This is a genomic window from Acinetobacter calcoaceticus (genome assembly GCF_900520355.1).
GTDB lineage: Bacteria > Pseudomonadota > Gammaproteobacteria > Pseudomonadales > Moraxellaceae > Acinetobacter > Acinetobacter calcoaceticus_C.
On sequence record NZ_LS999521.1, the window covers coordinates 403405 to 518747 of the forward strand.

Consider the following 115343-nt stretch of genomic DNA (forward strand, 5'->3'; position numbering starts at 1 on the left):
CTGCCGACTATTTAAGCGGAATTGGGCAAAAAGTATTTATTGCAGAGCTTATGCCACGTTTTCCGGTCTATGTAGATCTCTTGCCAAAAGATGCGCAAGAGGTGATTGGAAAAATGCATCCACAAACTTTGCCTGCCTATCATGTGCTTGAGTCAGAAGGTTTACGCTATCAAGGATATGTCGATATTTTTGATGCGGGTCCAACGGTTGAAGCCAATATTGATGAATTACGCGCAGTAAAAGAAAGTCAGTTATTAAACGTCAAAATTACAAGTGAAGCTGCGGTCGGTAAGACCCAATATCTCGTTGCTAATGATAATTATCATGACTATCGCGCAATGCTGATGAAGCTTGATCTTGTTGATAACACTATAAATTTAACACATGAACAAGCTGAAAACCTCGGTGTACAAGAAGGTCATGTTGTTCGTGTGCTATCACTCAATCCAATGGAAGTATCCTGATGTCAAACTCTTTATTTATAAACGGTGTCTGGTTACAAGGCAACGGCACAACATTTGAAAAAACAAATCCAGTTGATAACCAAACTGTCTGGTCAGGTGCTGAGGCAACTGCAGCTGATGTAGAGCAAGCTTGCCAAGCTGCGCGTACTGCATTTCCAGCATGGGCACGTTTACCTTTTGCAGAGCGTGTAGCGATTGTTGAAAAGTTTGCAGCTTTGCTTGAAGAAAATAAAAAGCACTTAGCAGAAGTGATTAGCCAAGAAACCAGCAAGCCATTTTGGGAAACGCTAACTGAAGTTCAGTCAATGATTGGTAAGGTTGCGATTTCAATTCGTGCCTATCACCAGCGTACAGGTGAGACCTCAACTGAAATGGCTGATGGTGTGGCATCTTTACGCCATCGTCCGCATGGCGTGCTTGCAGTTTTCGGTCCATATAACTTTCCGGGCCATTTACCAAATGGGCATGTTGTTCCTGCATTACTTGCTGGCAATACCGTGATATTTAAGCCAAGTGAATTAACACCTTGGACTGCTGAAGAAACTGTAAAACTTTGGCAGCAAGCTGGTTTGCCAAATGGTGTGATGAACTTGGTGCAGGGTGGTCGTACCACTGGTGAAGCGTTAGCTGCCTCACATGAAATTGATGGTTTATTATTTACCGGAAGTGCGAACACAGGTTATCACCTACATAAGCAAATGGCGGGTGCTCCTGAGAAAATCCTTGCGCTTGAAATGGGTGGTAATAATGCATTGATTATTGATGAAATTATCGATATTGATGCTGCGGTTAATCTCACTATTCAATCTGCTTTTGTTTCGGCGGGTCAGCGTTGTACATGTGCACGTCGCATCTTGGTAAAAAATGGCGCAGAAGGTGATGCATTTATTCAACGTTTTGTTGAGGTTGCTAAAAACCTAAAAGTTGGTCGTTGGAACGATGAACAACAACCATTTATGGGTGGTGTTATCTCGTCAGTTGCTGCAACAAACATGATGCTTGCTCAGCAAAAATTACTTGAGCTTGGTGCAAAAAGCTTGTTGCCAATGACGCGTCCGCAAGATGACAGTTCACTACTTACGCCGGGTATTGTTGACGTAACAGGTGTGACAGATATTCCAGATGAAGAATATTTTGGTCCACTGACAACCATTCAACGTTATGACAACTTTGATGAAGCATTGAAAATTGCAAATGCAACTCGCTTTGGTTTGTCTGTTGGTCTGGTTTCTCCAAAACGTGAATTGTTTGATCAAGTACTTATTGAAGCGCGTGCCGGTATTGTGAATTGGAACAAGCCATTAACAGGTGCTTCAAGTGCTGCACCATTTGGTGGTGTAGGGGCATCGGGTAACCATCGTGCGAGTGCCTTTTATGCAGCTGATTATTGTGCTTGGCCAATGGCTTCACTTGAAAGTGACAGCTTAACCTTACCAGAAAAATTATCTCCAGGGATTGTGTTGCCTTAAACACTAGGGAAAGAAAAATGAAAGGATATGAAGTAAATTTCGATGGTTTAGTGGGACCAACACATCACTACGCGGGCTTGTCGTTTGGTAATGAAGCATCGACAAAAAACCGTAATAATGCCTCTAATCCAAAATTAGCAGCTAAACAAGGCTTGCTAAAGATGAAAGCCTTAGCTGATTTGGGTATGAAGCAGGGTGTACTTGCTCCGCATGAGCGTCCTCATGTTCCAATGTTACGCCGTTTGGGTTTTACAGGAGATGACATTAGTGTTGTTGCTCAAGCAATGCGTCATTCACCTGAACTCTTATCATCGTTAAGTTCTGCTTCGCCAATGTGGACTGCAAATGCAGCAACAGTTTCACCTTCGGCAGATAGCCAAGATGAACGGGTACATTTTACCGCAGCGAACTTAAATAATAAGTTTCACCGTTCGATTGAAGCGGAAACAACAAGCCAAGTTTTACAAGCAATCTTTAAAAATGAACGCCATTTTGTACACCATGAAGCATTGCCACAAGTGGCTTTGTTTGGTGATGAAGGTGCAGCAAATCACAATCGTTTAGGTGGTGATTATGCTAAGCGTGGGGTTCAAGTTTTTGTTTACGGTCAACAACATTTAAATAATGGGTTGCCGGGACCAAAACGTTATCCTGCTCGTCAGACACGTGAAGCAAGCGAAGCAATTGCGCGTTTGCATCGTTTAGATGATGCACATACAGTTTTTGTTCAACAAAATCCGGATGTGATTGATCAAGGCGTTTTTCATAACGATGTTATTGCGGTCAGCAACCAACAGGTTTTATTCCATCATCAACATGCCTTTTTAAATCAAGATCAGGCTTTTGCTGAAATTCGTCAAAAAATGGCAAGCATCGGTGAAGACTTTATCTCGATTGAAGTTCCTGAAAATCGCCTTACCGTTGACGATGCAGTAGCAACATATTTATTTAATAGCCAGATTTTGACACGTCCAGATGGTGGAATGACCATTGTTGTGCCAGAAGAGTCGCGCCAGAATAAGGCAGTGTGGGGTTATTTGAACGATATGGTTCAGATGGGTACACCAATTGATGCTATTCAGGTTTATGACTTACGTGAAAGTATGCGTAATGGTGGTGGACCAGCATGTTTACGTTTACGCGTGGCTTTAAATGAAACCGAGTTAAATGCTGTAAATCCAAAAGTATTAATGAGTGATCAATTGTTTGGCACACTCAATCAATGGGTAGATAAACATTATCGTGATCGTTTAGCTCAAGAAGATTTAGCTGATCCGCATTTATTGATGGAAAGCCGTATGGCACTCGATGAGCTGACCAAAATTTTAGGTTTGGGTTCGGTTTATCCTTTCCAAAAATAATGAGGAGGTGACATGCAAGACTTTCTAGCATTAACCTTACAAGGTGAGCAGCCAGCAACACGTGAAGGAAAACAAGATAATTTTTCTTGGCGTTGGTTGGGTGAGGGAATTCTTGAATGTACCCCACATGCACAGTACGACAAAGCCGTTGTACTGTCAGCTGGGGTACATGGTAATGAAACAGCACCAATTGAATTGTTGTCTCATCTTTGCACAGATTTATTTGCCGGACGCTTAAACCTTGCTGTAAGGTTGCTGTTTGTACTGGGTAATCCCTATGCAATGCGTCAAGGTAAGCGTTATGTGCATGACGATGTGAACCGGATGTTTTGTGGTGGATATAAAACTCTGCCAGAGACTGAAGAATCAAAGCGAGCTGAGGTTTTAGAGCAAGTTGTCACGACTTTCTTTCAAGAAATTTCGAGCCAAGCAAAACGTTATCATTATGATTTGCACACAGCCATTCGAGCATCTTTATTGCCGACGTTTGCTTTGTTTCCCTATCAAACGCATGCTTATGATGTTGATTTGACGGCAAGTCTAGAAGCGGCCGATTTAGATGCTTTGGTTTATCACAATGCGGTAGGCAAAACGTTTACACATTTTACCAGTGAGAATTTTAAAGCAGCCAGTGCAACTTTAGAGTTGGGTAAAGCTTTGCCATTTGGACAAAATGACTTGAGTCAGTTTGCCGCAATTGATCAAGTTATTCGTCATGTCGTTTCTGAGCAGGCTTTGCCGACACGCAATAAAGTGAAAATTCGAGTGTTTAAAGTATCGGACTCTTTAATTAAAAAAGATGAAGATTTTCTGATGAACTTATCAGCTGAAGCTCCAAATTTTTCGACTTTTACAAAAGGTGAAATCATTGCGACACAACCTTCTGGTAATTATGTAGTAGAGCAAGATCAGGTCTGGATTTTATTTCCAAATCCAAATGTGAAACTTGGTTTGCGTGCAGGTTTGGTTTTAACTGAAATGCGCTGAATGGTTGATTTCAAATAAATAAAAAGGGCGATTAATCGCCCTTTTTTGTGCATCACTTATTAGTTAGTACCGAAAAGACCTTTAATCCAAGATTTCTTTTCTGCTTTTTGTGTAGACGCCTGCGCATCTGCATTTACACTTGCATTAATTCCAACAGGGGCAACGTTAACACCAACATTTACGCCAGTATTAGCATTGATTGCATGCGCTGGTTGAGCAGCATTTAACTGTGCTTGAGCATCTGCTTTAGTGTCTGCAACAAATTCTTTTTGCTCAGCTTGATTTTGAGCTACGCGAGTTTTTACAGCATCTACATGCGCTTGAGCATCAGCTTGTTTTTCAGCAGTAAATTCTTTTTTGTCAGCTTGTTTTTCAGCAAACTTAGTTTTTACAGCATCAACACTTGCTTTTGTATCTGCTTTAGCTTCAACTGCTAGGTTTTTAGTACCCGTTGCAGCTTTAGTTGCTAAGTTTTTAGTACCTGTTGCAGTTTTAGTTGCAAAGTTTTTAGTACCCACTGCAGCTTCAGTTGCTAGGTTTTTAGTACCCGTTGCAGCTTTAGAAGAAAGTTCAGTCACTTTACCAGTTGTTTTTTTAGTTGCTTTAACCGTAGTGTCAGCAGCGACATGACCAGCATGTTTTGCCGTTTTACCTACAGTATGTGCAGTATTTTTGACTGTGTTGGCTACGCCACTAACAAGACCACCTGGTTGTACATTGACTTGGGCAGAAGCATCTGCATTAACGCCCGCACTTTGTGCAAAAATAGAGGCAGAAGCAAGAACACTTGCAGTAACGATAGCTGTTTTCATCATTTTCATTGCGATATCCTTCAAAGAATATACCTTTTTAGTGAGGTATTTCATAAACGCTAGGGCATCATAGCCAACACTTACAAGCTTGGGAATTGTCTTCATCAAAATGTTACAACAGTGTTACGTTGAGTAAACACACTAGGGATAAATTGTGAAGATTAATAAAAATTAATAATAAAGTGAAAAAGAATGTTTATTTGTTAGTTATTCTAATTAAATTGGCCTAATTTTATCTTTTTATTTTTTAAAAAATTAAAGTTCAAATTTTCTTGAAGTTACTCTTCTTTTCATCAGGTACTGATATCTGTAATTGTGATTTGAGTCTCATTATTTATTAGTAGGGGACGGCATAGTTATTGCTTATTATAAGAATAAGATGCTTTTTAGCACTTTTTTGAACCGCCTTCTGTCAGAAATATAAATGTACAGGGCAGAACAACATTTTTGCTTATTCGGTTGTGGATATTTCTACTTCTCTTGTGGGTATATATTTCATTCATTAGATTTTTCACATGAAATATATTTTAAGAAATGTCTCTTTGTTTCGAATAATCAAAAATAAAAATAGATGTCTATAAACAAAAGAACAGAGATCTTAAATGATGAAAATTATTGCTTCCTTTCTTGTATTGGTCGGCTTGGTCGCCGTTGTTCTCTATTTTAAGCCCACAAGTGGTGCATCTGATGTGTTCAATTCGGTTTTACATGAATCGAATTCAGCACAACCAGATACATCGTCTTTTCTTTCTAAACTTAAGGAGCCTACTCAACCTAAAAATTTATCTCAACATTCAACTCATCCTCAAGTGGTATCGGTTGATACCGTTCCTTTTTACGACACAAAAAGTGATCTTTCGATTCAACCGATTGATCCAGAAAAAGATCCAGCAAATGAAATAAAAGCGAAATAAGCAAATTGTTAGTTGAAAAACTACGGAGAAAAATAATGCAAAGTAAAACGTTATTTCTATTAGGTCTATGTACGATTTTAAGTACAACTGCATCCGCTCTTCCTTTAGATTCTAAAGGTGCTAAGCAGCGATTAAATCAAGCAGCAAAACAAAAAGTATTTCAGGGTAAAATCGATTTAGATGCCTTGGTCAATAATGATTCGAATGATCTTATTGTCGAATATAATATTCCTTCGGTGAGTGTACCTTCAGGTTTAGAACGGCGAAGTTATATTGCAACAAATAAGAAGAATTTACAGGCAAGGTTTAACCGCGCTGGTGGCGTTCAAGTACTGCGAGACTACAATAATTTGCCTTTAGCTTTTTATCGGGTGAGTAACCGCGAAGCATTAGTTACTTTATTAAATGATCCGAATGTTAAAGCAGTTTATCCAAATCGTATTAATCAAACCACGACCAACGAAAGCTTACCTTTAATTAATCAACCACAGGCAAACACCAATGGTTTTACTGGAGAAGGCTCTAGTGTGGCAGTGATTGATACAGGTGTGAATTATCTTCACTCTGATTTTGGGTGTACGGCAGTAAACACACCTTCAAACACTTGTCGGGTTGTTTACTCATTTGATAGTGCACCAGATGATGGCACTTTAGATGATGATGGGCATGGTAGTAATGTGTCAGGCATTGTGTCGAAAGTTGCGTCTAAGACTAAAATTATTGGTATTGATACCTTCCGACGTGTTCGAGTGAATGGTCAGTGGGGGAGTACTGCTTATGATAGCGATATTTTGGCGGCTTTAAACTGGACTGTAAATAATGCACAAACCTATAATATTAAAGCGGTGAATTTAAGTCTTGGTGTGCCAGGTGTTAAATATACTTCAGAGTGTAGTAATAGCAGTTATGCAACCGCATTTGCCAATGCACGTGCAGCAGGTGTGGTTCCGGTTGTAGCATCAGGAAATGATGCTTTTTCAGATGGTATTTCATCTCCTGCTTGCGTTGCTGGTGCAGTAAGAGTGGGCGCTGTTTATGACAGTAATATTGGTGGCGTGTCTTGGGGAAATCCAGTGAAATGTTCTGACCCAACCACCGCCGCAGACAAAGTGGCATGCTTTAGTAATGGGGGCAGCCTTGTAACTTTATTAGCGCCCGGAGCAATGATTACGGCAGGTGGATACACCATGGGAGGTACATCTCAAGCGACACCACATGTGGCGGGCGCGATTGCTTTATTACGAGCAAATAGTGTGAGTCCAACTGAAAGTATTGATCAAACCATTAGCCGTTTAAAAACGACAGGTAAGCCAATTACTGACTCAAGAACGGGCTTGGTTTTCCCGCGTATTGATTTGCTGGCAGCAACAAATGGCTTGATTGCTAATTAAATAGCTTATTTATGATTTTTAAAATGAGGTCCAAGAAATTTTAAAATGGCTATAGCCCGTTGCAAAAGTTAGCTTCTGCAACGGGTTTTCTATGAAAGAGTATTAATTACATTTTGCTAAATTAGCTGCATTAAAATTACTTTGGAGTTTTTTGAAATTATTTTGAATTTCTGGATCTTGAATATTAAAGGTGGTCGAGCTTTTGGTTGTCGTGTTAGTTGCTTGATTTAATATGCCAGACTCATCAGGATATTGTTGGGTGAATGATGTGGCTGAAATTAAACCTCTATCATTAAATATCCAGTGTTCAGTAACGTGTCCGCCCCCTAAATATCCCGTAAACTCAATCATACAAGCTTGCTTATCTTGTTTAATTAATTTGGCTACATTACCTGTAGTTGATGGATAAGCTTCGATATTTGTATCTTGCTCTAAAACTTGTGCCTGAGAATAAGAAGAAACAGGTGCTGAGGTTGCACATGCAGTTAAAGCCAAGCAGCATAGTGTTGAAAAGAGAAGTTTTTGACTATTCATAAGGCAGATTCCTAGCTCTTTATAGTGAGTGGTATTTATGTCTAGATTGATATTTGTATTTTATATTAAAGCGCGAAGTTATCGCGCTATCCAAAAAAATTAGTTAACCGTAGTGCTAGATTTACTTAACTCACCTTGTTCTATTGGGATGTTTTCACCGTTTCGGCTACTGGTAATATTTTGCTTAGCTTGATCTATTTTTGTTTCAGTAAAAGCTTTTGCTGTATCCGCTTTTTGTTGAACGACTTCTGCCTTTTCAGCAGTAAATTCTTTGGTGTTTTTCCACTTTTCACTAATTTTATTTGAGGTCTTTTCAGAAGCACCTTGAATATTGTCTCCTAAATTTTGTATGCCTTTTCCTGTTTTATATAACAGTACACGTCCTAGGCTTGGATTATCACCATAAGGTTGTGTTTTCGGAGCTATTTCATTCACTTGTTGAGGTTGCGTTGTTTCAGCAAATAAGCTTGATGAAGTCAATATAGAGGTTGCAATACATAGAGTTTTTAGGGTTTTCATTTTGGATAAACCTCCCCAACCAGAATCAAAAGATGAAGTGGTGATCTTACTGTTAAAAATACAGCTTGTACTGCAATGAGATAAAACCCATACGATTTGATTACGATAAATCATCATTTCAAATATAATTAAATACCGTATCTAAATTTCTAGAATGATCTGGAGTCTCAAGTGATACAAAACATTGAATTAAAATGGTTATATGACCTGATTGTTCTAGAAAAATACCGAAATTTTACAGTCGCTTCTGATATTAGAAATATTTCTCAGTCTTCGCTGAGTCGTCGTATTCAAGCCTTAGAAAGTAGTCTTGGTTTTGAAGTGTTTGATCGAGAAACTTCTCCTTTACAGTTAACGGAGAAGGGGAAGCTTTTTATATTACATGCTAGAAATTTACTGGATGATTTTGAGTTTAATATAGATCAAATTAAAGGTGACAATCATGTGCGAAGCAAAGTCACGATTGCTTCTGCGCATTCTTTGGCGGGTTATATTTTTCCTAAAATTTTAGGAAATTTAAAAAATTACCAAGAAAAGATTTTTCATGTTGAAGCAATCAATGTGAATGAAACCGTAGATTCTCTTAAAAATGGTCAATGTGACTTTATTGCATCTTTTTATGATGATGACTTAATGAATCCACAATTTTTGTGCCATAAGTTGTTTTCTGCAAAGCTTTATTTAGTCACGGCTCCAAATCATTTAAGTCGACCTAAATTTTCACTAGAAGATACTTCAATTCCACTCATGAACTATACCGATGACAGTTACATGGGGAAAAAGGTAAATAAATTTCTACAAGATCATCATCCAGACAAGTTTGAGACAAATTTTGTGTCTTCAATGAGTCTATTACTTAAGGATATGATCAAAGGTGGCTATGGCGTAGGGTGGTTACCTGATTACAGCATTCAAGATGAGTTAAAACAAAATCAGTTGATGATCGTACCAATGAAAGAGTCAGTACTGTCTGTCGATATTTATTTATATCGCAGTAGTGCTAGGCTTAATGCGACTTCTGAAGGATTATGGAATTTTGTGAAGGCAATTGATTGGACCATTGCCTAAATTAATTATGCATAATTTGCATTAAATTTTATTTAATCATGCGGCTGATGCTGTTAATGAGTTCTGATACCACGCAATCGCATTTTTAATGAGTAAATCGGTAGCATCAACAAACAGTTCAGGATTTTCTTGGATACTGTCTTGTAAGATGAGTGGAATTTCAGTACACGCTAATAAGAATTTTATGCTTTTGTTTTGTCTATAAAAATGAATAACCTCACTCATAAGTTGTTTTGATTTTTCGATATTTCCTGCTTTGTATTGATAGATACTTTGCATCACTTTGTGTTGCATCTCAACAGATGGGGTAGAGAAACGAATATTGTTTTGGATGAACTGGCTTTGATAAAGCTGAGTGCTTATGGTGGCAGACGTCGCAAGAATACAAACTTCAGCAATTTGGCTGTCTTGGATAAAATGAACCGCAGATTCAATAATACTAATCATTTTGGTTTGGGTACGTTGCTGTAACTGGTTAAACCAAAAGTGGGCAGTATTGCAGGGAATAATGATACAGCCGACCTGTACCGCTTCTAAAATTTTAAGATATTCAGCCATTTTTTCGAGTGGTTTATCATCATGATTGATAATCGATTGTGTTCTATCTGGGATGTCTGGAATAGAAACCGTGATGACAGGAATATGCTCTTGATCGCAATGTGCTGGCGTATTTTTAATAATTTTATCCATGGCATCAATCGTGGCTTGTGGACCCATACCACCTAAAATTCCAATTGCTTTAATCATGTTGAATGACTCAAAAAATACGTTATGTACTTAGCATCTGCTTCTTTTGAGTGATGTCGTTGCAAAAAGCGGATGGGTCATGCAGTTTATGTTTTTATAATTGATTCTTAATTTTTAATATGATTTTGTTTTATATAAATAAAATTAAAATATTTAAAATGTCGCGATGTGTTTTATGCATCATTATTTTATGTAAAGCATAGCGTTTTACATAGATAATTTCATTCGAATGCACAGCTAAGCTATAAATTCTGACTTAATTAATTCTAAAAACATATCTCTCGCTTTGTGGTTGCTCACATTCTTATGCCAGAAAAACTGATTTTGCATAAAGGCAAGATGTTCAAATTTATAACCTCGAATGTTGGTTAAATTTTTATATTGTTCATAAATACTCTTTGGTACTAAAGACACCCCTGAGCCTGCACTCACACAACCAATAATGGTGGCATAACTGGTAATGCTGGTAATGGGAAGCGAGATATTTTTGAGTTTAAGCCATTCTTCGAGAGCGGCGCGGTAAGGGCAGCCTTCAGTCCACATAAAAATTTCTTTACCAATCAAGTCTTCTTGGCAGTGGATTTCTCCTAAAGAATGAGATGCAATCAAGACCATATCTTCTTGGTAAATACCGAGTTTATTTAACATTGGAAACTCAATATTACCAGCGACAATAGCCCCGTCGAGTTTATGCTGAGAAATATCAACTAATAGCTGTTTCCATGTGCCAGTAATAATTTGAATGGAAACCTCTGGATAGCGTTGATGATATTTCGCGAGTAAGTTGGGTAAACGGGTTGTGGCAGAAGATTCAATAGCCCCAATTTTTAGTGGGCCAGACGGCGGTGCGTCAGGATGAATACTACGTTTGGCTTCATCACATAGCGCCAAAATTTTATGACAATAATTAAGAAAAATTTCTCCAGATGGAGTGAGCTTTAAACTTTTTCCTTCACGATAAAACAAAGGTGAACCCAGTTCTTCTTCAAGTTGTTTAATGCGTGTCGTAATGTTGGATGGGACACAATGCAGTTGCAGTGATGCCTTAGTCATCGTGCCACACTCAACTACAGTCTGAAACATTTTTAACTGAGCGATATCCATATTTTATCATTCACTTTTAATGAATATTTAACTCAATATAAGTTAATTTTATTCAACTATCCATGCGCATATGATGAAAGAGTTCCTTTCCATTAGTGCAGACTTAGCATGGCAATTTCTCTTGCTGCTGAAACACAGCCTCCGGCAATTAAGCTTTATTTGTGTATTGCTGTGACCGTCTTTTGTTGGGGTTATTCACCTATTGGCGTACATAGTGCTCTGCATTCATATACACCGCAGCATATTGCTTTGCTCCGCTTCTTGATTGCCTCAGTTTTCTTACTACTTTTGGTCATGAAAAAAGGAATTCAGCCTTTAAAGTGGAAAGATATTCCTGCACTTGGTGTATTAGGATTTTTCTCTGTGACCTTGCATCACTTACTTATAAATACGGGACAGCAATATGTGAGTGCGGTTGCATCCAGCATTTTGAGCCAATCCATTCCGCTATTTACCTTTATTATTTCAGCTTTACTTTTTAAAGAGCAAATCCGCTTCAAACAGTGGTTGTGTATTTTATTGGGGCTTTGCGGTGCTGTATTAGTGGTCAGTGGAGATCATGGTCTTGGCGTGCCAAGTCCTTATAGTTTATTAATTGTTTTAGCTGCAATTGCATGGGGTCTTTATTTTAATTTATATAAAAAATTTGCTTTAAATTATGATGCTCTGAGCATGATGTGTTACATCATTTGGTTCGGAACCATTCCTTTACTATTTTATAGTGCTCATTTACCTAATGAAATTTTGCATGCTACTTGGCAGGCCAATATGTCGATTGTCTTGTTGGGTATTTTCCCAAGTGCGATGGCTTATGTATTTTGGGGATATGTACTTAAAAATATGCCGTTGACGATCGCATCGAATTTTTTGTATTGCTCGCCAATTGTCGCAATGAGTTTAGCAGTTCTCTTCTTAAATGAAAAACCATCAATGATTGTGCTGTTAGGTGGAGTGATTATTGTAGGGAGTTTGGTGTGGATGAATTGGGGGAATCGGCGTACCATCGAATAAGCTATAGATAATTAAACGATCTGTAGATTAATGCTATGTCATGCGCTAGTTGCTTTAAGAGAATGAAATGATTGTTGTTACCTTGACCTATAAAAAACCATTAGCCGAAGTTGATGCTGCACTAAAAGGGCATATTGCATTTTTAGACCATTACTATGAGCAGAGGAAATTTTTGGCATCGGGGCGTCGAGAAAATAGAGTAGGTGGAGTAATTTTAGTTTTAAGCTCTTCGATTCAAGAGGTCGAAGAGATCATGAAAAATGATCCGTTTTATATTCATGGCGTGGCTGATTATGATTTTATGTGGTTTGAGCCATCGAAAAGTTTAGAAGAAATTAAAGAGTTTGTTTAATTAAATGAGAGAACTACTTAATTTTAAGTAGTTCTCTCATCTATTTTATTGATATTTATTTAATAATTTATATTATTGTTCAACAATATAAATACTAGTTTGAAATACATCTCCCTTGCTTGTTTTAACTACACCAACACATAAATTGTTAGGAGATTGGATAAAAGAAAGTAAGGATGTATCTGCATTAGTTTTACAGCTCTTTTGCTTGTTCTCATCAAATGCTGTTAAATTTAATTGATGTTGTAAATCTAAAGTGAACACTTGGCTAAGAGCGCTAAATGCTTGATCTGCTTTTTGCATAAATAATAAATTATTATTGGCTTCCCATTCAGATAAAGAAATGCGCTCCTTACTTACATAGTGATATAAGCGTTTTGTGTCTGCATTATTATCTGCCGCATTTTTAAATTGAGTCTTTAAACCAAAATTTACTTTTACAATTGGTTTTTCACGAAAAGAAAGACGTGAATAAGGCACAATTTTGACTTCTGATGCCTGATTTAAACCTAGCAGTTTGAGTGTGGGATCTGCTTTATTTTGGGTAAAAGAGTCGGTAATTTTTTGTTGTATTAACTGGTCAAATTTAATAGGTTGATTAAGAGAGCTTTTTTCAATGGCTGAACTATTTGCACTTTTGTCAATTGCCATCGCAACACCTACTCCAATAAGACCAAACATTCCAGAAGCTGGGCTGGCCGAAGCATTGCTTGAATCACCAACTAATATTTGGCTGTTCTTTACAAAGTAATCGCCTGCACCTGATTCTGTCATTGAAGAAAGTTGTTCTGAAGAAACAGAAATAGATGTTTGTTTACCCGCAGCTGGATATTGAATAGACTTTGTTGTTGCACATCCAGTAAATAATAATGTTGATATAAGTAATAAATTTAAGTTTTTCATTGCAATGGTACTTTGTTAAGTTTGGTAATTATTTGTTCTAGTTTATTGAATTATGGATTAAATGTGAAGGTAGTAAATAATTCTTATTTATTACTTGATTGCAAAATAATCGTTTATAATTTTACTGAGCGAAATTCTTCAATAAGAAATCATTAAAAAACCATGTTTCCGATTTAAATCAAAAACATGGTTTTAATAAGACTTAATTATACAAAAATTAATTTCTATATAATTTTAACCCTGCAACACGCTCACATCAGCAATAGCAGTAAACAAGTTACGCAACTGAGCCAATAAACGTAAACGGTTTGCTTTCAGGTCGGCATCATCTGCCATGACCATTACACCATCAAAGAATGCATCAATCGGCGCACGAAGTGCTGCAAGCTTAGAAAGAGCAGCCGTGTAGTCTTTTGCCGCGAGTAATGGCTCAACCACAGGTGTCACTGCTTGAAGCTCAGCAAATAATGCTTTTTCAGCATCTTCAACTAAGTTTGCTTCAACTACAGAACCTTCTGGTGCTGCTTCTTTTGCAAGAATGTTAGCAACACGTTTGTTTGCAGCAGCAAGTGCAGCAGCTTCAGGCAGAGCACGGAAGTGGTTTACAGCATTTACACGCTTGTCAAAATCAAGTGGAGATTTTGGTGCAAGCGCTTGAACGGCTTGAAGCACATCAACAGCAACGCCTTGGTCTTCATACTTGGCACGGTAACGACCTTCCAAGAATGCAACAGCATCAGCACGCGTTTTGTCGTGGTCTTTAACGATGTCGCCATAACCTTGAAGTGCGAGATTTACCAGTTCTTCAATCGTTACGTCCAATTCATTTTCAATGATTAAACGTAAGATACCAATTGCTGAACGACGAAGAGCAAACGGGTCTTTAGAACCTGTAGGTGCTTGTCCAATACCGAAAATACCAACCAGCGTATCTAAACGGTCAGCAAGGGCAATCGTTGTACCAGTTTTGGTTTTTGGTAAAACATCGCCAGCGAATTTTGGTAAATATTGTTCGCCTAAAGCTTCTGAAACTTCAGCGTTTTCGCCTTCAATACGCGCATAGTAAGTACCCGCAATACCTTGAAGTTCTGGGAACTCACCAACAAGCTCTGAAGTTAAGTCGCATTTAGCAAGTAACGCAGCTTTTTCAGCATCTGCTGGGTTTGCACCAGTGATTGCAGATAATGCGACAGCAAGTTTTGCAATACGTGTCGATTTGTCCCAAAGCGTACCCAATTGTGCTTGGAATACCATGTTTGCCAATTTTTCTTTACGAGATGCAAGCGGTTGCTTTTGATCTTGTAAAAAGAAGAATTCAGCATCAGACAAACGAGGGCGAACAACTTTTTCGTTACCCTCAATAATTTGAATCGGGTCTTTAGACTCAATATTTGAAACAGTAATGAAGTAAGGTTGTAATTTACCTTCTGCATTGATCAAACAGAAATACTTCTGGTTGTCTTGCATTGTCGTAATGAGTGCTTCTTGAGGAACAGCAAGGAAGCGCTCTTCAAAGTTTGCACGAAGGGCAATTGGCCATTCAACGAGGCTTGTTACTTCATCAAGTAAGTCACTTGGAACAATCGCAGTTGCGTTAACTTCATCAGCTAACTTTTTCACTTGTTCTTGAATGGTTGTTTGACGTTTTTCAAAGTTAGCAACGACATATGCTTTTTCTAAAGCATCTAAGTAGTCATTTGCATGCGCTAAAGTCACAGCTTCAGGGGCATGGAAACGGTGACCATAAGTCACATTACCAGCTTTATGATCTTGAATAGTGGCGTCAACGATTTGGTCGTCTTTCAGTAAGAGAACCCATTTCACTGGACGTACAAATTCGGTACGGCTTGCAGCAGAACGCATACGCTTAGCAATTGGTAAGTTGTCTAGCGCAGTTTGTAAAATTTGTGGAAGTAAAGCGTCAAGGCTTTGACCTTTCACATCTTTTAAATAGCAAACTTTTTCAACTTTACCTGCTTGGAAAGTAGAAAGTTGGTCAACAGTAATCCCTTGACCACGCATAAAGCCTTCGAGTGCTTTAGTCGGTTTGCCTTCTGCATCGTAAGCCGCTTGAACAGCAGGGCCGTCAAAACGTTTTTGTGTATCAGCTTGAGCAGCATCAATATCAACAATTTTAAGCGCTAAACGACGTGGTGCTGCATAAGCTTCGATAGAAGCAAAATTTAAGCCCGCATCTTTTAAGCCTTTTACCGTTTCTGCCTGTAAAGCATCACGTAAGTTTTTTAAACTTTTCGGTGGAAGCTCTTCACAGCCAAGTTCGAATAAAACAGTATGTTTGCTCATTAGTTTTTCTCCGCCTTTGCTGCTTCACTTTCAGCTTGTGCTTTTAGCTGTGCCAATACTTCATCACGCAAGTGAGGTTCTGCCATTGGGAAGCCAAGTTCTGCACGTGCTTGTACATAACTTTGTGCAATTGCACGAGCTAAAGTACGGACACGTAAAATGTAGCGTTGACGCTCAGTCACAGAAATCGCGCCACGTGCATCAAGCAAGTTAAAGGTATGAGACGCTTTAACAACTTGCTCATAAGCAGGAAGAGAAAGTTTTGCTTCAATTAAACGGTTTGCTTCTGACTCGTAAAAGTCAAAGAGTTCAAATAGTTTTTCAACTGGAGCGTATTCAAAGTTGTAAGTCGATTGTTCAACTTCATTTTGATGGAATACGTCGCCGTAAGTTACAGTACCAAATTGGCCTTTGGTCCAAACAAGGTCATAAACCGAGTCTACGCCCTGAAGGTACATTGCAAGACGTTCTAAGCCGTAAGTGATTTCACCTGTTACTGGATAACATTCAACGCCACCTACTTGCTGGAAGTAAGTGAATTGAGTCACTTCCATACCATTAAGCCAAACTTCCCAACCTAAGCCCCATGCACCTAGTGTCGGAGATTCCCAGTTGTCTTCTACGAAACGGATGTCGTGAGTAAGCGTATCAATCCCGATTGCTTTTAAAGAATCAAGATAAAGCTGTTGGATGTTATCTGGGTTTGGCTTAAGCACCACTTGGAATTGGTAGTAGTGTTGCAAACGGTTCGGGTTTTCACCATAGCGGCCATCTTTTGGACGACGTGATGGTTGAACGTATGCAGCATTCCAAGTTTCAGGCCCTAAAGCACGTAAGAATGTTGCAGTGTGGAATGTTCCAGCGCCCATTTCCATGTCGTACGGTTGTAGTACGACGCAGCCTTGTTCGGCCCAATAGTTTTGTAGGGCAAGAATTAAACCCTGAAATGTATCAATATGCGATATAGCACGACTCATGGTGCATCCACTGGAATCAAACAAAAATTGTGGTTAAGTATAAGGATTTTGGTGGTGAGTGGCAAAGGCTAGTTGGGGGATTACGTCCCGTTTTTTAAATGCTGTTTGAGATCTGCTCTGAGTAGTAATATCCAATAGATGACGGCATAGGTCAACGAAAATGGACCTAATACATAGAAGAATTCAATCACAAAGAGTTCAAACTGTTCTAGTGGTGCGAATATCAACATAAGTAAGGTTGGAATGACGTACGTAAGAAACAGCGCGCTTAGAATGACGGTAAAAAAATTAATACGATGATACCTATGTAATTTAAGTTGAACAAAAATGGCAGGAAAAAATACGAAGATGTAGTAGATAAGGAGTAAGAATCCAATAAATAATCCGAATTGAAAGATGAAGTTAAAATCAGGCAGTTCAAATCTAATAATGTTGGGGTAAAACATAAAAATAAGAAAAAAGATATAAATAGTGATGGAAGCATAGAGAGGTGTAGTCAATGACAAACATCTCCAAATTTGATCTTCATTTACATTTAAATTACGAAGGAGAAGTTTAAAAAAAGAAAAAATGGGATTCAGCATTGGTGTTGTACCCATACAAAAAAGCGAACCTCTTTTTATATCACAGCTTATTTGCTCAATTGCGATATTCCGTTTTATTTTTCGGGGGATTGTCACGTCACCTCATGACGCATAGCATACTTCACTGGATTAAATTTAAGAATGCAAAATGATATTTTTTAAACGATGCTATAAATGAGTCGTTTGATATGTCTGATCGCATTCGAGAAAAACTACAAATTCTTGCTGATGCTGCTAAATATGATGTGTCTTGTTCATCAAGTGGCAGCGACCGTAAAAATAAAGATAAAGGTTTGGGTGATGCCAGTCATTCAGGTATTTGCCATAGCTATACCGAAGATGGCCGTTGTGTATCTCTCTTAAAAATTCTATTTAGCAACGTATGTATTTTTGACTGCGCTTATTGTGTTTCACGTCGTTCTAATGACGTTCAACGTGCAGCATTTACGGTACAAGAGGTGGTGGACTTAACCATTAATTTTTATCGACGTAATTATATCGAGGGCTTATTTTTAAGTTCAGGTATTTTTAAATCGGCCGACCATACAATGGAGCGTATGCTTCAAGTCGTGAAGAAGTTGCGCCTTGAAGAAAATTTTAATGGCTATATTCACCTAAAAACCATTCCGGGAGCATCGCCTGAACTTATTCATGAAGCAGGTTTATATGCTGACCGGATGAGTATTAATTTAGAGATGCCGACTGAAATTGGGCTAAAGACTTTTGCACCAGAAAAATCTCATCAGGAAGTACAAAAAGATTTAGGGTTAGTACGTGACAGGCTCATCCAGCTTAAAGATGAACGTCAAATCATTAAGCATGTACCGAAATATGTACCAGCAGGGCAGACCACCCAAATAGTAGTTGGTGCTCATCAAGAGTCAGACCAAGATGTCTTGTTTATGGCAGACAAGCACTATAAAGAATTTAAGCTCAAACGGGTCTATTTTTCGGGTTATATCCCAATTAATACCGAAAATAATTACTTGCCAGCAGTGGGTTCTGCTCCGCCGTTACTTCGAGAAAACCGACTCTATCAAAGCGATTGGCTGATGCGTTTTTACGGTTTTCAGGTCAATGAAATCGTCAATGAAAAATTCCCAAACTTAGATCTGGATGTCGACCCAAAATTAAGTTGGGCTTTAAGGCATCCTGAACAGTTTCCAGTAGATCTAAACTGTGCAGATTATCAAATGGTTTTGCGTGTACCCGGCATTGGGGTGAAATCTGCCAAGAAAATTGTTCAGGCTCGTCGCTTTGGTAAAATCCACATCGATTTACTTAAAAAGTTAGGTGTCGCCTATCAGCGAGCAAAATTCTTTATCCACTGTGAAGACAGTCCAAAATTCCAAAAAGAACTGTCTTCAAGTTTTATTCGGCAGCAGATTTTAACGCAGGGTTCCTCGAAATATGTACAGCAGCTTTCGCCACAATTAAGCCTTGGGTTCTAGCGATGTTTAATGATGAAGTGGCTTACTATTTTGATGGTTCAATGGTTGGGCTGCTAAGCTGTATTTTTCGTGCATTTCAATTTAAAGAATTACAGGTCAGTCTTTGTTTGAATGATGCTGCTCAACATGGTTTATTTGCCGATAAAATTGAGGTTTCAAATAACCAGCAACATGCAGAGCGTGTGTGGTCCGCGCTACAAAAAAAGCTGTCATCATCTTCTTTAAGACAATTTTATTTTGCTTATTTATCTGAATCTTTAGATGCCTATCAGCATTTATTTAATTATTGTATTTATGTGTTTAGTAGCCATGCATCAGTAGAAAAAGACTATTCGCACTCAAGTGTTTTGGCTATTGCACAGTGGACGAAAAAGGTCGGACGAGAAAAGCATCGGATGGAAGCTTTTATCCGTTTTAAAAAAACCAAAGATGAGCTTTTTTTAAGTCTGGTTCGGCCCGATTTTAATGTTTTACCGCTTATTCAGCCTCATTTTAAACGACGTTACCAAGATCAGCGTTGGCTGATTTATGATGAAAAACGTAGGTTCGGGCTTTATTATGATTTACAGGAAATACATGAGGTTTCACTCGAAGCTTCTGAGGTTGACCGTAATTTAAAAAATGGAATGAGCCAGAGCTTTCAGCTCGAGCTAGATGAGCAAGAAGTTTTATATGACCAGCTTTGGAAGGATTATTTTAAAAGCGTTAATATTACAGAACGCCAAAATATAAAGCTTCATGTGCAATATTTACCAAAACGCTACTGGCGCTATTTAAATGAAAAATTAATTGAATATTAAAGTTTTAAAAGGGTGAAAGTTGGTTCAACAGGTTTTCTTCTCTTTGAAGATATAATTTAAATGCACTTTATGTGGCTTTGGGCGTATACTTTTGCCCGTTATAAATGACGGCATATCCCCAAAGGTGTACTGTGAGTGTTATACAGCGAGAATGGTTACAGATTTTAAAACCAAATTTTAAGGTTTTGCCTTTAAAAGAACGGTTGCTTTGCGGTGTTGGAGCACTCTGTGGTTTAGCAATTTCTTCCTTAATTAGCTGGTATGTTTTAGGTGGAATTAATGCCTGGTACATTGCACCCATGGGAGCTTCATCTGTTCTGTTATTTGCTGTGCCAACCAGTCCATTGGCTCAACCATGGAATGTGATTGTTGGTAATACGCTAGCCGGAATTATTGGGGTTGCCTGTGCACAGTGGATTCCTGATTTAACCACTGCTTTTAGTGTGGCTGTGGGTTTTGCCATATTTTTAATGATGACCACCGACTCTTTGCATCCACCAAGTGGTGCAGTCGCGATTACGGCTGTGTTAGGTGGTGCTGCAATTCATAAATTAGGCTTTTATTTCGTTTTTTATCCGGTTCTGCTCAACTCGTTACTTTTACTCGGTTTCGCCGTCTTTTTTAATAGATTAATTGGAAGACATTATCCAGTTACCGCACGTCTCAATGAGCGTAGCAAGGACCCAACACCGACTCAAAAAGTATCGATTCAACCGAAAGATATTGAGTACGCATTAGAGCACCACACTGAGTTGCTAGATATTAGCCAGTACGATTTAGAAAAAATTATTTTAGATGCACAAGAACATGCCAACGAACGCATAGTCAATCAATATACCTGTCAGGATATTATGAGCCGTGATGTGATTAAGCTGCATGAAGATGATGATATTCATCAGGCACTGGATAAGTTCAAGCATATTAACCTTATGAGCTTACCGGTGGTAAATGCTGACAATCATCTAGTAGGAACTTTAGCTTTATATGAAGTTGTGGAATGGTTTAAAGGTGCAGCGGACCCAAGAAACTCTTGGCAGCATTATGTGAAACAGATTATGAGTCATAGAGTGGTGACAGTATTGCCAACACAGCCTATTCAAGATCTTGTGCCTTATTTTGTCGAAAAATCTTTTAATTATATTCCAGTGGTCGAAGAGCGGAAGTTAATCGGAATGATCAGCCGCGCAGATATGATTGCTGCTTTACAACAACAGTTAAACCGTAAAATATAATCTAAAAAAACAGAGCAAAAAAAAGCTACGGTTGATTAGGGGATGCAACCGTAGCGACCAAAATTAATTAACGTGTTTGCTCTTCATGTATAGTTCGGACGGATTGTCGATAGCCTTCAATATGTTCTGGCTGTTTTTTCGGAATGACTAACCACAAAACCAGATAAACTAAGATTCCGGGAAAGGCCGCACTCATAATTGAAATCACAACAAAAATAATGCGTAGTAAAGTTACGTTCCAACCAAAACGTTCAGCAATACCACCCATTACACCGGCGATCATGCTATGTCGGTTCGAGCGATATAAACCAGAACTGGCCATCTAATTCTCCTTAAAAATAAAAAGTTACAAGGAATTGCTTATTCTCTTGCTTAATAAAAATATGGAGACGAAATAACGGTTTTAAAGTCTTCTAAAAAGTAAAATGGTTAAAATATGTAAAGGATTGGAATGAAGGAAACTAACATCAACTAAAATGCACCCTTTCAGGGCTTAAAGGTTTATGGCAGCAATGGGCTCGTGCCTGAAATGAATATAAACATGGTTGTTGCTGTTATCTGTGAATAATGTATATGTTTTTGAAGCGGTCTAGGTTTTTAGTTAAGCATTTGGTTGTAGGGACTATGATGTGCCTGACACTTAGTGCTTGCGACATAAACCATACCAACTCCAAAGATCACTCTAGTCCAAGTTCTAGTTCTACCGATGAAGAAAATTTAATAAAAAATAGTACATCTACAAAAACATTAGATTATGTGGCGGGACGTACTTTTCTACCTGAAGAAAATTTAGATCAAACCAAAAAATTAAGTGGAATTTCACTGCAATATGTAGGGCGATATCACACCCGAATTTCATGTGAGGATGCTTTTGCCGATTGTGAATCTGGAGAGGCGGAGTACATTTTAAATTTATTACCCAATGGATCGGCTTATTGGAATGTTATTCATTTTGGCCGAGTGGGAAGTAAAGATGGGGCTAAAAGTACTGCTGTAAATCAGTTATGTCCTGATTTAAATTGGAAAGTACATGAAAGAGAGCATGAGTTAACCATTCACTGTCCTTTATCTAATGTTAATTTTTATTTTAATGTTGATTCAAACAAAAGATTGATCGTGAATCTAGAAAAACTGTTTTATAGCGACTACGGTAAAAACCGTGAGTTTTTGGAACAAAACTATTTTGTTCCAAAGCAAGCTTATGTTCTGACTAAAGAATAAATATTAAATTTTTACTTGAATAAAAAAGAGCGCAATATGAATTGCGCTCTTTTCATTTCACGATTTAAAAATCATTAGTAGTCGAAGCTAAAGTGTTCAACTGGTAATGATGTTAATGTGCGAGAGGTTGTCACCATTGACTCGGCGTGACCTTGAGTACGAGGTAACATACGGTCAAAGTAGAAGTCTGCAACTTTGATTTTTGCCTTATAGAATTCAGGCGTTTCTGCACCATCACCTGCTTCAAGTTTCTCAGACGCAATGACTGCTTGTTGCGCCCAGAAGTAAGCCATCATCACGTAACCTGAGAACATCAAGAAATCTACAGAAGCAGAAGATACGATGTCACGGTCTTTACGTGCAGCAAGCATGATACGAACTGTTAAAGTGTTCCATTGAGCACAAAGCTTAGTTAAATCCCAAGCAAAACGACGTAAGTATTTATTACGTGCGTGTGCAGCACAGAATTTTAAGATTTCAGCAGTGTAGTCACGAACCACTTTACCTTTTGAGCTAAGCAATACTTTACGACCAATCAAATCAAGTGCTTGAATGCCTGTTGTACCTTCGTATAGCGTTGAGATACGAGCATCACGAGCGATTTGTTCCATGCCCCATTCTTTAATGTAGCCATGACCGCCATAAACTTGCATACCGTTGTTTGCAGCTTCTAAACCAAGTTCAGTCAAGAAACCTTTCAAAATTGGTGTGTAGAAACCAAGTTTATCATCGTAGTCTTCGTAAGCAGCTTGGTCACCACGTGTTAATGCATCTGTCATTTTGTCTGCAAGTTTTGCAGCATGATAGATCATTGAACGGCCACCTTCAGCAATTGCTTTTTGAGTCAACAACAGGCGACGTACGTCAGCATGATGAATAATGGCATCTGCAACTCTTTCAGGTTCTTTTTTACCAGAAAGTGCACGCATAGACATACGATCTTTCGCATAAGGTAATGCACCTTGGAACGATAACTCAGCGTGCGCAATACCTTGAACAGCAGTACCAATACGTGCTGTATTCATGAAGGTAAACATTGCATGTAAACCTTTGTTGACTTCACCGATTAAATAACCAGTGGCATTATCAAAGTTTAGTACAGCAGTTGCAGAAGCACGGATCCCCATTTTGTGTTCGATTGAACCACAGGTCACTGCATTACGTTCACCGATACCACTATCAGCAGTAGGGATGAATTTAGGTACGATAAATAATGAAATACCACGAGTACCAGCAGGTGCATCTGGAAGACGTGCAAGTACGATGTGAATAATATTTTCAGTTAAATCATGTTCACCGGCAGAAATGAAGATTTTTGTACCAGAGATTTTATAAGTGCCATCTGCTTGAGGTTCAGCTTTAGTTTTAACTTGTCCTAAGTCTGTACCACATTGAGGTTCGGTTAAGCACATTGTGCCGCTCCAAGTTCCTTCAACAAGTTTAGGCATATACGTTTGTTTTTGCTCATCAGTACCGAATTGCAAGATGGTATTCATACAACCCGAACTTAAGCCTGGGTACATGGTAAATGACCAGTTTGCAGTACCCATCATTTCTGATTTGATGAGGTTTAAAGACATTGGTAGGCCTTGACCACCAAATTCTTCTGGATAAGAAAGACCTTGCCAACCACCCATAACGAACTGGTCATAAGCTTCTTTAAAGCCTTTAGGTGTAGTTACTTCGCCGTTGTCAAAATGGCAACCTTCTTCATCACCAGGCTGGTTAAGTGGCGATAATACGTTTTCACAATAATCTGCCGCACCTTCAAGAATCATATCAACGGTATCTGGATCTGCATTTTCACCATTTGATAAAGTTTTGTAGTGAGCAGGGTAATCTAATACTTCATTCATTAAGAAGCGAATATCGTGTAGCGGGGCTTTATATGCTGGCATGGCTTTAATCCTAATTTTGAATCATTGTGGGATTATCTGAATCGATGATTTGATTATTCACTCGCATGATAAAAATACAATGATAATCACATCCGAAAGAAATGTCAGAAAAGCGAATTTTGTCGAAAATAAATACACCTGAAAATACATTTTCTGCTACATTCAGGACTTATACTTTTATGTGAAAAAACAACTATTTTTTTATTTTTAGCAAGTTTTGCTAAAAAGATAAAGCGATAAGGTTTTAAAAAAGGTTATGCATTTAAAATATCTCAGTTTATGTTTATTCAGTTTGGGTTTGACCGCATGTGCGCAGCATAGCCTACGTCCATCAGTGGCACCTGCTAATTTAGATCAAAAAGTCATTCAGGGTATGAATGCAATGTATGAATACCCAAGCTATGACTACCGCGGGCATTTTAAAGTTAATGTTGATTCAAATCAGCCCAACAAAATAAGCACTGTAGAGAAAAGTGCTCAACTTGATGCTGAAGTACAAAAAAAAGTAGATCAGTATTTACGTGAACAAAAAATTAATTTGAATAAAAAACAGAAGCAGGCGCTCTATGCCGCAATTGCAAATGAGCAATCTGTTTCGGGTGTATCTGGTGAATCACGTTCAGAAAAAGTAAATGCCGTTTTAATCAATTTATTAAATGATCTCCAATTTAGTTACGATGGTTCAGTTCATTATCGTCAAAAAATGGGGTCTTTAAACCTCACTGCAAGATATGAAAAACCGACTTTGCTCGTGCAGGCAAAATTGCCAATGGTGCTTGATCTGAAGGATTATAAGTTTTACGTTAATTATTTCGGATTAATGCCTTATTTAGTTAATAAAGATAATCAAAACAACTTAGCCTATGTCGATTTTTCGAAATATAAAGATCTGTTTACGAACGTCGATATGAAGAAGTTTGTTGAATATGCGAAGGCTTCTGGCGCCGTGTCTTATCGTTTGGCTGATCCGCAAAATTTACAACGTTTACCAATTACAGACGCTGACCGTAAGGCAGGAATTGTAGAAAAAATTCGTTTAAAGGATACGGTTGAGGAGTTACTGCTACAAGTTGATCTATATGGTCAAGTCAATGAAAAATACCTGCAAAAAAGTGTTTTAGGATTTGATGATCAAAAGATTGCTGAATCTATAGCAACTGAACTTGCTGCTTCTGAAGCTAAGAAAAAGTCAGGTGGTGCCGAAGGGCAGAAGGTTTCTTCTGAAGATGCAGCAGCAGTCAGCCAACAACTTTACTCACTTATTAACGCTCATTTTGGCGGTACATTGGCTTCTGGGGAAGGTGATGAAGAACAATCAAGTGCAGCTCAAGATGCAGCGGCGGCAGCAGAGGAAGCTTCTGCTTCAGGTCAAGATGAGGATGCTGCTGATGTTGCGGTAGCGGATGCCGAACAAACTACCCAAGATGAAGAAGGTCCAACCCTTACAGAAGAACAATGTGTTGAGTTACAGACCCTTAAAAAACCAGTAGTTTTAGGGGATATTAATTACTGTCAAATATATGGTGTTGATGTTCTTGATCAAAGCACAGAGAGTACCCAAAAAACTCAGATCAAGTCTCGTCAAGCTGCTTTAAAACAAACTTTTGCTGCTTATGATCAGAACCAGTTTGTGAATGATGAAGCATTCAAAGCTTTATGGTTAAAGCATAAAGCAGAGATCGAACAAGCTTTACCAAAACAAAGAAATCCAATTACGATTGATGTTGGACTCGATGAAAAAGGCCGTGCAGTCAACGTAGATTACGATATTGCATATACACCTGCTGAATTTAACCATCGCTTTAATATTAAAGCAGACATGCAAATTCTAAATTATGGTAAAGCAACTTCAATTGACCAGCAGCAGCTTAAACAAGCTAAATCAGTTGCTGAAGCAAGTAAGGGTTCTTTATTTGAAAACTTTGTAAAAGGCTTTAGTGAAAAACTTGGGCAAAGTGATGTTTCTGAACATCCAGTTGGTTCACATAGCGATGTACAAGATCTAGATTCGAGTCTGGCGCTGTTGGCTAACCAAACTTATGATGCAACGCATGCTTATGACAAAACGTATAAGGCTGTGTTTATTGCAAAACTGACTGCCGAAAAACCGTCATATATTAATTATTACTCAGTTCAACAGTTGCAAGAAATTGCGGAAGTTTATGCTTATTGGTTCTCAGAAGAAGAAACCTACAACCCTCAAGGTAAGGCTTTAGAGCATATTGAGGGATTACAGAAAAAGCATCATCTTGAACAAGAAGACCAATTTGATAATGAGTTAGGTCGTGCTGTAGACCGTATTGTGATTACAACGATACAAGGTAAAGCAGGGCGTGAAGCATGGCAAAAATTGCAGAAACAATATAAACAACCTGAGCAGCTTTTCTCGAAACAATATCAATTAGAATTTGAACAACAAAATGGTGCTTCTGCTGAAGAAAAACAATTGTTGTCACAAACTGCTGATATTTTAGGGAAGGTGTATGTTGCTGCACGTAAACAACAGCTTACGGAAAAAACAATTCAGAATTTAAAACCTGAACATAATGAGTTTATTGATTATGAGATTTTCCGAGATGTTTATCAGCAAATGGTTGCGACCAAAAAATAATAAATGAAATAAAAAAAGAACCTACTTAAAGTAGGTTCTTTTTTGTTATAGAAAATCTTTTAATTCAGGTCTTACGCCATTCCAGATATAGAAGGCTTCAATTGCCTGCCCCACTAACATGCCGAAACCTTCAGAGTAGGGCACATTGCGTTGTTTAGCTTGCTCAAGGAAGCTAGATGGTTTGCCATATGCCATTTCATAGGCATGTTCGAATTGTAAATTTTCAGGAAGCTGTAGAGCATCACCTGAAAGGCTTGCAGAAGTTGCATTAATCACAATGTCAAATCTCCCTTCTAGCTCATTGAGGGAAATTGCTTGTAATTGAGTTTGTGGAGCTGCAGCGTTTAAGTCATCTACAAGTTGTTCAGCACGGGCTAGAGTACGGTTTGCAATCACAATCTTCTTCGCGCCAGCCTGTACGAGTGGGTAAATAACACCACGAGTTGCACCACCAGCCCCTAAAATTAAAATAGTTGTATTTTCTAGATTCCAATCTAAAGCTTGAATCGCGGCAACTAAGCCCTGACCATCAGTATTATCGCCGTGCAATTTGCCATTTTCCATCCATAATGTATTCACCGCTTTCGCAATCTGAGCACGTTCGGTTAACACATCGCATAAAGCAAAAGCCTGTTCTTTAAATGGAACAGTAACGTTCATGCCACTTCCGCCTTCTGCAAAGAAACTACGCATACTTGGCTCAAAACCATCAAGAGGGGCAAGACGTTTTTGATAGTTCAGGTCAACACCTGTTTTTTGAGCAAAAGCATGATGCAATTCAGGAGAACGTGATTGTTCGATCGGGTTGCCAACTACTGCAAACTGTTTGGTCATTCTTATATCCAAAATTTTAAAATGGCATGAAGCAGATAAAACCTATACTGAATATTCAGCAGGCTTCACTATAAGCCAAATTGGAATCAGAAAAAATATTTGAATAGAAACAAAGAAGTTGAAAATAAAAAAGGAGATTCTTTAGGGTGGAAGCCAAAGAATCTCCAAAAAGCAAAAAATTAAGCGACTTTTTCTTTTGAATTTAGCCAATCACGTGGTTTTAAGTAATAGTCAGTCAAACGTTTTTCTGGAGAGTCTTCATCCCATTCAGGACGATAAGACCAACCTGCAAGGTTAGGTAGACTGACTAAAATAGATTCGATACGTCCACCTGTTTGTAAACCAAACAATGTTCCGCGGTCATACACTAAGTTGTATTCAACATATCTACCACGACGGTAAAGCTGAAACTCTCGTTGGGCTTCGGTATAAGGTTGTTCACGATGTTTTTCAAAAATCGGCAAGATGGCATTTAAATAGCCATTACCGACAGCTTGAATATATTTAAAGCAGGTTTCGAAATCCCAGCCATTGAGATCATCAAAAAATAAACCACCGACGCCACGTTGCTCATCACGATGTTTTAAATAGAAGTAATCGTCACACCATTTTTTATGTTCAGCATAGACATTGTCACCAAAAGGCTGACACAGGTCGTAAGCGGCTTGATGCCAATCGATAACATCTTGTTCATCTGGATAAAACGGTGTTAAGTCAAAACCACCGCCAAACCACCAAATTGGATCTTGTCCTTCAGGCTCTGCAACGAATAAACGTACATTGGCATGAGAAGTTGGAATATTCGGATTTTTAGGGTGAATCACTAACGAAACACCAAGTGCTTGTGCTTTCGCGCCAGCAATTTGGGGGTGACGTTCTGTAGCAGAAGCGGGAAGTTTACTAATGTTGATGTGAGAAAACATCACACCACCTTTTTCAATCACTGTACCATTTTGCAAAACTCGCGAACGGCCACCGCCACCTTCTGGGCGCTCCCAATCATCAATAATAAATTCACTCGTACCGCCACCAGCTTTTTCTTGTTGTTCTAAACCAGTACATATACGGGCTTGTAAATCGAGGAGAAATTCGCGGACACGTTGAATATCTGTGGAAGTCGGATGTTGCATAATGACCCTCAAAGATGATTGAGATAGGAGATAGATACATCAAAGCACAAAACCATAAAAAAAGTAAGGGATTTTTAAGAAATGTCTTAGAAATCCCTTCCAATTATTTTTAAATTTATAATTTTGGTTTAAAAATCATCTTTTTGATAAAGATGATCCATACGTTCACGTTTGGTTTTTAAATATTCTTCATTAAAAGGGTTGCGCCCAACGGTTAATGGAACGCGGTCAACAATATTAATTCCTTGATCTTTGAGCGCCTGAATTTTCAAAGGATTATTGGTAATTAACTTAACTTCTTTCACTTCTAAATGATCTAGCATGATGCTACACATATCGTAACGACGTGCATCGGCAGGTAAATTTAAAAGTAAATTAGCATCTACGGTGTCATGTCCCTGATCTTGTAAAGCATAGGCGCGAATTTTATTCGTTAGTCCAATACCACGACCTTCTTGACGTAAATATAAAATAACACCTTGGCCTGCATCGTTGATGAGCTTTTGAGTTGCCTGCAATTGGGGACCACAGTCGCATTTTAATGACGCAAAAGCATCACCTGTTAAACATTCTGAATGTACACGAACTAAAACAGGGCCTGTGGGTGGTTTTTCTAACCCTTTAGAAAGTGCCACATGTTCTTCACCTGATACCGGATCTTGAAAAACAGAAATATTGAATTCACCAAAAGCGGTCGGGAGTTTTGATGTTGCAATGAACTCTATAGGCACAGATTAACTCATCTTTTAACCGAAAACGGTTTAAAGTATAGCGTAATGCTGAGAGATTGGTCGAATTGTCATAATGATTTTGCGTATGAAGGTTTTCTTTTTTGTATAAAGAAGACGATAATAGTTGATAAATAGTCAGATTATTCAGGATAATCTGCCAACCATACCCATGATGTATGAGAGACTGCTTTGCATGACCTCGTTCGCAAATGTGGCTGATTGAAGGTGACTTCATTCGATTGTATGATCGACCCATTTTGACCCAGCTTAGGATTTGCCAGGCTTATAAAGGCTTTGCCACATATGTTGTATACCGAAATTCCAACTCAACGCCCTGTTACGCCATTGTTAGATGCAATTGATCATCCTCAACAATTACGTCAGCTCGAGCATAGCCAATTGGTTCAAGTGGCTGATGAGTTGCGTCAATATATTTTATATGCAGCAGGCCAGAGTGGTGGCCATTTCGGTGCTAATCTCGGCGTGGTTGAGCTGACGGTTGCGCTGCATTATTGCTTTAACACTCCAAATGACCGATTAGTTTGGGATGTAGGACATCAGGCCTATCCGCATAAAGTCTTGACAGGTCGTCGTGAACAAATGACCACGATTCGATCTAAAAACGGTTTAGCCGCATTTCCAGCCAGAGAAGAATCAGTTTTCGATACATTTGGTGTAGGACATTCATCAACAGCAATTTCGGCTGGGCTAGGAATGTCGTTAGCACGTCGTTATCAAAACGACCCATGTGAAGTGGTTTGTATTGTCGGTGATGGCGCAATGACAGCAGGTATGGCATTTGAAGCCATGAACGATGCTGTTGCACATAATGCCGATTTAATTGTTGTGCTCAATGACAATGACATGTCAATTTCTTGTAGTACGGGCGGCTTTGCTAAACATTTGGCCGCAATTTGGGAAAAAGGCCATTTAGTTAACGTTAATGAAGATGGCGAAGCATATATACAGCCGCATCCAAAATGGACTTATAACTCTCGTTTGCATCAATCAGCAACAGATGCGGCCGATAACTTATTTAAAGCAATTGGTTTTGATTATTTTGGTCCATTCGATGGCCATGACGTAAATCAATTGGCCCAAGTATTTAATGCTCTGAAGAAACGTAAAGGTCCACGTTTAGTACACGTCTATACTAAAAAAGGTAAAGGTTTTATTCCTGCAGAAGCAGATCCGATTACCTATCATGCAATTAGCAAAATTAATGCAACCTCAGCAGGTAAAACACCACCTAAATATTCTGATGTATTTGGTCAGTGGTTATGTGATGAGGCGGCGCAAGATGAGCGTTTACTCGCGATCACACCGGCGATGTGTGAAGGCTCAGGCATGGTTCAATTTGCTAAAGAATTTCCACAGAGATTTTTTGATGTTGCGATTGCTGAACAGCATGCTGTAACACTTGCAGCAGGAATGGCTTGTGAAGGCTTAAAACCTGTTGTTGCAATCTATTCAACATTCTTGCAGCGTGGTTACGATCAGCTTATTCATGATGTTGCATTACAAAACCTTGATGTGACTTTCGGGATTGACCGTGCAGGTTTGGTTGGTGAAGATGGTCCAACTCATGCAGGTGCATATGATTATGCATACATGCGTACAGTTCCAAACATAGTCATCATGGCGCCTAAAGATGAAAATGAATGCCGTCAGATGCTTCATACAGCCTATACCTATAATGGGCCAGCTGCGGTACGTTATCCACGTGGTGCTGGTGTAGGTGTTGAAATTCAGCAAGAGTTGACCGCTATTGAATTAGGCAAAGCTGAAATCGTTGCTGAAGTAAAGACGAGCTGTGAAGAGCAGATTACAATTTTGGCATTTGGTAGCCGAGTGATGGTAGCTGTAGAGGCTGCTGAACAATTTGCACAAAAACATGATGTGGGTGTGCGTGTTGTAAATATGAGGTTTGTGAAACCACTTGATGAAAAAATGATTCGTGGTTTAGCTGAACACACTCATTTATTTGTCACTGTTGAAGAGCATGCTGTTATGGGCGGTGCAGGTAGTGCGGTTAATGAATTTATGGCGCAAGAACAAATTGTGAAACCTATTCTAAATTTAGGTTTGCCAGACTTGTTCTTACAACAAGCTTCACATGGACAAATGCTACAAGATTGCGGGTTAGATGCTAAAGGTATTTTGAGCTCAATTGAGCGAGCTTGGCTTAAGCTAAATCAGGTAGTTTAAGCCTTCATAAAAAATTTGAAACATTTTCCCCCTAAAAGCGCATATATTTGCTAAAATATCTGCGCTTTTATGCATTATTCTTTGTCAAAATCTTCAAATTTGTCTAGTGGGTGTTCAATGGAACCTATGGTGGTTATGGCTGCGCGTGCGGCTCAAACAGTTGGTCAAGAGCTTTTAAAAGCGCATCAAAATCGTCATAAACTCGATTTACAAGTTGAAGAGAAAGGCATTGATGGCCCGGTAACACGTCTAGATCGTTATTTAGAACAATTAGCGATTGATACGTTGCGTAAAAGTTATAAAAACCATAGCTTCTTAGGTGAAGAGTTTGGTTTACAAGAAGGTAAAGGCCATGATGCAGAGTGGTGCTGGGTAATTGACCCGCTTGATGGCACACAAAACTTTATTAATGGTTTTCCTCATTTCTGTATTTCTATTGCAGTTCAGCATAAAGGTGTTACTCAACACGGCGTAATCTACGATCCAGTACGTGATGAATTATTCTCTGCTAGCCGTGGTCGCGGTGCAGTTATGAATCAACGCCGTATTCGTGCCAATGTAAAAGATACTTTAGAAAATACATTCTTGGCAGTAGGCCATCCTTACCGTGCTAAACGTGATGGTGAAATCGTATCTTATGCAGAGCAGCACTTCGCATCATTATTAGCGGTTACTCAAGCAGGTGCACAAATCCGTCGTGGTGGTTCAGCTGCTCTAGATTTAGCATATGTAGCTGCGGGTCGTTTTGATGGTTTCTTTGAGCTTGGTTTAAAGCCATGGGATATTGCTGCTGGTGAACTTATTCTTAAAGAAGCAGGCGGTGCGGTTGTTGATGCACGTGGTGGCAATAACTCGTTTGAAAATGGTCAAGTACTCGCATGTTCGCTTAAAATGCTAAAACCGTTAATGCAAACAGTTGTTCCAGCTTGGGATAAAGCTGCAAAATAATTTAGTGTATTATAGATAAAACCCTCTTTAATCAGAGGGTTTTGTGTTTTTGGTAAAGAGTAAAATTAAATTAATTCTAGAAATATGTATAAAGTTGATTAAAACACATGACTTTTAATTTATTTCTGCTATAATCCGCCAACGCACTTAAATTTCCGTTCATTACCTGAACATTCTGTTCTATTCATTGTAAGCGCACGCTGTCCATAGAGAGGACCATTTCTTGCGCCCCGATCGCTCAGCGATTCTTCAGGTTCGGCCGTAATCAAGCATGCGTTTAGTCCACATCGTCGTTACTCGGATTGCCGCTGAATAAAAGTTTCAGCTCTTTTTGCTTTGCCGCTTTTTGCCGATGTCTATTTTGTATTTATTAAAAATGGAGCACCCACAAGGGTGAAACTCTCTATGAGCAAATCTTTTGCCGAATTTTCTTTGCATGAAACCTTACAACAAGCGCTTGAAGGTTTAGGTTTTACTACCCCAACTGCCGTGCAAGAACAAGCAATTCCTGCTGCTTTAGAAGGTAAAGACCTTCTCGTATCAAGCCAAACTGGTTCTGGTAAAACTGCAGCATTCTTACTTCCAACATTAAATGCTTTAGCTGGTCAAGAGTCTGCTGTACCGTTCAAAGACCGTATGAAAGCAGTGACTCAACCGAATATTTTGGTAATTTCACCAACTCGTGAATTGGCACAGCAAGTAAGTCAAGATGCAATTGCACTTGTACGTCACATGAAAGGTGTTCGTATTGCTGCCATTATGGGCGGTATGCCATTTGCAAAACAAATTCAACAATTAAAAGGCGCGCAAGTTGTTGTTGCAACACCTGGTCGTTTACTTGACTTGGTGAATCGTCGTCAAATTAAATTAGATCAAGTAGATGCTTTAATCGTTGATGAAGCGGACCGTATGCTTGACCTAGGTTTCTCTGAAGACTTAGAAGCAATTAGCGAATTAGCGGCTAACCGTAAACAAACATTAATGTTCTCTGCAACATTTGCTGATCGTATCATTCGTCTTGCATCATGCATGATGAAAGATCCTATGCGTATCGCAATTGAAACAGGTCATTCAACCAATACAGATATTACACAAACATTGCATTGGACTGATGGCTTTGAACATAAGAAAAAATTACTTACACATTGGTTAAGTGATGAAAGCTTAGATCAAGCTGTTGTTTTTGCTAGCACGCAAGAAGATACAGATATGTTGGCAGAAGAACTTGCTGAAGCAGGTCATTCTGTTGTTGCACTTCATGGTGCAATGCCACAAACAGTTCGTAACCGTCGTTTACGTAGTATTCGTGAAGGTCGTGCAAAAATCTTAGTTGCAACTGACGTTGCTGCTCGTGGTCTTGACGTTCCGACTATTTCTCACGTAATTAACTTCGGTCTTCCGATGAAGCATGAAGATTATGTACACCGTATTGGTCGTACTGGTCGTGCTGGTCGTACTGGTCAAGCAATTACTTTAGCGACTTATCGTGAACGCGGTAAGATTCGTGCACTTGAAGAATACTTAGAAGCACGTTTGAGTGTTTCTGAAATTGAAGGCTTAGAGCCATCTCCACCTCCTGCTCGTTCAGGTCGTGATGGCGGTGGTCGTGGCCGTAGTGGTAATGGCGGCGGTGGTCGTGATGGTCGTCGTAGTGGCGGCGGTGGTTTTGGTGGCGGTCGTCGTTTTGAAGGCGAAAGCAACTTTAAACGCCGTGAAGGTGGTGGTCGTGATGACCGTCCACGTCGTAGCTTCGATGATAAACCACGTGGTGAACGTCCAGCGTTTGGCGGTGGTGAAGATCGTCCGCGTCGCGAGTTCAATTCAGACCGTCCACGTCGTGAAGGTGGTTTTGAAGATCGTCCACGTCGTGAGTTCAGTGCAGATCGTCCACGTCGCGAAGGTGGTTTCAATGATAAACCGCGTTTTGAATCGAATGATGACAACCGTGGTAATCGCGTAGATTATAAACCACGTCGTGAAGGTGGTTTGAGTGACCGTCCAAAACGTAGTTTTGGTGGTGAAGACCGTCCACGTCGTAGTTTTGATGACAAACCACGCGGTGAGCGTCCAGCGTTTGGTGGTGAAGATCGTCCGCGCCGTAGTTTTGATGACAAACCACGTGGTGAGCGTCCAGCGTTTGGCGGTGGTGATGATCGTCCAAAACGTAGCTTTGGTGGTGGTGATGATCGTCCACGTCGTAGTTTTGATGACAAACCACGTGGCGAGCGTCCAGCGTTCGGCGGTGGCGATGATCGTCCAAAACGTAGCTTTGGTGGTGGTGAAGATCGCCCACGTCGTAGCTTCGATGATAAACCACGTGGTGAACGTCCAGCGTTCGGCGGTGGCGATGATCGTCCGCGCCGTAGTTTTGATGATAAACCGCCGCGTCGTAAATTCGACCGCTAATCAATATTTAGTTTGAAAAAAGGCCAGTAAAAATACTGGCCTTTTTTATTTTTCAGTTTTGTTATAAACTAACAAAATGTGAATTGGTTCAATTTTTTATTAAATAATGCGTAAAAGTAAGCGAAAAGAAACAGTAATGGCACAATTGAAGAATCTTTTGCTTCAGCATGGTTTGCCTTATCTTTTTATTGCACTCGTTTTGTGTAATGGTGTTTACTTTGCCTATGCTTTAATAAATGGAAGTTCTGTTGAGCAATTCCAAGCTTCTGAATTGACCTCTTTTTACGAATATACTTCTTCTATTTCTATAAAATAAGTTCGATTTGCTTTTGTCAAAATTACAACAAGTTTGCTAATTTTCAGTGTTATAGTATGCGTGCATAAAAGTGCAGGAACGATTGCCATTATGAATAATAAAACTCCTCTCTCGACTCAACCACTTATTGAAGTGAAAAACTTGAGTTTTAATCGAGGGGAACGCGTCATTTATGACAATATTAGTTTAAATATACGTCGAGGCCAGATTACGGCCATTATGGGACCTTCTGGTACAGGTAAAACAACTTTATTACGTCTGATTGGTGGACAGCTTGTTCCAGATCAGGGGGAAGTTTTACTCGACACTAAAGATATTGCCAAAATGTCTCGTCAGGAACTTTTTTCAGCCCGTGCACGTATGGGAATGTTATTTCAGAGTGGGGCTCTATTTACGGATATGTCCGTTTATGAAAATGTAGCGTTTCCAATCCGAGCGCATACTAAGCTTCCTGAAAATCTCATTGCTGAACTGGTTGCATTAAAACTCGAATCGGTGGGTCTGCGTGGTTCTGAACAATTAATGCCGACAGAACTTTCAGGTGGTATGAATCGTCGTGTGGCATTGGCTCGCGCGATAGCACTTGATCCCGATTTAATCATGTACGATGAACCTTTTGCAGGTCAAGACCCAATTGTGAAAGGTGTTTTGACACGTTTAATTCGTTCACTACGTGAAGCGTTAGATTTAACAACAATTATTGTTTCGCATGATGTCGCAGAAACATTATCGATTGCTGACTACATCTATGTGGTAGCTGAAGGAAAAATTCAGGGAGAGGGTACACCTGAAGAGTTGCAAAAATATGCTTCTCCATTTGTACACCAATTCTTAACAGGTTCGGCAGAAGGACCGGTTGAATACCAGTTTAGTCATCAAACTTATTTAAATAACGAGGTTCGTCCATGAATACGATTGCCTGGTTAGGTAGACTCGTTATTGAGCGGATTCGAGGCATTGGTGCTGCGGCACATATGCTCTTGCAGATTATTTTTTCATTTCCTACCAAGGGTGGCTTTGGTCGTTTCGGTTACCAAATGCACCGCGTAGGTGTGATGTCCTTACTTATTATTACCGTTTCTGGTTTGTTTATTGGTGCGGTTCTTGGCTTGCAGATGTATAGCATTTTGGTCACTTTCGGTGCTGAGTCGATGTTGGGTACAGCGATTTCATTAACACTACTCCGTGAGCTTGCTTCTGTGGTTGCTGCATTGCTATTTGCAGGACGAGCAGGTTCTGCATTGACTGCCGAAATTGGTTCAATGAAGCAAAGCGAACAGCTTGCCAGTATGGAAATGATCGGTGTTGACCCTTTAAAGCAAATCGTATCACCACGTCTTTGGGCAGGTATTGTCAGTTTGCCAATGTTAACTGTGATATTTGCAGCCATTGGTATTATTGGTGGCAAGATGGTCGGGGTTGACTTTTTGGGTGCTGATGAAGGCTCCTTCTGGAGTGGTATGCAAAATACAGTGCGTTTCTGGCATGACATTTTCAATGGCACGATTATTAAAAGTATTGTTTTTGCTTTGATTTGTACATGGGTTGCTGTATATCAAGGATATGCGTGTGATCCGACACCAGAAGGCATTGCAACGGCAATGACCCGGACGGTTGTGTATTCTTCATTATGTGTTTTAGGTTTTGATTTCGTGTTGACTGCGGTCATGTTCGGAGGGATTTAATGAAATCACGTAGTAGTGAACTGGCCGTTGGTGTCTTTGTTATTATCTTCGGTATTGCGTTGTTTTTTTTAGCGATGAAAGTCAGTGGTCTTGTTGGTACGAACTTAAGTGATAGTTATACCATGAAGGCTCAGTTTGATAACGTCAATGGGCTAAAGCCGCGCGCTAAAGTGACAATGAGTGGTGTTACAATTGGTCGTGTTGATTCAATTACGCTTGATCCAGTTACGCGTTTGGCTACCGTAACATTTGGTTTAGATGGCAAATTGACAAGTTTCAATCCTGAACAATTAAAAGAAGTTCAGAAAAATGCACTGGAAGAATTGCGTTATAGCTCGGATTATACGCAAGCTTCTCCAGAGCAACAAAAAACAATGGAACAGCAACTGACCAGTAACATGACGTCCATCACTAGTATTGATGAAGATGCTTATATAATGGTAGCAACGAATGGTTTGTTGGGTGAGAAATATTTGAAAGTTGTACCTGGCGGTGGTGTGAACTACCTGAAACGAGGTGACACGATTTCAAACACTCAAGGAACTATGGATTTAGAAGATTTAATTAGTAAATTTATTACTGGTGGCGGGGCTGGTAAAGTTGCTGCCGGTTCAGGCTCAACAGAAGCAGATGCTCCTGCAAGCAGTGCACAAGCATCATTTGTTGAGTAAAAGATTATTTGAAGGAGTGGTTCCTGGTGAATACGTTGTTTAAACAAACCCTGACAGCAAGTCTTTTGTCTACCATGATTGTCGGTACAGCTTTTGCTGCGCCTTCAGAAGCACCGCCTGAGTTTATCAAGCGTGTTGCTGATGGTTTGATTACTCGTTTAAAAGCTGATCATGCTAAATTGCAAGCAAACCCTGCTTTAGTGAAGGCTATCGTACGTCAGAATTTAGACCCGTATGTTGATTCACAAGCATTTACACGCATTGTGATGGGTACTTATGCAACAAATCAGTATAGTACAGCTGAACAACGTGCTCAGTTTGAAACAAACTTCCGTAATACATTAATTGAAAATTACGGTAGTGCATTTGCTAAGTATACGAACCAAAGCTATACAATGCGTCCTTATAAAGCAACTGCGGGTAAAAACCCTGTAGTGACATTGGACTTTAATCACAATGGTGAAAAAATTCCTGTGTCTTTCCAGTTAGCTGATAAAGGTACTCAGTGGAAAATCCGTAATATCAATGTTTCTGGTATTGATTTAGGATTGCAGTTCCGTAACCAGTTTGCTGCAACTGTGAAGCGTAATGGTGGTGATTTAACTAAAGCCATTGCAACCTTCCAACCTGATGCAGATGCTGCTGTAAATCAGAAAAAACAGAAATAAGTAGGTGAAGAGTGATTCAGTATCTCAACCAGCAATTGGTTGTTTCGGGAAAAATTGATTTTGAAAATGCGGAACAACAGTATCAAGCAGGTTTAGCTATCATTAAGAAGCAGCAAAGCTTCCCTTTGGTGGTAGATTTAACACAGCTTGAGCATGGTAGTACCTTGGCATTGGCTGTTTTAGTCCAATGGTTACGAGTGACTCCACAAAAAGCTGGTTTACATTTTAAAAATGTACCTGAAAAAATGCTGAAGATCATTCAAGCTTGCCATTTGCAGGAAGATCTACATCTGATTTGATCTGTAAAATATAAAAAAGCACCTAAATATAGGTGCTTTTTTATGCTTAGAATTAGCATTTTATTACAAAGCTTAGATCCATTTTTTCCAGCGGAAGTAAATGATGGGACCAATAAAGAAGCCCATAATAATGAGTAAAACAATAAAGAAACTAGTCGTACCATGTGCGAAAGGTAATACATCTGTGTTCATGCCATAGATACTGGCAATGAGCATAGGTGGAGCTAACATACTTGGTAAAATCGAGAATCGACGGATCGTGTCATTCTGCTCGGTATTAATGAATCCAGACGTTGTATCAAGCAAGAATCGTACTTTTTGGAACAAGAAAGCATCATGTTCTACGAGTGAGCGAACATCCTCACTAAGTTCTCGAATATCTGCATCGTAAATATGACTGCCTAATGCGCGGGGACGTGATAAAAAAGTAAGTACACGTCGCAAATCAATTAAACAGAGCTGCGCTTTTCCTAACATATCTTCTTGTTGAGCTAGGCGTGTAATCATGTCATCAAGATCTAGAATTTGTTCACGTTGGTGGTTATTGAGAACTTCAGTAGAGTATTTTTCTAAATCTTTGTGGATATCTTCTAAAATATCCGCAAGCTCATCGAGTTTTGCCTCAAGAAGACCTAATAAAATCCATGTGGGGTCCTTATAGTCCATGTCGTAGTCGTTGCGACGAGCGCGTGCACGGAAGGCACGAAAAGCCACTAGTTTTTCGCCACGCATTGTAAATAGACGGTCTTTATGTAAGATAAATGCAACCGTTTGCACCATGGCTAAAATGTGCGATGAGTCTTCTGCATCACCATCAACTTGATAATTTTTATTTTTCGTTAAAAAATAGGTGCTGATATGCAAAATACCGTCATCATCACGGTAAAATCGTGCTGAGGATGAAATATCTTCAAGCGACTTTAGTGTAGGTAAGTTTTGATCATAGGCATCTAAGACCCATTGTTGCTCTTCTTGAGAGGGGGCAATAAGATCAAGCCAGACTAATTCGGGATGTAGATCAAATCCACCATTGATGGTGGCATCTTCCAGACTTCCGCGTTCTGTGGCATAAAAGGCTTCAAGCATGTGTCTTTTTTCCTCACGCAGTCTGATGGAAATGGATGGGTGTATTTTAGACAAGGATTTGCCGAAAAACACTTGCTAATACGCTATTTTGCAAAAAAAAACTCTATCGATAGTTTAGTTTGTCAGCATGACAGTTCAGTAAAACGGTTTTTATACTATGAATTCAATTTGTATTTTCTGTGGTTCATCTCTTGGTTCAAACCCAATTTTCCAACAAGTTGCCCAAGTTACAGGCGAGGCAATTGCAAAACAGGGTAAAACCTTGGTTTATGGTGGTGGCCGTTCGGGCTTAATGGGTGTTGTCGCTGATAGTGCCTTACAAGCTGGTGGACAAGTCATTGGCGTAATTCCTCGTGCTTTGGTCGATCGTGAGTTAGCTCATCCGGGCTTAACCAAATTATATGTGGTCGAAAATATGCATGAGCGTAAAACCAAAATGGCAGACCTTTCCGATGGTTTTATTGCTTTGCCAGGCGGCGCAGGCACATTAGAAGAAATCTTTGAACAATGGACTTGGGCTCAATTAGGTATTCATCAGAAACCATGTGCTTTTTTAAATGTAGCTGGCTTTTATGAAGATTTACTTAAAATGATTCAAGGTACAGTGGATAATGGATTTAGTCAGGCGCGCTTTGTCGATAAGTTAATTGCTTCTGATCAAATTGAAACCATTCTAACTCAATTTGAACATTATAAGGCGCCGCAACCCAAATGGATAAATGCTGATGTTCAGCCATAAAGAGGTTAAATAGGTGAAAACAATTACGGTCGCTGCTGCAGTGATCTTGAACGAGAAAAATCAGTTGTTGCTCGTAAGAAAGCGTAATACCCATGCTTTTATGCAAGTGGGTGGTAAGCTGGAACCGAATGAGGCACCAGAGATCACAATGCAGCGAGAAATTTTAGAAGAAGTTGGAAGTTCTTGTGTAATTGAGCAATTTCTTGGACGTTTTGAAACAGCAGCGGCGAATGAACCAGATCATATTCTGGTAAGTCATTTATATCTTGTTCAGCTCGATCAAGTTCCTAAAATTGCAGCCGAAATTGCAGAAATGAAGTGGATAGAGCTAAATGATTCAGAAACTCACCTCGCACCCTTGACTCGTGAAGTTGTTATTCCTTGGTGTGAGCAGCATCTATCTACTTTTTAATTAACTTAGCTCGTTAAAGTTGCTGCTAAACAAGCTGCATGAATGGATGTACATCCGAGTTGTTTTATTGCCTGACTGAGGGCATAAATTGAGCTTCCGGTTGTGACCACATCATCAATAATGAGAATGCGGCGATAGCGCCGTTTTTCATGAGTGAGTGCAATAAATTGCTGTTCAATATTTTCAAGTCTTTCTAAGCGTGAAAGCCCTTTTTGCGAATGCTCGGCAAGGCGTTGTACTGGCTGCCAAATAGGTGTTTTTAATTGCTTGCTTAAGATATTTGCGAGTAACAAAGACTGATTGAAACCACGTTCAATTAAGCGTTGATTCGAAATTGGCATAGGTACAATAGCCTGTACTTTAGGAAATTTTAGTTGCTGTAGAATTTCACCTAACAAGATTTGATAATGTAATTTTTGTTCATATTTAAACTGCTGAATAATCCGGTTAACTGGATATGCATAATCACAGGCTACAAGAACTGATTGATTATTGCGCTGAATTGTTTGTTTAAGCCAAGGTAACTGTCCCCAACAGTCCTTACAGAGCGAATGTTTTTCTCGCACACCTGACTCACACAACAAGCAAGGTGATAGTGAATGGATAAGATGTTGCGGATTTAAGAAACTAAACATATGCGTAGCGAGGCGCTTCTGGAAGCCAACGTTTTAATAATGCATCTGCTTGTTCTGGGTAATCTTTTAATACTTGTTGAGCTACATAATGAGCTTGACTGAGTAAGTGATCATCTCGCTCTAGACGAGCTACTCTAAATCCCATATCTCCAGTTTGTTTAGTACCCAGTAATTCACCTGGTCCGCGTAATTCCAGATCTTTTTCTGCAATCACAAAGCCATCATTACTCTCTCTTAAAATAGAAAGCCTCTCTTGCCCATTTTGTGAAAGGGGCGTTTTGTATAAAAGTACGCAAAAACTGGCTTGAGCGCCTCGACCTACACGACCACGTAACTGGTGTAACTGAGAAAGCCCTAAACGCTCGGCATTTTCAATCACCATAATAGAAGAGTTAGGAACATCTACTCCAACTTCAATGACCGTGGTGGCAATAAGAAGCTGTAATTCATTATTCTTAAACGCTTGCATGACCGATTGTTTTTCGTCGGCTTTCATTTTGCCATGCACCAAGCCAATGTGGAGCTCAGGAAAGCGTTCTTTCATTTCTTGATAGGTTGCTTCAGCTGCTTGAGCATCTAAAGTTTCAGACTGTTCAACCAGTGTGCACACCCAATACGCCTGTTTCCCATCTCTGCAATTCGAAGCAATTCGTTGAAGTACTTCCTCACGACGATCAAGCGGAATCGTAACCGTTTGAATTGGGGTACGACCCGGTGGTAACTCATCAATAATTGATGTGTCTAAATCACCATAAGCACTCATTGCCAGTGTTCTTGGAATAGGAGTGGCTGTCATGACGAGTTGGTGCGGGGTGAACTGCTCAGCACCTTTATTACGCAGAGCTAGGCGCTGATCTACGCCAAACCGATGCTGTTCATCAATAATCACTAGACCTAATTTTGCAAATCCAACGGTATCTTGAAATAACGCGTGTGTACCAATAATAAGTTCAGCATGACCTTCTTTAATTTGCTGCTCTGCTTGAGCACGCGCTTTACCTTTTTGTTTTCCAGACAACCATGCGACAGTAATACCTAATGGTTCAAACCAACGCTTAAAATTCAAATAATGCTGTTCTGCAAGAATTTCGGTAGGAGCCATTAACGCAACCTGCCAATCAGCTTCTAAAGCATGGCAAGCAGCTACAGCTGCAACCAAAGTTTTTCCAGCGCCTACATCGCCTTGTACTAATCGCAGCATTGGTTGGTGCTGTTTTAAATCATTCAAAATTTCTTTAGATACACGTTTTTGTGCATTGGTCATTTGAAAAGGCAAAGCTTCTAATAACTTTTTAGCTAATATTTTACTACTTGAAAAAGCCGGAGATGCAATTTGACGGATATAAGCACGGCGATTAAGTAAACTAATTTGGTGTGCAACCAACTCTTCAAAAATAAGCCGTTGTTGGGCTGGATGTGAACCTTCGGCCAATTGAACCATATTGGCATCAACTGGCGGCTCATGAATGTAATACAAAGCCTCTTTGAGGGCATAGCCATTGGTATATTGCTTAGGCAGTAGCTCTGGCAAAGCATCACTATGATGTTTTAATGCTTGTTTTACATACTCACGTAATTTTGGTTGGGTTAGACCCTCAGTACTTGGGTAAATTGCTGTAAGTTGGGTCTTTGGTAGGGGAGTATGTTCATTAATGAGGTGAATTTCAGGATGATACATCTCAAGGCCACGCGCTCCTACGCGAACTTCACCAAAAATACGTAAGCGATGACCGGGTTTTATTTTGTCAGTGAGGTTTTTATAAATATGATAAAAGCGTAAGGTGACTTTACCGAATTCATCTTGAACCAAGGCTGCCATAGATTTTCGTTTTCCCGGAGGGAAATCAATTGATCTGACCTCACCTTCGAGTAAATAGCTACGCCCAACCACCAGTTGATTCATTGCAATAATCGTACTGCGGTCTTCATAATCACGTGGCAGATGAAACAGTAAATCATCTGTGGTAAAAATATTTAGTTTTTCGAGCAGGGCTGCTGAAGCCGATCCAACGCCTTGTAACTGATGGACTGAAGTCATGTCCCCTCAACGAGTATTCTATGCATATATTATTTATCGGTTATGGTAAAACATCTCAGCGTGTTGCTAAACAACTATTTGAGAAAGAACATCAAATTACCACAATCAGCCGTAGTGTAAAAACGGATAGTTACGCAACCCATCTAGTTCAAGATATCTTTAAACTTGATTTAAGTAAAATTGAACCTGTAGATGTCGTATATATTTTACTTTCCCCGACAGAAGGTACGGTTGAGGGCTATCAGCATACGTATGTAGATAGTATTGAACCGATTCGAGAAGCATTAAAAATACATCCGGTAAAAAAAATAATTGTAGTCTCTTCTACGCGGGTATATGGTGAAAATACAGGAGAGATCATTGATGATTTTAGCGAAATTCAGCCAAGTGATGCACAAGGCCATATATTGCATACTATGGAGCTACTTTGGCAGAAGCACTATCCAAACCAATGTGTAATTGTTCGCCCTACAGGTATTTATGGAACTTCCGTTACCCGTTTGAAGAAAATGGCTGAAAATAGTCAAAGCTATCCAAATATACATTATAGCAATCGAATACATATTGATGATTTAGCAAGATTTTTGGCTTTTATGGCTCGTTATGAAACTGATCAAGCGAGCTATATTGTGACTAATAATCAACCATTGCCCTTGCATGAAATTATCTTGTGGTTTCAAAAACAATTGGGATTGCCCGAGTTAACTTTAGAATCGAACCACACTTCAGGTAAAAGAATTTATGCTAAACACTTGCTTCAAACAGGTTTTCAATTAGAGCATCCAATTTGCTTTAATGACTATTTATTATGTTTAAATGTTCATGGTACAAAATAAAATTTTGATTAAACTTTAAATAAGAATAGAAATACCTGATGAGGCAGCCAAATTGCCGATAAAGATAAAAAGGTTGAAAGTGAAAAAAATTTGCTTAGCTCTTATTTTGAGCATAACAACAGCTTATAGTTGGGCCGAGGATCAGGTGTGGTGTGCATATGACCCGATTGGTTCCCAAGGGGATATCACACGTCGTTTAAATGACATTCGATTATATGCCCAGCAATATCAAGTCAAATTTAAAGTGGTTACTTATCAAAAAGAACAACAGGCCATACAGGCTTTTGATGAGGGTAAATGTTCAGGTTTAGCGGCATCTAATTTTAATACTTATCGTTATAACCAGTTTATGGGGAGTACCGCAGGTATCGGGCTCATTCCTAATAATCGTACCGCTAAAAGCTTATTGCAGCTTTTAAATCATCCAACAGTCGAGAAAAGGCTCATTTCTAAGGACTATGAAGCAGTAGGGATGATTCCTATTGGCACTGCTTATATGGTCCTAAAAAATAAGAAAATCTCTAGGGTTGCTCAATTAAGAAATCAACGTATTGGCGTATTACCAAATAATCCACCACAACAGGCATTGGTCCGAAGTGTGGGTGGTCAGCCAGTTTATGTTGATTTATCTAATGCAATTGTTCAGTTTAAGCAAGACAAAATCGATATTGTTCCAGCTCCTATATATGGATTATTGCCCTATAATTTACAGAAAGAATTTGGGCCAGATGTCCAAGTCATTAACTTTCCTTTGGCATATTTCGGTGTCAATTTAATTATTAAGCCACAAGCTTATCCTGCTAATTTTGGCCGAAAAATTCGAGGATGGTTTGTTCAAAACAGTCAATTACTGACTAACCGTGCGACCCAGTGGGAAAATCATTTACCTGCTTATTATTGGGTAGATGTCTCTTTTTATGAAAAACAGAGCTATGACGTTATGGTTGCAAAAATACGCAATCAGTACGTACTTTCAGGTTATTACGATGCTTATTTTGTTCAACTGATGAAGCGTCTGCGTTGTATGGATGATCCGCGCTATTTTGAATGTCCAATTCGCTAATAAAATAAAAGGCAACATTCGTTGCCTTTTATTTTGATTCAAAATTTTAAGATTTTTTACGCTTTAGACGTCGTTTTGCTTGTTGAGATGCCATAGCTTCAAGAGCATCTTTTAATTCTTCGTCGGTAAAGGTCGTGATGTGCTGTAACATTTGTAAGGTTACTTCATCAAGAACCAACTGTGCACCCGCAGCCATTTGACGGAAATTATCATCAAACTCGATTTGGCCTTGGTCATTGGTTCGAATGTAGTTTTGCTGTGTAAGTACTTTTAAGAAGCTTTGGAATAAAGCTTTGTCGAAGAACTCTGGCGAATTAAATTCATATAGAACTGACAAACGTTGTCCGAGTAAATGACTTAATTCTTCAACCTGTTTAGCAGAAATATTACCCGAACCACGTTGAGTAATGAGCGCAAGCGTCATGTAGTAACGCTCAAGGCTTTGCTTAACAGGAGTAGCTAAAACAACAAGCTGATTGTGCTCTTCAGTATTTGGTGCAGAGCTAATCAAGTTACCTTCATCGTCTTGTTGAATCAGTTTCGATTGAACCAATGCATCTGCATATTGCTCAATTTGTTCTTTAAGTTCGCTACTCTTCCATTTAAGGAATAACTCTGCCTTCAAGAATGGATAAAGGGTATAGATGACATTGGTTAAATCTGAACGGCTAATTTTTCCATTGTGTTCAACAAGTGATGCAACCAATGACGGTAAAACAAAGGCGTGCAAAATGTTATTACGGAAATAGGTCAGAAGAACAGCTTGGTTATCTTCAATCGCAATAATATCGCCGAGTGCATGCTGAACTCGTTTAATGAGTTTAAGCTTTAAACCATAAGCAATAATTTCTTTACCAGAAAGTGGGGTTACTTCCATACGTTGGTCATATGGAAAGTTTGATGCCAGATTGCGATAAGCTTCAAGTTGCTTAATACAGATTTCTTCATCAAGCGTATGCTTTGGAGTTGCAAGCAAAATAATAGAAAGTAAAGAGACAGGGTTAATCACCACAGCTCGGTTAATATTTTCTAAAATTGCATGTGCAGAGCTATTTACTGCATCTGAAACCGCTTGAGGAATTGGGTCGTCATTTTTCTCGATATAAACATTTTCTGCATTATGTTGCTTAAGCAGATCATCAAGGAAAACAGGCTCACCAAAGTTCACGTGGACTTTACCGAAAATACGTTCAATCTTTCTTAATGTTTTCACAATACCAAAAATTGATTCAGCTTCTTTTGGCTTACCTTGCATTTCACCCACGTAGGTCGAGCCTTCCATCAGTCGTTCATAACCAATATAGGTTGGTAAGAAGACGATAGGTTTAGCACGGCCACGTAAATGGCTGTGAACTGTCATGGCAAGCATGCCAGTTTTAGGCGGTAATAAGCGTCCTGTACGTGATCGTCCACCTTCAATAAAGTATTCGAGTGGCGTGTTACGTGACAAAATACTATATAAATATTCTTTAAATACTGTTGTATAAAGGCCATTTCCACGGAAAGAACGGCGGATAAAGAATGCACCGCCTCCACGTAAAAGTTGTCCTACAAATGGTAGATTTAAGTTATCACCCGCAGCAATATACGGAACCATTAAGCCACGTTTATAAATCACATAGGATAATAATAAATAGTCAATGTGACTGCGGTGGCAAGGTGTATAAACCACTTCATAGTCTTTTGCCAGTTCACGAACAGTGCTGAAGTTATGCACTTCTACGCCGTCATAAAGCTGGGTCCATAAGCGCGTTAAAGCAAGATCGGCAAAGCGTACAGCTGAGTGTGAATAATCCGATACGACTTCGTTCACATAACTAATCGCACGGCGTTCAGCTTCGAGCATGCTAACTTTCCCGCGAATACTTTCACGGCGAATAGCTTCTTGCACATCGCGAGATTTTACAACCGACTGCATAACATTACGGCGATCCGATAAATCGGGGCCTAATACCACTTCACGCTGACGGTCTAAATAATCATTTAATGTACTTACAATATAAGTTGCTGGTGAAAGATTTGGATAATGCTGCTGTGCATATTCAACCAGTTCACGTAGCGATTGCGGTTCATGAAATTCTAAATACGACTGGCGACCATGTAAGCCAATGTTGACCAATTGCTTAACGGTGCTTGGTGTAGCCCAAGTATCTGAAAATAATAGCTTAAACCAAGAATCTTCTTTATCTGGCGTACGGCCCCATAAAACGGTAACCGGAACAAGTTCTATATCAAGTTCAGGATTTTCTTGTAAGACTTCAATTAATTTTAGTAAGCGTGGTGGAAAAGCATGAGGAGGAGGATTCAGGAAATTATTTTCATCATTATGCTGTAAAAATAAAACCGATGCTTTTTCCTGATGGGTGCCAACAACTAATGGGTCTAACGCAGGTTTTAAATTTAAACGACGCGTTTCTCCATCAACCACCAAAGCATTGCTTCGAGAATGGTTTTGTAAGACATAACATACCACTTTCTTGCGGTCAGTCTTTGCTTCTGTTTCTGATACTGGTTCAGTAGGAACTTCCCCAAGAACATGTGGTGTTACCACGAGGTCAAGTAGTTTACTCGAAAGCCGACGATACATTTGACCAAACCCACTCTTGGACATAAGAACTCCTACTTCTTAAAGACAAATCCCAGCACCAAATGCGGAGGGTAATTATTTTGAGGCATTTATTGAAAAAAACAATATGCTAATAGCTTATAAATTATAATGCTTTTGGCATATTTTATCGTTAAAAATCGTATTTTTAGCTGTTATATGAGCAATGTTCGTCATAAGTTGACTGATTGTTCCATGTTCAAATAGTTTTTTATGGCACAATAGATTCTACACATCTGTCCTTTAATACGATTTTTTACCTGAAACATGAAGGTATCTCTCATGAATGCGTTAACCCAAGAACTAGTCGAGCTTCTCACTTTAGAAAAGCTAGAAGAAAATATTTACCGTGGCATGAGCCGTAATCTTGTCGGTAAACGTGTCTTTGGTGGACAGGTTTTGGGTCAGGCTTTACGTGCAGCATCTTATACTACTGATCGCCCAGCGCATTCTTTACATGCATATTTTTTATATGGCGGCGATATTAATGCCCCGATTATCTATGAAGTAGACCGTTTACGGGATGGGAAGAGCTTTGTAAGTCGTCAAGTTCGTGCGATTCAGCATGGACGAGTCATATTTTCAGCGATGGTTTCTTTTGCCAATCCAGAAGAAGGCTTGAACTATCAACATCAAGAACCTGAGTATCCTGCACCAGAAACGCTTAAATCTGAAAATGAGTTGAAACAGGGTATTTTAAACTTTGTACCTGAAAATGTTCGCGCGAGTTTCATGCGTGAGCGCCATGTAGAAATTCGCCCAATTGATCCGGTAAATCCATTTCAGCCGCAACCCGAAGCTCCATATAATGCGCACTATATCCGTACGCATGACCGTATTCCAAAACAATTAGATGATATTGCACTGCATCAAGCGATTGTTGCCTTTTATTCAGACTTTACCTTAATGACAACGGCTTTAAGACCGCATGGGCTGAGTTACATTTCTCCAAGTTTGCAATGTGCAAGTATTGATCATGCGATTTATTTCCATCGTCCACTGCGTGCGGATGAGTGGATGTTGTATGACATGGAAGCAACCGTAAGTGCGGCTTCAAGAGGTTTAAACTTCGGACGTATGTGGCAAAATGGTCAGCTTGTATGCAGTACAGTACAAGAGGGTTTAATCCGTTTACGGGAAATTGAAACTCAATAGGCCTTTTAAAAAAGCCATCTAATCAGATGGCTTTTTTTATTTTTAATGGGAACGATGTGACAAAAAATTTCTCGAATGAAAAGCAAGCTCATGTCATATTGTAAATAGGTACGCCAACTGAAAAAAATAATGCTGATATGAACTTAAATACACAAATTCTGATTGCCGCCATTTTAGGTTTGGCCTTTGGTTTCCTACTCACAATGTATCCAGATACAGCTTTTGTAAAACATAGTTTATATGGGCTTGGAATATTAAGTAGTGTTTTTATTGGGCTGCTTAAAATGCTTTTGGTACCTTTAATTTTTAGTTCGATTGTTGTAGGTGTATCAAATCTACAAGCAGGCGGACAGTTAGGGCCAGTCTGGAAAATTACATTTTTATGCTGTTTAACTACCACGACTTTAGCTCTAATTTTAGGCATTAGTTGTGCTCATTTGTTTGAAGTAGGACGTGGCATAGATATTTCTATTTTTCAGAACTCTATGCAAAATTATCAAGCACCAGATAGTTTAAACCCCGCAAGTTTTTTCACGAATTTTATTCAAAATACTTTAATCAATCCATTTAAAGCATTTAGTGATGGTAACGTTTTAGCTGTCGTGGTCTTTGCTTTATTTGTTGGTGTCGCTTTGGTACAGGGTGGGGAACGTTTCAAAAGTATTCGTGTATTGAGTCACCAATTCTTTGAAATGATGATGCTGCTGGTTGGCTGGGTCATGAAATTAGCGCCTTTGGGTATTTTTGCTTTATTAGCAAAGTTAATGGCAACAGAAGATATTTCAGTATTAAGTCGTTTGGCTGAGTTTGCAGCCGTTGTAACGGGTACAACTATTTTTCATGGTGCCGTTGTTCTACCACTACTTCTTTGGATTTTTGGCCGTATGAGCCCGTGGACCTTTTTTAAAGGAACGCGTACAGCCCTGATTACAGCATTTGCAACTAGTTCTAGCTCTGCCACTATGCCGCTGAGTATGAAATGTGCACAAGAAAACTTGGGTGTACGTCCTCAAACCGCAGGATTTGTTATTCCACTAGGCACCCAGTTAAACATGGATGGTACTGCTTTATATGAAGCAGCAGCAGCACTGTTTGTAGCAAATTTAGTGGGCTTGGATTTAAACCTGACACAGCAAATTATAGTCTGTTTAACAGCAATGATTGCATCACTTGGTGCGCCAGGAATACCTAGCGCTGGCATGGTCACCATGATTATGGTTTTACAATCGGTGGGTTTGCCCGCCGAGGCAATTGCAATTCTGCTCCCGATTGACCGTTTATTAGATACAGTAAGAACGGTGGTAAATGTGCAGGGTGATATGATGATTAGTGTGGTTGTAGACCGTTATACGAAAGATAAAGATATCAGTGTCTAATATCTATAAATCAAAAAAAAGCAGGATTTAAATCCTGCTTTTTTATTTTAAGCGGCTTGTAGCTCTGCTCTTTTTGCTGCTGGAGATTGCGATAAATAACCAACCGCATCTTCAGTGCTGCCTTCTTTGACTGGATCATACCAAGGCATGAGGTAATCAATTTGTTGAGCAATAAGCCAGATAGGATTTGGTAAAACCTGATTATCTTTACGGCTAATTTTGTACCATTCTACAGCAACCCAAACTGGGAAAAATCTAGATTTAGCAGCATCGGCAAAACGTGGGTCTTGCTTCATAATATGTGCTGCACCGTCTACCCATAATCCGAGTACCAGTACAATCACTGCAAGACTTAAGTAGTAACGTGGAATATAGCCACCACCAAGATGACGATATAAATCAAAGGCTACGGTACGGTGTTCAATTTCTTCTGAACCATGCCATTTAACCAGATCGACCATTTCAGGATCGGCACCTAATTCTTCCCAACGCTTGTTATAAAGTGCATATTTACCTAACACACAGGTCATGTGTTCGACTGTGGCAACAACTCCTAAACGGAATAAATCCCATTGGTCTTGTAAAAAATTTGGAACTTCTTTATCAAATGGTTTATCTGCTAAAGCTTTATTAAATAAATAATTCATAATGTCCAGATTTCTCTGGATATCAATATTACGGACGCTTAAATATTCTTTGTTTGCAGAAGTATGTGCGTTGGCATGCATAGCTTCTTGACGGATAAAAGCTTGGACATCTTGTCTAAGTTTTTCGTCAGTAATACTTGGTAAAACCTTGTTGTATAAACGGCAAAACCAGAACTCTCCAGCTGGCAAAATATTATTAATTTCATTAATAAAATAGCTTGCGAAAGGCTGATTAGGAATCCAGTCGACAGGGGTATCTTTCCAGTCAAATTTTACTTTACGTGGAAGAATTTTATAATCAATAGAAGAACCTAAAGCCTTGTTCTTCAAAAAAGATAACAATTTCATCATTTAGTCCTGATTTTTAACTCGATGAAGTTAACAACGAGTATAAAAAAAGCCCCTACATTTGTGTTTAGCAATAGGGGACAATTGAGTATAAATTTAACGAAGAAATTGTATCTGTAGGGATAATTTAGCTTTCAGCATCCTCATCTGATGCTTCAGGGATTGAATCGACATCAAATTCTGGCTGTTGATCCAATGTGAAATGTAGACGCCCTGCCATAACACTTGCTAGCTCTTCTAAGCCTATCTTATTAAGTGAGGAGAAAAGTTGAATAGAAAAATCAAGCTTCATCTTTTTAAGTTGTTGCTTAACTTCTAATAGAACTTTATTTGCGGGGCCACGATTAAGTTTGTCTGCTTTTGTTAGTAGTATATGAACAAATAGATGACGTGAATAAGCCCACTCTAGCATCATCATGTCGAAATGCTGTAGAGGATGGCGAATATCCATAAGTAACACTAAACCTTGTAAGCTTTGGCGGTGGATTAGATAGTTTTCTAATTCTTTTTGCCACACCCGTTTCATATCTTCAGGTACAGCTGCATAACCGTAACCTGGAAGATCGACTAAACGTTGATCAGGGTTGCCTAGACTAAAGAAGTTAATCATCTGAGTACGGCCAGGTCTTTTAGAGGCGCGTGCTAGTTGTTTCTGATTAGTTAAAGCATTAATCGCACTAGATTTACCAGCATTTGAGCGTCCTGCAAAAGCAATCTCGTAGCCACTATCTTCAACACAAAGTGCCAATTTAGGTGCACTCATTAGGAACTCAGCTTGGCGTAACCAGTTTAATGATTGCACAGCGTATGCTGTGATCGCCGGATCTGGTGCTTTTTCATAGCTGATCTTTTGCTTGGGTGCGAGTCTGGCTTTGGTGTCTTTCGATTTTTCACTACGACGCATAAAAAATAACTTTTTAAATGAGAGGGCTCGTGCCTAGTATAAAGGAGCTTGGTTGTTCTTGCTAATTTTCAATAGATTTAACCCATAAAGGGTATTTATTAGATTTGCAAAAAAGCGATAGGAGAATTAGGTGGGGCAGACTTTGATTGCTGCAAAACCTCTCCAAGTGTGTATTGGTCTAGACTTTGGTAAAAGCTTTCTAAAGCTTGGTCAAGAATACCTTTTAGACCACAATGTGCACGCAGCACACAAGGTGGTGTATTGCATTCAACAATTTGGTGATCACCCTGTAAGATTCGAACAATTGAACCTAAATTTGAATTAAGGGCTTCTGGATTTAAACGAATTCCACCACCTTTTCCACGAATAGTAATGATCCATTCTTGTTTGCCCATAAAGTGGACAATTTTAACCAGATGGTTTTGTGAAACATGCAAATCTTTCGCGATTTCTGCAATCGTGTAGGGTGCATCACTTGGGCGAGCAACGTACATTAATATTCGTAATGCATAATCGGTAAATTTATTAAGCTGCATGATCACCAAAAATGGGAAGAATAAAAAGGATGATCATCTTAGCCTGAAAGTCTAAATAAGAAAACTTTCAGGCAAGAGGTTTTTATATTAGAGCGTTAAAGGCGCTGAAACTTGAACTTGATCGCCAACTCTATAATGTTCAAGCAAGATGTTTGAAACTGAGAATTCAGTATGATTTTCTTCAGGCTGAACTTCAAAATGATATGAGTTGTTTTCCTGAGCTTCTGTAAATTTAAATGCTTTTGGTTGCTCAAGCTGTTGTTCTGGAACTTGTACTTTAACCGAGATAAAAGCATTCGCAGGACCGCTAAGTACGTCTTCATGGTCAGTTGCTTTTAAGGTAAAACGTTTTCCAGATTCAAGAGGATCGATTTGAGTAATTTCAAATGAACGCCAGCCAGCCCATCCACCATTTAAATTTTCAAGTTGTTCATATTTTTGTTTTTCAACACCAATCAAGATATCTGCTAATTGTAAATAAGCCTGTTTCCACGCTTCGATAAGTTCTGACTCAAATGGAACGTTGAGTACTTCACTAATTGAATGAAGTAAGTTGTCGCCAACAATTGTATATTGGTCGGGTTGAATATCTAAGCTCACATGCTTAGTTGTAATGCGTTCAACTGCTTTAGCTAAAACAGAAGGGTTTTCAATATTTTCTGCATATGCAAGTACTGCGGCTGCAAGAGCGCGAGGCTGACGTAAGCTAGTTTGGTCATCTAAGTTAAAAACATTTTTTAATTCAGGATTGTTATTAAGCATACGCTTATAAAAGTATGTAGTAAGCGTAACACCGTGTTCACGTAAAACAGGTACAGTAGATTTAACGAGTTCAATTTGTTGTGGAGTCATGGCTAGACCTTATTTTATCTGGCTATATAAGATGTATTTAAAATACATCTTTAAAAAAGTAATCGCAATAGATTTTTTATAAAAACCATAAAAAAATTAGGGAATATAAAATTCCCTAATTTAAAAGTGAAATATCTCTAAGAAAATTACTTGCCAAATAATGAACCGAGCAGACCTCTTACTAATTTTTGACCTGTACTTCCACCTAAACTTCGTGCAGCACTTTTTGCAAAAGTACCCACAATATCTTGTGTAAGCTTGGCTCGTTCACGTGCTGCTCGTTCTTCTTCTTTTTGCTGTTCACGTGCTAATCGCTCTTGTTCCTTTGCTTGCTGCTTTGCTAAAGTTTCTTGCTCTTTTTCTTGTTGTTTAGCAAGTTCAGTATTTTGTTGTTGTTGCTCACGTTCAGCGACTTTATTTTGTAGCATTTCATAAGCGCTATCACGATCTACAGCCTGTTCATAAATGCCAGCAATAATACTTTGGGCGATAATATTCTTTCGCTCTTCTGGAGTAATTGGTGTAAAGGCAGAGTAAGGAGGCATCACCCAGCCACGTTCTACAATTTGCGGTGTGCCTTGTTCATCAAGACAACTAATGAGTGCTTCACCAACAGCCAGTTCGGTAATGGCTTCATCAACTTTAAACTCTGGATTGGCGCGGAAAGTATCTGCTGCGGTTTTTACTGCTTTTTGGTCTTTAGGTGTAAATGCACGTAGTGCATGTTGAATGCGGTTACCAAGCTGACCAAGAACACTTTCTGGTAAATCGAGTGGATTTTGAGTAATAAAATAGATGCCAATACCTTTGGAGCGAATTAAACGTACAACTTGTTCAATTTTTTCTTGTAATGCTTGGCTGGCATTATCAAATAATAAGTGAGCTTCATCAAAGAAAAACACGAGTTTCGGTTTGTCTAGATCGCCAACTTCTGGAAGCTGTTCAAATAACTCTGATAGCATCCACAACAAGAAAGTAGCATATAGCTTAGGCGTATTCATGAGCTTGTCAGCAGCAAGAATATTGATATAACCATGTCCATTTGCATCAGTTTGTATAAAATCCAGAATATTTAAAGCAGGTTCACCAAAAAATTGTTCTCCACCTTGGTCGGCAAGAGCGAGCAAATTACGTTGAATAGCACCTAAGCTGGCTGGAGATAAATTGCCATATTCAGCTTTAAACTCGGCAGCATGCTCACTAACAAAAGTGATCATGGCTTTTAAGTCTTTAAAGTCGACTAACAGCAAACCTTGATCATCGGCAATACGAAATACGGCTGCTAAAACACCTTCTTGTGTGTCATTTAAATTGAGCATACGAGCCAATAAAATTGGCCCAATTTCAGAAATAGTAGTGCGAATAGGGTGGCCTTGTTGGCCGAATAGATCCCAGAAAATGACAGAGTTGGCAGCAAAAGGAACGCTATCAATCTGTAATAATTTTAGACGTTCATTAAACTTATCTGAAGCTTCTCCTGATTTTGCGAGGCTCGAAACATCACCTTTAGCATCGGCAAGAAATACGGGTACGCCAATTCGAGAAAAACTCTCTGCTAGAACTTTCAATGTAACTGTTTTGCCTGTACCGGTAGCACCCGCAATTAATCCATGACGGTTGGCAAACTGGGAAAGCAAAACAATTTCTTTTGATGTGTCATTAATATTTTTAGCAATAACAATCGGTGTACCCATATATTTTTATCCTTTGGTGTGAGCCACTATAATGTTGTCGTTTTACAAATGTTTTAGTGCATTTTCGATATCTTGTATTAAATCTTGCGGATCTTCTAGTCCTATACAGAATCGAACCAATAATCCTTGTTGTAAATGTGTATTCTCAAGTTTTCTCATCATTTTTAAATCATAAAGCATGATCAGACTAACTGGTCCTCCCCAGCTAAAACCGAGCTTAAATAACTCTAATGCATCGCAGAAGCGACGTACTGCTGCCATGTCATAATCTGGTTTGAAAATAACACTCACTAAACCTGCACTTTGACCATTTGTGCAGATTTCTTGCCAATATTGATAACTTGGGGCGGTCTCATCACTTGGATGTAGAACTTGTGCAAATTGAGTTTGGCCTTTTAGCCATTTAAGTAAAGTTTGAGCATTAGCAGATTGTTGTTCATAGCGTAAAGACATATGAGCAAGACTACGTTGAATTTGAGCAGCATCATCACCTGAAACTGCAATACCTAAAATAGCATGTGTGCGGAACAGACGGTGATGGAGTTTATCATCACGAGTTACAATGCTGCCCATTAGGATATCACCGCCACCACTTGGATATTTGGTTAGTGCATGGACGGTTAAATCGACTGCTAGATTTTCATCAGAAAAATTAAAAGCATTAAACGCAAGCCCAGCGCCCCAAGTGTTATCTAGCGCTGTTATTACGCCATGCTTTTTAGCTTTTTTAACTAGATTTTTAAGATCAGGGAATTCTAGAGTAACTGAACCCGCAGCCTCTAACCATAACAGTTTGCTTCTTTCAGTCGGTTGAAAACTTGAAGTATCAATAGGGTTATATACTTTAATAATAACGCCATATTGATTTTGTAGATAATTTAAATGTTCTAGGTTCGGTCCATAAATGTTGTCAGGTACCCATACTTCATCATTAGTGCTTAAAAATGCTGAGTTCACAACATTAATTGCAGATAAACCACTCGGTGCAAGCAAACAATGCAATCCACCTTCAATTTGCGCAATATTGTCGCCTAATGTGAAGGTAGTGGGGGTGCCATGCGTCCCATAACTATAGTCATAATCATCAGTCCAATGACGATCAAAAAGGTGCGAAGTTGATTTAAAAATAATAGTGGATGCACGAAATAAGGGTGGTTGCACTGTTTCAATAAATTGCGGAGCCTTTCTTGGTGCATGAATGAGGCGAGTCTGAAAGTCGTTATGCTTTTTCATAGTGCGTTGCATTTTAAATAATAAAGTTAGATTAAGAGAAATTTAGATTATTGGCTATATTTACGAAATTTTATAAGACGTTTCGTTACAGTAGACCTATAAAATAAAAACTTGGCTTTATTTTTGCAAAGACCACTACAACATTCTAACAACAATAGGTTTAAGCGCATGAAGTCGCATTTACGAGTTCACTATTTTCAACACATTGCTGGTGAGGGATTTGGAAGTTGTTATTCATTTTTAAAAGCTCACCACGCGACCATTAGCTCTACAGAGTTTTTTGCACTTCCAGTTGATCGATCACTTGAAATAGAGGCTTTACCCAAAATCGAAGAGGTTGATTTGTTATTGGTCATGGGTGGAACCATGAGTGTAAATGATGAGGCAAACTATCCATGGCTAAAGATAGAAAAAAGGTGGTTACGTCGTTATTTAGCGGCCGGAAAACCAGCTATTGGTCTTTGCTTGGGAGGGCAACTGATAGCTAATGCATTGGGTGCAGCGGTGAGTCGTAATCGCTATCAGGAACTCGGATGGTCAACAGTGCAGAGAGTTGCAAATTTACCTCAAGAAAGCTTTCCGTTACCTGAGAATATAAAGGTTATGCAGTGGCATAGTGAGACATTTGAAATACCTAAAGGCGCTATACATTTGGCTGAAAATCGGGCTTGTCGCAATCAGATGTATCAGATAGGAACAAATGTGCTGGGTTTTCAGTTCCATCCAGAGATGACACCAGCAACTTTAGCTCTTTTACTTGAAGATGAAGAAGAGTTGTCTATTTTTGATGGAGAATATGTTCAATCTACGCATGATTTACACTATTCCGAAGCACAAAAATTTGAGCAAGGAAATCAACTTCTGAATAAAGCTATTGAATTTGTAGTAAATACCTAAATGATCTCTCAATGCTCGATCAAAGCAGGTTTTGTGGAGAAAATAGAAAAAGAGAATTGCATAAGAGTTAAACAATCGTTATAATGAGCGACCCTCAAGAGGAGGGGCATTTGCTGCGAAGAAAGTGGTAAATGTGCATTACAGTCGTGGCATCGATCATGACCTTAGTGATTTTCACTGCCTTTGACACTTACCGATAGGTGAGATGCGTCAAGGGTGATTCTTTATATGTTTGGCTTGGAGTTTACTGGTATGTCTAACCAGAGAATTCGTATCCGTTTGAAGTCTTTTGATCATCGTCTGATTGATCAATCTGCTCAAGAGATCGTAGAAACCGCTAAGCGTACTGGCGCACAAGTTTGTGGTCCAATTCCGATGCCTACTCGCATCGAACGCTTCAACGTTCTTACTTCACCGCACGTTAACAAAGATGCGCGTGACCAGTACGAAATCCGCACCTACAAACGTTTGATCGACATCGTTCAACCTACAGATAAAACTGTTGATGCATTGATGAAATTAGATCTTGCGGCTGGTGTTGATGTTCAGATCGCTTTGGGTTAAGGCTTTCGGTTGATTAACTTTTAAGTTAATTAGGCCGCTTTTTTAGAGGTTTATGCACATGGCTATTGGTTTAGTCGGTCGCAAATGTGGTATGACTCGCATCTTTACAGATGCAGGTGTTTCTGTACCTGTTACAGTCATCGAAGTCGATCCAAACCGCATTACGCAAATCAAAACACTTGAAACTGATGGTTATCAAGCTGTTCAAGTAACTACTGGTGAACGTCGCGAATCTCGCGTAACTAACGCTCAGAAAGGTCACTTTGCGAAAGCTGGTGTTGCTGCTGGTCGTTTGGTTAAAGAGTTCCGTGTTACTGAAGCTGAGCTTGAAGGTCGTGAAGTTGGCGGTACTATTGGTGTTGATTTGTTCACAGTTGGTCAAGTTGTTGACGTAACTGGTCAATCAAAAGGTAAAGGTTTCCAAGGTGGTGTTAAGCGTTGGAACTTCCGTACCCAAGACGCTACTCACGGTAACTCACTTTCTCACCGTGTATTAGGTTCTACAGGTCAAAACCAAACTCCTGGTCGCGTGTTCAAAGGCAAAAAAATGGCTGGTCACTTAGGTGATGAACGCGTAACAGTACAAGGTCTTGAAATCGTATCTATTGACGCTGAACGTTCTGTTTTAGTTGTTAAAGGTGCAATTCCTGGTTCAACTGGCGGTGACGTGATTGTACGTCCTACCATCAAGGCCTGAGGGGAAATACCGTGAATTTGAAAACTGTTTCCGGCTCTGCTGTTGAATTGTCTGAAGTTGCTTTCGGACGTGAATTTAACGAAGCTCTTGTACACCAAGTTGTTACTGCTTACTTAGCAGGTGGTCGTCAAGGTACTCGTGCTCAGAAGTCACGTGCAGACGTTTCTGGCGGTGGTAAAAAACCATTCCGTCAAAAAGGTACTGGTCGTGCTCGTGCGGGTTCTACTCGTAGCCCTATCTGGGTTGGTGGTGGTAAAACTTTTGCTGCTCGTCCACAAGATTGGTCTCAAAAAGTAAACCGTAAAATGTATCGCGGTGCAATGCAATGTATCTTAGCTGAACTTGTTCGCCAAGATCGTCTTGTATTAGTTGAAGAGTTTGCTATTGCAGCTCCAAAAACTAAAGAATTGCTTGCAAAGCTTGGCGATTTAAATGCCACTCGTGCATTGATCGTTACTGAAGCTGTAGATGAGAACTTATATCTTGCAGCACGCAACCTTCCACATGTAGATGTGGTGGATGCAACTGCAATCGATCCTGTAAGCTTGATCGCGTTTGATAAAGTTGTTATGTCTGTAGCTGCTGCTAAGAAAATTGAGGTAGAACTCGGATGAACAACGAACGTATCTATCAAGTCCTTAAAGGACCAGTCTTCTCAGAAAAGGCACAAGTTCTAGGTGATACTGTTGGCGTTCAAGTATTTAAAGTAGATATTAATGCTACTAAACTTGAAGTCAAAAAAGCAGTTGAAAAACTTTTTGGTGTAGAAGTTGTTAAAGTTAACACTACTATTACTAAAGGTAAAACTAAGCGCTTTGGTAAAACATTAGGACGTCGTTCTGATGTTAAAAAAGCATACGTCACCCTGAAAGCCGGCCAAGATGTTGAAATGGCTGACTTGGGCGATACCGCTGAAAGCGCAGCGGAATAAGGACGAAAATTATGCCGATTCAAAAATGTAAGCCAACGTCTCCAGGACGTCGCTTTGTAGAGAAAGTGGTTCATGATCACCTTCACAAAGGCGCGCCTTACTCACCGTTGGTTGAAGCAAAAAAACGTACTGGTGGTCGTAATAATAACGGTCACATTACAACTCGTCACGTTGGTGGTGGTCATAAGCAACACTATCGTATCGTTGACTTTAAGCGTAATAAAGACAGCATCCCAGCTGTTGTAGAGCGCATTGAATACGATCCTAACCGTACAGCACATATTGCTTTGTTGAAATATGCTGATGGTGAGCGTCGTTATATCATTGCACCTAAAGGCTTACGTGCTGGCGATAAAGTACAATCTGGTAACGATGCTCCAATTCGTCCAGGTAACTGCTTGCCACTTCGTAACATGCCGATCGGTTCTACACTTCATAACGTTGAACTTAAAATTGGCAAGGGTGCGCAATTAGCGCGTTCTGCTGGTACTTCTGTTCAGTTGTTGGGTCGTGATGGTTCTTACGCGATTGTTCGTCTTCGTTCAGGCGAAATGCGTAAAATTCATGTTGAATGCCGCGCTGTAATTGGTGAAGTTTCTAACCAAGAAAGCAACCTTCGCTCATTGGGTAAAGCTGGTGCTGCGCGCTGGCGTGGTGTTCGTCCTACCGTACGTGGTATGGCGATGAACCCAGTTGATCACCCGCACGGTGGTGGTGAAGGGCGTAATAAAGGTATTCAACCTGTAAGCCCATGGGGTCAAAAAGCTAAAGGGTACAAGACACGTACCAATAAGCGTACGACTAAGATGATTATTCGCGACCGTCGCGTCAAGTAAAGGAATCTGACTAATGCCTCGTTCTCTGAAAAAAGGCCCATTCGTCGATGCGCACTTGTTCGCTAAGGTTGAAGCGGCTGTTGCTAGTAACTCTCGCAAGCCGATTAAAACTTGGTCTCGTCGTTCGATGATCCTTCCGGATTTTGTTGGTTTAACAATTTCCGTTCATAATGGTCGTAATCACGTTCCAGTAATTGTTACTGAGCATATGGTTGGTCATAAACTCGGTGAATTCGCGCCAACTCGTACCTATCGTGGTCACGGTGTTGACAAGAAGTCTAAACGTTAATAGGTGTCATGATGGAAGTAACTGCTAAATTACGCGGTGCCGCTATCTCGGCACAAAAGGCACGTTTGGTTGCAGATCTTATTCGCGGCAAATCTGTTGCGCATGCTTTAAATATTTTAAACTTCAGCAATAAAAAAGCTGCTGTTTTAGTAAAAAAAGCATTGGAATCTGCGATTGCAAACGCTGAACACAATAACAGTTTAGATGTTGACGATCTTAAAGTTTCTACGATTTACGTTGATGAAGGTGTTAGCCTTAAACGTATTATGCCACGTGCTAAAGGCCGTGCAGATCGTATTACGAAGCGTACTTGTCACATCACCGTTAAGGTAGGGGTTTGATATGGGTCAGAAGGTTCATCCAATCGGTATCCGCCTAGGTGTTGTGAAACGTCATAACGCTAACTGGTATGCGAGTCCGAAACAATACGCTGAATATTTGCTTAAAGATCTTCAAGTTCGTGAGTTTTTAAATAAAAAACTTAAGAATGCGATGATCAGTAATATTCTTATCGAACGTCCATCAGGCGCTGCTAAGGTAACAATTAGCACAGCTCGTCCTGGTATCGTAATCGGTAAAAAAGGCGAAGATATTGAGAAATTACAGCGCGAACTTACCAGCATTATGGGTGTTCCTGCGCAAGTAAGTATCAATGAAATTGATCGCCCAGACTTAGATGCGCGTTTAGTTGCTGAAGCAATTGCTTCTCAATTAGAAAAGCGTGTAATGTTCCGTCGTGCTATGAAGCGTGCGGTTCAGAACACTATGCGTGCTGGTGCTAAAGGTATCAAAGTTGAAGTGTCTGGCCGTTTAGGTGGTGCAGAGATTGCTCGTACAGAATGGTATCGTGAAGGTCGTGTACCTTTGCATACATTACGTGCAGATATTGACTATGCGACTGTGCGTGCAGAAACAACTTACGGTACGATTGGTGTTAAAGTTTGGATTTTCCGTGGTGAGATTTTAGGTGGCATGAAACAAGTCATGAACCCTGCTCCTGCTGAAGATCGTCCAGCTAAACGTGGTCGTGGTCGTGGTGAAGGTCAAGAGCGTCGTGGTCGTCGCGGTGACCGTGCTGCTGACAAGGGAGAATAATCCATGTTGCAACCTAAACGTACCAAATTCCGTAAGGTGCACAAAGGCCGTAATACTGGTCTAGCGCATCGTGGTAGTACAGTATCATTTGGTTCGATTGCAATTAAAGCAACTGAACGTGGTCGTATGACTGCGCGTCAGATTGAAGCTGCACGTCGTACTATTAGCCGCCGTATTAAGCGTGGTGGTAAAATCTTTATTCGCGTATTCCCGGATAAGCCAATTACTCAAAAGCCTCTTGAAGTGCGTATGGGTAAAGGTAAGGGTAGCGTGGAATACTGGGTTTGCCAGATCCAACCAGGCAAGATCCTGTACGAAATTGAAGGTGTGAACGAAGAATTAGCGCGTGAAGCATTTGCTTTAGCTGCTGCTAAACTTCCGTTTAAAACCACTATCGTGACTCGGACGGTAATGTAATGAAAACTAAAGATTTACGTGAAAAGTCGGTAGAAGAGTTGAAAGCTTTGCTTGATGAGCAACAGCTTAACCAATTCCGTCTTCGTATGGCGAAAGCAACTGGTCAGTTGGGTAAATCGCACGAAGTGCAAGTTGCTCGTAAGACAATTGCTCGTATTAAGACACTCCTTACCGAAAAACAGGGGAACGGACAATGAGTGAAAAAACAGTCCGCACGTTAACCGGCAAAGTCGTAAGTGACAAAATGGATAAATCTATTGTTGTTCTTATTGAACGCCGCGTTCAACACCCGTTGTATGGCAAGTCAATTCGCCGTTCAACTAAGTTACACGCTCATGATGAGAATAACGTCGCTAAAATTGGTGATGTTGTAACCATTAAAGAAAGCCGCCCAATTTCTAAAACTAAAGCTTGGACTTTAGTGGAAGTAGTTGAAGCAGCTGCTGAGTAATTCGACGTTCTTGTTGCATCATCGGACAATTTCGAGTACTCTTTGAGCCTTTCGAAATTGTGACCGGTGATGCTCGGTTTTGGAGTAGGGCAATGATTCAAACCGAAACTATGCTCGACGTAGCAGACAACAGTGGTGCTCGCCGCGTACAATGTATTAAAGTACTTGGTGGTTCACATCGTCGTTATGCTTCTGTTGGCGACATTATTAAAGTTACTGTAAAAGAAGCAATCCCACGCGCACGTGTTAAAAAAGGTGACGTGATGAATGCGGTTGTAGTTCGTACTAAATTCGGCATTCGTCGTCCAGATGGTTCTGTGATCCGTTTTGATGATAATGCTGCAGTTATCCTGAACAACAACAAAGCTCCGATTGCTACTCGTATCTTCGGACCAGTGACTCGTGAACTTCGTACTGAACAGTTCATGAAAATCATTTCATTGGCTCCTGAAGTTCTATAAGAGGCAATCATGGCTAAGATTAAAAAAGGCGATCAAGTTATTGTGATCGCAGGTAAAGAAAAAGGCAAACAGGGTACTGTGTTGTCTGTTTCTGAAGACCGCGTTAAGGTTGAAGGCCTTAACTTAGTGAAGAAGCATCAAAAGCCGAATCGTGTAACTGGCGCTGAAGGCGGTATTGTTACTCAAGAAGCTTCGCTTCATATTTCAAACGTGGCAATTTTAAATGCTACAACCCAAAAGGCTGACCGTGTTGGTTACCAAGTGATTGATGGCGTGAAAACTCGCGTTTATAAATCAAATGGTGAATCAGTGGCGGTAGCGAAGTAATAGGTTGAAAAGGCAATGGCCAGACTTAAAGCACGTTATAATGATGAACTTAAAGCCAAGTTAAAAGAAGAACTTAGCGTTAAGAACGTGATGGAAATTCCACGCATCACAAAAATCACCCTAAACATGGGTGTGGGCGCAGCTGCAACTGATAAGAAATTATTAGATGGTGCTGTAGTCGACATGCAATTAATTGCTGGTCAAAAACCAGTAGTTACACTTGCTCGTAAATCTATCGCAGGTTTTAAAATCCGTGATGGGTGGCCGATTGGTTGTAAAGTTACTTTACGTGGCGACCAAATGTACGAATTCTTGGATCGTTTGATCTCAATCGCAATCCCTCGTATCCGTGACTTCCGTGGTTTCTCTTCGAAATCATTTGATGGTCGTGGTAACTACTCAATGGGTTTGAAAGAGCAAATCGTTTTCCCTGAAATCGATTTCGATAAGATTGATCGTATTCGTGGTATGGATATTACTATTACTACGACTGCTCGCACCGATGACGAAGGCCGTGCGCTTATGCGTGCATTCGGCTTCCCGTTCAAATAAGAGGTCGATATGGCTAAGAAAGGTATGATTAATCGCGAATTGAAACGCGAAAAAACAGTTGCTAAATACGCTGCAAAACGTGCTGAATTAAAAGCTACTATTGCAAACGTAAATGCAAGTGAAGAAGAGCGTTTCGAAGCGACGTTAAAGTTACAGGCATTGCCACGTAATGCATCTCCGGTGCGTCTTCGTAACCGTTGTGGTTTAACTGGTCGTCCTCATGGTTACTTCCGTAAGTTCGGTTTAAGCCGTAACAAATTACGTGACACAGTAATGCAGGGTGATGTACCAGGCGTTGTTAAGGCAAGCTGGTAAGGAGCGACTAAATGAGTATGCAAGATACCGTTGCCGACATGCTAACACGTGTTCGTAACGCACAAATGGCTAAGAAACAAACCGTTTCTATGCCTTCTTCTAAGTTGAAAGTTGCAATTGCAAACGTTCTTCAACAAGAAGGTTATATTTCAAATGTAGAAGTTGCTCAAGAAGAGACAAAATCTACTTTGACAATTACTTTAAAATATTTCGAAGGCAAACCAGTTATCGAAGTGGTTAAGCGCGTAAGCCGTCCAGGCCTTCGCCAATACCGTGGTAAAGATAAACTTCCAAGCGTTAAGCAAGGTTTAGGTATTGCAATTGTTTCTACAAGCAAAGGCATCATGACTGATCGCGCTGCACGTGCTGCGGGCGTTGGTGGTGAAGTTATTGCTTTTGTTTCTTAATAGGTGATTCCTCATGTCTCGTGTGGCTAAAGCCCCAGTAACTGTACCGAATGGTGTAACAGTTACTCAGAACGGCCGGCAGGTCGAAGTGAAAGGCAGCAAAGGTACGTTGTCTTTCAACCTGCATGCGCTGGTCGAGCTAAAACAGGAAGAAGGTAAACTTCAACTTGCTCCAGTTAAAGAATCGAAAGATGCTTGGATGCAAGCTGGTACTGCTCGCGCTGTATTGAATAACCTTGTAAAAGGGGTTAGTGAAGGCTTCGAACGTAAGTTGCAGCTAGTTGGTGTTGGTTATAAAGCTGCGGTTAAGGGTAGTGTTGTAAACCTTAACCTTGGTTTTTCACACCCAATTGACTACGCTTTACCTGAAAGTGTAACAGCGGAAACTCCAACTGCAACTGAAATCATTTTGAAATCAGCAAACAAGCAGTTGTTAGGTCAAGTAGCGGCAGAAATCCGTGCGTATCGTTCTCCTGAACCATATAAAGGTAAAGGTGTTCGTTATTCGGATGAAGTCATTCTTCGTAAAGAAGCTAAGAAGAAATAAGGCGCGAGGTTCTTATGAACGAAAAGAAACAAACCCGTTTGCGTCGTGCGAAAAGCACACGCTTGCACATCCGTGCATTGGGTGCGACTCGTTTGTGTGTAAACCGCACTCCGCGTCACATCTATGCTCAAGTTATTTCAGCAGATGGTGGCAAAGTTTTAGCGCAAGCTTCAACTTTGGATGCATCTTTACGTAGCGGTACTACAGGTAATGTAGATGCAGCTACTAAAGTAGGCACTTTAATCGCAGAGCGTGCGAAAGCAGCTGGTGTAACTAAAGTTGCATTTGACCGTTCTGGTTTTAAATATCATGGTCGTATCAAAGCCTTGGCTGATGCTGCTCGTGAAAACGGCTTGGAGTTCTAATCATGGCTAAAGTTGAACAAAACGAAGGTCTTGTTGAAAAGCTGGTTGCCGTTGATCGTGTAGCCAAAGTTGTTAAGGGTGGTCGTATCTTCTCTTTCACAGCATTAACTGTTGTGGGTGATGGTAATGGTCGTGTTGGTTTCGGTCGTGGTAAAGCACGTGAAGTTCCAGCTGCTATTTCTAAAGCACTTGAAGCTGCACGTCGCAACATGATTACTGTAGACCTTGCAGGTACTACTTTACAACACCCTGTGAATGCTCGTCATGGTGCAAGCCGTGTATACATGCAACCTGCTTCTGAAGGTACCGGCGTAATCGCTGGTGGCGCAATGCGTGCCGTTCTAGAAGCTGCAGGCGTGCATAACGTACTTGCTAAATGTTATGGTTCTACTAATGCTGCAAACGTAGTGAACGCAACTTTCAAAGGTTTGCGTGATATGACTTCTCCTGAGAAAGTCGCTGCGAAACGTGGTAAATCAGTAGCAGAAATTCAAGGGTAATGAATCATGAAAACGATTAAAGTTACCCAGACTAAATCTTCTTCACATCGCTTGAAAAATCACAAGCTTTGCTTACAAGGTTTAGGTCTGCGTCGTATTGGTCATACTGTAGAAGTGCAAGATACGCCTTCTAACCGTGGTATGGTCAACAAAGTCTACTATATGGTTAGTGTAGAGGAATAAGCCATGACTCTGCGTTTAAATGAGCTTGCGCCTGCAGAAGGTGCAAAACGTGAAAACCTTCGTTTAGGCCGTGGTATCGGTTCTGGCGTTGGTAAGACCGGTGGCCGTGGTGTCAAAGGTCAAAAATCACGTAAAAGTGGTGGCGTTCGTCCAGGCTTTGAAGGCGGTCAAACAGCGATTTATCGTCGTTTACCTAAATTCGGTTTCACTAGCCAAATCGCTTTAAAAACTGCTGAAGTACGTTTATCTGAGTTAAACAAAGTGGAAGGCGACATCGTTAGCCTAGAAACTTTGAAAGCTGCGAATGTTGTTCGTCGTGACCAAATTCGTGCTCGTATCGTACTTTCTGGTGAAATCACTCGTGCATTCACTGTTCAAGGTGTTGCATTGACTAAAGGCGCTAAAGCTGCGATTGAAGCAGCTGGCGGCAAAGTCGAGGAGTAATCTCGAGTGTCTATGTCTCCTAGTTCTTCAGGTCATGTCAACATGATGAAAGGTCAGCCATTTCATGTGAAATATCGTGAAATTATTCGCCGGATGAGTTTTCTAATCGGTGCATTGCTGGTCTTTCGACTAGGAGCGCATATTCCAGTACCAGGCATTAATAATGCTGCGTTAGAAAATTTATTTCAAGCGAACCAAGGAACTATTCTTGGGCTATTCAATATGTTTTCTGGCGGTGCTTTAGAGCGAATGTCTATTCTTGCTTTAGGGATTATGCCTTACATTTCTGCATCAATTATTGTGCAGTTAATGTCTACAGTAATTCCTTCACTAGAAGCCTTGAAAAAGGAAGGTGAGCAAGGTAAGCGTAAAATTAATCAATATACGCGTCAGGGTACATTATTGCTTGCAGTGGTTCAGGCAGTTGGTATGTGTGCAGGTTTGATTGGTCAGGGTATTACTCTGTCAGTTGGTCTTGAGTTTTATATACCAGCAGTTACATCACTTGTCGCTGGAACTATGTTCTTAATGTGGCTAGGTGAACAAATCACTGAAAGAGGTATTGGTAATGGTATCTCAATGATTATTTTTGCTGGTATTGTTTCTGGTTTGCCTAACTTAATTATGCAATCAGTTTCATCAGTAGATAATGGTCAGACAAGCTTAATTGGTCTTGTGATCTTTGGTCTTTTGTCTTTAGGTGTGTTGGCTGCCATTGTGTTTATTGAAAAAGCACAACGTCGTATTCCAGTAAACTATGCACAAAAGCAGCAAGGTCGTCGTATATTTACAGCACAGCAGACGCATTTGCCATTGAAAATTAATATGGCTGGTGTGATTCCTGCGATTTTTGCAAGTTCTTTACTCTTGTTCCCAGCGAGTCTTGGTCAATGGGTAGGAAGTGCAGATGCAAATGCTGGATTAATTAAGCGTAGCTTACAAGATTTAGCTTTAGTATTGTCGCCTGGACAGCCTTTGTATTTGGTGCTCTTTGGTGCGTTAATTATCTTTTTCTGTTACTTTTATACGGCTTTAGTATTTAGCCCTAAGGAAGTATCAGAAAATCTAAAACGCAGCGGAGCTTATGTGCCTGGTATTCGCCCAGGTGAGCAAACTGCTCGTTACTTAGATCATATTCTTAATCGTTTGACGTTTATTGGTGCGATTTATATTACGGTCATTTGTCTAATGCCAATGATTCTACAAAGTTCTTTTGGGATCCCATTCTCTTTGGGTGGTACCTCATTACTAATCGTAGTTGTCGTTGTTATGGACTTTATGGCTCAGCTACAAGCGCACTTAACATCTCATCAATATGATAATCAAACATTAATGAGAAAAACGACTGCTCATCCTAAGGGATAAGCGCACTTAGAGGTTTCATCATGAAAGTACAAGCTTCTGTAAAGAAAATTTGTGGTAGCTGTAAAGTTATCCGTCGTAATGGGGTTATTCGCGTAATTTGTAGCGCAGAACCTCGTCATAAGCAGCGTCAAGGTTAATCTAATCAAGACCTGTTGATTTCAGTAGGCGAATTGGGTTAATATCCGCCCCTCAAGATTTTGTGGGGCGGTTGATTATCTCTACTGCCTTTTTGGAGAAAGTGAATGGCTCGTATTGCCGGTGTAAACATTCCGGATAACAAGCATGCTGTTATCTCCCTCACTTACATCTTTGGTGTCGGTCGCCATACTGCTAAGAATATCTTAACAGCAGTTGGTATTACTGAGACTACTAAGATCCGTGAGTTGGACGATGCTCAGCTTGATGCGATTCGTGCAGAAGTTGCTAAGGTTCCTACCGAAGGTGACTTACGTCGCGAAATTTCCATGAACATTAAACGTTTAATGGATTTGGGTTGCTATCGCGGCCTTCGCCATCGTCGCAGCTTGCCTGTCCGTGGTCAACGCACCAAAACTAACGCACGTACCCGTAAAGGTCCGCGCAAACCGATTAAAAAGTAAGATTTCTGGAAGCTAAAAGATGGCTAAAGATACTCGCACACGCAAGAAGGTCACCCGTACCGTCTCTGAAGGTGTTGCACACATTCACGCGTCTTTTAATAACACCATTGTTACGATTACTGATCGTCAAGGTAATGCATTGGCTTGGGCCACCTCTGGTGGACAAGGCTTCCGTGGTTCACGTAAATCAACTCCGTTTGCTGCTCAGGTAGCTGCTGAAGTTGCTGGTAAAGCAGCTTTAGATTACGGTTTGAAAAATCTGGATGTCCTTGTAAAAGGTCCTGGTCCAGGTCGTGAGTCTGCGGTTCGTGCATTAGGCGCAGTGGGTTATAAAATTAACAGCATTACCGATGTGACGCCAATTCCTCACAACGGTTGCCGTCCACCTAAAAAACGTCGCGTGTAAGGAGAAACATTCATGGCTCGTTATATTGGTCCAAAATGCAAACTCTCTCGCCGCGAAGGGACAGACCTGCAACTTAAATCTGGCGTTAAACCTTTTGACGTCAAAACTAAAAAAGCTAACAAAGCACCTGGTCAACATGGTCAGGCACGCGGTGGTAAGCAATCTGAGTATTCACTACAATTACGTGAAAAACAAAAAGTCCGTCGTATTTACGGTGTGTTAGAACGTCAATTTAGTAACTACTATAAAGAAGCAGCTCGTGTTAAAGGCGCAACAGGTGAGAATTTGTTGAAATTGCTTGAAAGCCGTCTTGATAACGTTGTTTATCGCATGGGTTTTGGTTCTACACGTGCAGAAGCTCGTCAGTTAGTAAGTCACCGTAGCATTACTTTGAATGGTCGTCGTGTAAACATCGCATCTATTCAAGTTAAAGCTGGTGATGTAATTGCGGTTCACGAAGGTGCTAAACAACAATTGCGTATTAAAAACGCGATTGAGTTAGCTGCACAACGTGGTATTCCAGCTTGGATCGATGTTGATCATTCTAAGCTTGAAGGTACGTTTAAAGCTGCACCAGATCGTGCTGATTTACCTGCTGAAATCAATGAAAGCTTGATTGTAGAATTGTATTCTAAATAATCCTTGAGGTAGCAATAATGACGCGTACTGCAAACGAGTTTCTAACTCCGCAAGCGATCAAGGTCGAAGCGGTTAGCGGGACCTCGGCAAAAGTGATTCTAGAACCTTTAGAGCGTGGTTTTGGCCATACTCTAGGTAATGCTTTACGTCGCATTCTATTGTCTTCTTTACCTGGCGCTGCTGTGGTTGAAGTTGAGATAGAAGGTGTCGAGCACGAGTACAGTACTTTAGAAGGCTTGCAGCAGGACATCGTCGAGCTCTTGCTGAACCTAAAAGGATTGTCTATTAAGCTGTTCGATCAAAATGAAGCATATTTAACATTAGAGAAACAAGGTCCTGGCGAAATTACTGCTGCTGATCTTCGTTTACCTCATAATGTTGAAGTGGTTAATCCAGAACATCTAATAGGTACTTTGAGTGCTTCAGGCTCATTAAAAATGCGCTTGAAGGTTGCTCAAGGTCGTGGTTATGAAACATCTGATTCTCGTTTCCCTGAAGGTGAAACACGTCCTGTTGGTCGTTTGCAATTAGATGCTTCTTATAGCCCGATTAAGCGTGTTTCTTATACCGTTGAAAATGCGCGTGTAGAACAACGTACCGATTTAGATAAACTGGTAATCGACCTCGAGACAAATGGAACGGTTGATCCTGAAGAAGCAATCCGCAAAGCGGCAACAATCTTGCAACAACAAATTGCAATTTTTGTTGATCTTCAGAAAGACCAAACTCCAGTTGCTCAAGAGCCTCGTGAAGAAGTTGACCCAATCTTGCTTCGCCCAGTAGATGATCTAGAGCTTACTGTTCGTTCTGCTAACTGTTTGAAAGCAGAAAATATTTACTACATTGGTGATCTTGTTCAACGTACTGAAGTTGAGTTGTTAAAAACTCCTAACCTTGGTAAAAAATCGTTAACAGAGATCAAAGATGTTTTGGCATCGAAAGGCTTACAACTCGGTATGCGTCTTGAAAACTGGCCACCAGCTAGTCTTCGTATGGACGACCGTTTTGCCTATCGTAGCCGTTAATTAAGTAGGACTATCACCATGCGTCATCGTAATAGTGGTGTGAAATTAGGCCGTACAAGCAGCCATCGTAAAGCGATGTTCCAAAACTTGGCTAATTCTTTATTTGAACACGAGTTGATCAAAACAACTGTGCCTAAAGCTAAAGAATTACGTCGTGTTGCTGAGCCTTTAATCACTCTAGCAAAAAACGATACTGTAGCAAATCGTCGTTTAGCATTTGCTCGTACTCGTAATGCTGCAACTGTAGGTAAATTATTTACCGTACTCGGCCCTCGTTACAAAGAACGTAACGGCGGTTATCTACGTGTTCTTAAAGCGGGCTTCCGTGCTGGTGATGCAGCGCCGATGGCTTACGTTGAGCTTGTAGATCGTGAAGTGAAAACTTCAGCTGAATAATTGATTTTATTCAAAAAAGACCGGTTTTATACCGGTCTTTTTTATTTCTGCTAATTAAATAAATTATAAAAATGTCCTCAACTGACATAAAAAAACGGATAAACGGTCAAACTTGACATTGTGTATTGTCAAAATTGTGCTTTAATAAACTTATATTCTCAACCATGGGTATAAAAATAAAATGGAAAAGCAAGTTGATATTTTAATCATTGGCGCAGGTATTTCAGGAATAGGAATCGCTGCTCATCTATCAAAAAATTCTCCACAACGCCAATTTGAAATTTTAGAGCGTCGTGAATCTTTTGGTGGAACATGGGATCTTTTCCGTTATCCAGGCATTCGTTCAGACTCAGATATGTCCACATTTGGTTTTAATTTTAAGCCATGGTGTAAAGCGAATGTATTAGCTGATGGTGCTTCTATTAAAGGGTATTTGGGCGAAGTAATTGATGAATATAAATTAAAAGAAAAAATTCACTTTGGTCATCGTGTGCTTTCTGCTAATTATGATTCTGAATCAAAGAAATGGCAGGTTGTAATTGAAGATGGGAAGAAAAAACAACAAACTTGGATTGCTAACTTTGTTGTAGGGTGTACTGGTTATTATAACTATGATCAGGGATATGCACCTTCTTTCCCAAATCAAGAAGCATTTAAAGGGCAACTCATTCACCCCCAGCATTGGCCTGAGAACTTAGATTACACAGGTAAAAAAGTCGTTATTATTGGTAGTGGCGCAACTGCCATTACTTTAGTACCAGCAATGGCGAAAGGTGGAGCGGGGCACGTAATTATGTTGCAGCGCTCACCAACATATATTGCTAGTGTGCCGTCTATCGACTTCATCTATGAAAAAACGCGTAAATTTATGTCTGAAGAGGCAGCTTATAAATTTACCCGTGCACGTAATATTGGTATGCAGCGCGCTATTTATGCATTATCACAGAAACATCCAAAGACTGTGCGTCGTTTACTCTTAAAAGCAATTGAAGTGCAGTTAAAGGGTAAAGTTGATATGAAGCATTTTACTCCTTCATATAATCCTTGGGATCAACGTCTATGTGTGGTACCTGATGGTGACTTATTTAAGATTTTGCGTGAAGGTAAAGCTAGTGTAGAAACAGATCAAGTTGAGAAATTTACCGAAAAAGGTATTTTACTTAAATCTGGTAAACATCTTGATGCGGATATCGTGATTTCTGCAACTGGTTTACAAGTTCAGATTATGGGCGGCGTTCAAGCTACTATTGATGGGAAAGCAGTTAATTCATCTGAGCATATGCTTTATAACGGTGTGATGTTAAGTGATGTACCAAACATGGCTATGATTATTGGTTATGTAAATGCATCTTGGACCCTTAAAGTTGATATCGCTGCAGAATATATTTGTCGCTTGTTAAATTATATGGATAAAAATCACTATGACGAAGTGATCCCATCTGGCGATAAGACTGAAATGGAAGAAGATACTGTAATGGGTAAATTGTCTTCAGGTTATATTAGCCGTGCGGCACATGAACTTCCAAAACAGGGTAAGCATGCTCCATGGCAAGTCACTAATAACTATTTAGAAGACAAAAAATCGCTAAAAAATTCAAAATTTGAAGATGGTGTTCTGCATTTTCATAAACGTTCAGAAACTAACGAGCGTAAGCCAAAATTGGTATCTTAATAGATATTAGATAAATAAAAGGGGCGTAATGCCCCTTTTATAATGAAGCTATTAAAGTGTTCTAGAAATTAATTCTTTCATAATTTCATTGGTACCTGCATAAATTCGATTTGCTCGATGATCTATGTAGGCACGTGCAATTGGATATTCAAGCATGTAACCATAACCCCCATGTAATTGAAGGCACTCATCTACAATTTTTGAGAACATATCTGAAATTTTATATTTAGCAGCTGCCGCAGCTTCTACACTTAATTTTTCTTCAAGTTGTAATTCCATACAACGATCTAAATAAGTACGGCAGAAATCTATTTCTGTTCTCAGTTCAGCAAGTTTAAAGCGTGTATTTTGAAATGCACCAATATGTTTACCAAATGCTTTACGGTCCTTTGTGTATTGAACCGTATGTGCAAATGCCGCTTCTGCTCCTGCTTGACAAATAATAGCAACTAGCATTCGTTCCCAAGCTAACTCTTTCATGAGCATAATAAAGCCCATGCCTTCCATACCTAAAAGATTTTCTTTAGGGACACGAACATTATCGAAAAATAATTCGCAGGTATCTTGGCCCTTCATTCCAATTTTATTAAGAGGCTTACCTTTGCTAAAGCCTGCGCGGTCTGCTTCAACAATAATGAGCGATAAGTTTGCTGAACCTTTGTCGTTATTGCCAGTTTTACAAACCACTACGACCATGTCACATAAATAGCCATTAGTAATAAAAATCTTTGAACCATTAATTACATAATCGTCACCATCAAGTACGGCTGTAGTTCTTACTGCTTGTAGATCAGAACCAGTGCCAGGCTCAGTCATCGCAATAGCTGTGACCACTTCTCCTGTGGCCATTTTCGGTAACCACTTTTGTTTTTGTTCTTCATTACCAAAGTTGTTCACGTAATTGGCAACAATATCTGAATGCAAAGAAAAGCCAGTACTAGAGTCCATCGCATAAGCTTGTTCTTCAATTAAGATCATGCTGTACAAGCGGTCTACTCCAGAACCACCATATTGCTCAGGCATCGTGGTACACAGTAAACCTAAGTCTCCGGCCTTATTCCAAAGGTCACGATCAACATGTTGCTGTTTTTCATATTTTTCAATATTCGGAACAACTTCTTTTTCATAGAATTTACGCACTGTTTCGCGAAAAGCCTCATGCTCTTCATTAAATAGTTGTCTTGGTAACATATTTGGAATGGGACGAATAGCGCCAGATTGCATTTGTATTTCTTCCTTGGTTTAGGCGTGATGTTATGAATCTAAACATACGTAAGCATTCCTTGCGTAACAATGTGATGAATGCTCAATTATGAGCACAAGATGATAAATTTGGTCAATTTGATATTTTTAGCGATCTTTGGAATGTGATCAGGTAAACTAAGCGCACTATCAATGCAGGTGGGGAAATAAATGTCTGACGAAATGACCTTGGAAGAACGTAAAGTAATTTATCGAGCACGCCGCGGCTTAAAAGAAATTGACGTCTATTTTGACCCTTATGTAAAAAACTATTATCTAAAAGCAGATCCAGCAGAGAAGGCTTTATTTGCAGAATTAGTTGAACAAGAAGATCCGGATTTATTAGATTGGTTCATGGAAGTTTCTGAACCTCCACGCACAGAATTACGTGAATTTATTTATAAATTAAAACAGTATGTACATGGCTAAACTGTTTTGATAAAAGAATTGAATTTTGAGCTGAAATATAGTCGTTTCTCGATAATATTTCAGCTTTTTATTGGCTTGAGTTTAACAATCCTACTTTATCAATTGTTATCACCAATTTGGTGGTTGATTGCTCTCATTCTTTTGTCTATTAGTTTTCTATTTTTTTTGAAACAATCACGAATTTCTCAAATTGCATATTTAGACCAAAAATTGTGGTCAGTTGCATACTCTTCGCAAAAGATAATTTCCCGTATAGAAATCACTAAAATAATTGATTATCAGTTATTTATTGTTATTTATTTTGAAGGGGCACCAATAAAAGTAGCTATAATTTGGTTTGATCAACTTCCTTTACAGGATTGGAAAAAATTAAAAATCTTACAGAAAGTTTATTAATTGTTAGACAATTCTACATTTGTATATTTATATAAAATTTATTAAAAACAAAAACTTAATTAATATATTTTTTCTTAAATTCTAGATTGTCTAGTTAAAAGTTAGAAAAAAGACAGAGAAACATGATTGTCTGACAATTTCAACGATGAGTCTTTATTCCATCGGTTAAAGTACAAACACCAACGTAAAGTGTGTCGGAGGTCTCAAAATGGAGATGCCAACATGGTCGTTCTTGGTCATTGCCATCATTTTGGCAGTGGTGATCGGAAGAGCAGGAACTTTACTCAGGGAACATCTTAGCAAAGTTAATTTTAACAAAGTTAAGAGACAGAGGATGCAAGGTCGTCGATCAGTCAATTATTAAATTGGTTAGTCGATTAATTCCATCAAGTGTCCAGTTTATAACTGGGTGCGATTGTAGTAAGGAGGTCTCTCATGGAGATTTCAATGTGGATGTTTCTGTTAATTGCAGTGCTTATGGCTGTGGTAGTAGGAAGAGCAGGAACTTTACTTAAGGATTATCTAGAACAAAAATAATATAAGCCGTTAAAAGCTTATCTCAGTTAATAAGTAGCATGTGCTGAACCGTCGCAATGCTACTTTTTTTTGCCTAAAATTTCTTTTTTCTGAAAAAACTGTCAATTTTATCTACTGTGAAGTATGTCAAAGTATAAGCGCTACAATTAGAGTAATTACTCTTTTATTCAAGATATGCATCTGCTAATGTACATCTGAAAAGGAAAAAACAAATTACATAGAGGACAGGAAGATGTCTAAAGTCCAAAAAATAAGCCAAGGTTTGGCGGTAAGTTTTCTAGCAGCTTCAGTTTTATCAGGTTGTTCATACGTCGTGAAAACCGGAGCAAATGTTGCTTTAGGTTTTACGGAAAAGCACGTCGTTCCGCCTATTCTAGCAATGCAAGATGCTGAAATGGTTTGTAATACGGGTAGTGCATTAACACCTGCAATCATGTCTACTAAAGGTATGGGTGCAGATCCAACGCGTATTGCTGTATTAATGTATGCCGCATCAGGTGTATGTGCAGAGAACCAAGCGTTAGAACAGGAATTACGTTATTTACGTGCATCAAAAGCAGGTCAAGTAACCGAAGCTCAAGATGCTCGTATTGCCCAGAAACGTTGGGCAGCCATTGCTGCTGAGCGTCAATATACGGGCTATAAGTTGTTTGCTGATCGTTGGGAATCTAAATATAAATATCATTTAGGTGATTCTTGCCCAACTATGCGTAGTGATACTGATCAAACTGTTTATCTACTTGGAATGATTAGTGGCCTTCAGGCTGTAACCAATGACATTAACTCTGGTGGTGCAGTCAATGTTCCAAAAGATATTGCTGCTATTGTAGAGCGTGGCATGGTCTGTCTAGATAATGAAAAATTCTGGGGCGCACCTAACGCAACGCGTGCTGTGATCTGGACTTTATTACCAGGTGCTGATGAAGGGAAACCTGACCCATATCAAACGTTAAAACAATCAGTACAAATTGGTGAACAAAAAGGTGTTCGCTTGTCTCATGCTTTGTATGCGGTAGCTGCTCAAGCAAGTGGTGATGATGCAAAAATCCGTGATGCATTAAGATTATATGCGGCATCTCAAGCTGATGATAAGCCTGTCAATCCGAACTTTAAGTTAATCGATAGTATGGCAGGTCTGATTATACGCGGGATTTCTGACCGTTACTGGACTGAGCATACTGGTGTGCGTACTGGAGATGATGGTATGTCACATTTCTGGGACGATAAGAATGAAGGTGCAGCAGAGCTAGATGAATTATTTAATGGAGGGGCCGCATCTGAAGCTCCTGCAGACTCATCTGCTCCACAAGCAGCGCAGTAAAATATTTGAAAGGTTAACTTCTTGCGAGACTGTTGTTAAGTTTTACAATAGTAGCAAGAAGTTTAATTTCAAGGAGTGTGCCATGAAGGATCATGTACTGAATCATAAAGTGCTTTTGGTCGCAGTGTGCATTTCTGTGTCTGCCTGTCTACAAGTATTTCCTGATACCTTTATTTATTGGCGCGAAAGTTTACTTGGTGAATTCTGGCGTTTATGGACTGGACATTGGGTACACGTTGGGTGGATCCATTTCTTTTTAAATATGATGGCATTCGCCTGTTTACCGTTCATCTTCCCGCATACCAAAGCGTGGCATCTTTTAAGTCTGCTTTTTCTTTTGCCACCGTTCATTAGTTTGGTTTTCTATTTTTATTTACCTTATATCGAGGCATATGCTGGTTTGTCTGGTGTTTTACATGGGCTGTATACAGCAGTTGCTTTAGTTTACTTGCAATATCGTAAAGAACGGAATTTTGCTTTTCTGGTTTTAGGATTAATTATTGCAAAACTGATATGGGAAAATACCTTTGGGCAAACAGGAACAGCCCAGTTAATAGGAAGTCCGGTTTTAACTGAAGCTCACTTATATGGAGCAATTGGTGGCGCAATCTTTGGGGGCTGCTATTGGCTTGCTCAAAGATTAAAAAAGAAATATTGACAATACAAACTGTTAAAAAAGTGATTTTAGTCATTCTTTATTAATAAAGTTTGATGCAAATTTGATCGTTGAATAAAGGGATTGGTAGAAGGGGGATGGAATTAACCCCTGACCAAGAAAATTGCATGACTCAAGCTCCTGTTTTTCAGGTTTTTGAGAGAACAAAATTGGAATATTTATGCAAGAATATCAAGAAAAAAGATCTGGATTAGGTCTGTTGGGTTATATCTGGAACGAATGGATCTCAACATTTGTCATCCTCACTCTGCTATTAATGACTCTAATCATTGGTACTGGGGAAATGATCCACGGGCAATTATTACGTATCGGGGAGCGTCTTTATGGTGACCCTGCGGTAGGTATGCAATATTCATTTTTGCGTGCCGAACCTGAAAAGCCGACTTGTGATCGACATCCAAATATTGATGCTCAAGTAAAAGAACAAATGAAAGCGAATGCATCTGATGATTTCTCGAGTTTCTTTGGTGCAGCATCGGAAAGTGATGTCCGTGCATCACTACTCGCTGCGCAGCAACAATGTGACGAGAAATATCAGACATATGACAAGACGATTAAATATATCGAAGCTAACCCTGGGGTGCGTACTTACCGTGCTGTCGAAACAGGTTTCTTTGGTATTTTTAAATTTGGTACAGAGAATCGTGCCATTTTACTTATTTTTATGGTTTTGATTTCTGCGATTACGGCATCGTTAAAATTTCACCATATTGGCTTACGTAATCCGGCAACAAAAATAGATTACAAAGTCTATTCCATCTTTATGGTGATTGGTAATGCCTTACTCAGTACCTCTGTAATCAGTCAGTATCGTTCAGTTATTAATTCTGGGGTAATACCTACCTATGAAACAGTAACTATTTACTGGATATGGATGATTCTATTTGTTGTTCTGACTTTAATTAGTCTTTATCAACTATTTGTTTCACCACCAGCAAAGCGTGAAGGCGGTAATATTGGTTTAGCCTTATTAAGTGTGCCTTTATATGCTTACATGGCTTTGATTACGGGTATCGTATTTACATTCTTCATGGATTATCCAATGGGGCAAGGGATTTACCTTGGTTTATTGGTTGAGTTTTCAGGTATTTTCCTAAACCTTGCCTTGTTTATTTGGGCAGGTATGCTCCTAACTCAAACACGCGTTATGGATTTATTCCTTAATGTTCTCCGTCCATGGAATTTGGCACCAGAAACCCTAACATGGTTAATTCTAATTGCAGCTGCGGTACCAACGGCTTATACAGGCGCATCAGGTATCTTCGTTATTGCGGCAGGTGCGATTATTTATAAAGAAGTCTGGAATGCGGGTGCTCGCCGTCAATATGCATTGGCTGTATCCGCAATGTCAGGTTCTTTAGGGGTGGTGGTACGCCCATGTCTACTGGTCGTTTTAATTGCAATGCTTGATAGCCGTCATGTAACGTCTGATGAGTTATTTAGCCATGGTGTTTATGTATTTTGGTTAACAGCATTTATTTTCTTGGGTGTTTCATTACTACTGGCTGAAGAAAAATTCCGTGTGAATTCGCCGAAAGTTGCGATTCCGGGTATGTTACGTGCCTTTGTACCCGTGATTCCATACATTCTGATTACTGTTGTTGTTCTTGCAATCTATAAATATGCGCTAGACACAGGAATGAATGAATTTACTGCACCAGTAATTTTACCATTAGTCCTGATCGCAATGATCTTGTATGACAAATTGGTGTCTACAAAAGAAGCTCCTGCAATCAATATTCATGAAGCAATTGTTCGTGAACATGAACAAAAATCACCATTCTTGCAGTCACATGATCCGCATAGTTCTCAATTCCGTCTTGGTTTTGGTGGAGCACTTCGTTTTGCAACCTCAGAAACAGTCGGCCATATTGGTGCACTAATTATCTTGATGGCATTGTCTGCAAGTGTAGGTGGTTTAATTGAACGCTCTGAAGTGGTTGAATTATTGCCGACTCATTTAGGCAGTATTTATATATCTCTGGCGTGTATTGCACTATTGCTTGCCATTATTGGTATGTGTACAGATCCATTTGGTGCTGTAATTTTAGTTGCTGCAACTATTGCTCCTGTGGCATACGAAAATGGTATTCATCCAATCCACTTCTGGATGATTGTGTTGGTTGCATTCGAGTTTGGTTATGTAACGCCGCCAGTAGCCTTGAATCATCTCTTAACGCGGTTGTCCGTCGGAGATGATGAAGTTAATGCGGCGGATGCTGAAGCTAAGCAGAAATATACAAGTTTCTACTACCGTTATGAGCGTTGGTTATTACCAATTATTGTCTTGTTCTCATCATTGGTATTGGTTACTTATGTACCGTATGTGTTCAAGTTATTCGATTGGTATAAATAACTTAAATTAAAATATCTGTTATACAAAAAAGCCCTCCTAAATGAAGGGCTTTTTTAGTAATAGAATTCAATAAATTTAGAAAAAAAGATGACCGGAATTATTTTAGTTAAAATAAAAAAGCTAAAGATAGATAACTTTAGCTTTTTTAAGTTCCAATTGAAAAACTATTGCTGTTTGAGTTGAGCTTCAAGCAATTTAACTTGTTCTTCTTTGAGTTTCGTTAATTGATCTGCATCTGCATGCTGAGCTTTTAAAGTTGCTTCCTGATCTTTTAGCTGGCTATGGATGTCATCGAGTTTAGACAATTCTTCTTTAGCTAAAGACTCTTGAGCAGGTACAGGTTGTTTAAGCACATCTTCATTCACCAGTTGTTGGGAACTCGCAGCCTCTGCTACTGGTTCGGAACCTGATGATGGATCAGTGGTTTTAGCAGGTGCAGGTGTCGAAACAGGTTGAGGATCAACCATTGGTGCGGATGATTCGGTTTTTTTGAAAAACCATTGCGCAGCTAAAAAAAGCACTACAAGAATGCTTAAGCCCCCAATTAAAATCCACAATAGTTTTGAGTTTTGTTTTCTTTGTAGTGGCATCTCTAAGACCTTTAGTCAGGACGACGAGGCTTGAACTGTATTACTCCAACTTCATCAGGTACAGCGGGTGATTCAGGCTCATCAATATGAGTCGGACGATTTTCGCTATAACCGCATTCGATACATTCAATCCATTCGTCTTCAGCGGTGGTTAGCATGACAATCCGATCGGTTGCTTCACATTTTGGACATTTAGCCCCAGCAATGAAACGTTTTTTCATCTTTATCACCCTAACCACACGATCAATTTAGGCCCATAGTTTAAGCGGTTTTGCTGCCATTCGTCCAACCTTGATGACGTAACAATGCATCAATTTTTGGTTCACGACCACGGAAACTAACAAATGCTTCAAGAGCAGTGTCTTTACCACCTACAGCTAAAATAGCCTGACGGAATTCTTTACCTGTTTGAGTGTTGAAAATACCTTCGTGTTCAAAACGATCGAATGCATCACTCGCTAACACTTCTGCCCATTTGTAAGAGTAATAGCCAGCCGCATAACCACCAGCAAAAATATGACTAAAACTGTGTTGGAAGCGGTTGTATCCGACAGTAGGAACGACAGCATATTGGCTACGTATTTCGTTTAAAGTCTGCTGAATTTGCTCACTGTTCAGTGCTGGTGTTTTGGTGTGAATTGTTAAATCAAACAATGCAAATTCAAGCTGACGTAGAGTTTGCATGCCAGACTGGAAGAAACGAGCATTTAGTAAAGCATCAAGTAACTCTTGTGGTAAGGTTTGTTTACTCTCAATATGCTCACTTAATACATCTAGACTTTCTTTATCCCAAGACCAGAACTCCATGAATTGGCTTGGCAGCTCGACAGCATCCCAAGCAACGCCGTGAGTGCCTGCAACCGAGATATTATCTACTTCGGTTAACATATGATGTAAGCCATGTCCAAACTCATGGAATAAGGTAATGACTTCATCATGGGTGAGTAAAGCAGGCTGATTACCTACTGGAGGAGTGAAGTTACACACCATGTAGCAAATTGGCTTTTGTAGACCATGAACAGTTTGCATGCGTGAGCGGAACCCATTCATCCATGCACCACCACGTTTGCCTGTACGTGCATAGATGTCAAAGAAAAATCCACCAATCACTTGGCCTTGGTCTTCTAATTCAAAATAACGTGCATCTGGGTGCCAGACAGGTGCTTGTCGTTCGATGATGTTAATACCATATAAGCGCTGCACGATCTGGAATAATCCCTGAATGATTTTAGGTGCAGGGAAGTAAGGCTTTAATGCTTCTTGAGATAAGTTGAATTGTTGTTGTTTAAGCTTTTCAGAATAGTAAGTGCTATCCCAAGGTTGAAGTTCATCAACACCATCTTGTTTGGCAATATCTCGAAGTTCCGCAACCTCTTGAAGTGCAGGAGCACGGGCATGCTCAGCGAGATCAACTAAAAACTCATGAACTTTTTTTACATCTGGCGCCATCTTGCTTGCAAGAGAATATTCAGCATAGTTATTGAAACCGAGTAATTTCGCCATTTCCTGACGAAGGCTCAAAATTTCTTCCATAATTTTGCTGTTATCAAACTCAGTTTGTTCGGACTGATCAGATGCACGAGTGACATAGGCTCTGTAAAGCTCTTCACGCAATGAACGGTCATTTGCATAGGTCATGATTGCAAAGTAAGCGGGAAAGTCCAGAGTTGCTACAGCTTGGTCGAGTTCACGTTGTTTACCATACTGTCTTAATAGCTCAATATTACTTTCTGGAAGACCTTTTAGCTCAGCTTCTGTAAGGGGTTTAAAATAAGCCTGTGTCGCATCAAGTACGTGATTAGAAAAGTCAGAGGAAAGCTGTGAAAGACGAGCAGAAATATCTGCATAGCGTTTTTTCTCTTTGCCCTCTAAAGCCACACCAGAAAGTTTAAAATCACGTAAAGCGAGGCGAATAGCACTTTGTTGGGCTGGACTAAGAGACGTATAGCCCTGACCATCATTGAGATGCTGATAAGTTTGATAGAGCGCCGTGTGTTGACCAAGCTGAGTATAGTATTCGCTTAAGGCAGGTAATAACGATTGATAGACTTCTCGGGTTTCAGCATTGTTCATCACAGCATTTAAATGTGACAGGATGCCCCATGACTCACTCAAATTATTTTCAAGCGTATCAATTTGCTCAAGTACTGCAAGTTGTTGAGCTGTGTCTGTAGGTGCGGCTGTAAGGGTATTTAAAAACTCTTGTCCAGCTTGAATTGCTTGCTGGATGTCTTGTTTTAAACTTTCTAATTGAATTTGATCAAAACGCGGAGTTGGTAAAGTTGCTTGCTGTAAAGTCATTGCTGTTAGCCACATTATTTTTTAAACATAGTATTAGATGTAGGTCTTGTCAGGTAGGAAATCAAGTTTAATTTGCAAAATAAACGCTATAAGAAGAATTAAGCCCCACATTGGGGGCTTAATTTTAAGTGAGTACTATCATTTTTTGAGTTATTCAGCCTTCGATTTGGCGTTCGCTTTTTTCTTTTTCGGCTTGGCCTTTTTCTTTACTTTTTCTGGTTTACTCTCAGCTTTTGCTGAAGTTTTTTTACCAGATTTTTTTGTGTAAGAGCTAGGCTTGGCTTTTTCTTTCTTTTTTTGAACAGGCTTTTCTGCATCAGTACTGACAGTTGGTTTGCTGAAAACTTCTTCAGTTGCTTGTGGGGAAGTTTTGGTTGTGCGTGGAGCTCGGCTACGAACTACTCGGCCTGCATGTGTCACTTGATTAATAAGCTGGAAGTCAATCTTACGTTCTTCAAGATTTACACCAGCAACCTGAATTTTCACTTCATCGCCTAAACCAAAAACTTGACCTCTATTTTGGCCTACCAGATTTTGACTGGCTTGATCATAAATAAAGAAGTCATCACCGAGTTGGCTAATATGAATCATGCCATCGACATATAAGTCTTTCAGTGTCACGAACAAACCAAATTCAGTTACGGCACTTACAATACCAATGAATTCCTCGCCTAAATGCTGTTGCATATAGTGACATTTTAACCAAGTCGTTACACTACGAGATGCTTCATCTGCACGGCGTTCAGTTTTAGAGAAATGTTCACCAGCATCATCTAGTGCAGCGCCAGAGAGTGGAGAAGGTTTGTGTTTTAGATGAGCTTTAATGGCACGGTGTAACAATAGATCTGGATAGCGACGGATTGGCGAAGTAAAATGAGTATATGCTTCATAGGCCAAGCCATAGTGTCCTGCATTTTTGGCACCATAATAAGCTTGCATCATCGAACGTAATAAAACAGCATGAATACTTGGCGCATCTACACGGTCTTTAGTTGCTTCGATGACTCTTTGATAGTCTGCTTGAGTTGGCTGGTCTGGGAAGGGTAGACCCAACAATTTCACAAAGTCTTTTACTTTTTGGATACGTGAGAACTCAGGTGCTTCATGTACGCGATACAACATTGGAATATCATTTTCTAATGCATATTCAGCTGCAGCTACATTGGCAAGCAGCATGCATTCTTCAATAAGCTTATGTGCTTCATTACGGGTACGTGGCAAAATTTCTTTAATCCCGCCTAGCTCATCAAAAGTCATGTACGTTTCAATGGTTTCAAATTCCATTGCATGACGATCGGCACGTAAGTTTTTCAAAATTTGATAAAGCTGGAAAAGCGTATTTAAGGATTTATGAACATCGCGATCTTTTGGAATCGCATCTGTTGCACCTTCAAAATATTGTGCTACTTGGGTATAGGTCAAACGTGCTTTTGAGTGCATGACCGATGGATAAAACTCAAAGCCAGTTACACGGCCTGTACGAGAGAGTTTTAAGTCACATACCATACATAAGCGGTCTACATGCGGATTCAGAGAGCACAGACCATTTGATAAGGCCTCTGGCAGCATTGGTAATACAAAGTGAGGGAAGTAGACAGAAGTGCCACGTTCCTCAGCTTCTTCATTAAGTGCTGAGTCCAAGCGAACATAATGGCTTACATCTGCAATCGCGACTACAACACGATAGCCGCCGCCCGGACGTTTTTCTGCATAAACAGCATCGTCGAAATCGCGCGCGTCTTCACCATCAATCGTAACTAATGCTAAATCTCTTAAGTCAATACGACCTTCACGGTCTTGAGCAGATGGCTCTTTAAAACTTTCTGCTTCTTTTAATACCTGATCTGGAAACTCATATGGCAAACCAAATTCAAGAATGGTTTGTGGAATGATAATTTCTGTATCAGCTTTGTCCGCCATAGACTGAATAATATGAGCTGTAGCAAATTCTTCACGGGTCGGATAACTATCAATTGCAACACGTAGCATATCGCCAACATTCGCTTCAGCGTGTTTAACCAACTCTTTTTCTAATGGAATAGGCTGATGCTGATTAGGATTGTTGGGTTGAATAAAATATTCGCCATCATGAACTGACAATTTACCAATCATTTGTTTGACGCGGTGCTGTAGAACTTCTGTAATAAAGCCCCAAGGTTTACCTTTACGGTCTACCGAAGTCTGGCGTACTCTAACGCGGTCACCATTAAATACTAAACGTAATTCACGTTCAGGAAGTAGAAGGTCAGTTTGACCATCAATATGTGCTGTACCTAAACCTTTACTATTAATATAAACAGTTGCTTCATATGTTGGTTGATCTGCCACCAACTGAAATTTAAAACCGTCTTTCATGATTTGACCATCACGAACCATAGCACTTAAACGATGACTTAACGCTTCGATACTTTTTTGGTCATGAATATTAAAATGATCGACAAGCTCTGCATGAGATTGTGGTGTTTGTACCTGCTCCAATGTATCTAAAATGAGAGTACGGCTTGGAATAGGGTTGTCATAACGTTCAGCTTCAGCTTTCGCTTCAGGGTCAGCCCAGTTTTTTGTCATGTCGTTTGGTTTCACGCTTGGCAGATAAGTTTAGCATAAGCCATGCAGACCCGAACTGCACGTTTAGGTTTGCAATAATGTGTTATGCACTACAGTATTTTGATGAAGAAATAATATCTATCTTAACAAGCGTTTGATCGAAAAAGACGAAAATAATGAATAAATTGCTTAAAAAGTAATTCATTGAACTAAAAAATAAGAAAATTTCAGTATGATGACTTGATCAATGTGGTTTTAGTTTGTATTATGGCGGCTCGTTCCGGTGAGGTGGATGAGTGGCTGAAATCACTTCCCTGCTAAGGAAGCATACCTATTACTGGTATCGAGGGTTCGAATCCCTCTCTCACCGCCATTACTTAATGCGCTCATAGCTCAGCTGGATAGAGCACTTGGCTACGAACTAAGGGGTCGGGAGTTCGAATCTCTCTGAGCGCACCAAGTAAAATAGAACGAATCGCTGAAAGGCACACAAGTTACGCGCTCATAGCTCAGCTGGATAGAGCACTTGGCTACGAACTAAGGGGTCGGGAGTTCGAATCTCTCTGAGCGCACCAACTTGAAGAATTAACCGCTTTTATAGCGGTTTTTTTGTGCTTATTTTTTAGTAATTTTAATAAAATCTAAATTTATAACTTTTTAATTATATTAGAGATAATCATAAATGAATCTAGCTTTATTTGATTTTGATGGCACCATCACTCACAACGACACATTCAGCTTATTTCTTAAATTTTCATTGAACAGAAAAACTCAAATAGTCGGTGGTATTCGACTTGCGCCATATATAGCCGGCTATAAGCTTGGTTGGGTAACAGATAAAACTATTCGAACCAAGCTCTGCCAAGTTGGATATGTGGGCTATGACGCGAACTCCCTAAAAGATAGGGGACAAGAGTTTGCTAAAAAGGTGCTTCCTACATGTGTCCGTGAAAATGCTCTGGAGCGTATTCTCTGGCACAAACAGCAAGGTGATCAGATTGTTGTTGTATCTGCATCATTAGGCGTTTATTTAGAAAGTTGGTGCCATTCTTTAGGTTTAGATGTTATATGCAATCAACTTGAAATACATAATGGTATTTTAACAGGTCATTTTATTGATGGTGATTGTGGTTATTTAGAAAAAGTAAATAGAATAAAAAATAAATATGATTTAGCCCAATATTCTACAATTTATGCTTATGGTGATACGCCTAATGATTATGCAATGCTAGAGTTAGCACATAAAAAATATTATAGATGGCAAGAGATTGATTAGTATTAATTAATATTTAGAACTATATTAAAGCAGAAAGCCACTTTTATAAGTGGCTTTCTTTTGATGATATTAAACAGTATGGAAAGAATTATCTAAGAAGTTATCAGTAAGTAATGACTGAGGTACGATAGTGTGTGTTGTATTGGTTACGCTAGATACTGTAGAAGTTACTCCACCGAGTAAACTGCCGCCAGTTAATCCACCAAGTAAATTAGAAATGACATCTAAGCCACCTTGACCAGTTACACCACCAGTTAAGCTGCCCACGATATCTGTTACGATACCAATAGGGTTGTCGCCACCCACACCGCCGGTAACTCCTCCCGTTAAACCACCAAGAAGATCAGTTACTACACCAAGAGGGCTGTCACCGCCAACGCTACCAGTTGCACCACCAATAGTTCCTGTCACTCCGCCAAGGATTTCTGTTAATAAGCCTGTTGCAGTAGAGCCATTAGTAATAAGTGTACCCAGAATGCCAGTCGCTGATTCAGTTGCACCTTGAATATCACCACCGACTAAATCAGAAACCACTTCAAGAGCACCATTTACTGTGTCACGAGAAGTTTCGAAAGTTAATGTACCGAGGTCTGCAATTTCAGAAACAGGATGCTCCACTTGTGGAAGAATACCGATAATTGTATCTGCTACTGTATCAATACCAGTGTTGATAATTTCAGTTTTTAAGCTTTCGACACCTTGAAGAATATCAATACCGCCTTGAACTACGTCAATCACTGGAGAGATTGGAGACGTTCCACCACCGATACCGCCAGTTACGCCACCGATGATGTCGGTAATCACTTCAAGTGGGTTACCGTCCACACCACCAGTTACGCCACCGATAATGTCGGTAATCACTTCAAGTGGATTACCGTCAACACCGCCAGTTACGCCACCGATGATGTCAGTGATCACTTCAAGTGGATTACCGTCAACACCGCCAGTTACGCCACCGATGATGTCGGTAATCACTTCAAGTGGGTTACCATCAATACCGCCAGTTACGCCACCAATAATGTCAGTAATCACTTCAAGTGGATTACCACCAACGCCACCAGTTACCCCGCCAATAATGTCGGTTACTACGCCAAGAGGGCTATCACCACTGGTTACAGCGCCGATAATATTATTGATAATTCCTGTTGCATTTGTACCGTTGGTGATAAGTGTGTCGAGAATGCCAGTAGCAGATTCAGTTGCGCCTTGAATATCGCCACCGACTAAATCAGAAACAGTTTCAAGTGCGCCGTTTACTGTGTCGCGAGAAGTTTCGAAAGTTAATGTACCAAGATCTGCTAGGTCTGAAACAGGATGTTCAGTTTGTGGAAGGATGCTAATGATTGTGTCAGCAACAGTGTCGATACCTGTATTAATAATTTCAGTTTTTAAGCTTTCTACACCCTGAAGAATATCGATACCACCTTGAACAACATCAATAACTGGAGAGATTGGGGATGTGCCACCACCGATACCACCGGTTACGCCGCCGATAATGTCGGTAATCACTTCAAGCGGGTTGCCATCAACACCGCCAGTTACGCCACCAACAACATCTGTAACACTTCCAACAACACCAGTCACAATACCAGTAGCAGTCGTACCGTTGGTGATAAGCGTATCAACAATACCAGTCGCTGATTCAGTTGCTCCTTGGATGTCGCCACCAACCAAATCAGAAACAACTTCAAGAGCGCCATTTACTGTGTCGCGAGAAGTTTCAAAAGTTAATGTACCCAAGTCAGCAATTTCAGAAACTGGGTGCTCAGTTTGAGGAAGGACGCCGATAATAGCGTCGGCTACAGTTTCAATACCTGTGTTAATAATTTCAGTTTTGAGGCTTTCTACACCTTGAAGAATATCGATACCACCTTGAACAACATCAATAACAGGAGCGATTGGTGAGGTTCCAAGATCAATACCACCCGTTACGCTACCAATAATATTAGTGACAGTGTCAACAGGGCTTGTAGAACCGATACTACCCGTAACCGTACCAATAGCATCGGAAACAAGGCCAGTTGTGGTTGTTGTAATAGTATTTGTTACTGTAGATAGAGTGTCTGAAAGTAGGCCAGAGGTTGATATGTGACCATCAACCGAAGATCCACCAGTTACGTTAGTGTTCACCGATATAATATTACCTAAGTCTTGAGTAATATTTGATATCGAAGAAACAAGAGTTTTTAGTAAGAACATGTTGGTCTATTTCCTATATAATTATGTATTTTTAAGTAAGTATTATTTATTGCGCTACATAATTAATGAGATGCGTATCTCAATAATTGGAATTTAGTATTGGATAGATCTCAAAAGCTGTCAATGTGTATTTTTAGTCACATTTTTTAATATTAAATAATATTTAAACACATAGTAATTCATTGCATTTAGACGTAAAAATAATAATAATTTTTATATAATATTTTTTTGATTGCTTGTGTTTTTACTTACATTTTCACTTAATTAAAGCATTATATGAGGTAAATTTTACTTAGGTCTATAATGTTAAAGCTCAACTATAAATATTTTATTTCTATAATGTTGACTAAAATAGTCGACTTTAACTTGTAGTTGTATGGCTAAATACTTCAAAAAAACTATAAAACTTATTTGAAAAAAAATATTTCAAATACATCTTAAGTGAGAAAAACCTCAATAATTTTAGGTACTATTTTGTATAAACTAGAGCGCTGGCTAAGAACTAGACGGTTGATGACAGAAAGATGAAAAAAGGCTTCCTAAGCTTTAAAAACTGCGTATAATGCGCAACATCAAGTACGCGCTCATAGCTCAGCTGGATAGAGCACTTGGCTACGAACTAAGGGGTCGGGAGTTCGAATCTCTCTGAGCGCACCAACTTGAAGAATTAACCGCTAGATATAGCGGTTTTTTTTGTGCCTGAATTTTATGCTTTTTAATAAAAAACTGGCCGCTTATCGCAACCAGCTTTGAAAAGAATTAAAGGGGGAAAGATTAACCAAATGTTTTAAAGCGATGTTCATCTTCAATAAAAGCTTTTTCGCCTGCTTCGCCTTCGATTGAACCAAATACTAATTGAGCTCTTAATTTCCAATGCGTAGGAACATTGAAAGCAGCATTAATTTTCTCATCAATGATTGGATTATAGTGTTGCAATGAAGCACCAATGCCTTGTTCAGCCAGTACGTTCCATACTGCAAATTGTGCAATTGCTGTTGAATGCTCAGACCAGATTGGAAAGTTATCGGCATATAGCTCGAATTGCTCTTGTAGACCTTTAATCACATCTTGATCTTCAAAAAATAAAACTGTGCCTGCGCCTGCCGCAAAACTTTGAATTTTCTGTTTAGTTCCAGTCAGGGCTTCTGCCGGAATAATAGTTTTTAATACATCTAAAACTATATTCCAGAAATTTTGGTGTGATTGATCAAATAAAACTACAACGCGAGAAGATTGGGAGTTAAAAGCAGATGGGCTATGTTTTACAGCCTCTTGAATTAGTTTTTCAATTTCAGTAGGAGAGTGTTTTAAGTTTTTTCCTATTGAATAAATAGAACGGCGTTTTTTAATTAATTCTAAAAAGCTTGTTTCATTGGGAAGATTCGTCTCTTGAGTGGTTTGGATAACCACATCTTTTGAGACAGTTGCTTTTTGATTTAAGCCAAATAATTTTGCAAAAAAAGACATGAGACATTCCACTAAGAAGGTGATGCTCTTATTGTAGAAATTTTAAAAAGTGAAATAAGCCCAATAAATATGAATCTACGTTCCATATATGCAACGAAAAATATTTTTAATCTCGCTACTAAGGCTACTTTTGAGCAAAACAAAAAATAGCCTTTGATTCATTTTAAAGCTGAAATGAATATGCTCTAATAGTTCCGATTTATTGAGTATCGATGCAGTGCAATGACCGAGCAAAAAACAGCTTTATCTTTACGTTACTATTTGAATTTAGAAGAGTCACAAGATGGATTTTCATTAGTGACATTTGGGAAAAAACAATTTACCCGTTTTCTAACACCTGTGATTAGTATCGCAATTATTATTTGGGGACTTTATTTAGGTTTCTCTGGGGTTGGTCGATATTATGTTGGGCTAGGTATTTTTTTTCTGGTGATGCAAGGGCTGATGCGTTATTGGCTTTTACCGATGTTATTTAAACGTCAATTTGTTCGTTACCAGTTTGGAAAGAGTGAGCAGGGAATCGACCTCTATCAAGATTATTTTGAGCTTTATGCCAGCGGTCGTAAACAAGTGATGCAATATTCAGATGTGCAAACCTTTGCTAAAGGCAAGCTGACTTACATGCTTGAGCTAAAAAATAAAACTGTAATTATTGTGCCAAAGAGAGCCTTTGCACAGGTTTCAGATCAAACTATATTTGAAAATACATTTAAGAAATAAATTATTGGAATTATCAGCCGCAACAACCAAGGAAGCCTCATGAATACACGTCCTTCAAAAATCGTTTGCGTAGGCAGAAGTTATGCCGATCATGTCAAAGAATTAAATAATGCTATGCCTGACAGACCTATATTATTTATTAAACCACCTAGTAGCTTGATTGGTTTAAATGACGGTATTTCATGGAATCCAGCTTGGGGCAGTTGTCATTTTGAGTGTGAATTAGTTTTACGTATTGACCAGCCTTTAAAAGGTGAAACTGACCCTGAGAAAGCATTAAAAGCGATTGGGGCAGTGACTTTAGGTCTTGACTTAACAATGCGTGATTTACAGAATGACCTGAAAACTAAAGGTCACCCATGGGAGCGTGCAAAAGCTTTTGATGGTGCTTGTGTTTTGGCAGACTGGGTCGATTTGAGCGAAATTACAGATTGGCAAGAAACTAAATTCACGTTCCATATTAATGATGAGTTACGTCAAGATGGGAATACTGAACTATTAATGTTTACTATTGGTAATCTGTTAACTGATATTAATCAGGTTTTTTCATTAGAGCCGGGTGATGTGATTATGACAGGCTCACCTGCGGGCGTTGGACCATTACACTCGGGTGATCAGTTAAAAATGACATTAAAGGGTGCAACACAAGATTTTGTCTGGGAAACTTTTGTAAAAGCGTAATTTTATTTGCGCCGCTAGATATTTTTAACCCTATTATTTTTCAATAATAGGGTTTTTTTATGAGCTAAACATTAGAGTGCAGCTAATTAAATGAGAAGCTGCTGCCTACTTATTTTTCTTCAAGAATTGTGGAGAGGGGGATAGAAAGTTTTGCAGCTAGATAGTCATTAGACTCAACTAAAGCTGGGCCAATTTTTTCCATCCATTCATCGTCATCATGCACATTTTGAACATCTTGGCGTAAAGGGAGTGGATATGGAAGAGCCGTAAAAAAGCTCCAGAAGTCGACTTGAGACAAATTACGAACTAAAACATATTCATCTTTATCGGTGCGTTTAATCAAATTTTGCTCTTCAAGTAAAAGTACATAAGAGGGCCAGCGTCCAACTTCTCCTCGACCTAAAATTTCTAAGGCTTCTTTATCACTTACACTTTCACCCAGTTTTTGCTTTTTATAAAATAATTCAAGAATATCTAATAACATGAGCACAGGGTGCCGTTTTTGTTCTTTACCTGAGTGAAAAGCAGTTAAAGCAAAACTGACTTCTACTCCGAGTAAAATAATATTCCATGAAAGAAATATCCATAACAGGAAAATAGGCACTGCTGCAAATGCGCCATAGATCAGTTCATAACTGGTGAAATTTGACATTACAAAGCTAAATAAGTTTTTGAGTATTTCAAAAAGTACCGCACTTAAGCAGGCCGCTATACCAGCTGCATAAACTGGAACTGTTCGATTCGGAATAGTCCAATACAAAATAAAAAAGCCAACAATGGTCAATAGAAACGAAATCAGCCAGAGTATGAATGATCCATCAAGTTGATATCCTGCAAAATTATTGCTGAGAATGTTCATGGAAGCGACCGTCGAGGAAATGACGAATGCACTTCCTAAAATAATCGGACCTAAAGAGATGATCGTCCAGTAACGCATAAAACCCATAATGCCGCTACGAGTTTCTTTTACACGCCAAATACGATTAAAAACTGTTTCAATTGACGTGAGCATTAAAACGGTAGTCACGAATAAAAACAGCACACCAATAACGGTGAGGTTACTGGATTTCTCTGTGAAAGCATTCAAGGCTTTATCAAATGCAATAGTGCTTTTGGGTAAAAAATTACTATAGATTAAATGTTGGAGCTGTTGTCTTGCAGGTTCTAACGCTTTAATTGAAGAAATAATAACTAAAAAAACCGTTAACATCGGTACAACTGCGAATAGTGTTGTATAAGTGAGAGAACCAGCTTGTTCACGGCACCGATCAGCTTCAAAACGTTTAAATACATATAAAACGAACTGAAACCAGGTTTTATTATAAAAAGGAAGCTTACTTAAAAAACGTTGTAACATGCGTCGTCTATCCCGATTTTTTTAATCATCATGTGGGGCGATTAATAGCTTATCAAAGTATGAGCTTAAGAACTCAAATCGTAGATTAAAGCAAAAGAATAACTTAGAGAATTAAAGTCGTTCTGTAAGTTTACTATGCGCTATAGAAAAAATTGTAGCCCTAATCTTTTTAAAAAAGTTGGCTTTCTGTTGTTTGGGCATAAGATTCATCAAAAGTCGGTGAATCTTTTACTCAACGAATTTGAGAAATTTGCTCGTGTTACCTTTCATGCTACGTAATCAATCACCTCTAGAATTTCATAAGATTGGTTTCGCCAAAAAAATAAAAAATACCGTATAGTGTTCTTTTTAACAAAATTTATGAAACCGATGCAACCTTACATTCTTGTACTCTATTACAGTAAATATGGCTCTACAAAAGAAATGGCACATTTAATTGCCAATGGTGTTGAGTCTGCGGGTATGTCAGTGAAAATTCGGACAGTGCCAAATATTGCTCCAGTCGTCACAATCGCTGAACCAAGCATTCCGGCAGAAGGCGATATCTACTGTACGTTAGATGATCTAGCGAATTGTGCGGGTCTGGCATTAGGTTCCCCAACTCGCTTCGGTAATATGGCAAGTGAAATGAAATATTTTTGGGACCAAACGACTAGTCTTTGGCTCAATGGAGCATTACATAATAAACCTGCTTGTGTTTTTACTTCTTCTGGATCAATGCATGGTGGGCAGGAGAGTACTTTACTCACGATGTTACCGCCATTATTTCATCACGGCATGATGATTCTGGGATTACCAAATGCAATTCCAGCTTTATCTAATACTAAAACAGGTGGAACACCGTATGGGGCAAGTCATGTAAGCGGACCCCGCCATGACCAGAACTTAAGTCAGGATGAAAAGATTTTGTGTGAAGCGCAAGGTAAACGCCTAGGTGAGGTTGTTAAGAAGCTTTCAGCTGTACTTTAAAATAAATAAAAAAAGAGCGGATATTCGCTCTTTTTTATTTATAAATCTTATTCTTTTACAAAGATAACTTTGCCATCTGTAAGAGAATGAACGCGTGCTAATGATTCAACACGATAGCCTTTTTCAAGCAATAAATCACGGCCCGGTTGGAATGATTTTTCGATCACAATACCTACGCCAACAACTTCTGCATTGGCTTGATGAATTAAATCAATTAGTCCTAATGCTGCTTGACCATTCGCCAAGAAGTCATCAATAACTAATGCTTTATCAGTTGAATGAAGGTGTTTGTTTGAAATCGCAATCGTACTTTCAGTTTGTTTAGTAAAACTAAACACCTTAGAGCGATATAAGTCATCTTTTAACGTCAATGACTGATATTTACGAGCGAAAATTACAGGTACACCAAGTTCCAAACCTGCCATGATTGCAGGTGCAATACCTGATGCTTCAATGGTAATAATCTTGGTAATCCCTGCATCTTTAAAGCGAGCGGCAAATTCTTTACCAATCTGCTGCATGAGTACAGGATCAATTTGGTGGTTTAAGAAAGCGTCGACTTTCAAGACTTGATCAGATAGAACGATACCTTCTGTTAAGATTTTCTGTTCTAGTGCGTGCACGGGAGAATCCTCTAGACGGATGCTTTTAAAGCAAATGCGTATTTTAAAAAGCATCCGAAAAAATGCAAGCTTTAATTCGTCTTACCTGTATAACTTGTTAATAACAGGCCATAAGAAGTTTTACCATCAATATGGCTGACTTTAACTGGTAAATAATCTAGTTTTGGGGCTAACCAAAAGACTGTACTGCGTTCAGGCTTGCTGTGTTGTAAAACGACTTTAATGGTATCGAATGTTCCATAAGATGTTTTAATTTTTTCATTGCCTTGTTTTACAAAGCGACGATTTTCAACTTCTTTTGCATCTGCAAGTGGATAAGAGGTTTTAAGTGAACCATTTTTTAGGTCTTCACGAAGTTGTAATTCTGCATTTAACTCGTCAAGTACGCCAGCCTGCCAAGCGAATGAACGAGCTTTATCATCTTTCTTGGTAGAAATAGTTTTGCTGTTTGGATTAAAGTTAATATTCATGGTGTTGTTATGAATCAAAATTTTGCTGGTACGGCTAAAACTTTGAGACCCAATTTTACCATTAGCAAAACTAAATTTACTTGTTTCACTTGCAGAAGCAATTCCACCTGCTTTTGCAGTGAAATTATAAGTCCAATTATTACCTTGTTGGCTTAAGGCACGTGTCGCCGAACCCATACCTTTATTATTATAAGTAAACTGATAATTTGCCTGAAACGGGCTCATGGCAAGTGCATGACTTGAGAAGCCTGCAAAAAGCAAAGTTGTTGAAATACCTGTTGCGATGCCAAATGATTTCAGAAATTTTGTTGCCATAAGTAAATATCCTTGTACAGACTGAAAAGTCAGTGCTGATGCATCTATAACTTAAACATATTATGCCTGTTGATCATGGAGAAAAAATCAGGATTTATGCTAAATGTGTAATCTATTTGTGTTTTTTGGCAGTTAATTCATTTTTATTCATCACAGCTTTATACATCTTTTTGCTGGATTGGCGTGATTTCAGAGTCTTCTAATTCGTCTTCATAATCATCGTCCTGATCACGGTAAAGCAGGGCGGCTAAATTAACATTTCCAAATACGACTAACTCAGCCTCACGAACTCGTGCGTAATTTACATGCACTTTACCCAGTGTCTCGATGATACTGGCTTTTTTACCAAACCAGCGGTTGAGGTCAAGAAATATAAGTTCATCACGTTCTTCTGCTACATTAAAACGTTCAAGAATCATTCCTAAAGGGTCTTTTTTCAAAATTTTATGGTAGTAAAAAACTGCGGCTTTTACGGCAATCTTCTGCCAAAAGTTTTTATATTTTGCTTCAATAATTTGTGTATTACTAATTTGTTCAAAAACTAAAAGCTGTTGTTCTTTATTAAATTCCATCTGAATTAGTTTTAAATCAACAGATAATGTCGTTTCTAGGCCTTTTACATGCATGGTTGCATATAATCTTAACCAGTCATGATAAAGATCGGCATGGAGGTCATCTAAAAATTCAACATTATTGGTGACATAACGCTGTAAAGTCGCATTCAGAAAGGTTTGTGATAGCGTAAAATCTCTTTCTTCTTCAATGAATGCTTCTGCTTTTTGGTAGACTTTTTGAAGGCGTCTGACTAATGAGGAAAATAGCGTTTGCATAAAAGAACTTCCAGAAGATAATTTACTTAAGAACCAACACAATCTTTATTATGATAAAAAACGAGTTTTGATATTGCAGTGTAACAAATTTAATTGATACATTTTGACAAAATGAAAATGGATAAAACTCTATGTTTGAAGTGAATCACACTTTTATCCAGATTTGAATATCAGTTTATATTTTATTCGGTATTAAACCGTGGGGAAAAGGCATTTACATGCTTTTAAAATTATGTTGAATAAAAGAAGTCTATCCATAGAGCCTTTTTATCATTGGTGGCAAGACCGAGTCTTTATTGCTGCGACAATATTGGCAATCTTACTGCATATTTTTGTGTTGCTTATTCACTTTGCGATGCCTAGCCCATCAGAGCAATCTACTAAAGAAATTGCAATTTCAATTCGATCAAGCAATGAGCCAGTTCAGCAAGCAGACTTTTTGGCACAAGCGGACCAGCAAGGTTCGGGCACATTTCGTGAAGCCCACCGTACCTCTAGCGATACACCAAATCCTATGCCTAATGATGCGTCAACTGGAGATGCACAGTTAGAAAGTTTGCAAAAGGTTCAGCAACAAAGAGAGCTTAAATTTGAAGAAAAAGTCTTAATGACTGTTTTGAGTTGGCAAAAACAAGCTGATGCAAGTCAAAGAAAAAAAGAACTAGAACAATTACAAAGTCAATTTCAGGCAAAAGCTGCGATGGTTGCGAGCCTTGAAGCACAATATTTACAACGTAGACAAGATTTCAGCCGCCAGCAAAAAATAAAAACGGTAGATGGAATTCAGGCGAAGAAAGATGCCTCGGCTGCTTATTTAGATAAGTTCCGTGAAAAAGTGGAGTTGTATGGTAATCGCTATTATCCGGAAGAAGCCAAATTGCAACAGTTGAAAGGCGAAGTTCGTTTAATGGTTATTTTAAATGCTCAAGGTGGAATTCGTGCAATCCGGTTACTTGAGAGTTCGGGGTATTCGGTATTAGATGAAGCTGCAAAGTCTTCAGTACGTCGCGGCGCACCATTTGGACATTTTGATACCACTATGAAAGATATTTCTGAATTACGTATTGTGCGTACTTGGCGTTTTGATCCGGCTCAAGCAGAATTTGAAGTGCATTAATAAAAAATGTGGATAAGTTTTAGCTTATCCACATTGATTTGAGTTAATTAGACAAAACCTCACCTGAAGGCAGACGATGTTTTTCATCTAATCAATAATGATTAGATCTGTTCTTGGTAGGGATTGTCTATATTTAGCTTTGCTAGAATTTCAACTTCAAGCCCTTCCATTTCTTCAGCTTCTTCGTCACTCGTTTCGTGGTCATAACCGAGTAAATGCAAAACACCATGTACTAATAAATGTGCAAAGTGTTCTTGAGCTGTTTTCTTTTGTTCAATTGCTTCTTGCAATACAACTGGAATACAAATGACTAAGTCACCCAGAGGAAAGGCATCAAGCATTGGTAAAACTTCTTCGGGAATATCACTTGGAAAAGATAAAACATTGGTTGGTTTATCTTTCTCTCGATATTGCAGATTAAGTTGTTGGCTTTCTGCTAAATCGACACAAGCAACGCCAATTTCGCAATCTTCTTTATAACCAACGTGGCGTAAGGTTGTCTCAATAATTTTTTTGAGTTGAGCCCGTTTGAGCTCTAACTCAGGTAATTGAAGGTCTTGCTGTAAACTTAAACTGATTTTCAAAATGAATCCTTAGGGTCTGTTGAACATTCACAGATGATTGTGACATCGAGTGTTTTTTAGATGATACTAGGCGTGGACTATGAAATTTAGTTATTCTAAATGAATAGTTCACAACGATGTAGCAGCAAGAAACACTCTTGTCCCGAAGGGTTGTGGCTAAAATTATCTCAGACTACGTTATGAAACTTGGAAAGGGGCTCGCCATTCCCTACATTTCATGCCTTGCCTGCTCAATTTTAGCCGACAACGCAATCCAATTTTGAATATTCAACAAACCCTAGGCATCCTGATGTTGCAAGTCTGCTGCTGTATCGTTCTCAGCGACTAATGCTTCCTGACGGGCTTTACGTTCAGCACGTGCTTCGGCATTAAGACGATGTTGTTCACCATCCCAACCTTCATAAGCCTCAACGATTTTTTGAACCAGTTGATGGCGTACAACATCGCGGGAATGGAAACGGGTAATATGAATTTCGGTAATATTTTCGAGTACGCGAAGAGCGTGTGCCAAACCAGATTGTTGACCTTTAGGTAAATCGACTTGAGTAATGTCACCTGTAATGACTGCACGAGAGCCAAAACCTAAACGGGTCAAGAACATTTTCATTTGTTCAGGTGTTGTGTTTTGAGCTTCATCCAAAATGACAAATGAATGGTTAAGTGTACGACCACGCATATATGCAAGAGGCGCAACTTCAATTACTTGACGCTCGATTAACTTGGCAACTTTTTCAAAGCCAAGCATTTCGTAAAGGGCATCGTAAAGAGGGCGTAAGTATGGGTCAATTTTCTGGGTTAAATCACCAGGTAAGAAACCCAGCTTTTCTCCAGCTTCTACAGCAGGACGTACAAGTAAAATCCGCTGGATTTCGTTACGTTCTAGCATATCTACGGCGGCGGCAACTGCTAAATAGGTTTTACCTGTACCAGCAGGGCCTACACCAAAAGAAATATCGCTTTGTAAAATACGTTGTACATAACGTTTTTGATTGGCACCACGTGGATTAATGCGGCCTTTTCGGGTCTGGAAATAGACATCGAGCGGCGCATCATGCTCATCCATTTCATCACCAACTAACTCAAAATTGCGTTCAGTTTGTGAAGACTGAATGAGGAGGTGTAATAGATCGGCACTGATTTGCTGGGATACTTCGGACTCTTCGTAGAGTCGTTGCAATAAAGCTTCGGCTCTCCCAACAGCATCTATTTCACCATCTATGTGAAAAACATCTCCACGATGAGTAATTTTGACATCTAAACGCTGTTCAATTTGCTTCAGGTGCCCATTATAGGCACCTAGAATGCTCTTTAAACGTTCCATTGAAATTTCAGGAAATGTTACGGTACGTCGAATCGCTGCAGTCAAGAGAAAACCTTTCAGTAGACTTTAGAATACCTCTACATTACGCCACGTCAGGTTCAAGATTCAAGAGTTCACCGTAAACAAAATTTAAAGTTTTAATTTCAGTAATCTCGATCTCTGCAAAACGGCCAACCCAAGTTGCATCACCTACAAAAGTGACTAGACGTGTATTGTCAGCAGTACCAATTAAAATATTAGGGTCTTGATCAGATACTTTTTCAATAAGTACACGTTCAATTTTACCTAACATGGCATCTGTTTTTTCAATACTAGACTGTTTAATTACTTTTTGAACTAGAGCTAAACGTTCTTTTTTAACTTGCTCAGGTGTGGTGTCTGGCAAGTCTGATGCTGGTGTGCCTGGGCGTTTTGAATAAACGAAACTATACGAGTGATCAAAGTCTAAATCTTTGATAAATTGCAATGTTTCTGCGAAATTTTCATCGGTTTCACCTGGGAAGCCAATAATAAAGTCACTTGATAAATGCATATCTGGACGAATTTTGCGTAGCTTCGCAATTTTATCAATATAGACATCAATCGTGTGATTTCGCTTCATTGCCTTTAAAACATCATTCGAACCACTTTGTACCGGCAAGTGTAAATGTGACACCATTTGAGGTAAATCTTCATAACACTGAATAAGCTCATCAGAGAACTCAAGTGGGTGCGATGTTGTATAGCGTAAGCGTCCAATACCCGGAATTTCTGCAACGAGTCGTAACAATTCAGGGAATGTACAGATGCCACCTTCAAAGGTTTCACCGCGGTAACCATTTACATTTTGACCAAGAAGTGAAATTTCACGGACACCTTTTTCAGCAAGCCCTGCAATTTCTGCAAGTACATCATCTAAAGGTCGAGAAACTTCTTCACCGCGTGTATATGGAACTACACAGAAAGAACAGTATTTAGAACAGCCTTCCATAATAGAAACAAATGCTTTAAAGCCTTCTACACGTGGTTCTGGCAAAAAGTCGAACTTTTCAATGTCTGGGAAAGAAATATCAATCAGTTTGATTTTATCTTTTTTGGGTTTTTCTACTTGAGCATTATGTTGATCAAGCATTTGCGGTAAACGGTGTAATGTTTGAGGGCCAAAAATCATGTCGACATAAGGCGCACGTTTTTGAATATTGTCACCTTCTTGAGAGGCAACACATCCACCGACACCAATCACAAGATCAGGATTTTTGTCTTTTAGTTTGCGCCAGCGCCCTAATTCACTAAATACTTTTTCCTGTGCTTTTTCACGAATAGAGCACGTATTCATGAGCAGGATGTCTGCTTCAGTAGGGTTGCTCGTTAAAATGTAACCGTGAGAGTCCCCTAAAAGGTCTGCCATACGGTGACTGTCATACTCATTCATCTGACACCCTTGAGTTTCAATATAAAGTTTTTTTATTGAAACATCAGAGGTGTGCGTTGGCTGGGTAACAGTGTTTTCTGAGGCAGCTTTGGCACCATTGGGAATGAAGGTTTGAACCGTCATGCAGGCTCCTAACAGATCGATCTAAAAAAGAATAAATTTGCCCAAAATGGGTCAAACCATTCATTATAGCAGTATTTGAACCGAACCGATAACAGTAAACCTTCAGAACAGGACACGGTTTTTTTGAAGTAAATTACGTAAATTTTAATGATGTTGAATCAGAGAGTTACATAACACAACAAAAGAAAGCATGAAGACTAATTAAACTATGCTCTGAAGGTGAATAGTCAGGGTTTAACACATTTATGAGACCAAGTAGAAAGAGCTCATCCATCCATAGTCATGTAATGAAAAATAAATATATGCATCGTAGCTGGTTAGGAGCTATGTGTTTACTTGGTTGTTCATTTACCTATGCTGCCGAAGAGCAGTTTAATGATGCATTGAACGCTGCAAATAGTGGCAATACCGCACTATTAGACCAATATCAGCTTGCCATGCAAAATGATGTATTAGGGTACTATCCGGAATATTGGAAACTTAATACCAATCTTGGCTTTCAACCTTCAGCTTCGATTGTAAGTTTTGCTCAACGTTACCCTCAATCAGCAATGGCTGAGAAATTAGCAGCCGATTATGTTGAAGAAAAAGTTAAACAAGCTGACTTCGCATCTGCACAACCTTTACTATCTTATGTAACTAACCCAGATCAGGCCGAAAATTGCGCATTGGCACAGGTGAGAGCGAAAACGGGTGATGCATTAGTTTTTGCTGAATATAAAGATGTGTGGCTTGCAACCGAGTCACAACCAGAATCTTGTATCGGATTAGGACGCATGATGTTGTCTAGTCCGTTAATGAGTGCACAAGATAAACAACAGCGTCTTTGGGTGCAATTACGTTCTGGCTTAACAGGACAAGCTTTGGCAACTGCACAGACTTTGGGTATGAATTTGTCTTTGGCTCAGCTCAATCAAATTCAGGCTAATCCACTCAATTATTTGTGGACTGCGCCTAAAACAAATGATACAGACTATGCTTATTTGATTTTTGCATTAGGTCGTTTGGCTAATAATGACTTAAGCAACGCTTTTGCGAATGTCCAACGTGTCGCTCAAGGTACACCAGAGAATATACAAAAGTATTTATATCGAACCGTGGCTTATATTGGTGGCACCACGGTCATGAAAAATAATTTCAATCGTGAAGTTCTTCAATATTTTGATGCAAGTTATGGTTATCCTCTAAGTCCGGAAGAAGCTGAAATTTATGCGCGTCAGGCAATTCGATTTGGTGCGTGGGAAAGTTTAATCCGTGCCATTGATAGTATGACCGTGACACAAAAACAAGAAGACCGCTGGCAATATTGGCTTGCTCGTGCAACAGAGCAGCGCGGTGATAGTAGTTCGAAAAATACTGCGCAACGTATTTATAAAAAATTGGCTGAAAGTGGTGATGACTATCACAACCTTTTAGCAAAAGATCGTTTGGGCGAACGTTATAATCATCAACCTTACGATGATCAGCCCACTTCAAGCGATTTAAGACGTTTAGACCAGAATGTTCACTTTAATCGTGCTTTTACTTTAAGACGTATTAATGCAAATCCAACCTATACCAACCGAGAATGGAACTGGGCAGTTCGACAAGCTTATCTTCAACATGATGATGGTGTGTTGTTAGCTGCAGCAAAGCGTGCTCATGACATGGGGTGGTATGATCGTGCAATTTATGCAGCAGATCGTACAACAAATAAACATAATGATACGTATCGCTATGTGACGCCTCATAAGACTAATGTTGTAAGTCATAGTTACAATGCAGGAATTGATCCAGCGTGGGCGTATGGTTTAATGCGACAAGAAAGCCGATTTGTTACCTCCGCGCGTTCTCATGTTGGAGCGGGTGGGCTTATGCAAATTATGCCTGATACGGCGAAGTTGATTGCACGTCAAATGGGCGAAACCTATAATCCAGCGGCATTAAATGAAATGAATACCAATATTCGATATGGTACATTTTATTTGTCGATGATTCAGGGACAATTAAGCAATAATCCAGTTTTGGCAACGGCAGGTTATAATGCTGGGCCTAATCGGGCAAGACGTTGGCAACCGGACTATCAATCAATTTCGGCTGACCAATATACAGAAACAATTCCATTGTTAGAAACCAGAGACTATGTCAAGCATGTTATGACGAATGCAACACATTATGGTGTGATATTGGGTCAAGGGGCTCAATCGTTATCACAACGTATGAAAGTCATTCCAATGCGTACATCTCCTTAAGTTTAGGTAGTTGATGATGGATCTTCTTTTAATTGGCATATTCAAGTTTTAATTAAATGAAATATAGATATTTGGAACTTCGTTCAATTTTGCAACTTGCATGGTGGCTTATCTGTGCAGGGGTAGGATTGATGAGTTCCGTTTTGCATGCTGAACCTGTTAATTTACAGGGATATGTTATGCATGTACAAATGACACCTGCCGCATGTGCGTTAGATCCCTCTAAACAAAAACAACGTAAATGTCTTGAAGGATATTCATTGACAATTACAGGCCTGATGCCAGAAACAAATCAAACTGATTGTTCAACAGAAAGTTCGGCCTCTCTTTCTCCATTGCAAGCCAAAGTCGTAGCTCGGGTTATGCCTGACAATAATGCGCGTGTACAGCTTTGGAAAAGTGTAGGGGGGTGCGTTCCTATGAATGCCAGTCAATATTTCCGGACAGTCATTAACTTTGCTGAACGTTTAAAAATTCCAGCTAGCCTTACAAGTTCAACGAATGTTGAAATACAACAGTCAGCCTTAAAACAGCAATTTACTCGTCTTAATCCGAGCCTGCCGCAAAATGGCATTCGTTTGACTTGTCAGTTGTCGCGTTCAGATGTTGTTTTAACGGAAGTGAAGGTGTGTTACACAGTAAAAGGCCAATATAAACAATGTGCAAATCATGTGGTATCGAATTGCCCAGGTGAAATCACGATTAAAGGTAGTTACTAAAGATAGCGATCATTTCGTAAAAAAATGCTGACCATGCATTGAATCTTTTTGTAAATATTAATTTGTATTTTCTATCAGACTTTTGGTGAAAATGAGTCGCTTTTACATGCATCTGCCACATCTTTAGAGTACAATCTTTGCCGTTTATGATGATTTGGTTAGATGGAATTCCTATTTAGCCCGATTAAGGACACTCATTGGAGACAATTACATGAAGCAACCCGTTCGTGTTGCCGTGACTGGCGCTGCAGGTCAAATTGGTTACAGCTTATTATTCCGTATCGCAAGCGGTGAAATGCTAGGTAAAGATCAACCTGTTATTTTACAATTGCTTGAAGTTCCAGTTGAAAAAGCACAACAAGCGCTTAAAGGCGTAATGATGGAACTTGATGACTGTGCTTTCCCTTTATTGGCTGGCATGATCGGGACTGATGATCCGAAAGTTGCATTTAAAGATGCTGACTACGCTTTATTGGTAGGTTCTCGTCCACGTGGTCCTGGTATGGAACGTGCTGACTTGTTAAAAGTTAACGGTGAAATTTTCATCGGTCAAGGTCAAGCATTAAACGAAGTTGCTAGTCGTGATGTTAAAGTATTAGTTGTAGGTAACCCTGCAAATACAAATGCTTACATCGCTATGAACTCTGCTCCAGATCTTCCAGCGAAAAACTTCACAGCAATGTTGCGTCTTGATCACAACCGTGCGTTGACTCAAGTTGCTCAAAAAGCTGGTGTTGCAGTTGCTGATATCGAACACTTAACAGTTTGGGGCAACCACTCTCCAACAATGTATGCTGACTACCGTTTTGCAACTGTAAATGGCGAAAGCTTAAAAGACAAAATCAACGATGCGGCATGGAACAAAGATGTGTTCCTTCCAACTGTTGGTAAACGTGGTGCTGCGATTATCGAAGCACGTGGTTTGTCTTCTGCTGCTTCTGCTGCTAACGCTGCAATTGACCATATGCGCGACTGGGCACTTGGTACAAACGGCAAATGGGTAACTATGGGTATTCCATCTGATGGTTCTTATGGTATTCCAGAAGGCGTTATGTTCGGTTTCCCTGTAACAACTGAGAATGGTGAATACAAAATCGTTCAAGGTTTAGAAATTGATGAATTCAGCCGCGAACGTATTAACTTTACGTTAAATGAGCTTGAAGAAGAACGTGCAGCGATTGCTGACATGTTGAAATAATTTATCTTTTTGATAAGTTAAAAAAAGCACTCTTTTTAGGGTGCTTTTTTATATTCAATCATTTGACCTGAAACACAAAAAGCAACAAGAAGATATAGACACTATCATGCAAGTAAAAACGTTTTATTGTTAGATTAGTTAATAGATGATTTAAAAGAAGTTATAGGAGAATAACAATGTTTGAACAGCAACCTACTTTAGAGCTTTTATTTGATCAGCTGGGTTTAGATTCAGATGAGGCCAGTATCGAAAACTTTATCAAAACACACCAATTGCCAGCCGAACAGAAATTACATGAAGCCTCTTTTTGGTCAAAAGGCCAAAGTGATTTCTTAAAGAGTCATTGGGAAAAAGATGATGAGTGGATTGTAGTTATTGATGAGCTTAATGAACAACTACATGAAGACAGTGTGAAAAAATAAGCACATAAAAAAGGCCTGTTTTACACTCAATGTATAAAACAGGCCTAATTACATTAAGTATTTAATGTGTCTTTATTTTTAATTGATCTTTATACCATGGCTCATGACGTATAAGGTCAAATGCAGGTTGACCATGAAGCAATTCAAGATCACATGCACTCGTTGATAAATATTTAGTTAACCAATGTCGTGTTAATGCTGACTCTTGTCGAGCAGCTGACGCATAAGCCAAGAAGAAATATATATCTGCATGTTCATAGTGGGCTAATGGCTTCAAAATTTGTTGAGTAATTAGAGCAAAACGTTTTTCTTTATTTAATTCAAAATAAAGCATATACGCCTTAGCTAAATGTAAAGATAAATTAAGGTATAAGCTCAATGGCATTTCTTCATATTCCATACGAGCTTGTTCAAGCAAAACAATCGCTTCTTGTAAAAAATGAAGTTGTTCTGAACGAACATGACTTAATATTACAAGTTGCAAGCGTAAATCGGCACGCTCCAAAGCAAGTTCAGGCGTATTTTCAGTCAAATAAAGTTGATCTGTTTCACCAATTCTGTTCACAATCGTTTTACTTTCAATAGACATACGCCGTAGTCCTTCTTGTTCAATAGCATTTATATCGGGTTTATTTACTAAATTTAAAGAGTAGCCTTTACACCCAAATTGAATTTCCGCTACGAAGCCAAGCTGTGATGGAGAGCCTTTGTTGTTTAGAGGGTAATACTTCATGCAATAAATTACTTTGAAATATCACAAGTCGATTGGATTCCGGGGTAACGATATGCCATTTCTCATTTTTATCTTGCAGTCGTAATTGACCGCCCCAATTTTCTTGCCATTCTGGATGTAAATAATAAACGGTTGAGATAATACGATCATTTTTTTGTTGAGGATTGTCTCGGTGTAAAGCATAAAACTCACCCAAGTTATAATGGGCAAAATGAGCTTCAACCTCTTTGATTCCTAAATAAAATGCTTGATTTAGATTTTGTGAAAAAGAAGTTAAGGTTTCAATATGCTGTTGAGCAATAGGAAATTGTTCATTAATCCAGAGAATATGATCGCTACGAATATTGCTCACCACGCCATTTTGAATACCAGCTTCTCTAAATTCCTCAAGATGATGGCTGCACTCTTTGGCAACTTGAGCACGATATTGATTCGAATAAGCTTGATTAATAATAGCAAAACCTTGCGTATTTAAATCATCTAGAATTTGATCCAGATCCCATGAGTCCGGAAGCAGGTGAGAGAACATATAACCTCGAGTAGATCGTAAAAATATCAAGCAGCCTTATTTTAGATGATCACAACCTTACGAAAGAATATTTTTTTCATGTTAAACTATTTGTTGAATTGAGGAATTAAAGTCAACATGAATTACCGTCACCATTTCCATGCGGGCAACTTTGCAGATGTTATGAAGCATGTGCTTTTGCTACAGCTTCTCAACCGCTTAAATGCTAAAGATAAACCTTATCGTTATATCGATACGCATGGAGGTGCAGGAAAATATAACTTATCTCTGGCACCTTCACAAAAGTCTGGAGAGTTTCTTACAGGCATTCATCGACTAGTTCAGATATCTGACATGGAAAAGCGTCAGGCACCTGAAGCAATCCAGCAATATTTGAAGTTAGTAGAAGAACTACGCTCTCAAGAAGGTAAAGGAAGTTATCCAGGATCACCATGGTTTGCTTTGCAAGGTATGCGTGAGATTGATAAAGCGACCGTTTTTGAAATGCAACGTGATGTTTTTGAGCAATTGCGACATAACATTTATGATAAACGTGCAGGTTTACATGAGCGTGATGCATACGAAGGTTTACTCGGCGTTATTCCACCGAAAGAAAAACGTGGTTTGGTCATGATTGACCCGCCTTACGAATTAGAGCGTAAAGACTTTCCGCAATTAGTTGAACTTTTACAACAAGCTTATAAAAAATGGCCAACAGGTGTTTTTGCAGTTTGGTATCCAATTAAAGACCGACCGATGATTGAGCGTTTTGAAAAGAAAATGTATAAAACGGGGATTCGTCGTCAATTAATCTGTGAAATTTGTGTATGGCCAGATGATACACCTGTAGGTTTAAATGGTTGTGGTCTATTGGTTATTAACCCACCTTGGCAGTTCTCTGAACAAGCTGACCAAGCTTTACAATGGCTATTCCCGCATCTACGCATGCAAGACATTGGTGGTCATGCGGCAGTACGCTGGTTAGTGGGTGAGTAACAATTAACTTAAATCAATGCACATGTTTGGAATAGAAAATAATGACAAATGCGCCTAAACCAGAGCAAGATTTAACTCATAATGAACATTCATTTGATGGGATTACGTTCGAAGTGGTTGAAGAAGAAGATAATCCGGAAGGACAAAAAGTGAAGCGCCGAGGAATTTATCTTTGGCCTAACTTAATTACGACGGCCGCTTTGTTGTCTGGTTTCTATTCCATCATTGCAAGTATGAATGGTGAGTTTACCCAAGCGATTTATGCCATTTTTATTGCAGCATTACTCGATGGCTTAGATGGCCGAGTTGCTCGAGCTATTGGTGCACAAAGTGCTTTTGGTGAACAATATGACTCTCTTTCCGACTTGTTAGCTTTTGGTGTAGCTCCTGCAATGCTGATGTATAGCTGGAGTTTGCATGATTTAGGACGTATTGGACTCGCATGTTGTTTTGTTTATACAGCTTGCGCAGCTTTCCGTTTAGCGCGCTTCAATGTCCAAATTGGTGTAGTTGATAAGCGTTATTTTATTGGCATAGCAAGTCCACTTGCTGCCATTATCATTATTTCACTTGTATGGGTCGCTCGCGATTACCCTTTCATTTTTGATTTACGTGATATTGCGATTAAAACCATTAATGCTGTTCTTATGGTTGTTGTGGGATTACTCATGATCTCCAATATCAAATATTACTCTTTCAAACAAATGGACCGTAAAAGAGTTCCTTTTGTAGTTATGTTGCCAGTAGTACTGATTTTTGCAGCAATCACTTATAATATTCCAATGGGCATTTTGACCGTTTCAATAATCTATGCTCTATCTGGTTTTGTTACGACATTATTTGCACGCAAGAGTAACGAAACAATAAAAACATAAAATAGAAGAGGTTCGGTATGCCTATGTTGATGAATCAAATTAATCAATTACAGCAGCTGGGCCTTAATGCTAAAGAGGGGGTTGTCTATCAACCTTCTCGCGGCTTCTTTAAAATTGTTTATCAAGGTTTAATCCTTCCAAATCTACCGGCTCCACTGCGCTATTTTAATTACATTAGTCTGGTTGGACAGCCGCGCATTCCTCTTTGCTATAACACTCACTCAATTACGACTTCGGCAATCGATACTGCAACTGTACTTGTAAGTAATAGCCAACATAGTGTGGGACATTTAAAAACTTATTCTATTCGGCGGCAATGCCAGTTTGACTCAAAACAATATCAGTTTGATAAAACAGATTTGATTGAGTGGAAAATCCCAAAGATCCATCTTCAGCGATTAGACCTAGAAATGGGCTGTAATCTTACTATTCAGATTTCAGAAAATATCTCTAATACTTCTGCATTGCAGTGGGGAATTTCTGACTATTGGTCAACACTATGTTTATGTGAAGGGGAAGTTTTTTATAAAGGACAAAAGTATCAAGTTGAAGGATTAGGAAGGTTTAAACACGCAAGAGCTCTACATTTACCGTTTTTGTCTTTATGTTTTTATACATGCCAAATTATTAATTTAAATGAAACGACTCAGCTTACATTTTCACAAATAAGAAATCAGTGGAATATCATTTTATGTTCAAGATTAGATATTCAAGAATTTGGTAAGCCTGTTGAAAGCTTTACTGAAGATGTAAATTTACATATCCATCGCGTTTATCCAAAAGTTAAAACACCGAATGGTAAAGAGATGTATTTGCCCAGAGAATTTTCTTGGCAATGTAAGAAAAATGGAAAAATTATTTTTGAACTTTATGCACAAAGCCGTGGCGACTACAAGTTTGGATTAGCTGCTGGATATGTTGGAAGCTTCCAATATCAATTAAGTTGGAATGAACAATGTCTACAAGGTGAAGGTGGATATTGTGAATATATTGATTGTCGTCCACTTAGATGGCAGGAAAAGAATCAAGACGAGAAAATTTTAGATAAATTGATGCTTTTACAGCCATGTTTATATAAAAAATGACTATTTTTATCATTTTTGGTTAAAAAGCGAACTGTTGTTGCAGTAATATTAAAAAAGGGGTTGCCAACGTAATTAGATAGTCTATAATGCACATCCATCGGCGGTGATGCAGATAGAAACTTGTTGAAAAACAGTTACTTGGAATTGAGTAGATTGCTTTAAGTGATAGATTTGATGAGAAGTTGGTTTTGGAAATAAGTTTTAAAAATATCGAAATTACCTGTTGACTTTTAAGAGATTAAGAGTAATATAGCCGACCTAGCTTGCTGGTGACGAACCAGTAAGAAGATCATTAAGAGATTATGAAGAACAACTTGTGTGGATTTTTACTGATTGATTGATCGAAATATTATCATTGATTGATTGGTTTAAATTACTCGAAGTTTATTTGAGCGAAATTTAAGTCAGAAAATTGATGAGCCAGAATTGGCACCTTGTCTTTAATAAGGTGCAAAATGATTTTTAACTGAAGAGTTTGATCATGGCTCAGATTGAACGCTGGCGGCAGGCTTAACACATGCAAGTCGAGCGGAGTGATGGTGCTTGCACTATCACTTAGCGGCGGACGGGTGAGTAATGCTTAGGAATCTGCCTATTAGTGGGGGACAACATTTCGAAAGGAATGCTAATACCGCATACGTCCTACGGGAGAAAGCAGGGGATCTTCGGACCTTGCGCTAATAGATGAGCCTAAGTCGGATTAGCTAGTTGGTGGGGTAAAGGCCTACCAAGGCGACGATCTGTAGCGGGTCTGAGAGGATGATCCGCCACACTGGGACTGAGACACGGCCCAGACTCCTACGGGAGGCAGCAGTGGGGAATATTGGACAATGGGCGCAAGCCTGATCCAGCCATGCCGCGTGTGTGAAGAAGGCCTTATGGTTGTAAAGCACTTTAAGCGAGGAGGAGGCTACTGAAGTTAATACCTTCAGATAGTGGACGTTACTCGCAGAATAAGCACCGGCTAACTCTGTGCCAGCAGCCGCGGTAATACAGAGGGTGCAAGCGTTAATCGGATTTACTGGGCGTAAAGCGCGCGTAGGCGGCTAATTAAGTCAAATGTGAAATCCCCGAGCTTAACTTGGGAATTGCATTCGATACTGGTTAGCTAGAGTGTGGGAGAGGATGGTAGAATTCCAGGTGTAGCGGTGAAATGCGTAGAGATCTGGAGGAATACCGATGGCGAAGGCAGCCATCTGGCCTAACACTGACGCTGAGGTGCGAAAGCATGGGGAGCAAACAGGATTAGATACCCTGGTAGTCCATGCCGTAAACGATGTCTACTAGCCGTTGGGGCCTTTGAGGCTTTAGTGGCGCAGCTAACGCGATAAGTAGACCGCCTGGGGAGTACGGTCGCAAGACTAAAACTCAAATGAATTGACGGGGGCCCGCACAAGCGGTGGAGCATGTGGTTTAATTCGATGCAACGCGAAGAACCTTACCTGGCCTTGACATAGTAAGAACTTTCCAGAGATGGATTGGTGCCTTCGGGAACTTACATACAGGTGCTGCATGGCTGTCGTCAGCTCGTGTCGTGAGATGTTGGGTTAAGTCCCGCAACGAGCGCAACCCTTTTCCTTATTTGCCAGCGAGTAATGTCGGGAACTTTAAGGATACTGCCAGTGACAAACTGGAGGAAGGCGGGGACGACGTCAAGTCATCATGGCCCTTACGGCCAGGGCTACACACGTGCTACAATGGTCGGTACAAAGGGTTGCTACCTAGCGATAGGATGCTAATCTCAAAAAGCCGATCGTAGTCCGGATTGGAGTCTGCAACTCGACTCCATGAAGTCGGAATCGCTAGTAATCGCGGATCAGAATGCCGCGGTGAATACGTTCCCGGGCCTTGTACACACCGCCCGTCACACCATGGGAGTTTGTTGCACCAGAAGTAGGTAGTCTAACCGCAAGGAGGACGCTTACCACGGTGTGGCCGATGACTGGGGTGAAGTCGTAACAAGGTAGCCGTAGGGGAACCTGCGGCTGGATCACCTCCTTAACGAAAGATTGACGATTGGTAAGAATCCACAACAAGTTGTTCTTCATAGATGTATCTGAGGGTCTGTAGCTCAGTTGGTTAGAGCACACGCTTGATAAGCGTGGGGTCACAAGTTCAAGTCTTGTCAGACCCACCATGACTTTGACTGATTAAGGTTATAGACAGAAAGATACATAACTGATGATGTAAGCTGGGGACTTAGCTTAGTTGGTAGAGCGCCTGCTTTGCACGCAGGAGGTCAGGAGTTCGACTCTCCTAGTCTCCACCAGAACTTAAGAGAAGTTCGGATTACAGAAATTAGTAAATAAAGATTTAGATCTTGGTTTATTAACTTCTGTGATTTAAGTATCACGGTATTAAGCATGACCTGACGAAGGCATGTTTATTCATTAACAGATTGGCAAAATTGAGTCTGAAATAAATTGTTCACTCAATAATGAAAAGAGAAGAAGTAATTCTAATCTTGGAATTCATTGAGAACTAGCAAATTAACTGAATCAAGCGTTTTGGTATATGAATTAGATTGAAGCTGTACAGTGTTTAAATACACAGTACTTCAAACTGTAAGAGATTGATGAGGAATCATTGATCATGTCTTATTACTCCTTGTAGGTAATAACGACTGTTTGGGGTTGTATAGTCAAGTAATTAAGTGCATGTGGTGGATGCCTTGGCAGTCAGAGGCGATGAAAGACGTAATAGCCTGCGATAAGCTCCGGGGAGGCGGCAAATATCCTTTGATCCGGAGATTTCTGAATGGGGGAACCCACCTACTTTAAGGTAGGTATTGCAACATGAATACATAGTGTTGCAAGGCGAACGAGGGGAAGTGAAACATCTCAGTACCCTTAGGAAAAGAAATCAATTGAGATTCCCTTAGTAGCGGCGAGCGAACGGGGATCAGCCCATTAAGTTATGTGTGTTTTAGTGGAACGCTCTGGGAAGTGCGAACGTAGAGGGTGATATTCCCGTACACGAAAGGGCACACATAATGATGACGAGTAGGGCGAGGCACGTGAAACCTTGTCTGAATATGGGGGGACCATCCTCCAAGGCTAAATACTCCTGACTGACCGATAGTGAACCAGTACCGTGAGGGAAAGGCGAAAAGAACCCCTGTGAGGGGAGTGAAATAGATCCTGAAACCGCATGCATACAAGCAGTGGGAGCCGACTTGTTCGGTGACTGCGTACCTTTTGTATAATGGGTCAGCGACTTATATTCAGTAGCGAGGTTAACCGTATAGGGGAGCCGTAGAGAAATCGAGTCTTAATAGGGCGTTTAGTTGCTGGGTATAGACCCGAAACCAGGCGATCTATCCATGAGCAGGTTGAAGGTTGGGTAACACTAACTGGAGGACCGAACCCACTGTCGTTGAAAAGCCAGGGGATGACTTGTGGATAGGGGTGAAAGGCTAATCAAGCCTGGTGATAGCTGGTTCTCCCCGAAAGCTATTTAGGTAGCGCCTCGGACGAATACCATAGGGGGTAGAGCACTGTTTCGGCTAGGGGGTCATCCCGACTTACCAAACCGATGCAAACTCCGAATACCTATGAGTACTATCCGGGAGACAGACTGCGGGTGCTAACGTCCGTAGTCAAGAGGAAAACAATCCAGACCGCCAGCTAAGGCCCCAAAATCATAGTTAAGTGGGAAACGATGTGGGAAGGCATAGACAGCTAGGAGGTTGGCTTAGAAGCAGCCACCCTTTAAAGAAAGCGTAATAGCTCACTAGTCGAGTCGGCCTGCGCGGAAGATGTAACGGGGCTAAAACTATGTGCCGAAGCTGCGGATTTGACTTTTAAGTCAAGTGGTAGGGGAGCGTTCTGTAAGCCGATGAAGGTGTATTGAGAAGTATGCTGGAGGTATCAGAAGTGCGAATGCTGACGTGAGTAACGACAAAACGGGTGAAAAACCCGTTCGCCGAAAGACCAAGGGTTCCAGTCCAACGTTAATCGGGGCTGGGTGAGTCGACCCCTAAGGCGAGGCCGAAAGGCGTAGTCGATGGGAAATTGGTTAATATTCCAATACTTCTGTGTAATGCGATGAGAGGACGGAGAAGGTTAAGTCAGCCTGGCGTTGGTTGTCCAGGTGAAAGGAAGTAGGCATGCATCTTAGGCAAATCCGGGGTGCTCTATGCTGAGATCTGATAGCAAGCTGTACTTGTACAGCGAAGTGGCTGATACCATGCTTCCAGGAAAAGTCTCTAAGCTTCAGTTACACAGGAATCGTACCCTAAACCGACACAGGTGGTCAGGTCGAGTAGACCAAGGCGCTTGAGAGAACTCTGCTGAAGGAACTAGGCAAAATGGTACCGTAACTTCGGGAGAAGGTACGCTGTTGTTGGTGATGGAACTTGCTTCCTGAGCTGATGACAGCCACAGAAACCAGGCCGCTGCAACTGTTTATTAAAAACATAGCACTCTGCAAACACGAAAGTGGACGTATAGGGTGTGATGCCTGCCCGGTGCTGGAAGGTTAATTGATGGGGTTAGCGTAAGCGAAGCTCTTGATCGAAGCCCCAGTAAACGGCGGCCGTAACTATAACGGTCCTAAGGTAGCGAAATTCCTTGTCGGGTAAGTTCCGACCTGCACGAATGGCATAATGATGGCGGCGCTGTCTCCAGCAGAGGCTCAGTGAAATCGAAATCGCTGTGAAGATGCAGTGTACCCGCGGCTAGACGGAAAGACCCCGTGAACCTTTACTGCAGCTTGACATTGAACTTTGACCTTACTTGTGTAGGATAGGTGGGAGGCTTTGAAGTTGGAACGCTAGTTCCAATGGAGCCGTCCTTGAAATACCACCCTGGTAATGTTGAGGTTCTAACTCTGCCCCGTAATCCGGGGCGAGGACCATGTCTGGTGGGTAGTTTGACTGGGGCGGTCTCCTCCTAAAGAGTAACGGAGGAGTACGAAGGTGCGCTCAGCGTGGTCGGAAATCACGCGTAGAGTATAAAGGCAAAAGCGCGCTTAACTGCGAGACCCACAAGTCGAGCAGGTACGAAAGTAGGTCTTAGTGATCCGGTGGTTCTGTATGGAAGGGCCATCGCTCAACGGATAAAAGGTACTCTGGGGATAACAGGCTGATACCGCCCAAGAGTTCATATCGACGGCGGTGTTTGGCACCTCGATGTCGGCTCATCTCATCCTGGGGCTGAAGCAGGTCCCAAGGGTATGGCTGTTCGCCATTTAAAGAGGTACGCGAGCTGGGTTTAGAACGTCGTGAGACAGTTCGGTCCCTATCTACCGTGGGCGCTGGAAATTTGAGAGGATCTGCTCCTAGTACGAGAGGACCAGAGTGGACGAACCTCTGGTGTACCGGTTGTGACGCCAGTCGCATCGCCGGGTAGCTATGTTCGGAAGGGATAACCGCTGAAAGCATCTAAGCGGGAAGCCTACCTCAAGATAAGATTTCCCTAGGACTTTATGTCCTCTAAAGAGCCGTTCGAGACTAGGACGTTGATAGGTTGGATGTGGAAGCATAGTGATATGTGAAGCTGACCAATACTAATTGCTCGTGAGGCTTGACTATACAACACCCAAGCAGTTGTATATATGGCATCAATCG

At 39.8% G+C, this 115343-nt stretch carries 113 protein-coding genes, 6 tRNA genes, 2 rRNA genes and 3 pseudogenes (1 of these 124 running past the window's edge); 84 read left to right on the forward strand and 40 right to left on the reverse strand.

Going from position 1 to position 115343, the window contains the following annotated elements; translation table 11 throughout:
* The 4 genes in view from astA to astE are tightly spaced (at most 17 nt apart) and all read left to right on the forward strand, a layout consistent with a single transcriptional unit that may run on beyond the window.
* On the forward strand, nt 1-464 hold the 3' portion of the coding sequence (astA, locus tag AC2117_RS01885) for an arginine N-succinyltransferase (RefSeq protein WP_003653733.1). 568 nt of this gene lie to the left of the window's left edge; the window shows 464 of its 1032 coding nt (coding positions 569-1032); its start codon lies beyond the left edge, outside the window; the stop codon is at nt 462-464.
* Complete coding sequence (gene astD, locus AC2117_RS01890; protein ID WP_133971569.1) at nt 464-1933, forward strand: succinylglutamate-semialdehyde dehydrogenase; 1470 nt, start codon at nt 464-466, stop codon at nt 1931-1933. Before astA ends, astD begins: the two co-directional genes overlap by 1 nt.
* 17 nt (nt 1934-1950) lie before the next feature.
* On the forward strand, nt 1951-3294 hold the full coding sequence (gene astB, locus AC2117_RS01895; protein ID WP_133971571.1) for an N-succinylarginine dihydrolase: 1344 nt from the start codon (nt 1951-1953) through the stop codon (nt 3292-3294).
* A gap of 12 nt (nt 3295-3306) precedes the next feature.
* A complete protein-coding gene (astE, locus tag AC2117_RS01900; protein ID WP_133971573.1) occupies nt 3307-4281 on the forward strand; it encodes a succinylglutamate desuccinylase in 975 nt (324 codons plus the stop codon).
* A 59-nt stretch (nt 4282-4340) separates the two neighbouring features.
* Here astE and AC2117_RS01905 read toward each other — a convergent pair whose 3' ends face one another.
* Nucleotides 4341-5102, reverse strand: a complete 762-nt coding sequence (locus tag AC2117_RS01905; RefSeq protein WP_133971574.1) for a hypothetical protein — start codon at nt 5100-5102, stop codon at nt 4341-4343.
* A gap of 596 nt (nt 5103-5698) precedes the next feature.
* Between AC2117_RS01905 and AC2117_RS01910 the strand changes: the two genes are divergently transcribed.
* Complete coding sequence (locus AC2117_RS01910) at nt 5699-6007, forward strand: hypothetical protein (RefSeq protein ID WP_133976135.1); 309 nt, start codon at nt 5699-5701, stop codon at nt 6005-6007.
* 35 nt (nt 6008-6042) lie between these two features.
* Nucleotides 6043-7398 carry a S8 family peptidase gene (locus AC2117_RS01915; RefSeq protein WP_133971575.1) on the forward strand — a complete coding sequence of 452 codons (1356 nt, stop codon included), beginning with the start codon at nt 6043-6045 and terminating at the stop codon, nt 7396-7398.
* Nucleotides 7399-7500: 102 nt separating this feature from the next.
* On the opposite strand, the gene AC2117_RS01920 is transcribed toward AC2117_RS01915, so the two are convergent.
* Together AC2117_RS01920 and AC2117_RS01925 are read right to left on the reverse strand one after the other, a co-directional pair.
* Complete coding sequence (locus tag AC2117_RS01920) at nt 7501-7932, reverse strand: hypothetical protein (protein ID WP_133971576.1); 432 nt, start codon at nt 7930-7932, stop codon at nt 7501-7503.
* A gap of 99 nt (nt 7933-8031) precedes the next feature.
* Entirely contained in the window at nt 8032-8451 is a 420-nt protein-coding gene (locus AC2117_RS01925) for a hypothetical protein (RefSeq protein WP_133971577.1), read from the reverse strand.
* Between the two features lie 171 nt (nt 8452-8622).
* Between AC2117_RS01925 and AC2117_RS01930 the strand changes: the two genes are divergently transcribed.
* Nucleotides 8623-9519, forward strand: coding sequence for a LysR substrate-binding domain-containing protein (locus AC2117_RS01930; protein ID WP_133971578.1), 897 nt, complete (start codon nt 8623-8625; stop codon nt 9517-9519).
* A 36-nt stretch (nt 9520-9555) separates the two neighbouring features.
* On the opposite strand, the gene AC2117_RS01935 is transcribed toward AC2117_RS01930, so the two are convergent.
* Complete coding sequence (locus AC2117_RS01935) at nt 9556-10266, reverse strand: aspartate/glutamate racemase family protein (RefSeq protein WP_133971579.1); 711 nt, start codon at nt 10264-10266, stop codon at nt 9556-9558.
* 237 nt (nt 10267-10503) lie between these two features.
* Entirely contained in the window at nt 10504-11370 is an 867-nt protein-coding gene (locus tag AC2117_RS01940; protein WP_133971580.1) for a LysR family transcriptional regulator, read from the reverse strand.
* A 108-nt stretch (nt 11371-11478) separates the two neighbouring features.
* Here AC2117_RS01940 and AC2117_RS01945 point away from each other — a divergent pair, with 108 nt between their 5' ends.
* Together AC2117_RS01945 and AC2117_RS01950 are read left to right on the forward strand one after the other, a co-directional pair.
* Nucleotides 11479-12381, forward strand: coding sequence for a DMT family transporter (locus AC2117_RS01945; protein WP_133971582.1), 903 nt, complete (start codon nt 11479-11481; stop codon nt 12379-12381).
* Between the two features lie 67 nt (nt 12382-12448).
* Nucleotides 12449-12733, forward strand: coding sequence for a YciI family protein (locus tag AC2117_RS01950; protein ID WP_133971583.1), 285 nt, complete (start codon nt 12449-12451; stop codon nt 12731-12733).
* Nucleotides 12734-12805: 72 nt separating this feature from the next.
* Here AC2117_RS01950 and AC2117_RS01955 read toward each other — a convergent pair whose 3' ends face one another.
* From AC2117_RS01955 to glyQ, 3 genes are all read right to left on the reverse strand, one after another.
* Nucleotides 12806-13636: a hypothetical protein gene (locus AC2117_RS01955; protein ID WP_133971585.1), complete on the reverse strand. Its 831-nt coding sequence runs from the start codon at nt 13634-13636 to the stop codon at nt 12806-12808.
* Nucleotides 13637-13870: 234 nt separating this feature from the next.
* Nucleotides 13871-15940, reverse strand: coding sequence for a glycine--tRNA ligase subunit beta (glyS, locus tag AC2117_RS01960; protein ID WP_133971587.1), 2070 nt, complete (start codon nt 15938-15940; stop codon nt 13871-13873).
* On the reverse strand, nt 15940-16917 hold the full coding sequence (gene glyQ, locus AC2117_RS01965) for a glycine--tRNA ligase subunit alpha (RefSeq protein ID WP_002044989.1): 978 nt from the start codon (nt 16915-16917) through the stop codon (nt 15940-15942). The genes glyS and glyQ overlap by 1 nt, the downstream gene beginning before the upstream one ends.
* A 772-nt stretch (nt 16918-17689) precedes the next feature.
* Here glyQ and AC2117_RS01975 point away from each other — a divergent pair.
* The 3 genes from AC2117_RS01975 (at nt 17690) to AC2117_RS01985 (ending at nt 20984) form a co-directional block, all read left to right on the forward strand.
* A complete protein-coding gene (locus AC2117_RS01975) occupies nt 17690-18952 on the forward strand; it encodes a putative DNA modification/repair radical SAM protein (RefSeq protein WP_133971591.1) in 1263 nt (420 codons plus the stop codon).
* 2 nt (nt 18953-18954) lie between these two features.
* A complete protein-coding gene (locus AC2117_RS01980) occupies nt 18955-19752 on the forward strand; it encodes a TIGR03915 family putative DNA repair protein (protein ID WP_133971593.1) in 798 nt (265 codons plus the stop codon).
* 131 nt (nt 19753-19883) lie between these two features.
* On the forward strand, nt 19884-20984 hold the full coding sequence (locus tag AC2117_RS01985; RefSeq protein WP_004639579.1) for an HPP family protein: 1101 nt from the start codon (nt 19884-19886) through the stop codon (nt 20982-20984).
* A gap of 67 nt (nt 20985-21051) precedes the next feature.
* Here AC2117_RS01985 and AC2117_RS01990 read toward each other — a convergent pair whose 3' ends face one another.
* Entirely contained in the window at nt 21052-21306 is a 255-nt protein-coding gene (locus tag AC2117_RS01990) for a PspC domain-containing protein (RefSeq protein ID WP_005038434.1), read from the reverse strand.
* Between the two features lie 251 nt (nt 21307-21557).
* On the opposite strand from AC2117_RS01990, the gene AC2117_RS01995 reads away from it, so the two are divergent.
* Complete coding sequence (locus AC2117_RS01995) at nt 21558-22205, forward strand: hypothetical protein (RefSeq protein ID WP_133971595.1); 648 nt, start codon at nt 21558-21560, stop codon at nt 22203-22205.
* Nucleotides 22206-22279: 74 nt separating this feature from the next.
* Here AC2117_RS01995 and AC2117_RS02000 read toward each other — a convergent pair whose 3' ends face one another.
* Nucleotides 22280-24103, reverse strand: coding sequence for an acyl-CoA dehydrogenase C-terminal domain-containing protein (locus AC2117_RS02000; protein ID WP_133971596.1), 1824 nt, complete (start codon nt 24101-24103; stop codon nt 22280-22282).
* 256 nt (nt 24104-24359) lie between these two features.
* Here AC2117_RS02000 and AC2117_RS02005 point away from each other — a divergent pair, with 256 nt between their 5' ends.
* Nucleotides 24360-26714, forward strand: coding sequence for a hypothetical protein (locus AC2117_RS02005; protein WP_133971598.1), 2355 nt, complete (start codon nt 24360-24362; stop codon nt 26712-26714).
* A gap of 45 nt (nt 26715-26759) precedes the next feature.
* Here the strand turns inward: AC2117_RS02005 and aroE are convergent, their stop codons facing one another.
* The 3 genes from aroE to ribA form a co-directional block, all read right to left on the reverse strand.
* Complete coding sequence (gene aroE / locus AC2117_RS02010; protein ID WP_133971600.1) at nt 26760-27548, reverse strand: shikimate dehydrogenase; 789 nt, start codon at nt 27546-27548, stop codon at nt 26760-26762.
* A 179-nt stretch (nt 27549-27727) separates the two neighbouring features.
* On the reverse strand, nt 27728-28678 hold the full coding sequence (hemF, locus tag AC2117_RS02015; RefSeq protein ID WP_133971602.1) for an oxygen-dependent coproporphyrinogen oxidase: 951 nt from the start codon (nt 28676-28678) through the stop codon (nt 27728-27730).
* 128 nt (nt 28679-28806) lie between these two features.
* Nucleotides 28807-29409, reverse strand: coding sequence for a GTP cyclohydrolase II (gene ribA, locus AC2117_RS02020; RefSeq protein WP_133971604.1), 603 nt, complete (start codon nt 29407-29409; stop codon nt 28807-28809).
* A gap of 303 nt (nt 29410-29712) precedes the next feature.
* On the opposite strand from ribA, the gene dxs reads away from it, so the two are divergent.
* The 9 genes from dxs (at nt 29713) to AC2117_RS02065 (ending at nt 38610) form a co-directional block, all read left to right on the forward strand.
* Entirely contained in the window at nt 29713-31617 is a 1905-nt protein-coding gene (gene dxs / locus AC2117_RS02025) for a 1-deoxy-D-xylulose-5-phosphate synthase (protein ID WP_133971606.1), read from the forward strand.
* 117 nt (nt 31618-31734) lie between these two features.
* A complete protein-coding gene (locus AC2117_RS02030; RefSeq protein ID WP_133971607.1) occupies nt 31735-32565 on the forward strand; it encodes an inositol monophosphatase family protein in 831 nt (276 codons plus the stop codon).
* Between the two features lie 405 nt (nt 32566-32970).
* Nucleotides 32971-34971 carry a DEAD/DEAH box helicase gene (locus AC2117_RS02035; protein WP_133971609.1) on the forward strand — a complete coding sequence of 667 codons (2001 nt, stop codon included), beginning with the start codon at nt 32971-32973 and terminating at the stop codon, nt 34969-34971.
* Nucleotides 34972-35077: 106 nt separating this feature from the next.
* On the forward strand, nt 35078-35287 hold the full coding sequence (locus tag AC2117_RS02040) for a hypothetical protein (RefSeq protein ID WP_133971611.1): 210 nt from the start codon (nt 35078-35080) through the stop codon (nt 35285-35287).
* Between the two features lie 90 nt (nt 35288-35377).
* Entirely contained in the window at nt 35378-36196 is an 819-nt protein-coding gene (locus AC2117_RS02045) for an ABC transporter ATP-binding protein (protein WP_133971613.1), read from the forward strand.
* Entirely contained in the window at nt 36193-36972 is a 780-nt protein-coding gene (mlaE, locus tag AC2117_RS02050; protein ID WP_005038455.1) for a lipid asymmetry maintenance ABC transporter permease subunit MlaE, read from the forward strand. Before AC2117_RS02045 ends, mlaE begins: the two co-directional genes overlap by 4 nt.
* Nucleotides 36972-37643 carry an outer membrane lipid asymmetry maintenance protein MlaD gene (locus AC2117_RS02055; protein ID WP_133971615.1) on the forward strand — a complete coding sequence of 224 codons (672 nt, stop codon included), beginning with the start codon at nt 36972-36974 and terminating at the stop codon, nt 37641-37643. The genes mlaE and AC2117_RS02055 overlap by 1 nt, the downstream gene beginning before the upstream one ends.
* A 26-nt stretch (nt 37644-37669) precedes the next feature.
* The gene (locus AC2117_RS02060; protein WP_197730968.1) at nt 37670-38311 is read left to right on the forward strand and encodes a phospholipid-binding protein MlaC; all 642 of its coding nucleotides are present in this window, start codon (nt 37670-37672) and stop codon (nt 38309-38311) included.
* Nucleotides 38312-38322: 11 nt separating this feature from the next.
* Nucleotides 38323-38610 carry a lipid asymmetry maintenance protein MlaB gene (locus AC2117_RS02065; RefSeq protein ID WP_042895242.1) on the forward strand — a complete coding sequence of 96 codons (288 nt, stop codon included), beginning with the start codon at nt 38323-38325 and terminating at the stop codon, nt 38608-38610.
* A 72-nt stretch (nt 38611-38682) separates the two neighbouring features.
* Here AC2117_RS02065 and AC2117_RS02070 read toward each other — a convergent pair whose 3' ends face one another.
* Entirely contained in the window at nt 38683-39696 is a 1014-nt protein-coding gene (locus tag AC2117_RS02070; RefSeq protein ID WP_004639553.1) for a magnesium and cobalt transport protein CorA, read from the reverse strand.
* Between the two features lie 157 nt (nt 39697-39853).
* On the opposite strand from AC2117_RS02070, the gene AC2117_RS02075 reads away from it, so the two are divergent.
* Nucleotides 39854-40435 carry a TIGR00730 family Rossman fold protein gene (locus AC2117_RS02075; protein WP_133971617.1) on the forward strand — a complete coding sequence of 194 codons (582 nt, stop codon included), beginning with the start codon at nt 39854-39856 and terminating at the stop codon, nt 40433-40435.
* 13 nt (nt 40436-40448) lie between these two features.
* Entirely contained in the window at nt 40449-40847 is a 399-nt protein-coding gene (locus tag AC2117_RS02080; protein WP_133971618.1) for an NUDIX hydrolase, read from the forward strand.
* Nucleotides 40848-40852: 5 nt separating this feature from the next.
* Here the strand turns inward: AC2117_RS02080 and AC2117_RS02085 are convergent, their stop codons facing one another.
* On the reverse strand, nt 40853-41482 hold the full coding sequence (locus AC2117_RS02085) for a ComF family protein (protein WP_133971620.1): 630 nt from the start codon (nt 41480-41482) through the stop codon (nt 40853-40855).
* A complete protein-coding gene (gene recG, locus AC2117_RS02090; RefSeq protein ID WP_133971622.1) occupies nt 41475-43520 on the reverse strand; it encodes an ATP-dependent DNA helicase RecG in 2046 nt (681 codons plus the stop codon). Before recG ends, AC2117_RS02085 begins: the two co-directional genes overlap by 8 nt.
* Nucleotides 43521-43540: 20 nt before the next feature.
* On the opposite strand from recG, the gene AC2117_RS02095 reads away from it, so the two are divergent.
* Complete coding sequence (locus AC2117_RS02095) at nt 43541-44356, forward strand: NAD-dependent epimerase/dehydratase family protein (protein WP_133971624.1); 816 nt, start codon at nt 43541-43543, stop codon at nt 44354-44356.
* 79 nt (nt 44357-44435) lie between these two features.
* Nucleotides 44436-45419, forward strand: coding sequence for a putative solute-binding protein (locus tag AC2117_RS02100; protein ID WP_133971626.1), 984 nt, complete (start codon nt 44436-44438; stop codon nt 45417-45419).
* Nucleotides 45420-45465: 46 nt separating this feature from the next.
* Here AC2117_RS02100 and plsB read toward each other — a convergent pair whose 3' ends face one another.
* Complete coding sequence (gene plsB, locus AC2117_RS02105; protein ID WP_133971628.1) at nt 45466-48030, reverse strand: glycerol-3-phosphate 1-O-acyltransferase PlsB; 2565 nt, start codon at nt 48028-48030, stop codon at nt 45466-45468.
* A 276-nt stretch (nt 48031-48306) separates the two neighbouring features.
* On the opposite strand from plsB, the gene AC2117_RS02110 reads away from it, so the two are divergent.
* Entirely contained in the window at nt 48307-49179 is an 873-nt protein-coding gene (locus tag AC2117_RS02110; protein ID WP_003653674.1) for an acyl-CoA thioesterase, read from the forward strand.
* Nucleotides 49180-49316: 137 nt separating this feature from the next.
* The gene (locus AC2117_RS02115) at nt 49317-50555 is read left to right on the forward strand and encodes a dicarboxylate/amino acid:cation symporter (RefSeq protein ID WP_133971630.1); all 1239 of its coding nucleotides are present in this window, start codon (nt 49317-49319) and stop codon (nt 50553-50555) included.
* A gap of 47 nt (nt 50556-50602) precedes the next feature.
* On the opposite strand, the gene AC2117_RS02120 is transcribed toward AC2117_RS02115, so the two are convergent.
* The 7 genes and pseudogenes from AC2117_RS02120 to AC2117_RS02145 form a co-directional block, all read right to left on the reverse strand.
* Nucleotides 50603-51553, reverse strand: a complete 951-nt coding sequence (locus AC2117_RS02120; protein WP_133971632.1) for a metal-dependent hydrolase — start codon at nt 51551-51553, stop codon at nt 50603-50605.
* 124 nt (nt 51554-51677) lie between these two features.
* On the reverse strand, nt 51678-52454 hold the full coding sequence (yihA, locus tag AC2117_RS02125; RefSeq protein WP_133971634.1) for a ribosome biogenesis GTP-binding protein YihA/YsxC: 777 nt from the start codon (nt 52452-52454) through the stop codon (nt 51678-51680).
* A gap of 98 nt (nt 52455-52552) precedes the next feature.
* A complete protein-coding gene (locus AC2117_RS02130; protein ID WP_133971636.1) occupies nt 52553-52990 on the reverse strand; it encodes an RrF2 family transcriptional regulator in 438 nt (145 codons plus the stop codon).
* Between the two features lie 87 nt (nt 52991-53077).
* The gene (locus AC2117_RS02135) at nt 53078-53842 is read right to left on the reverse strand and encodes a globin domain-containing protein (protein ID WP_133971638.1); all 765 of its coding nucleotides are present in this window, start codon (nt 53840-53842) and stop codon (nt 53078-53080) included.
* Nucleotides 53843-53851: 9 nt separating this feature from the next.
* Nucleotides 53852-53961: pseudogene (locus AC2117_RS18965) on the reverse strand (hypothetical protein); the annotation flags it as partial.
* 27 nt (nt 53962-53988) lie between these two features.
* On the reverse strand, nt 53989-55536 hold the full coding sequence (locus tag AC2117_RS02140) for a helicase HerA-like domain-containing protein (RefSeq protein ID WP_133971640.1): 1548 nt from the start codon (nt 55534-55536) through the stop codon (nt 53989-53991).
* A gap of 42 nt (nt 55537-55578) precedes the next feature.
* Nucleotides 55579-56769, reverse strand: coding sequence for a PLP-dependent transferase (locus AC2117_RS02145; protein WP_133971641.1), 1191 nt, complete (start codon nt 56767-56769; stop codon nt 55579-55581).
* 168 nt (nt 56770-56937) lie between these two features.
* On the opposite strand from AC2117_RS02145, the gene AC2117_RS02150 reads away from it, so the two are divergent.
* The 30 genes and pseudogenes from AC2117_RS02150 (at nt 56938) to AC2117_RS02295 (ending at nt 73149) form a co-directional block, all read left to right on the forward strand.
* Nucleotides 56938-57666 (forward strand): type 1 glutamine amidotransferase, encoded by a 729-nt coding sequence (locus tag AC2117_RS02150; RefSeq protein ID WP_133971643.1) that lies wholly within the window; start codon nt 56938-56940, stop codon nt 57664-57666.
* Nucleotides 57667-57918: 252 nt separating this feature from the next.
* Nucleotides 57919-58230, forward strand: a complete 312-nt coding sequence (gene rpsJ / locus AC2117_RS02155) for a 30S ribosomal protein S10 (protein ID WP_000070912.1) — start codon at nt 57919-57921, stop codon at nt 58228-58230.
* A gap of 58 nt (nt 58231-58288) precedes the next feature.
* Complete coding sequence (gene rplC / locus AC2117_RS02160) at nt 58289-58927, forward strand: 50S ribosomal protein L3 (RefSeq protein ID WP_133971645.1); 639 nt, start codon at nt 58289-58291, stop codon at nt 58925-58927.
* Between the two features lie 11 nt (nt 58928-58938).
* Nucleotides 58939-59541 (forward strand): 50S ribosomal protein L4, encoded by a 603-nt coding sequence (rplD, locus tag AC2117_RS02165; RefSeq protein ID WP_042895205.1) that lies wholly within the window; start codon nt 58939-58941, stop codon nt 59539-59541.
* Nucleotides 59538-59858: a 50S ribosomal protein L23 gene (gene rplW, locus AC2117_RS02170; RefSeq protein ID WP_003653662.1), complete on the forward strand. Its 321-nt coding sequence runs from the start codon at nt 59538-59540 to the stop codon at nt 59856-59858. The genes rplD and rplW overlap by 4 nt, the downstream gene beginning before the upstream one ends.
* An 11-nt stretch (nt 59859-59869) precedes the next feature.
* A complete protein-coding gene (rplB, locus tag AC2117_RS02175) occupies nt 59870-60694 on the forward strand; it encodes a 50S ribosomal protein L2 (RefSeq protein ID WP_003653661.1) in 825 nt (274 codons plus the stop codon).
* Between the two features lie 13 nt (nt 60695-60707).
* Nucleotides 60708-60983, forward strand: coding sequence for a 30S ribosomal protein S19 (gene rpsS / locus AC2117_RS02180; protein WP_001138119.1), 276 nt, complete (start codon nt 60708-60710; stop codon nt 60981-60983).
* A gap of 11 nt (nt 60984-60994) precedes the next feature.
* The gene (rplV, locus tag AC2117_RS02185) at nt 60995-61324 is read left to right on the forward strand and encodes a 50S ribosomal protein L22 (protein WP_004639524.1); all 330 of its coding nucleotides are present in this window, start codon (nt 60995-60997) and stop codon (nt 61322-61324) included.
* Nucleotide 61325: 1 nt separating this feature from the next.
* Nucleotides 61326-62142, forward strand: a pseudogene (gene rpsC, locus AC2117_RS02190) (30S ribosomal protein S3).
* Nucleotides 62082-62495, forward strand: a complete 414-nt coding sequence (rplP, locus tag AC2117_RS02195) for a 50S ribosomal protein L16 (protein WP_002049688.1) — start codon at nt 62082-62084, stop codon at nt 62493-62495. Before rpsC ends, rplP begins: the two are co-directional and overlap by 61 nt.
* Nucleotides 62495-62692, forward strand: a complete 198-nt coding sequence (rpmC, locus tag AC2117_RS02200) for a 50S ribosomal protein L29 (RefSeq protein WP_000849928.1) — start codon at nt 62495-62497, stop codon at nt 62690-62692. Before rplP ends, rpmC begins: the two co-directional genes overlap by 1 nt.
* A complete protein-coding gene (gene rpsQ, locus AC2117_RS02205) occupies nt 62689-62946 on the forward strand; it encodes a 30S ribosomal protein S17 (RefSeq protein ID WP_001291845.1) in 258 nt (85 codons plus the stop codon). Before rpmC ends, rpsQ begins: the two co-directional genes overlap by 4 nt.
* A gap of 92 nt (nt 62947-63038) precedes the next feature.
* Complete coding sequence (gene rplN / locus AC2117_RS02210) at nt 63039-63407, forward strand: 50S ribosomal protein L14 (protein WP_001982634.1); 369 nt, start codon at nt 63039-63041, stop codon at nt 63405-63407.
* Nucleotides 63408-63416: 9 nt separating this feature from the next.
* On the forward strand, nt 63417-63734 hold the full coding sequence (gene rplX, locus AC2117_RS02215; protein WP_002116820.1) for a 50S ribosomal protein L24: 318 nt from the start codon (nt 63417-63419) through the stop codon (nt 63732-63734).
* 15 nt (nt 63735-63749) lie between these two features.
* Nucleotides 63750-64286, forward strand: coding sequence for a 50S ribosomal protein L5 (gene rplE / locus AC2117_RS02220; protein ID WP_042895197.1), 537 nt, complete (start codon nt 63750-63752; stop codon nt 64284-64286).
* A 9-nt stretch (nt 64287-64295) separates the two neighbouring features.
* Entirely contained in the window at nt 64296-64601 is a 306-nt protein-coding gene (rpsN, locus tag AC2117_RS02225) for a 30S ribosomal protein S14 (RefSeq protein WP_009388045.1), read from the forward strand.
* An 11-nt stretch (nt 64602-64612) separates the two neighbouring features.
* Nucleotides 64613-65008, forward strand: coding sequence for a 30S ribosomal protein S8 (gene rpsH / locus AC2117_RS02230; RefSeq protein WP_005038490.1), 396 nt, complete (start codon nt 64613-64615; stop codon nt 65006-65008).
* A 13-nt stretch (nt 65009-65021) separates the two neighbouring features.
* The gene (rplF, locus tag AC2117_RS02235) at nt 65022-65555 is read left to right on the forward strand and encodes a 50S ribosomal protein L6 (protein ID WP_042895190.1); all 534 of its coding nucleotides are present in this window, start codon (nt 65022-65024) and stop codon (nt 65553-65555) included.
* 14 nt (nt 65556-65569) lie between these two features.
* Nucleotides 65570-65920 carry a 50S ribosomal protein L18 gene (gene rplR, locus AC2117_RS02240; RefSeq protein WP_005043857.1) on the forward strand — a complete coding sequence of 117 codons (351 nt, stop codon included), beginning with the start codon at nt 65570-65572 and terminating at the stop codon, nt 65918-65920.
* Between the two features lie 2 nt (nt 65921-65922).
* Nucleotides 65923-66420 carry a 30S ribosomal protein S5 gene (rpsE, locus tag AC2117_RS02245; protein ID WP_003653653.1) on the forward strand — a complete coding sequence of 166 codons (498 nt, stop codon included), beginning with the start codon at nt 65923-65925 and terminating at the stop codon, nt 66418-66420.
* A 6-nt stretch (nt 66421-66426) separates the two neighbouring features.
* Nucleotides 66427-66603 (forward strand): 50S ribosomal protein L30, encoded by a 177-nt coding sequence (gene rpmD, locus AC2117_RS02250; RefSeq protein ID WP_003653652.1) that lies wholly within the window; start codon nt 66427-66429, stop codon nt 66601-66603.
* 3 nt (nt 66604-66606) lie between these two features.
* Complete coding sequence (rplO, locus tag AC2117_RS02255) at nt 66607-67047, forward strand: 50S ribosomal protein L15 (RefSeq protein WP_042895186.1); 441 nt, start codon at nt 66607-66609, stop codon at nt 67045-67047.
* A gap of 45 nt (nt 67048-67092) precedes the next feature.
* Nucleotides 67093-68412: a preprotein translocase subunit SecY gene (gene secY, locus AC2117_RS02260; protein WP_171056784.1), complete on the forward strand. Its 1320-nt coding sequence runs from the start codon at nt 67093-67095 to the stop codon at nt 68410-68412.
* A 20-nt stretch (nt 68413-68432) separates the two neighbouring features.
* On the forward strand, nt 68433-68549 hold the full coding sequence (gene rpmJ / locus AC2117_RS02265) for a 50S ribosomal protein L36 (RefSeq protein WP_000867907.1): 117 nt from the start codon (nt 68433-68435) through the stop codon (nt 68547-68549).
* A gap of 105 nt (nt 68550-68654) precedes the next feature.
* Nucleotides 68655-69011, forward strand: a complete 357-nt coding sequence (gene rpsM / locus AC2117_RS02270) for a 30S ribosomal protein S13 (protein ID WP_003653646.1) — start codon at nt 68655-68657, stop codon at nt 69009-69011.
* Nucleotides 69012-69030: 19 nt separating this feature from the next.
* Entirely contained in the window at nt 69031-69417 is a 387-nt protein-coding gene (gene rpsK / locus AC2117_RS02275) for a 30S ribosomal protein S11 (protein ID WP_001040166.1), read from the forward strand.
* Between the two features lie 12 nt (nt 69418-69429).
* Complete coding sequence (rpsD, locus tag AC2117_RS02280) at nt 69430-70056, forward strand: 30S ribosomal protein S4 (protein WP_005301294.1); 627 nt, start codon at nt 69430-69432, stop codon at nt 70054-70056.
* 17 nt (nt 70057-70073) lie between these two features.
* Nucleotides 70074-71081 (forward strand): DNA-directed RNA polymerase subunit alpha, encoded by a 1008-nt coding sequence (locus AC2117_RS02285; protein WP_003653641.1) that lies wholly within the window; start codon nt 70074-70076, stop codon nt 71079-71081.
* An 18-nt stretch (nt 71082-71099) separates the two neighbouring features.
* The gene (gene rplQ, locus AC2117_RS02290) at nt 71100-71477 is read left to right on the forward strand and encodes a 50S ribosomal protein L17 (protein WP_042895180.1); all 378 of its coding nucleotides are present in this window, start codon (nt 71100-71102) and stop codon (nt 71475-71477) included.
* Nucleotides 71478-71658: 181 nt separating this feature from the next.
* Nucleotides 71659-73149: a flavin-containing monooxygenase gene (locus AC2117_RS02295; RefSeq protein ID WP_133971647.1), complete on the forward strand. Its 1491-nt coding sequence runs from the start codon at nt 71659-71661 to the stop codon at nt 73147-73149.
* Between the two features lie 51 nt (nt 73150-73200).
* On the opposite strand, the gene AC2117_RS02300 is transcribed toward AC2117_RS02295, so the two are convergent.
* A complete protein-coding gene (locus AC2117_RS02300; RefSeq protein WP_133971649.1) occupies nt 73201-74373 on the reverse strand; it encodes an acyl-CoA dehydrogenase family protein in 1173 nt (390 codons plus the stop codon).
* A 189-nt stretch (nt 74374-74562) separates the two neighbouring features.
* On the opposite strand from AC2117_RS02300, the gene AC2117_RS02305 reads away from it, so the two are divergent.
* The 5 genes from AC2117_RS02305 to AC2117_RS02325 all read left to right on the forward strand — a co-directional run bounded on the left by AC2117_RS02305 (nt 74563) and on the right by AC2117_RS02325 (nt 80106).
* Complete coding sequence (locus tag AC2117_RS02305) at nt 74563-74820, forward strand: succinate dehydrogenase assembly factor 2 (protein ID WP_016142980.1); 258 nt, start codon at nt 74563-74565, stop codon at nt 74818-74820.
* 6 nt (nt 74821-74826) lie between these two features.
* Nucleotides 74827-75216, forward strand: a complete 390-nt coding sequence (locus AC2117_RS02310) for a hypothetical protein (RefSeq protein WP_133971650.1) — start codon at nt 74827-74829, stop codon at nt 75214-75216.
* 769 nt (nt 75217-75985) lie between these two features.
* Nucleotides 75986-77074, forward strand: a complete 1089-nt coding sequence (locus tag AC2117_RS02315; RefSeq protein WP_133971652.1) for a hypothetical protein — start codon at nt 75986-75988, stop codon at nt 77072-77074.
* Between the two features lie 82 nt (nt 77075-77156).
* Entirely contained in the window at nt 77157-77732 is a 576-nt protein-coding gene (rrtA, locus tag AC2117_RS02320; protein ID WP_133971654.1) for a rhombosortase, read from the forward strand.
* A 178-nt stretch (nt 77733-77910) separates the two neighbouring features.
* Nucleotides 77911-80106 carry a TRAP transporter large permease subunit gene (locus tag AC2117_RS02325; RefSeq protein ID WP_133971656.1) on the forward strand — a complete coding sequence of 732 codons (2196 nt, stop codon included), beginning with the start codon at nt 77911-77913 and terminating at the stop codon, nt 80104-80106.
* 164 nt (nt 80107-80270) lie between these two features.
* On the opposite strand, the gene AC2117_RS02330 is transcribed toward AC2117_RS02325, so the two are convergent.
* The 4 genes from AC2117_RS02330 to rnr form a co-directional block, all read right to left on the reverse strand.
* Entirely contained in the window at nt 80271-80696 is a 426-nt protein-coding gene (locus AC2117_RS02330; RefSeq protein ID WP_133971658.1) for a hypothetical protein, read from the reverse strand.
* 11 nt (nt 80697-80707) lie between these two features.
* Nucleotides 80708-80917: a YheV family putative zinc ribbon protein gene (locus AC2117_RS02335; RefSeq protein ID WP_133971660.1), complete on the reverse strand. Its 210-nt coding sequence runs from the start codon at nt 80915-80917 to the stop codon at nt 80708-80710.
* Nucleotides 80918-80957: 40 nt separating this feature from the next.
* Complete coding sequence (locus AC2117_RS02340) at nt 80958-83012, reverse strand: M3 family metallopeptidase (protein ID WP_133971662.1); 2055 nt, start codon at nt 83010-83012, stop codon at nt 80958-80960.
* A 135-nt stretch (nt 83013-83147) separates the two neighbouring features.
* Nucleotides 83148-85565 (reverse strand): ribonuclease R, encoded by a 2418-nt coding sequence (gene rnr, locus AC2117_RS02345; protein WP_197730969.1) that lies wholly within the window; start codon nt 85563-85565, stop codon nt 83148-83150.
* 261 nt (nt 85566-85826) lie between these two features.
* On the opposite strand from rnr, the gene AC2117_RS02350 reads away from it, so the two are divergent.
* From AC2117_RS02350 to AC2117_RS02365, 4 genes are all read left to right on the forward strand, one after another.
* A tRNA-Ser gene (locus AC2117_RS02350) sits at nt 85827-85917 on the forward strand.
* A gap of 9 nt (nt 85918-85926) precedes the next feature.
* Nucleotides 85927-86003, forward strand: a tRNA-Arg gene (locus tag AC2117_RS02355).
* Between the two features lie 39 nt (nt 86004-86042).
* Nucleotides 86043-86119, forward strand: a tRNA-Arg gene (locus tag AC2117_RS02360).
* Nucleotides 86120-86226: 107 nt separating this feature from the next.
* The gene (locus AC2117_RS02365; protein ID WP_133971666.1) at nt 86227-86820 is read left to right on the forward strand and encodes an HAD-IB family hydrolase; all 594 of its coding nucleotides are present in this window, start codon (nt 86227-86229) and stop codon (nt 86818-86820) included.
* A gap of 69 nt (nt 86821-86889) precedes the next feature.
* Here the strand turns inward: AC2117_RS02365 and AC2117_RS02370 are convergent, their stop codons facing one another.
* On the reverse strand, nt 86890-89019 hold the full coding sequence (locus tag AC2117_RS02370; protein WP_197730970.1) for a beta strand repeat-containing protein: 2130 nt from the start codon (nt 89017-89019) through the stop codon (nt 86890-86892).
* Nucleotides 89020-89599: 580 nt separating this feature from the next.
* Here AC2117_RS02370 and AC2117_RS02375 point away from each other — a divergent pair.
* Nucleotides 89600-89676: transfer RNA gene (locus tag AC2117_RS02375), tRNA-Arg, on the forward strand.
* A 117-nt stretch (nt 89677-89793) separates the two neighbouring features.
* Here AC2117_RS02375 and AC2117_RS02380 read toward each other — a convergent pair.
* A complete protein-coding gene (locus AC2117_RS02380) occupies nt 89794-90486 on the reverse strand; it encodes a nitroreductase family protein (RefSeq protein ID WP_133971668.1) in 693 nt (230 codons plus the stop codon).
* A gap of 222 nt (nt 90487-90708) precedes the next feature.
* On the opposite strand from AC2117_RS02380, the gene AC2117_RS02385 reads away from it, so the two are divergent.
* Both AC2117_RS02385 and AC2117_RS02390 read left to right on the forward strand, forming a co-directional pair.
* A complete protein-coding gene (locus AC2117_RS02385; RefSeq protein WP_133971670.1) occupies nt 90709-91206 on the forward strand; it encodes a YcxB family protein in 498 nt (165 codons plus the stop codon).
* 39 nt (nt 91207-91245) lie between these two features.
* A complete protein-coding gene (locus AC2117_RS02390) occupies nt 91246-91887 on the forward strand; it encodes a fumarylacetoacetate hydrolase family protein (protein WP_133971672.1) in 642 nt (213 codons plus the stop codon).
* A 109-nt stretch (nt 91888-91996) separates the two neighbouring features.
* Here AC2117_RS02390 and AC2117_RS02395 read toward each other — a convergent pair whose 3' ends face one another.
* Nucleotides 91997-93244 carry a YihY family inner membrane protein gene (locus tag AC2117_RS02395; protein WP_133971674.1) on the reverse strand — a complete coding sequence of 416 codons (1248 nt, stop codon included), beginning with the start codon at nt 93242-93244 and terminating at the stop codon, nt 91997-91999.
* A 360-nt stretch (nt 93245-93604) separates the two neighbouring features.
* Here AC2117_RS02395 and wrbA point away from each other — a divergent pair, with 360 nt between their 5' ends.
* Nucleotides 93605-94213 carry an NAD(P)H:quinone oxidoreductase gene (gene wrbA / locus AC2117_RS02400; protein WP_197730971.1) on the forward strand — a complete coding sequence of 203 codons (609 nt, stop codon included), beginning with the start codon at nt 93605-93607 and terminating at the stop codon, nt 94211-94213.
* Nucleotides 94214-94260: 47 nt separating this feature from the next.
* Here wrbA and AC2117_RS02405 read toward each other — a convergent pair whose 3' ends face one another.
* The 3 genes from AC2117_RS02405 to AC2117_RS02415 form a co-directional block, all read right to left on the reverse strand.
* Nucleotides 94261-94836, reverse strand: coding sequence for a xanthine phosphoribosyltransferase (locus tag AC2117_RS02405; RefSeq protein WP_042895139.1), 576 nt, complete (start codon nt 94834-94836; stop codon nt 94261-94263).
* Between the two features lie 71 nt (nt 94837-94907).
* Nucleotides 94908-95621, reverse strand: a complete 714-nt coding sequence (locus AC2117_RS02410; RefSeq protein WP_003653602.1) for a DUF3108 domain-containing protein — start codon at nt 95619-95621, stop codon at nt 94908-94910.
* 158 nt (nt 95622-95779) lie between these two features.
* Complete coding sequence (locus AC2117_RS02415; RefSeq protein ID WP_005038515.1) at nt 95780-96451, reverse strand: hypothetical protein; 672 nt, start codon at nt 96449-96451, stop codon at nt 95780-95782.
* Between the two features lie 232 nt (nt 96452-96683).
* Between AC2117_RS02415 and AC2117_RS02420 the strand changes: the two genes are divergently transcribed.
* Nucleotides 96684-97568, forward strand: coding sequence for an energy transducer TonB (locus AC2117_RS02420; protein WP_133971678.1), 885 nt, complete (start codon nt 96684-96686; stop codon nt 97566-97568).
* 101 nt (nt 97569-97669) lie between these two features.
* On the opposite strand, the gene ybeY is transcribed toward AC2117_RS02420, so the two are convergent.
* From ybeY to miaB, 3 genes are all read right to left on the reverse strand, one after another.
* Complete coding sequence (ybeY, locus tag AC2117_RS02425) at nt 97670-98152, reverse strand: rRNA maturation RNase YbeY (RefSeq protein WP_133971680.1); 483 nt, start codon at nt 98150-98152, stop codon at nt 97670-97672.
* Nucleotides 98153-98429: 277 nt separating this feature from the next.
* A complete protein-coding gene (locus AC2117_RS02430) occupies nt 98430-99518 on the reverse strand; it encodes a PhoH family protein (RefSeq protein ID WP_016140133.1) in 1089 nt (362 codons plus the stop codon).
* A gap of 37 nt (nt 99519-99555) precedes the next feature.
* The gene (gene miaB / locus AC2117_RS02435) at nt 99556-101007 is read right to left on the reverse strand and encodes a tRNA (N6-isopentenyl adenosine(37)-C2)-methylthiotransferase MiaB (protein ID WP_133971682.1); all 1452 of its coding nucleotides are present in this window, start codon (nt 101005-101007) and stop codon (nt 99556-99558) included.
* Between the two features lie 287 nt (nt 101008-101294).
* Here miaB and AC2117_RS02440 point away from each other — a divergent pair, with 287 nt between their 5' ends.
* The 4 genes from AC2117_RS02440 to AC2117_RS02455 all read left to right on the forward strand — a co-directional run bounded on the left by AC2117_RS02440 (nt 101295) and on the right by AC2117_RS02455 (nt 105577).
* Nucleotides 101295-103238, forward strand: a complete 1944-nt coding sequence (locus AC2117_RS02440) for a lytic transglycosylase domain-containing protein (protein WP_133971684.1) — start codon at nt 101295-101297, stop codon at nt 103236-103238.
* A 56-nt stretch (nt 103239-103294) separates the two neighbouring features.
* Nucleotides 103295-103957 (forward strand): ribonuclease T2 family protein, encoded by a 663-nt coding sequence (locus AC2117_RS02445; protein WP_042895121.1) that lies wholly within the window; start codon nt 103295-103297, stop codon nt 103955-103957.
* Nucleotides 103958-104168: 211 nt separating this feature from the next.
* Nucleotides 104169-105155, forward strand: a complete 987-nt coding sequence (locus AC2117_RS02450; protein WP_004639466.1) for a malate dehydrogenase — start codon at nt 104169-104171, stop codon at nt 105153-105155.
* Nucleotides 105156-105331: 176 nt separating this feature from the next.
* Nucleotides 105332-105577 carry a DUF2789 family protein gene (locus AC2117_RS02455; RefSeq protein WP_002119522.1) on the forward strand — a complete coding sequence of 82 codons (246 nt, stop codon included), beginning with the start codon at nt 105332-105334 and terminating at the stop codon, nt 105575-105577.
* Between the two features lie 61 nt (nt 105578-105638).
* Here the strand turns inward: AC2117_RS02455 and AC2117_RS02460 are convergent, their stop codons facing one another.
* Nucleotides 105639-106166 carry a hypothetical protein gene (locus AC2117_RS02460; protein WP_042895112.1) on the reverse strand — a complete coding sequence of 176 codons (528 nt, stop codon included), beginning with the start codon at nt 106164-106166 and terminating at the stop codon, nt 105639-105641.
* 67 nt (nt 106167-106233) lie between these two features.
* Nucleotides 106234-106839, reverse strand: coding sequence for a 2OG-Fe(II) oxygenase (locus AC2117_RS02465; protein ID WP_133971686.1), 606 nt, complete (start codon nt 106837-106839; stop codon nt 106234-106236).
* A gap of 117 nt (nt 106840-106956) precedes the next feature.
* Between AC2117_RS02465 and AC2117_RS02470 the strand changes: the two genes are divergently transcribed.
* From AC2117_RS02470 to AC2117_RS02500, 7 genes and pseudogenes are all read left to right on the forward strand, one after another.
* On the forward strand, nt 106957-107814 hold the full coding sequence (locus AC2117_RS02470) for a 23S rRNA (adenine(2030)-N(6))-methyltransferase RlmJ (RefSeq protein ID WP_133971688.1): 858 nt from the start codon (nt 106957-106959) through the stop codon (nt 107812-107814).
* Between the two features lie 41 nt (nt 107815-107855).
* A complete protein-coding gene (gene pssA, locus AC2117_RS02475) occupies nt 107856-108689 on the forward strand; it encodes a CDP-diacylglycerol--serine O-phosphatidyltransferase (protein WP_133971690.1) in 834 nt (277 codons plus the stop codon).
* Between the two features lie 17 nt (nt 108690-108706).
* Nucleotides 108707-109820: pseudogene (locus tag AC2117_RS02480) on the forward strand (DUF6670 family protein).
* 417 nt (nt 109821-110237) lie between these two features.
* A 16S ribosomal RNA gene (locus AC2117_RS02485) occupies nt 110238-111775 on the forward strand.
* A 59-nt stretch (nt 111776-111834) separates the two neighbouring features.
* Nucleotides 111835-111911, forward strand: a tRNA-Ile gene (locus AC2117_RS02490).
* Nucleotides 111912-111967: 56 nt separating this feature from the next.
* A tRNA-Ala gene (locus AC2117_RS02495) sits at nt 111968-112043 on the forward strand.
* A 370-nt stretch (nt 112044-112413) separates the two neighbouring features.
* Nucleotides 112414-115307: ribosomal RNA gene (locus AC2117_RS02500) — 23S ribosomal RNA — on the forward strand.
* Together the 16S and 23S rRNA genes with 2 tRNA genes alongside form the textbook arrangement of a ribosomal RNA operon.
* Nucleotides 115308-115343 lie beyond the last annotated feature (36 nt).

Excerpts from the sequence above, each read along its gene's own strand:
- AC2117_RS02150 (WP_133971643.1), top strand. The coding sequence starts at position 56,938 with ATGAAGTCGCATTTACGAGTTCACTATTTTCAACACATTGCTGGTGAG.
- rrtA (WP_133971654.1), top strand. The coding sequence starts at position 77,157 with ATGAAGGATCATGTACTGAATCATAAAGTGCTTTTGGTCGCAGTGTGC.
- AC2117_RS02115 (WP_133971630.1), top strand. The coding sequence starts at position 49,317 with ATGAACTTAAATACACAAATTCTGATTGCCGCCATTTTAGGTTTGGCC.
- AC2117_RS02465 (WP_133971686.1), bottom strand. The coding sequence starts at position 106,839 with ATGTTCTCTCACCTGCTTCCGGACTCATGGGATCTGGATCAAATTCTA.
- rplV (WP_004639524.1), top strand. The coding sequence starts at position 60,995 with ATGGAAGTAACTGCTAAATTACGCGGTGCCGCTATCTCGGCACAAAAG.
- AC2117_RS01940 (WP_133971580.1), bottom strand. The coding sequence starts at position 11,370 with ATGGATATCGCTCAGTTAAAAATGTTTCAGACTGTAGTTGAGTGTGGC.
- AC2117_RS02455 (WP_002119522.1), top strand. The coding sequence starts at position 105,332 with ATGTTTGAACAGCAACCTACTTTAGAGCTTTTATTTGATCAGCTGGGT.
- AC2117_RS01925 (WP_133971577.1), bottom strand. The coding sequence starts at position 8,451 with ATGAAAACCCTAAAAACTCTATGTATTGCAACCTCTATATTGACTTCA.
- rpmD (WP_003653652.1), top strand. The coding sequence starts at position 66,427 with ATGAAAACGATTAAAGTTACCCAGACTAAATCTTCTTCACATCGCTTG.
- AC2117_RS02410 (WP_003653602.1), bottom strand. The coding sequence starts at position 95,621 with ATGGCAACAAAATTTCTGAAATCATTTGGCATCGCAACAGGTATTTCA.
- AC2117_RS02035 (WP_133971609.1), top strand. The coding sequence starts at position 32,971 with ATGAGCAAATCTTTTGCCGAATTTTCTTTGCATGAAACCTTACAACAA.
- AC2117_RS01975 (WP_133971591.1), top strand. The coding sequence starts at position 17,690 with ATGTCTGATCGCATTCGAGAAAAACTACAAATTCTTGCTGATGCTGCT.
- AC2117_RS02325 (WP_133971656.1), top strand. The coding sequence starts at position 77,911 with ATGCAAGAATATCAAGAAAAAAGATCTGGATTAGGTCTGTTGGGTTAT.
- AC2117_RS02460 (WP_042895112.1), bottom strand. The coding sequence starts at position 106,166 with ATGTCTATTGAAAGTAAAACGATTGTGAACAGAATTGGTGAAACAGAT.
- rpmC (WP_000849928.1), top strand. The coding sequence starts at position 62,495 with ATGAAAACTAAAGATTTACGTGAAAAGTCGGTAGAAGAGTTGAAAGCT.
- rpsJ (WP_000070912.1), top strand. The coding sequence starts at position 57,919 with ATGTCTAACCAGAGAATTCGTATCCGTTTGAAGTCTTTTGATCATCGT.
- AC2117_RS02130 (WP_133971636.1), bottom strand. The coding sequence starts at position 52,990 with ATGCAGCTTAATAAATTTACCGATTATGCATTACGAATATTAATGTAC.
- hemF (WP_133971602.1), bottom strand. The coding sequence starts at position 28,678 with ATGCAACATCCGACTTCCACAGATATTCAACGTGTCCGCGAATTTCTC.
- AC2117_RS02370 (WP_197730970.1), bottom strand. The coding sequence starts at position 89,019 with ATGTTCTTACTAAAAACTCTTGTTTCTTCGATATCAAATATTACTCAA.
- astE (WP_133971573.1), top strand. The coding sequence starts at position 3,307 with ATGCAAGACTTTCTAGCATTAACCTTACAAGGTGAGCAGCCAGCAACA.
- AC2117_RS02390 (WP_133971672.1), top strand. The coding sequence starts at position 91,246 with ATGAATACACGTCCTTCAAAAATCGTTTGCGTAGGCAGAAGTTATGCC.
- AC2117_RS01935 (WP_133971579.1), bottom strand. The coding sequence starts at position 10,266 with ATGATTAAAGCAATTGGAATTTTAGGTGGTATGGGTCCACAAGCCACG.
- AC2117_RS02420 (WP_133971678.1), top strand. The coding sequence starts at position 96,684 with ATGTTGAATAAAAGAAGTCTATCCATAGAGCCTTTTTATCATTGGTGG.
- rpsH (WP_005038490.1), top strand. The coding sequence starts at position 64,613 with ATGAGTATGCAAGATACCGTTGCCGACATGCTAACACGTGTTCGTAAC.
- rpsD (WP_005301294.1), top strand. The coding sequence starts at position 69,430 with ATGGCTCGTTATATTGGTCCAAAATGCAAACTCTCTCGCCGCGAAGGG.
- astD (WP_133971569.1), top strand. The coding sequence starts at position 464 with ATGTCAAACTCTTTATTTATAAACGGTGTCTGGTTACAAGGCAACGGC.
- AC2117_RS02030 (WP_133971607.1), top strand. The coding sequence starts at position 31,735 with ATGGAACCTATGGTGGTTATGGCTGCGCGTGCGGCTCAAACAGTTGGT.
- rplE (WP_042895197.1), top strand. The coding sequence starts at position 63,750 with ATGGCCAGACTTAAAGCACGTTATAATGATGAACTTAAAGCCAAGTTA.
- AC2117_RS02395 (WP_133971674.1), bottom strand. The coding sequence starts at position 93,244 with ATGTTACAACGTTTTTTAAGTAAGCTTCCTTTTTATAATAAAACCTGG.
- AC2117_RS02305 (WP_016142980.1), top strand. The coding sequence starts at position 74,563 with ATGTCTGACGAAATGACCTTGGAAGAACGTAAAGTAATTTATCGAGCA.
- recG (WP_133971622.1), bottom strand. The coding sequence starts at position 43,520 with ATGACTTCAGTCCATCAGTTACAAGGCGTTGGATCGGCTTCAGCAGCC.
- AC2117_RS02120 (WP_133971632.1), bottom strand. The coding sequence starts at position 51,553 with ATGATGAAATTGTTATCTTTTTTGAAGAACAAGGCTTTAGGTTCTTCT.
- plsB (WP_133971628.1), bottom strand. The coding sequence starts at position 48,030 with ATGTCCAAGAGTGGGTTTGGTCAAATGTATCGTCGGCTTTCGAGTAAA.
- rplF (WP_042895190.1), top strand. The coding sequence starts at position 65,022 with ATGTCTCGTGTGGCTAAAGCCCCAGTAACTGTACCGAATGGTGTAACA.
- rplC (WP_133971645.1), top strand. The coding sequence starts at position 58,289 with ATGGCTATTGGTTTAGTCGGTCGCAAATGTGGTATGACTCGCATCTTT.
- AC2117_RS02300 (WP_133971649.1), bottom strand. The coding sequence starts at position 74,373 with ATGCAATCTGGCGCTATTCGTCCCATTCCAAATATGTTACCAAGACAA.
- AC2117_RS02110 (WP_003653674.1), top strand. The coding sequence starts at position 48,307 with ATGAATGCGTTAACCCAAGAACTAGTCGAGCTTCTCACTTTAGAAAAG.
- AC2117_RS02330 (WP_133971658.1), bottom strand. The coding sequence starts at position 80,696 with ATGCCACTACAAAGAAAACAAAACTCAAAACTATTGTGGATTTTAATT.
- AC2117_RS01920 (WP_133971576.1), bottom strand. The coding sequence starts at position 7,932 with ATGAATAGTCAAAAACTTCTCTTTTCAACACTATGCTGCTTGGCTTTA.
- AC2117_RS02005 (WP_133971598.1), top strand. The coding sequence starts at position 24,360 with ATGCATTTAAAATATCTCAGTTTATGTTTATTCAGTTTGGGTTTGACC.
- mlaE (WP_005038455.1), top strand. The coding sequence starts at position 36,193 with ATGAATACGATTGCCTGGTTAGGTAGACTCGTTATTGAGCGGATTCGA.
- AC2117_RS02135 (WP_133971638.1), bottom strand. The coding sequence starts at position 53,842 with ATGACTCCACAACAAATTGAACTCGTTAAATCTACTGTACCTGTTTTA.
- aroE (WP_133971600.1), bottom strand. The coding sequence starts at position 27,548 with ATGACCAAACAGTTTGCAGTAGTTGGCAACCCGATCGAACAATCACGT.
- rpsS (WP_001138119.1), top strand. The coding sequence starts at position 60,708 with ATGCCTCGTTCTCTGAAAAAAGGCCCATTCGTCGATGCGCACTTGTTC.
- AC2117_RS02470 (WP_133971688.1), top strand. The coding sequence starts at position 106,957 with ATGAATTACCGTCACCATTTCCATGCGGGCAACTTTGCAGATGTTATG.
- yihA (WP_133971634.1), bottom strand. The coding sequence starts at position 52,454 with ATGCGTCGTAGTGAAAAATCGAAAGACACCAAAGCCAGACTCGCACCC.
- AC2117_RS02440 (WP_133971684.1), top strand. The coding sequence starts at position 101,295 with ATGAAAAATAAATATATGCATCGTAGCTGGTTAGGAGCTATGTGTTTA.
- astB (WP_133971571.1), top strand. The coding sequence starts at position 1,951 with ATGAAAGGATATGAAGTAAATTTCGATGGTTTAGTGGGACCAACACAT.
- dxs (WP_133971606.1), top strand. The coding sequence starts at position 29,713 with ATGTTGTATACCGAAATTCCAACTCAACGCCCTGTTACGCCATTGTTA.
- rpsQ (WP_001291845.1), top strand. The coding sequence starts at position 62,689 with ATGAGTGAAAAAACAGTCCGCACGTTAACCGGCAAAGTCGTAAGTGAC.
- AC2117_RS02380 (WP_133971668.1), bottom strand. The coding sequence starts at position 90,486 with ATGTCTTTTTTTGCAAAATTATTTGGCTTAAATCAAAAAGCAACTGTC.
- rplQ (WP_042895180.1), top strand. The coding sequence starts at position 71,100 with ATGCGTCATCGTAATAGTGGTGTGAAATTAGGCCGTACAAGCAGCCAT.
- secY (WP_171056784.1), top strand. The coding sequence starts at position 67,093 with ATGAAAGGTCAGCCATTTCATGTGAAATATCGTGAAATTATTCGCCGG.
- AC2117_RS01905 (WP_133971574.1), bottom strand. The coding sequence starts at position 5,102 with ATGAAAATGATGAAAACAGCTATCGTTACTGCAAGTGTTCTTGCTTCT.
- AC2117_RS02385 (WP_133971670.1), top strand. The coding sequence starts at position 90,709 with ATGACCGAGCAAAAAACAGCTTTATCTTTACGTTACTATTTGAATTTA.
- AC2117_RS02085 (WP_133971620.1), bottom strand. The coding sequence starts at position 41,482 with ATGTTTAGTTTCTTAAATCCGCAACATCTTATCCATTCACTATCACCT.
- AC2117_RS02075 (WP_133971617.1), top strand. The coding sequence starts at position 39,854 with ATGAATTCAATTTGTATTTTCTGTGGTTCATCTCTTGGTTCAAACCCA.
- rpsM (WP_003653646.1), top strand. The coding sequence starts at position 68,655 with ATGGCTCGTATTGCCGGTGTAAACATTCCGGATAACAAGCATGCTGTT.
- AC2117_RS02295 (WP_133971647.1), top strand. The coding sequence starts at position 71,659 with ATGGAAAAGCAAGTTGATATTTTAATCATTGGCGCAGGTATTTCAGGA.
- glyS (WP_133971587.1), bottom strand. The coding sequence starts at position 15,940 with ATGAGCAAACATACTGTTTTATTCGAACTTGGCTGTGAAGAGCTTCCA.
- rplP (WP_002049688.1), top strand. The coding sequence starts at position 62,082 with ATGTTGCAACCTAAACGTACCAAATTCCGTAAGGTGCACAAAGGCCGT.
- rplB (WP_003653661.1), top strand. The coding sequence starts at position 59,870 with ATGCCGATTCAAAAATGTAAGCCAACGTCTCCAGGACGTCGCTTTGTA.
- pssA (WP_133971690.1), top strand. The coding sequence starts at position 107,856 with ATGACAAATGCGCCTAAACCAGAGCAAGATTTAACTCATAATGAACAT.
- AC2117_RS01995 (WP_133971595.1), top strand. The coding sequence starts at position 21,558 with ATGTTTTTGAAGCGGTCTAGGTTTTTAGTTAAGCATTTGGTTGTAGGG.
- AC2117_RS01980 (WP_133971593.1), top strand. The coding sequence starts at position 18,955 with ATGTTTAATGATGAAGTGGCTTACTATTTTGATGGTTCAATGGTTGGG.
- rplR (WP_005043857.1), top strand. The coding sequence starts at position 65,570 with ATGAACGAAAAGAAACAAACCCGTTTGCGTCGTGCGAAAAGCACACGC.
- AC2117_RS02000 (WP_133971596.1), bottom strand. The coding sequence starts at position 24,103 with ATGCCAGCATATAAAGCCCCGCTACACGATATTCGCTTCTTAATGAAT.
- AC2117_RS02365 (WP_133971666.1), top strand. The coding sequence starts at position 86,227 with ATGAATCTAGCTTTATTTGATTTTGATGGCACCATCACTCACAACGAC.
- AC2117_RS02055 (WP_133971615.1), top strand. The coding sequence starts at position 36,972 with ATGAAATCACGTAGTAGTGAACTGGCCGTTGGTGTCTTTGTTATTATC.
- AC2117_RS01955 (WP_133971585.1), bottom strand. The coding sequence starts at position 13,636 with ATGAAAAACTTAAATTTATTACTTATATCAACATTATTATTTACTGGA.
- AC2117_RS02340 (WP_133971662.1), bottom strand. The coding sequence starts at position 83,012 with ATGTGGCTAACAGCAATGACTTTACAGCAAGCAACTTTACCAACTCCG.
- AC2117_RS01910 (WP_133976135.1), top strand. The coding sequence starts at position 5,699 with ATGAAAATTATTGCTTCCTTTCTTGTATTGGTCGGCTTGGTCGCCGTT.
- rnr (WP_197730969.1), bottom strand. The coding sequence starts at position 85,565 with ATGACAAAAAACTGGGCTGACCCTGAAGCGAAAGCTGAAGCTGAACGT.
- AC2117_RS02335 (WP_133971660.1), bottom strand. The coding sequence starts at position 80,917 with ATGAAAAAACGTTTCATTGCTGGGGCTAAATGTCCAAAATGTGAAGCA.
- AC2117_RS02315 (WP_133971652.1), top strand. The coding sequence starts at position 75,986 with ATGTCTAAAGTCCAAAAAATAAGCCAAGGTTTGGCGGTAAGTTTTCTA.
- AC2117_RS01950 (WP_133971583.1), top strand. The coding sequence starts at position 12,449 with ATGATTGTTGTTACCTTGACCTATAAAAAACCATTAGCCGAAGTTGAT.
- AC2117_RS01915 (WP_133971575.1), top strand. The coding sequence starts at position 6,043 with ATGCAAAGTAAAACGTTATTTCTATTAGGTCTATGTACGATTTTAAGT.
- AC2117_RS02140 (WP_133971640.1), bottom strand. The coding sequence starts at position 55,536 with ATGGGTACACCGATTGTTATTGCTAAAAATATTAATGACACATCAAAA.
- AC2117_RS02070 (WP_004639553.1), bottom strand. The coding sequence starts at position 39,696 with ATGCTTGAAGCCTTTTATGCCACAGAACGCGGAAGTCTGGAAGATGCC.
- rpsK (WP_001040166.1), top strand. The coding sequence starts at position 69,031 with ATGGCTAAAGATACTCGCACACGCAAGAAGGTCACCCGTACCGTCTCT.
- rplX (WP_002116820.1), top strand. The coding sequence starts at position 63,417 with ATGGCTAAGATTAAAAAAGGCGATCAAGTTATTGTGATCGCAGGTAAA.
- AC2117_RS02285 (WP_003653641.1), top strand. The coding sequence starts at position 70,074 with ATGACGCGTACTGCAAACGAGTTTCTAACTCCGCAAGCGATCAAGGTC.
- rplN (WP_001982634.1), top strand. The coding sequence starts at position 63,039 with ATGATTCAAACCGAAACTATGCTCGACGTAGCAGACAACAGTGGTGCT.
- rpsN (WP_009388045.1), top strand. The coding sequence starts at position 64,296 with ATGGCTAAGAAAGGTATGATTAATCGCGAATTGAAACGCGAAAAAACA.
- AC2117_RS02040 (WP_133971611.1), top strand. The coding sequence starts at position 35,078 with ATGCGTAAAAGTAAGCGAAAAGAAACAGTAATGGCACAATTGAAGAAT.
- rpmJ (WP_000867907.1), top strand. The coding sequence starts at position 68,433 with ATGAAAGTACAAGCTTCTGTAAAGAAAATTTGTGGTAGCTGTAAAGTT.
- AC2117_RS02145 (WP_133971641.1), bottom strand. The coding sequence starts at position 56,769 with ATGAAAAAGCATAACGACTTTCAGACTCGCCTCATTCATGCACCAAGA.
- AC2117_RS02095 (WP_133971624.1), top strand. The coding sequence starts at position 43,541 with ATGCATATATTATTTATCGGTTATGGTAAAACATCTCAGCGTGTTGCT.
- rpsE (WP_003653653.1), top strand. The coding sequence starts at position 65,923 with ATGGCTAAAGTTGAACAAAACGAAGGTCTTGTTGAAAAGCTGGTTGCC.
- AC2117_RS01990 (WP_005038434.1), bottom strand. The coding sequence starts at position 21,306 with ATGGCCAGTTCTGGTTTATATCGCTCGAACCGACATAGCATGATCGCC.
- rplO (WP_042895186.1), top strand. The coding sequence starts at position 66,607 with ATGACTCTGCGTTTAAATGAGCTTGCGCCTGCAGAAGGTGCAAAACGT.
- rplW (WP_003653662.1), top strand. The coding sequence starts at position 59,538 with ATGAACAACGAACGTATCTATCAAGTCCTTAAAGGACCAGTCTTCTCA.
- AC2117_RS02445 (WP_042895121.1), top strand. The coding sequence starts at position 103,295 with ATGAAATATAGATATTTGGAACTTCGTTCAATTTTGCAACTTGCATGG.
- wrbA (WP_197730971.1), top strand. The coding sequence starts at position 93,605 with ATGAAACCGATGCAACCTTACATTCTTGTACTCTATTACAGTAAATAT.
- miaB (WP_133971682.1), bottom strand. The coding sequence starts at position 101,007 with ATGACGGTTCAAACCTTCATTCCCAATGGTGCCAAAGCTGCCTCAGAA.
- AC2117_RS01945 (WP_133971582.1), top strand. The coding sequence starts at position 11,479 with ATGGCAATTTCTCTTGCTGCTGAAACACAGCCTCCGGCAATTAAGCTT.
- AC2117_RS02415 (WP_005038515.1), bottom strand. The coding sequence starts at position 96,451 with ATGCAAACGCTATTTTCCTCATTAGTCAGACGCCTTCAAAAAGTCTAC.
- glyQ (WP_002044989.1), bottom strand. The coding sequence starts at position 16,917 with ATGAGTCGTGCTATATCGCATATTGATACATTTCAGGGTTTAATTCTT.
- AC2117_RS02450 (WP_004639466.1), top strand. The coding sequence starts at position 104,169 with ATGAAGCAACCCGTTCGTGTTGCCGTGACTGGCGCTGCAGGTCAAATT.
- AC2117_RS02045 (WP_133971613.1), top strand. The coding sequence starts at position 35,378 with ATGAATAATAAAACTCCTCTCTCGACTCAACCACTTATTGAAGTGAAA.